General features: G+C 73.4%; 113 protein-coding genes and 1 riboswitch (2 of these 114 cut by a window edge). Of the genes, 55 read left to right on the top strand and 58 right to left on the bottom strand.

Annotated elements, in window-relative coordinates:
- Both ACGF3J_RS26750 and ACGF3J_RS26745 read right to left on the bottom strand, forming a co-directional pair.
- A protein-coding gene (locus ACGF3J_RS26750; RefSeq protein ID WP_125493726.1) for an undecaprenyl-diphosphate phosphatase crosses the window boundary here: on the bottom strand, positions 1-806 show its 5' portion. Its footprint begins 70 nt before the window's first position; only the first 806 of its 876 coding nucleotides appear in the window; the start codon lies at positions 804-806; its stop codon lies beyond the left edge, outside the window.
- Between the two features lie 140 nt (positions 807-946).
- The gene (locus ACGF3J_RS26745; protein ID WP_161331955.1) at positions 947-1,420 is read right to left on the bottom strand and encodes a helix-turn-helix domain-containing protein; all 474 of its coding nucleotides are present in this window, start codon (positions 1,418-1,420) and stop codon (positions 947-949) included.
- A 102-nt stretch (positions 1,421-1,522) separates the two neighbouring features.
- On the opposite strand from ACGF3J_RS26745, the gene ACGF3J_RS26740 reads away from it, so the two are divergent.
- Positions 1,523-2,692, top strand: coding sequence for a thiolase family protein (locus ACGF3J_RS26740; protein WP_161331954.1), 1,170 nt, complete (start codon positions 1,523-1,525; stop codon positions 2,690-2,692).
- Positions 2,693-2,699: 7 nt separating this feature from the next.
- Here ACGF3J_RS26740 and ACGF3J_RS26735 read toward each other — a convergent pair whose 3' ends face one another.
- Positions 2,700-3,488 (bottom strand): TVP38/TMEM64 family protein, encoded by a 789-nt coding sequence (locus ACGF3J_RS26735; protein WP_161331953.1) that lies wholly within the window; start codon positions 3,486-3,488, stop codon positions 2,700-2,702.
- Between the two features lie 388 nt (positions 3,489-3,876).
- Between ACGF3J_RS26735 and tuf the strand changes: the two genes are divergently transcribed.
- Together tuf and ACGF3J_RS26725 are read left to right on the top strand one after the other, a co-directional pair.
- On the top strand, positions 3,877-5,046 hold the full coding sequence (tuf, locus tag ACGF3J_RS26730; RefSeq protein ID WP_161331952.1) for an elongation factor Tu: 1,170 nt from the start codon (positions 3,877-3,879) through the stop codon (positions 5,044-5,046).
- A gap of 96 nt (positions 5,047-5,142) precedes the next feature.
- Positions 5,143-5,988, top strand: a complete 846-nt coding sequence (locus ACGF3J_RS26725) for a fused MFS/spermidine synthase (protein ID WP_161331951.1) — start codon at positions 5,143-5,145, stop codon at positions 5,986-5,988.
- A gap of 7 nt (positions 5,989-5,995) precedes the next feature.
- Here ACGF3J_RS26725 and ACGF3J_RS26720 read toward each other — a convergent pair whose 3' ends face one another.
- Positions 5,996-7,015 carry a hypothetical protein gene (locus ACGF3J_RS26720; RefSeq protein WP_161331950.1) on the bottom strand — a complete coding sequence of 340 codons (1,020 nt, stop codon included), beginning with the start codon at positions 7,013-7,015 and terminating at the stop codon, positions 5,996-5,998.
- 166 nt (positions 7,016-7,181) lie between these two features.
- On the opposite strand from ACGF3J_RS26720, the gene ACGF3J_RS26715 reads away from it, so the two are divergent.
- Both ACGF3J_RS26715 and ACGF3J_RS26710 read left to right on the top strand, forming a co-directional pair.
- Positions 7,182-7,619, top strand: coding sequence for a DUF4442 domain-containing protein (locus tag ACGF3J_RS26715; RefSeq protein WP_161331961.1), 438 nt, complete (start codon positions 7,182-7,184; stop codon positions 7,617-7,619).
- Between the two features lie 82 nt (positions 7,620-7,701).
- Positions 7,702-8,325 carry a DedA family protein gene (locus tag ACGF3J_RS26710; protein WP_161331949.1) on the top strand — a complete coding sequence of 208 codons (624 nt, stop codon included), beginning with the start codon at positions 7,702-7,704 and terminating at the stop codon, positions 8,323-8,325.
- Positions 8,326-8,415: 90 nt separating this feature from the next.
- Here ACGF3J_RS26710 and ACGF3J_RS26705 read toward each other — a convergent pair whose 3' ends face one another.
- On the bottom strand, positions 8,416-8,952 hold the full coding sequence (locus ACGF3J_RS26705; protein WP_161331948.1) for a gamma carbonic anhydrase family protein: 537 nt from the start codon (positions 8,950-8,952) through the stop codon (positions 8,416-8,418).
- Between the two features lie 107 nt (positions 8,953-9,059).
- On the opposite strand from ACGF3J_RS26705, the gene ACGF3J_RS26700 reads away from it, so the two are divergent.
- The gene (locus tag ACGF3J_RS26700; protein ID WP_161331960.1) at positions 9,060-9,866 is read left to right on the top strand and encodes an acyltransferase; all 807 of its coding nucleotides are present in this window, start codon (positions 9,060-9,062) and stop codon (positions 9,864-9,866) included.
- 147 nt (positions 9,867-10,013) lie between these two features.
- On the opposite strand, the gene ACGF3J_RS26695 is transcribed toward ACGF3J_RS26700, so the two are convergent.
- Positions 10,014-10,871: a DMT family transporter gene (locus tag ACGF3J_RS26695; protein ID WP_161331947.1), complete on the bottom strand. Its 858-nt coding sequence runs from the start codon at positions 10,869-10,871 to the stop codon at positions 10,014-10,016.
- A gap of 162 nt (positions 10,872-11,033) precedes the next feature.
- On the opposite strand from ACGF3J_RS26695, the gene ACGF3J_RS26690 reads away from it, so the two are divergent.
- Together ACGF3J_RS26690 and ACGF3J_RS26685 are read left to right on the top strand one after the other, a co-directional pair.
- Positions 11,034-11,606 carry an XRE family transcriptional regulator gene (locus tag ACGF3J_RS26690; protein ID WP_161331946.1) on the top strand — a complete coding sequence of 191 codons (573 nt, stop codon included), beginning with the start codon at positions 11,034-11,036 and terminating at the stop codon, positions 11,604-11,606.
- Positions 11,607-11,649: 43 nt separating this feature from the next.
- Positions 11,650-12,207 carry a YbaK/EbsC family protein gene (locus tag ACGF3J_RS26685; RefSeq protein WP_393854959.1) on the top strand — a complete coding sequence of 186 codons (558 nt, stop codon included), beginning with the start codon at positions 11,650-11,652 and terminating at the stop codon, positions 12,205-12,207.
- A gap of 3 nt (positions 12,208-12,210) precedes the next feature.
- On the opposite strand, the gene ACGF3J_RS26680 is transcribed toward ACGF3J_RS26685, so the two are convergent.
- The gene (locus tag ACGF3J_RS26680; RefSeq protein ID WP_161331945.1) at positions 12,211-13,245 is read right to left on the bottom strand and encodes a cation diffusion facilitator family transporter; all 1,035 of its coding nucleotides are present in this window, start codon (positions 13,243-13,245) and stop codon (positions 12,211-12,213) included.
- A gap of 77 nt (positions 13,246-13,322) precedes the next feature.
- Here ACGF3J_RS26680 and ACGF3J_RS26675 point away from each other — a divergent pair, with 77 nt between their 5' ends.
- Positions 13,323-13,682 (top strand): metalloregulator ArsR/SmtB family transcription factor, encoded by a 360-nt coding sequence (locus ACGF3J_RS26675; protein WP_161331944.1) that lies wholly within the window; start codon positions 13,323-13,325, stop codon positions 13,680-13,682.
- A gap of 10 nt (positions 13,683-13,692) precedes the next feature.
- Here the strand turns inward: ACGF3J_RS26675 and ACGF3J_RS26670 are convergent, their stop codons facing one another.
- Positions 13,693-14,916 (bottom strand): 4-hydroxybenzoate 3-monooxygenase, encoded by a 1,224-nt coding sequence (locus ACGF3J_RS26670; protein WP_161331943.1) that lies wholly within the window; start codon positions 14,914-14,916, stop codon positions 13,693-13,695.
- Positions 14,917-15,083: 167 nt separating this feature from the next.
- On the opposite strand from ACGF3J_RS26670, the gene ACGF3J_RS26665 reads away from it, so the two are divergent.
- The 3 genes from ACGF3J_RS26665 (at position 15,084) to ACGF3J_RS26655 (ending at position 19,175) form a co-directional block, all read left to right on the top strand.
- Entirely contained in the window at positions 15,084-16,523 is a 1,440-nt protein-coding gene (locus ACGF3J_RS26665; protein ID WP_393854958.1) for a hypothetical protein, read from the top strand.
- An 82-nt stretch (positions 16,524-16,605) separates the two neighbouring features.
- Complete coding sequence (locus tag ACGF3J_RS26660) at positions 16,606-17,886, top strand: AAA family ATPase (RefSeq protein ID WP_393854957.1); 1,281 nt, start codon at positions 16,606-16,608, stop codon at positions 17,884-17,886.
- A complete protein-coding gene (locus ACGF3J_RS26655) occupies positions 17,883-19,175 on the top strand; it encodes a VWA-like domain-containing protein (RefSeq protein WP_161329754.1) in 1,293 nt (430 codons plus the stop codon). The genes ACGF3J_RS26660 and ACGF3J_RS26655 overlap by 4 nt, the downstream gene beginning before the upstream one ends.
- An 8-nt stretch (positions 19,176-19,183) precedes the next feature.
- Here the strand turns inward: ACGF3J_RS26655 and ACGF3J_RS26650 are convergent, their stop codons facing one another.
- A complete protein-coding gene (locus ACGF3J_RS26650; protein WP_161329755.1) occupies positions 19,184-19,591 on the bottom strand; it encodes a CoA-binding protein in 408 nt (135 codons plus the stop codon).
- Positions 19,592-19,740: 149 nt separating this feature from the next.
- Here ACGF3J_RS26650 and ACGF3J_RS26645 point away from each other — a divergent pair, with 149 nt between their 5' ends.
- The 5 genes from ACGF3J_RS26645 (at position 19,741) to ACGF3J_RS26625 (ending at position 25,931) form a co-directional block, all read left to right on the top strand.
- Positions 19,741-20,448, top strand: a complete 708-nt coding sequence (locus tag ACGF3J_RS26645) for a hypothetical protein (protein ID WP_393854956.1) — start codon at positions 19,741-19,743, stop codon at positions 20,446-20,448.
- On the top strand, positions 20,445-20,987 hold the full coding sequence (locus ACGF3J_RS26640; protein ID WP_161331049.1) for a histidine phosphatase family protein: 543 nt from the start codon (positions 20,445-20,447) through the stop codon (positions 20,985-20,987). Before ACGF3J_RS26645 ends, ACGF3J_RS26640 begins: the two co-directional genes overlap by 4 nt.
- 17 nt (positions 20,988-21,004) lie before the next feature.
- Positions 21,005-21,631 carry a YigZ family protein gene (locus tag ACGF3J_RS26635; protein WP_161331050.1) on the top strand — a complete coding sequence of 209 codons (627 nt, stop codon included), beginning with the start codon at positions 21,005-21,007 and terminating at the stop codon, positions 21,629-21,631.
- 146 nt (positions 21,632-21,777) lie between these two features.
- Positions 21,778-22,941: an exonuclease SbcCD subunit D gene (locus ACGF3J_RS26630; protein ID WP_161331051.1), complete on the top strand. Its 1,164-nt coding sequence runs from the start codon at positions 21,778-21,780 to the stop codon at positions 22,939-22,941.
- Positions 22,938-25,931: an AAA family ATPase gene (locus ACGF3J_RS26625; protein ID WP_393854955.1), complete on the top strand. Its 2,994-nt coding sequence runs from the start codon at positions 22,938-22,940 to the stop codon at positions 25,929-25,931. The genes ACGF3J_RS26630 and ACGF3J_RS26625 overlap by 4 nt, the downstream gene beginning before the upstream one ends.
- A 15-nt stretch (positions 25,932-25,946) precedes the next feature.
- Here ACGF3J_RS26625 and ACGF3J_RS26620 read toward each other — a convergent pair whose 3' ends face one another.
- The gene (locus ACGF3J_RS26620) at positions 25,947-26,393 is read right to left on the bottom strand and encodes an Lrp/AsnC family transcriptional regulator (protein WP_161329895.1); all 447 of its coding nucleotides are present in this window, start codon (positions 26,391-26,393) and stop codon (positions 25,947-25,949) included.
- Between the two features lie 122 nt (positions 26,394-26,515).
- Between ACGF3J_RS26620 and ACGF3J_RS26615 the strand changes: the two genes are divergently transcribed.
- The 3 genes from ACGF3J_RS26615 to ACGF3J_RS26605 all read left to right on the top strand — a co-directional run bounded on the left by ACGF3J_RS26615 (position 26,516) and on the right by ACGF3J_RS26605 (position 28,554).
- Entirely contained in the window at positions 26,516-26,992 is a 477-nt protein-coding gene (locus ACGF3J_RS26615) for a rhodanese-like domain-containing protein (protein ID WP_161329896.1), read from the top strand.
- A gap of 21 nt (positions 26,993-27,013) precedes the next feature.
- On the top strand, positions 27,014-27,532 hold the full coding sequence (locus tag ACGF3J_RS26610; RefSeq protein ID WP_161329897.1) for an immunity 21 family protein: 519 nt from the start codon (positions 27,014-27,016) through the stop codon (positions 27,530-27,532).
- A 176-nt stretch (positions 27,533-27,708) separates the two neighbouring features.
- Positions 27,709-28,554, top strand: coding sequence for an SDR family oxidoreductase (locus tag ACGF3J_RS26605; RefSeq protein WP_161329898.1), 846 nt, complete (start codon positions 27,709-27,711; stop codon positions 28,552-28,554).
- A gap of 7 nt (positions 28,555-28,561) precedes the next feature.
- Here the strand turns inward: ACGF3J_RS26605 and ACGF3J_RS26600 are convergent, their stop codons facing one another.
- On the bottom strand, positions 28,562-30,250 hold the full coding sequence (locus ACGF3J_RS26600) for a DUF885 domain-containing protein (RefSeq protein ID WP_161329899.1): 1,689 nt from the start codon (positions 30,248-30,250) through the stop codon (positions 28,562-28,564).
- 78 nt (positions 30,251-30,328) lie between these two features.
- A complete protein-coding gene (locus tag ACGF3J_RS26595; RefSeq protein ID WP_161329900.1) occupies positions 30,329-30,820 on the bottom strand; it encodes an Lrp/AsnC family transcriptional regulator in 492 nt (163 codons plus the stop codon).
- Between the two features lie 60 nt (positions 30,821-30,880).
- On the opposite strand from ACGF3J_RS26595, the gene ACGF3J_RS26590 reads away from it, so the two are divergent.
- On the top strand, positions 30,881-32,104 hold the full coding sequence (locus ACGF3J_RS26590) for a PLP-dependent aspartate aminotransferase family protein (protein WP_161329901.1): 1,224 nt from the start codon (positions 30,881-30,883) through the stop codon (positions 32,102-32,104).
- Between the two features lie 36 nt (positions 32,105-32,140).
- On the opposite strand, the gene ACGF3J_RS26585 is transcribed toward ACGF3J_RS26590, so the two are convergent.
- The 3 genes from ACGF3J_RS26585 to ACGF3J_RS26575 all read right to left on the bottom strand — a co-directional run bounded on the left by ACGF3J_RS26585 (position 32,141) and on the right by ACGF3J_RS26575 (position 36,778).
- Positions 32,141-33,484, bottom strand: a complete 1,344-nt coding sequence (locus ACGF3J_RS26585) for a GNAT family N-acetyltransferase (RefSeq protein ID WP_161329902.1) — start codon at positions 33,482-33,484, stop codon at positions 32,141-32,143.
- Between the two features lie 167 nt (positions 33,485-33,651).
- Complete coding sequence (locus tag ACGF3J_RS26580; protein WP_161329903.1) at positions 33,652-35,238, bottom strand: alkaline phosphatase; 1,587 nt, start codon at positions 35,236-35,238, stop codon at positions 33,652-33,654.
- A gap of 67 nt (positions 35,239-35,305) precedes the next feature.
- Positions 35,306-36,778, bottom strand: a complete 1,473-nt coding sequence (locus ACGF3J_RS26575) for a PLP-dependent aminotransferase family protein (protein ID WP_393854954.1) — start codon at positions 36,776-36,778, stop codon at positions 35,306-35,308.
- Positions 36,779-36,926: 148 nt separating this feature from the next.
- Here ACGF3J_RS26575 and ACGF3J_RS26570 point away from each other — a divergent pair, with 148 nt between their 5' ends.
- The 9 genes from ACGF3J_RS26570 to ACGF3J_RS26530 all read left to right on the top strand — a co-directional run bounded on the left by ACGF3J_RS26570 (position 36,927) and on the right by ACGF3J_RS26530 (position 45,703).
- Positions 36,927-37,442: a DUF4260 domain-containing protein gene (locus ACGF3J_RS26570; protein ID WP_161327626.1), complete on the top strand. Its 516-nt coding sequence runs from the start codon at positions 36,927-36,929 to the stop codon at positions 37,440-37,442.
- A complete protein-coding gene (locus ACGF3J_RS26565; protein WP_161327625.1) occupies positions 37,426-38,388 on the top strand; it encodes a bifunctional lysylphosphatidylglycerol flippase/synthetase MprF in 963 nt (320 codons plus the stop codon). The genes ACGF3J_RS26570 and ACGF3J_RS26565 overlap by 17 nt, the downstream gene beginning before the upstream one ends.
- Before the next feature lie 44 nt (positions 38,389-38,432).
- On the top strand, positions 38,433-39,566 hold the full coding sequence (locus ACGF3J_RS26560) for an acyl-CoA dehydrogenase family protein (RefSeq protein WP_161327624.1): 1,134 nt from the start codon (positions 38,433-38,435) through the stop codon (positions 39,564-39,566).
- A 61-nt stretch (positions 39,567-39,627) separates the two neighbouring features.
- Positions 39,628-40,749 (top strand): SDR family oxidoreductase, encoded by a 1,122-nt coding sequence (locus ACGF3J_RS26555; RefSeq protein ID WP_161327628.1) that lies wholly within the window; start codon positions 39,628-39,630, stop codon positions 40,747-40,749.
- Positions 40,746-42,026, top strand: coding sequence for an aminotransferase class III-fold pyridoxal phosphate-dependent enzyme (locus ACGF3J_RS26550; RefSeq protein ID WP_202557784.1), 1,281 nt, complete (start codon positions 40,746-40,748; stop codon positions 42,024-42,026). The genes ACGF3J_RS26555 and ACGF3J_RS26550 overlap by 4 nt, the downstream gene beginning before the upstream one ends.
- Positions 42,027-42,069: 43 nt before the next feature.
- A complete protein-coding gene (locus ACGF3J_RS26545; RefSeq protein ID WP_161327623.1) occupies positions 42,070-42,537 on the top strand; it encodes an aromatase/cyclase in 468 nt (155 codons plus the stop codon).
- On the top strand, positions 42,509-43,090 hold the full coding sequence (locus tag ACGF3J_RS26540) for a flavin reductase family protein (RefSeq protein ID WP_202557783.1): 582 nt from the start codon (positions 42,509-42,511) through the stop codon (positions 43,088-43,090). Before ACGF3J_RS26545 ends, ACGF3J_RS26540 begins: the two co-directional genes overlap by 29 nt.
- Entirely contained in the window at positions 43,087-44,409 is a 1,323-nt protein-coding gene (locus ACGF3J_RS26535; protein WP_393854953.1) for an NAD(P)/FAD-dependent oxidoreductase, read from the top strand. The genes ACGF3J_RS26540 and ACGF3J_RS26535 overlap by 4 nt, the downstream gene beginning before the upstream one ends.
- A gap of 52 nt (positions 44,410-44,461) precedes the next feature.
- Positions 44,462-45,703 (top strand): wax ester/triacylglycerol synthase domain-containing protein, encoded by a 1,242-nt coding sequence (locus ACGF3J_RS26530; RefSeq protein WP_393854952.1) that lies wholly within the window; start codon positions 44,462-44,464, stop codon positions 45,701-45,703.
- 65 nt (positions 45,704-45,768) lie between these two features.
- On the opposite strand, the gene ACGF3J_RS26525 is transcribed toward ACGF3J_RS26530, so the two are convergent.
- From ACGF3J_RS26525 to ACGF3J_RS26500, 6 genes are all read right to left on the bottom strand, one after another.
- Positions 45,769-46,644 (bottom strand): SAM-dependent methyltransferase, encoded by an 876-nt coding sequence (locus tag ACGF3J_RS26525; RefSeq protein WP_161331596.1) that lies wholly within the window; start codon positions 46,642-46,644, stop codon positions 45,769-45,771.
- Positions 46,645-46,690: 46 nt separating this feature from the next.
- A complete protein-coding gene (locus ACGF3J_RS26520) occupies positions 46,691-48,244 on the bottom strand; it encodes an AarF/ABC1/UbiB kinase family protein (RefSeq protein WP_161331595.1) in 1,554 nt (517 codons plus the stop codon).
- A 62-nt stretch (positions 48,245-48,306) separates the two neighbouring features.
- Positions 48,307-49,074 (bottom strand): hypothetical protein, encoded by a 768-nt coding sequence (locus tag ACGF3J_RS26515; protein WP_393854951.1) that lies wholly within the window; start codon positions 49,072-49,074, stop codon positions 48,307-48,309.
- 52 nt (positions 49,075-49,126) lie between these two features.
- A complete protein-coding gene (locus tag ACGF3J_RS26510) occupies positions 49,127-49,651 on the bottom strand; it encodes an RNA polymerase sigma factor (RefSeq protein WP_272924145.1) in 525 nt (174 codons plus the stop codon).
- A gap of 150 nt (positions 49,652-49,801) precedes the next feature.
- Positions 49,802-51,559, bottom strand: a complete 1,758-nt coding sequence (locus ACGF3J_RS26505) for an NAD(P)/FAD-dependent oxidoreductase (RefSeq protein WP_161329525.1) — start codon at positions 51,557-51,559, stop codon at positions 49,802-49,804.
- A gap of 49 nt (positions 51,560-51,608) precedes the next feature.
- On the bottom strand, positions 51,609-52,256 hold the full coding sequence (locus tag ACGF3J_RS26500; protein ID WP_237552584.1) for a hypothetical protein: 648 nt from the start codon (positions 52,254-52,256) through the stop codon (positions 51,609-51,611).
- A 217-nt stretch (positions 52,257-52,473) separates the two neighbouring features.
- Here ACGF3J_RS26500 and ACGF3J_RS26495 point away from each other — a divergent pair, with 217 nt between their 5' ends.
- Both ACGF3J_RS26495 and ACGF3J_RS26490 read left to right on the top strand, forming a co-directional pair.
- Positions 52,474-52,968, top strand: a complete 495-nt coding sequence (locus ACGF3J_RS26495) for an SRPBCC family protein (protein WP_346346147.1) — start codon at positions 52,474-52,476, stop codon at positions 52,966-52,968.
- 153 nt (positions 52,969-53,121) lie between these two features.
- Complete coding sequence (locus ACGF3J_RS26490; RefSeq protein WP_161329524.1) at positions 53,122-53,991, top strand: alpha/beta fold hydrolase; 870 nt, start codon at positions 53,122-53,124, stop codon at positions 53,989-53,991.
- Here ACGF3J_RS26490 and ACGF3J_RS26485 read toward each other — a convergent pair.
- A complete protein-coding gene (locus tag ACGF3J_RS26485; RefSeq protein ID WP_161329523.1) occupies positions 53,943-54,821 on the bottom strand; it encodes an alpha/beta fold hydrolase in 879 nt (292 codons plus the stop codon). The genes ACGF3J_RS26490 and ACGF3J_RS26485 overlap by 49 nt on opposite strands.
- A gap of 139 nt (positions 54,822-54,960) precedes the next feature.
- Here ACGF3J_RS26485 and ACGF3J_RS26480 point away from each other — a divergent pair, with 139 nt between their 5' ends.
- Positions 54,961-55,848 carry an RNA polymerase sigma-70 factor gene (locus tag ACGF3J_RS26480; RefSeq protein WP_161329522.1) on the top strand — a complete coding sequence of 296 codons (888 nt, stop codon included), beginning with the start codon at positions 54,961-54,963 and terminating at the stop codon, positions 55,846-55,848.
- A gap of 116 nt (positions 55,849-55,964) precedes the next feature.
- Positions 55,965-56,726, top strand: coding sequence for a GntR family transcriptional regulator (locus ACGF3J_RS26475; protein WP_393854950.1), 762 nt, complete (start codon positions 55,965-55,967; stop codon positions 56,724-56,726).
- A 31-nt stretch (positions 56,727-56,757) separates the two neighbouring features.
- On the opposite strand, the gene ACGF3J_RS26470 is transcribed toward ACGF3J_RS26475, so the two are convergent.
- The 3 genes from ACGF3J_RS26470 to ACGF3J_RS26460 form a co-directional block, all read right to left on the bottom strand.
- A complete protein-coding gene (locus ACGF3J_RS26470; protein WP_161328024.1) occupies positions 56,758-57,912 on the bottom strand; it encodes an ROK family transcriptional regulator in 1,155 nt (384 codons plus the stop codon).
- A gap of 100 nt (positions 57,913-58,012) precedes the next feature.
- Complete coding sequence (locus tag ACGF3J_RS26465) at positions 58,013-58,675, bottom strand: response regulator transcription factor (protein ID WP_161328023.1); 663 nt, start codon at positions 58,673-58,675, stop codon at positions 58,013-58,015.
- A 14-nt stretch (positions 58,676-58,689) separates the two neighbouring features.
- On the bottom strand, positions 58,690-59,844 hold the full coding sequence (locus tag ACGF3J_RS26460; RefSeq protein ID WP_393854949.1) for a sensor histidine kinase: 1,155 nt from the start codon (positions 59,842-59,844) through the stop codon (positions 58,690-58,692).
- Positions 59,845-59,952: 108 nt separating this feature from the next.
- Between ACGF3J_RS26460 and ACGF3J_RS26455 the strand changes: the two genes are divergently transcribed.
- The 3 genes from ACGF3J_RS26455 to ACGF3J_RS26445 are packed head-to-tail and all read left to right on the top strand — an operon-like array spanning position 59,953 to position 62,103.
- Positions 59,953-60,873 carry an ABC transporter ATP-binding protein gene (locus tag ACGF3J_RS26455; protein WP_393854948.1) on the top strand — a complete coding sequence of 307 codons (921 nt, stop codon included), beginning with the start codon at positions 59,953-59,955 and terminating at the stop codon, positions 60,871-60,873.
- 2 nt (positions 60,874-60,875) lie between these two features.
- Complete coding sequence (locus ACGF3J_RS26450) at positions 60,876-61,601, top strand: ABC transporter permease (protein WP_393854947.1); 726 nt, start codon at positions 60,876-60,878, stop codon at positions 61,599-61,601.
- Positions 61,602-61,659: 58 nt separating this feature from the next.
- Positions 61,660-62,103, top strand: a complete 444-nt coding sequence (locus ACGF3J_RS26445; RefSeq protein ID WP_393854946.1) for a hypothetical protein — start codon at positions 61,660-61,662, stop codon at positions 62,101-62,103.
- On the opposite strand, the gene mug is transcribed toward ACGF3J_RS26445, so the two are convergent.
- From mug to bioB, 10 genes are all read right to left on the bottom strand, one after another.
- Positions 62,081-62,632: a G/U mismatch-specific DNA glycosylase gene (gene mug / locus ACGF3J_RS26440; RefSeq protein ID WP_161331476.1), complete on the bottom strand. Its 552-nt coding sequence runs from the start codon at positions 62,630-62,632 to the stop codon at positions 62,081-62,083. The genes ACGF3J_RS26445 and mug overlap by 23 nt on opposite strands.
- Positions 62,629-64,071, bottom strand: a complete 1,443-nt coding sequence (purB, locus tag ACGF3J_RS26435) for an adenylosuccinate lyase (protein ID WP_161331475.1) — start codon at positions 64,069-64,071, stop codon at positions 62,629-62,631. The genes mug and purB overlap by 4 nt, the downstream gene beginning before the upstream one ends.
- A 94-nt stretch (positions 64,072-64,165) precedes the next feature.
- A complete protein-coding gene (locus tag ACGF3J_RS26430) occupies positions 64,166-64,948 on the bottom strand; it encodes an SGNH/GDSL hydrolase family protein (RefSeq protein ID WP_161331474.1) in 783 nt (260 codons plus the stop codon).
- Between the two features lie 58 nt (positions 64,949-65,006).
- The gene (locus ACGF3J_RS26425; RefSeq protein ID WP_161331473.1) at positions 65,007-66,029 is read right to left on the bottom strand and encodes a hemolysin family protein; all 1,023 of its coding nucleotides are present in this window, start codon (positions 66,027-66,029) and stop codon (positions 65,007-65,009) included.
- Positions 66,026-67,399, bottom strand: a complete 1,374-nt coding sequence (locus tag ACGF3J_RS26420; protein ID WP_161331472.1) for a hemolysin family protein — start codon at positions 67,397-67,399, stop codon at positions 66,026-66,028. The genes ACGF3J_RS26425 and ACGF3J_RS26420 overlap by 4 nt, the downstream gene beginning before the upstream one ends.
- Positions 67,400-67,542: 143 nt before the next feature.
- On the bottom strand, positions 67,543-67,995 hold the full coding sequence (locus ACGF3J_RS26415; RefSeq protein WP_346346277.1) for a GNAT family N-acetyltransferase: 453 nt from the start codon (positions 67,993-67,995) through the stop codon (positions 67,543-67,545).
- Between the two features lie 180 nt (positions 67,996-68,175).
- Entirely contained in the window at positions 68,176-68,868 is a 693-nt protein-coding gene (locus ACGF3J_RS26410) for a class I SAM-dependent methyltransferase (protein ID WP_161331470.1), read from the bottom strand.
- Positions 68,869-68,961: 93 nt separating this feature from the next.
- On the bottom strand, positions 68,962-69,678 hold the full coding sequence (bioD, locus tag ACGF3J_RS26405) for a dethiobiotin synthase (RefSeq protein WP_161331469.1): 717 nt from the start codon (positions 69,676-69,678) through the stop codon (positions 68,962-68,964).
- A gap of 1 nt (position 69,679) precedes the next feature.
- Positions 69,680-70,966: an adenosylmethionine--8-amino-7-oxononanoate transaminase gene (locus tag ACGF3J_RS26400; RefSeq protein WP_161331468.1), complete on the bottom strand. Its 1,287-nt coding sequence runs from the start codon at positions 70,964-70,966 to the stop codon at positions 69,680-69,682.
- A complete protein-coding gene (bioB, locus tag ACGF3J_RS26395) occupies positions 70,959-72,167 on the bottom strand; it encodes a biotin synthase BioB (RefSeq protein ID WP_161331467.1) in 1,209 nt (402 codons plus the stop codon). Before bioB ends, ACGF3J_RS26400 begins: the two co-directional genes overlap by 8 nt.
- Before the next feature lie 150 nt (positions 72,168-72,317).
- Between bioB and ACGF3J_RS26390 the strand changes: the two genes are divergently transcribed.
- A complete protein-coding gene (locus tag ACGF3J_RS26390; RefSeq protein ID WP_393854945.1) occupies positions 72,318-73,445 on the top strand; it encodes an 8-amino-7-oxononanoate synthase in 1,128 nt (375 codons plus the stop codon).
- A gap of 45 nt (positions 73,446-73,490) precedes the next feature.
- Here the strand turns inward: ACGF3J_RS26390 and ACGF3J_RS26385 are convergent, their stop codons facing one another.
- Positions 73,491-73,721 (bottom strand): DUF397 domain-containing protein, encoded by a 231-nt coding sequence (locus ACGF3J_RS26385; protein ID WP_161327901.1) that lies wholly within the window; start codon positions 73,719-73,721, stop codon positions 73,491-73,493.
- A gap of 21 nt (positions 73,722-73,742) precedes the next feature.
- Entirely contained in the window at positions 73,743-74,603 is an 861-nt protein-coding gene (locus ACGF3J_RS26380) for a helix-turn-helix transcriptional regulator (RefSeq protein ID WP_125490862.1), read from the bottom strand.
- 214 nt (positions 74,604-74,817) lie between these two features.
- On the opposite strand from ACGF3J_RS26380, the gene ACGF3J_RS26375 reads away from it, so the two are divergent.
- A complete protein-coding gene (locus ACGF3J_RS26375) occupies positions 74,818-75,324 on the top strand; it encodes an ATP-binding protein (RefSeq protein WP_161327900.1) in 507 nt (168 codons plus the stop codon).
- 40 nt (positions 75,325-75,364) lie between these two features.
- On the opposite strand, the gene ACGF3J_RS26370 is transcribed toward ACGF3J_RS26375, so the two are convergent.
- From ACGF3J_RS26370 to ACGF3J_RS26355, 4 genes are all read right to left on the bottom strand, one after another.
- Positions 75,365-75,838, bottom strand: a complete 474-nt coding sequence (locus ACGF3J_RS26370; RefSeq protein ID WP_161327899.1) for a C40 family peptidase — start codon at positions 75,836-75,838, stop codon at positions 75,365-75,367.
- 3 nt (positions 75,839-75,841) lie between these two features.
- Positions 75,842-75,989: riboswitch (cyclic di-AMP (ydaO/yuaA leader) on the bottom strand.
- 369 nt (positions 75,990-76,358) lie between these two features.
- Complete coding sequence (locus ACGF3J_RS26365) at positions 76,359-76,667, bottom strand: hypothetical protein (protein WP_161327898.1); 309 nt, start codon at positions 76,665-76,667, stop codon at positions 76,359-76,361.
- A gap of 7 nt (positions 76,668-76,674) precedes the next feature.
- Positions 76,675-77,310, bottom strand: a complete 636-nt coding sequence (locus ACGF3J_RS26360; protein WP_161327897.1) for an ATP-dependent Clp protease proteolytic subunit — start codon at positions 77,308-77,310, stop codon at positions 76,675-76,677.
- Between the two features lie 102 nt (positions 77,311-77,412).
- Positions 77,413-77,781, bottom strand: coding sequence for a VOC family protein (locus ACGF3J_RS26355; RefSeq protein ID WP_161327896.1), 369 nt, complete (start codon positions 77,779-77,781; stop codon positions 77,413-77,415).
- Positions 77,782-77,894: 113 nt separating this feature from the next.
- Here ACGF3J_RS26355 and ACGF3J_RS26350 point away from each other — a divergent pair, with 113 nt between their 5' ends.
- The 8 genes from ACGF3J_RS26350 to ACGF3J_RS26315 all read left to right on the top strand — a co-directional run bounded on the left by ACGF3J_RS26350 (position 77,895) and on the right by ACGF3J_RS26315 (position 84,828).
- Positions 77,895-78,176, top strand: a complete 282-nt coding sequence (locus ACGF3J_RS26350) for a type II toxin-antitoxin system Phd/YefM family antitoxin (protein WP_161327895.1) — start codon at positions 77,895-77,897, stop codon at positions 78,174-78,176.
- A 267-nt stretch (positions 78,177-78,443) separates the two neighbouring features.
- Positions 78,444-78,746, top strand: coding sequence for an urease subunit gamma (locus ACGF3J_RS26345; protein ID WP_064726706.1), 303 nt, complete (start codon positions 78,444-78,446; stop codon positions 78,744-78,746).
- A 14-nt stretch (positions 78,747-78,760) separates the two neighbouring features.
- Positions 78,761-79,072, top strand: a complete 312-nt coding sequence (locus tag ACGF3J_RS26340) for an urease subunit beta (protein WP_161327894.1) — start codon at positions 78,761-78,763, stop codon at positions 79,070-79,072.
- Positions 79,065-80,786: an urease subunit alpha gene (locus ACGF3J_RS26335; protein ID WP_161327893.1), complete on the top strand. Its 1,722-nt coding sequence runs from the start codon at positions 79,065-79,067 to the stop codon at positions 80,784-80,786. The genes ACGF3J_RS26340 and ACGF3J_RS26335 overlap by 8 nt, the downstream gene beginning before the upstream one ends.
- Positions 80,787-80,794: 8 nt before the next feature.
- Positions 80,795-81,469, top strand: coding sequence for an urease accessory protein UreF (locus tag ACGF3J_RS26330; RefSeq protein WP_393854944.1), 675 nt, complete (start codon positions 80,795-80,797; stop codon positions 81,467-81,469).
- Positions 81,470-81,656: 187 nt separating this feature from the next.
- Positions 81,657-82,334 carry an urease accessory protein UreG gene (gene ureG / locus ACGF3J_RS26325; protein WP_161325880.1) on the top strand — a complete coding sequence of 226 codons (678 nt, stop codon included), beginning with the start codon at positions 81,657-81,659 and terminating at the stop codon, positions 82,332-82,334.
- Positions 82,322-83,098 carry an urease accessory protein UreD gene (locus ACGF3J_RS26320; RefSeq protein WP_161325881.1) on the top strand — a complete coding sequence of 259 codons (777 nt, stop codon included), beginning with the start codon at positions 82,322-82,324 and terminating at the stop codon, positions 83,096-83,098. Before ureG ends, ACGF3J_RS26320 begins: the two co-directional genes overlap by 13 nt.
- 116 nt (positions 83,099-83,214) lie before the next feature.
- Complete coding sequence (locus tag ACGF3J_RS26315) at positions 83,215-84,828, top strand: alpha/beta hydrolase (RefSeq protein WP_161325882.1); 1,614 nt, start codon at positions 83,215-83,217, stop codon at positions 84,826-84,828.
- Between the two features lie 57 nt (positions 84,829-84,885).
- On the opposite strand, the gene ACGF3J_RS26310 is transcribed toward ACGF3J_RS26315, so the two are convergent.
- The 3 genes from ACGF3J_RS26310 to proP form a co-directional block, all read right to left on the bottom strand.
- The gene (locus ACGF3J_RS26310) at positions 84,886-85,920 is read right to left on the bottom strand and encodes an NAD(P)-dependent oxidoreductase (RefSeq protein WP_161325883.1); all 1,035 of its coding nucleotides are present in this window, start codon (positions 85,918-85,920) and stop codon (positions 84,886-84,888) included.
- 109 nt (positions 85,921-86,029) lie between these two features.
- Entirely contained in the window at positions 86,030-86,752 is a 723-nt protein-coding gene (locus ACGF3J_RS26305) for a 1-acyl-sn-glycerol-3-phosphate acyltransferase (RefSeq protein ID WP_161325884.1), read from the bottom strand.
- Between the two features lie 138 nt (positions 86,753-86,890).
- Positions 86,891-88,405: a glycine betaine/L-proline transporter ProP gene (gene proP, locus ACGF3J_RS26300; protein ID WP_393854943.1), complete on the bottom strand. Its 1,515-nt coding sequence runs from the start codon at positions 88,403-88,405 to the stop codon at positions 86,891-86,893.
- A gap of 142 nt (positions 88,406-88,547) precedes the next feature.
- Here proP and ACGF3J_RS26295 point away from each other — a divergent pair, with 142 nt between their 5' ends.
- The gene (locus ACGF3J_RS26295; RefSeq protein ID WP_161332468.1) at positions 88,548-89,003 is read left to right on the top strand and encodes an RpiB/LacA/LacB family sugar-phosphate isomerase; all 456 of its coding nucleotides are present in this window, start codon (positions 88,548-88,550) and stop codon (positions 89,001-89,003) included.
- 12 nt (positions 89,004-89,015) lie between these two features.
- Here the strand turns inward: ACGF3J_RS26295 and rocD are convergent, their stop codons facing one another.
- The 3 genes from rocD to ACGF3J_RS26280 form a co-directional block, all read right to left on the bottom strand.
- A complete protein-coding gene (gene rocD, locus ACGF3J_RS26290; RefSeq protein ID WP_161332467.1) occupies positions 89,016-90,236 on the bottom strand; it encodes an ornithine--oxo-acid transaminase in 1,221 nt (406 codons plus the stop codon).
- Positions 90,233-91,072 carry a dimethylargininase gene (ddaH, locus tag ACGF3J_RS26285; RefSeq protein WP_161332466.1) on the bottom strand — a complete coding sequence of 280 codons (840 nt, stop codon included), beginning with the start codon at positions 91,070-91,072 and terminating at the stop codon, positions 90,233-90,235. Before ddaH ends, rocD begins: the two co-directional genes overlap by 4 nt.
- Positions 91,073-91,195: 123 nt before the next feature.
- The gene (locus ACGF3J_RS26280) at positions 91,196-91,699 is read right to left on the bottom strand and encodes an Lrp/AsnC family transcriptional regulator (RefSeq protein ID WP_122620898.1); all 504 of its coding nucleotides are present in this window, start codon (positions 91,697-91,699) and stop codon (positions 91,196-91,198) included.
- Between the two features lie 77 nt (positions 91,700-91,776).
- Here ACGF3J_RS26280 and ACGF3J_RS26275 point away from each other — a divergent pair, with 77 nt between their 5' ends.
- Genes ACGF3J_RS26275 through ACGF3J_RS26260 form a run of 4 tightly spaced genes read left to right on the top strand, consistent with a single transcriptional unit; the run spans position 91,777 to position 95,904 of the window.
- The gene (locus ACGF3J_RS26275) at positions 91,777-92,535 is read left to right on the top strand and encodes a LytTR family DNA-binding domain-containing protein (protein ID WP_161332465.1); all 759 of its coding nucleotides are present in this window, start codon (positions 91,777-91,779) and stop codon (positions 92,533-92,535) included.
- Between the two features lie 2 nt (positions 92,536-92,537).
- On the top strand, positions 92,538-92,897 hold the full coding sequence (locus ACGF3J_RS26270) for a hypothetical protein (protein WP_161332471.1): 360 nt from the start codon (positions 92,538-92,540) through the stop codon (positions 92,895-92,897).
- A complete protein-coding gene (locus tag ACGF3J_RS26265) occupies positions 92,894-94,690 on the top strand; it encodes a cation acetate symporter (RefSeq protein WP_237552848.1) in 1,797 nt (598 codons plus the stop codon). The genes ACGF3J_RS26270 and ACGF3J_RS26265 overlap by 4 nt, the downstream gene beginning before the upstream one ends.
- A gap of 8 nt (positions 94,691-94,698) precedes the next feature.
- A complete protein-coding gene (locus tag ACGF3J_RS26260; RefSeq protein ID WP_161332470.1) occupies positions 94,699-95,904 on the top strand; it encodes a sensor histidine kinase in 1,206 nt (401 codons plus the stop codon).
- A 22-nt stretch (positions 95,905-95,926) separates the two neighbouring features.
- Here the strand turns inward: ACGF3J_RS26260 and ACGF3J_RS26255 are convergent, their stop codons facing one another.
- From ACGF3J_RS26255 to ACGF3J_RS26235, 5 genes are all read right to left on the bottom strand, one after another.
- Positions 95,927-96,097 (bottom strand): hypothetical protein, encoded by a 171-nt coding sequence (locus ACGF3J_RS26255; protein WP_107291848.1) that lies wholly within the window; start codon positions 96,095-96,097, stop codon positions 95,927-95,929.
- 91 nt (positions 96,098-96,188) lie between these two features.
- Positions 96,189-97,139, bottom strand: coding sequence for a cytochrome c oxidase assembly protein (locus ACGF3J_RS26250; protein WP_161332464.1), 951 nt, complete (start codon positions 97,137-97,139; stop codon positions 96,189-96,191).
- Positions 97,140-97,301: 162 nt separating this feature from the next.
- On the bottom strand, positions 97,302-98,327 hold the full coding sequence (locus tag ACGF3J_RS26245; protein WP_161332463.1) for a 6-phosphofructokinase: 1,026 nt from the start codon (positions 98,325-98,327) through the stop codon (positions 97,302-97,304).
- Positions 98,328-98,519: 192 nt separating this feature from the next.
- Positions 98,520-99,248 carry a type 1 glutamine amidotransferase gene (locus ACGF3J_RS26240; protein ID WP_122620892.1) on the bottom strand — a complete coding sequence of 243 codons (729 nt, stop codon included), beginning with the start codon at positions 99,246-99,248 and terminating at the stop codon, positions 98,520-98,522.
- A gap of 23 nt (positions 99,249-99,271) precedes the next feature.
- Positions 99,272-100,510, bottom strand: coding sequence for a MurT ligase domain-containing protein (locus ACGF3J_RS26235; protein ID WP_122620891.1), 1,239 nt, complete (start codon positions 100,508-100,510; stop codon positions 99,272-99,274).
- A gap of 169 nt (positions 100,511-100,679) precedes the next feature.
- On the opposite strand from ACGF3J_RS26235, the gene def reads away from it, so the two are divergent.
- Complete coding sequence (gene def, locus ACGF3J_RS26230) at positions 100,680-101,219, top strand: peptide deformylase (protein ID WP_393854942.1); 540 nt, start codon at positions 100,680-100,682, stop codon at positions 101,217-101,219.
- 37 nt (positions 101,220-101,256) lie between these two features.
- Here the strand turns inward: def and ACGF3J_RS26225 are convergent, their stop codons facing one another.
- Positions 101,257-101,913, bottom strand: a complete 657-nt coding sequence (locus tag ACGF3J_RS26225; protein ID WP_125490837.1) for a TetR family transcriptional regulator — start codon at positions 101,911-101,913, stop codon at positions 101,257-101,259.
- A 169-nt stretch (positions 101,914-102,082) separates the two neighbouring features.
- Between ACGF3J_RS26225 and ACGF3J_RS26220 the strand changes: the two genes are divergently transcribed.
- On the top strand, positions 102,083-103,309 hold the full coding sequence (locus tag ACGF3J_RS26220; protein WP_122620888.1) for an acyl-CoA dehydrogenase family protein: 1,227 nt from the start codon (positions 102,083-102,085) through the stop codon (positions 103,307-103,309).
- A gap of 65 nt (positions 103,310-103,374) precedes the next feature.
- On the opposite strand, the gene ACGF3J_RS26215 is transcribed toward ACGF3J_RS26220, so the two are convergent.
- The 5 genes from ACGF3J_RS26215 to ACGF3J_RS26195 form a co-directional block, all read right to left on the bottom strand.
- Positions 103,375-103,611 carry a DUF6213 family protein gene (locus ACGF3J_RS26215; RefSeq protein WP_161332461.1) on the bottom strand — a complete coding sequence of 79 codons (237 nt, stop codon included), beginning with the start codon at positions 103,609-103,611 and terminating at the stop codon, positions 103,375-103,377.
- A 25-nt stretch (positions 103,612-103,636) separates the two neighbouring features.
- Entirely contained in the window at positions 103,637-105,022 is a 1,386-nt protein-coding gene (locus ACGF3J_RS26210; RefSeq protein WP_161332460.1) for an NADP-dependent succinic semialdehyde dehydrogenase, read from the bottom strand.
- 109 nt (positions 105,023-105,131) lie between these two features.
- Entirely contained in the window at positions 105,132-105,593 is a 462-nt protein-coding gene (locus tag ACGF3J_RS26205; RefSeq protein WP_161332459.1) for an NUDIX domain-containing protein, read from the bottom strand.
- Positions 105,590-107,128 carry an ATP-dependent DNA ligase gene (locus tag ACGF3J_RS26200; protein ID WP_393854941.1) on the bottom strand — a complete coding sequence of 513 codons (1,539 nt, stop codon included), beginning with the start codon at positions 107,126-107,128 and terminating at the stop codon, positions 105,590-105,592. The genes ACGF3J_RS26205 and ACGF3J_RS26200 overlap by 4 nt, the downstream gene beginning before the upstream one ends.
- Positions 107,129-107,447: 319 nt before the next feature.
- Entirely contained in the window at positions 107,448-108,425 is a 978-nt protein-coding gene (locus ACGF3J_RS26195; protein WP_161332083.1) for an NAD(P)/FAD-dependent oxidoreductase, read from the bottom strand.
- 77 nt (positions 108,426-108,502) lie between these two features.
- Here ACGF3J_RS26195 and ACGF3J_RS26190 point away from each other — a divergent pair, with 77 nt between their 5' ends.
- Positions 108,503-108,675 carry the beginning of a helix-turn-helix domain-containing protein gene (locus tag ACGF3J_RS26190; RefSeq protein ID WP_125490831.1) on the top strand. It continues 403 nt past the right edge of the window, so 173 of the gene's 576 nt are visible here — the first part of the coding sequence; the start codon lies at positions 108,503-108,505; the stop codon falls past the right edge of the window.

Below are 108,675 nucleotides of genomic sequence, written 5' to 3'. Positions count from 1 at the left end.
AGCGCGATGCGGTACCAGACGAACGGCATGAAGCTCTTCGTGGAGATGAACTTCATGAACCAGGCGATCACCGCGTATCCGGTGCCGAAGGCGATGACCGTCGCGAACAGCGTCGGCCCCCAGGAGACGTGGTCGCTCTCCATCGCGTCCGTCAGCTCGAACAGCCCGGAGGCGAGCACCGCCGGGATCGCGAGCAGGAACGAGTACCGGGCCGCCGCCTCGCGCCGGTAGCCCATGAAGAGGCCGCCGCTGATCGTGGCCCCGGACCGGGAGACGCCCGGGATGAGGGCCGCCGCCTGGCAGACGCCGTAGATCAGACCGTCCCGGACGGTCAGGTTCTCCAGTTCCTTGCGCGCGCGGGGGGCGCGGTGCCGGCCGCCCTTCTCGTCCCGCGCGGCCATCCGGTCCGCGATGCCGATGATCACACCGACGACGATCAGCATCGTCGCGGTGATGCGCAGGTCCCGGAAGGGCCCCTCGATCTGGTCCTTCAGGGTCAGGCCGAGCACGCCGATCGGAATCGAGCCGACGATCACCAGCCAGCCCATGCGCGCGTCGGGGTCGCGGCGCATCGACTTGTCGGTCAGCGACCGTGTCCACGCCGAGATGATGCGCCCGATGTCCTTGCGGAAGTAGATGAGGACGGCGGCCTCGGTGCCGATCTGCGTGATCGCCGTGAAGGCGGCACCCGGGTCGTGCCAGCCGGAGAACGCCGCCGTCAGGCGCAGGTGCGCGCTGGAGGACACGGGGAGGAACTCGGTCAGCCCCTGGACGAGTCCGAGGATGAGTGATTCGAACCAAGACATGAAGTTACGCAGTCCAAGTGCTGAGCGAGAAAAGGGCGATGGGCGCGCCGGACCCCGAAGTCGGATGATCGGGACCGGCGGTGCCGAGGGGCAGCGTAGCGCCCCAAAGTGAAGTCCGGCCCACAGGGGTGGAAGGTCTCCTAGGCGGCCGTCGGGCCCGTCACGGTCCAGCCGTCGGCCTGCGGATGGGCGGTCAGGTCCTCGTGTCGGACGGTGTCGCCGCAGGCGCGGCAGGTGATCCGCGGCACCAGCTCGCTGCCGCAGACGTGCTCGATCACCATGGGGCGGTCGCCGTCCGCGCGCAGGTGCCGGTCGCCCCAGGCCATGAGGGTCATCAGCACCGGTTCCAGCTCCAGCCCCGCCCGGGTCGGCCGGTACTCGAAGCGCTGCGGGCGCTCGCTGTACGGCTCCTTCGTCAGGATGCCCGCGTCCAGGAGCCGCCGCAGCCGGGTGGCGAGGATGTCGCGCGGGGCGCCGGTATTGCGGACCAGCTGGTCGAAGCGGCCGTTGCCGAGGCAGACCTCGCGCAGGACGAGCAGCGAGTACTTCTCACCGACGAGCGCCAGGGTGTCGGCGATCGAGCAGGGGCGCGGGTTCTTGGGGGCGACGGCCATGGCGCCCAGCATAAATGAGGGTTTGTTTTTCCAACTCGCGAGGCTATGGTGAGTCCAGAATTCCTACTCACTGGTAGTCGCCGGCAGCCGGAGGCCCGCAGCATGCGTGAAGCAGTCGTCGTCGAAGCCGTACGCACCCCGATGGGCAAGGGCAGGCCGAACGGCGCCCTCGCCCACGTCCACCCCGTGGAACTCCTCGCGCACACGCTGCGCACCCTCGTCGAGCGGTCGGGCGTCGACCCGGCGCTGATCGACGACGTCATCGGCGGCACCGTCGACCAGGTCGGCGAGCAGGCCATGAACACCACCCGCTATGCCCTGCTGTCCGCCGGCTTCCCCGAGTCCGTGCCCGCGACCACCGTCGACCGGCAGTGCGGCTCCTCCCAGCAGGCCGTCCACTTCGCCGCGCAGGGCGTCATGGCCGGGGCGTACGACCTGGTCGTCGCCTGCGGGGTCGAGTCGATGAGCCGCGTCCCGATGTGGTCGAACGTGCCGGCCGGTGCCGACCCCTTCGGCCCCGGCGTCGCGGCCCGCTACCCGGACGGACTCGTCCCGCAGGGCATCAGCGCCGAACTGATCGCCGCCAAGTGGTCGCTCTCCCGGGAGCGGATGGACGCCTTCGCCGTCTCCTCGCACCGGAAGGCCGCCGCGGCCTGGGAGTCGGGGCGCTTCGACGCCGAGATCGCGCCCCTGGACGGTGTCTCGCGCGACGAGTGCGTACGCCCCGCGAGCAGCGTGGAGGTCCTCGCCGGTCTCCGGTCCGCCTACCACGACCCGGCCTTCGCCGAGCGCTTCCCGCAGATCGAGTGGAACGTCACCGCGGGCAACGCCAGCCCAGTCAACGACGGCGCCTCGGCCGTGCTGATCACCTCGGCCGAGACCGCCGCACGCCTCGGCCTGCGCCCCCTCGCCCGCCTGCACAGCTTCGCCGTCACCGGCTCCGACCCGCTGCTGATGCTGACGGGCGTGATCCCCGCCACCGAGAAGGTGCTGCGGCGGGCGTCGCTCTCCCTGGGTGACATCGACCTGTTCGAGGTCAACGAGGCGTTCGCGAGCGTGGTGCTGGCCTGGCAGCAGGAGACCGGCGCCGACCTCGACAAGGTCAACGTGCACGGCGGGGCCATCGCGCTGGGCCACCCCCTCGGCGCCAGCGGCACCCGCCTGACCACCACCCTCGTCCACGCCCTCAGGGAGCGCGGGGCGCGCTACGGACTCCAGACCATGTGCGAGGCGGGCGGGCTCGCCAACGCCATGATCCTGGAGGCCCTGTAACGCGCCGTCAGTGCCCGCGCAGCCGGTGCCGCTTGCGCCAGGCCACCGCCGCGCCCGCAAGCCCCGGCAGCGCGATGCAGGCCAGCGCGATCAGGAAGGCCGGAGACGTCGGCGTCGAGGCGCGGGCCCCGGCGACGACGTAGGCGGCGGTGTTGGGGATGGAACCCAGTCCCGTCGCCAGGAGAAAGGGGAGCAGGCCCATGCGGGACACCGCCGCGCAGTAGTTGGCCGCGGCGAACGGCACCCCGGGGAACAGCCGGGCCGCCAGCATCGAGCGGAACCCGTGCCGGCTCAGCTGCCCGTCCGCGGCCTTCAGCCACTTGCCCCGCAACAGCGGACGCAGCGCCTCCTGGCCCAGCACCCGGCCCAGGCAGAAGGCGATCCCGGCCCCGAGCACCGTCCCCGCCAGCGCCGAGGCGAGGCCGAGCTGCGAGCCGAACAGCGCACCCGCGGCCAGGTTCAGCAGCGGACGCGGCACGAAGGCGACGGTGCACAGCCCGTACGCCACCGCGTAGGCGACGGCCGCCGCGGCTCCGCCGAGCTGGGGCGGCCAGCCGTCGGTGAGCAACTGCTGCGGCTGGAAGAGCAGGACCGTGGTCGCGGCCGAGGCCAGCAGGGCGACGAGCAGGGAGAGCCGGGACCACGGGGAGAGCAGGACTCTGGTCACGCGGGCGGCGAACCCGGTCGGTGGGGCCGGTGGGAGCGGCCCGCCGGCGGTGGCGACGGCGAGTTCCGTTGCGGCGGTCCGGGGAGTGACCGTGGCGGTGCCCCCAGAGCGGGTGGTGGCATCGAGCATCCGGTGACACTAACCGACAAATGTGTGTGATCGCCGTATGGAGCGTCTCACCAGCGTCACAGCCGAGTGAATCCCCGCCCCGCACCCTGCCGGTTCCGCCCTGCTCACCACGCCGTTGGACGCGCCGACGTTCTCTCTGTAACCGCTCGCAAAAACCATTCGACGTGGAACAGGGCGTCGGCGAGGATCTGCCTCATGTTCCGGTACGCCTTCCACCTCGCAGCATCCGCCGTCGCGGATGCGCCGAAGGCTGCCGTCCTCTTCTTCCCGGCCGCCGCCGACGGCGCCCGAAGCTGACCCTCCCCGGACACTCCGGCGGACCCCCCAGGGGGAGGGTCGGCCGGACACCGGGGTCCCCACCACCGCCACGAGGCTTCGAGGTACCGCCATGTCCAAGACGGCGTACGTCCGCACCAAACCGCATCTGAACATCGGCACGATGGGCCATGTCGACCACGGCAAGACCACCCTGACCGCCGCCATCACCAAGGTCCTCGCCGAGCGCGGCGCCGGCACGTTCGTGCCGTTCGACCGCATCGACCGGGCCCCGGAGGAGGCCGCGCGCGGCATCACCATCAACATCGCGCACGTCGAGTACGAGACCGACACCCGGCACTACGCGCACGTCGACATGCCCGGCCACGCCGACTACGTCAAGAACATGGTCACCGGCGCCGCCCAGCTGGACGGGGCGATCCTCGTCGTGTCCGCGCTGGACGGGATCATGCCGCAGACCGCCGAACACGTCCTGCTCGCCCGGCAGGTGGGCGTCGACCACATCGTGGTCGCGCTCAACAAGGCCGACGCCGGGGACGAGGAGTTGACCGACCTCGTCGAACTGGAGGTCCGCGAGCTGCTCACCGCGCACGGCTACGGCGGCGACTCCGTGCCCGTCGTGCGGGTCTCGGGACTGAAGGCCCTGGAGGGCGACCCCCGGTGGACCGCGTCCGTCGAGGCGCTGCTCGACGCCGTGGACACCTACGTGCCCATGCCGGAGCGGTACCTGGACGCGCCGTTCCTGCTGTCGGTGGAGAACGTGCTCACCATCACCGGCCGCGGCACGGTCGTCACCGGCGCGGTCGAGCGCGGCACGGTCCGCGTCGGCGACCGGGTCGAGGTGCTGGGGGCGTCCGTCGAGACGGTGGTCACCGGCCTCGAGACCTTCGGCAAGCCGATGGAGGAGGCCCAGGCCGGGGACAACGTCGCGCTGCTGCTGCGGGGTGTCGGCCGCGACGCCGTGCGCCGGGGGCACGTGGTCGCCGCGCCCGGCAGCGTCGTGCCCGCGCGGCGCTTCTCGGCGCGGGTGTACGTGTTGTCGGCGCGGGAGGGAGGGCGTTCGACACCCGTCGCCACGGGGTACCGGCCGCAGTTCTACATTCGTACGGCGGATGTCGTCGGAGACGTGGATCTCGGAGAGCCGGCGGTTGCGCGGCCCGGGGACACGGTCACGATGACCGTGGAGCTGGGGCGGGATGTGCCGTTGGAGACCGGGCTCGGGTTCGCCATCCGTGAGGGTGGGAGGACCGTGGGGGCGGGAACCGTGACGGCCGTCGGGTGAGTGCCCCTTGATGTGGGTGGGGGCTGCGGGGCCGTCGTGGCTGGTCGCGCAGTCCCCCGCGCCCCTGTCGGCGATGTCCGACCGCACAATGGAGGAGTGAACCAAGCCATCCCCGTCAGCCGCGTCACCGACCACGGCACCGCCAAGCTCATGCCCGACGTCGACCGGCGGCGGGCCTGGCTGCTCACCGTGGACGGGGCGCCGCAGTCCTACGTCGACCTGGACGAGCCGGCGCACCTGGAGTTCGAGTACACGCGCCGGCTCGGCCACGTCCTGGACACCGTCGCCGAGCCGGGCCGCGCGCTGGACGTGCTGCACCTCGGCGGCGGCGCGTTCACCCTGCCGCGGTACCTGGCCGCGACCCGGCCGGGCTCGCGCCAGGACGTCGTGGAGGCGGACCGGGGGCTGCTGGACCTGGTCGCCGAGCACCTGCCGCTGCCGGACGGTGCGGACATCACCGCGCACGGCGCCGACGCCCGCGCCTGGCTGGCCGACGCCCCCGCGGACTCGGCCGACGTGCTGGTCGCCGACGTCTTCGGGGGCTCACGCGTGCCGGCGCAGCTGACCTCCGTCGAGTACGCCCGCGAGGCGGCACGGGTCCTGCGCGCCGACGGCGTGTACGTGGCCAACCTCGCCGACGGGGCGCCGTTCGGCTTCCTGCGCGGCCAGCTGGCCGGCTTCGCCACGCTCTTCGAGGAACTGGCGCTGATCGCCGAACCGGGGGTGCTGCGCGGGCGCCGGTTCGGCAACGCGGTCCTCGTCGCGGCGGACCGGCCCCTGGACATCCCGGCGCTGGCCCGGCGCACCGCCGCCGACGCCTTCCCGGCCAGGGTCGAACACGGGGCGGCCCTGCGGGACTTCATCGGCGGCGCGCGGCCGGTGCGGGACGCGGACGCCGTACCGTCGCCCGAGCCTCCCGCCGGGGCGTTCGGCATCGGCTGAGCGGCGCCTACGACTCGGTCGGCGGTTCCTCGGTGAGCCGCACCGTGCTGAGGATCTTCTGGATCGTCGCCTCCGGGACCTCCTCGTCGACGCCCTTGGCGCCGTACAGGTTCCAGGTGACGAAATCGCCCGCGCTGTTCTTGAACGCGAAGGTGATCGCCTTGCCCTCGGTGTCGCACTTGCCCTTCTGGGGCGTGCCCTGCGAGTAGGCGGTGATGACGCTGCCCTTGATGCCGGACGTGGTGGTGTAGGCCTTCGGCTTGCCGTACTTCACGCTCTTCTTGTCCGGCTGCGTGTACCCGCCGTAGATCCACCACGGCACTCGCGTCTCGGCCGCCTGGTCGGTGTTCGTGGCGCCGCTCTCACCACGGGTACCGGTGGTCGCGAGGGAGGTGCTCTCCTTGCGGCCGTCCTTGTTCTCGTCCGTCGTGCACCACTCGGACTTGAGGTAGGCGGGGGCGGTGACCGTCGTGCGGTCGGTCTTGCCCTTCTCCTCCCACTCGAAGCCGACGCTGGTGTCCTTGCTGTCGATCTCCCAGTCGGCGGGCACGTCGAACATGGTGCCGAAGCGCGGGTTGGCGACGACCTTCCAGCCGTCGACGGTCGCCTCCAGCCCGTCGCCGCCGCGCGGGTTGTCGTCGGAGCCGGACGCGCTCGGATCCGTGGACGGGGTCTCGGACTTGTCCGCGGACGCGCTCGCGGACGGCTTCTTGTCCTTGCCGTCGTCCGCCTGGTCGTCCTTGTCACCGCCGAGCACCAGGAACCCGGTGACACCGGCGGCCACCACCACGGCGAGGGCCGCGACGATCGCGACCAGCTTCGTCCGGTTCCCGCCACCGCCACCGCCCGGAGCGGGCTGCGGCGCCCCTGCGGGCTGCGGCGCCCCCCACTGCTGTTGCCCGTACTGGCCGGGCTGCTGCTGGTACCCCGGCTGCTGGTAGGGATTCGGCTGTTGGTACCCCGGCTGCTGGTACGGATTGTTCTGCGGGTTCTGCTCGCCCCCGGGCGGCTGCTGTCCTGGCCACATGAGCAGTCACCCTAATGCCGCCCAGGACACGATTCGGTCACCGGGCCTTGTCAGGGACGTACCAGAAGTGAGGAGCTCCCGTGATGGGTCGCGCGGAGGTCACCCGTGCCGGGCCTGGCCCTTCGATGCTACTCATGGGTAACCTGCCTCCATGAGCGCAGATCAGATGTCGATCGGCGAGTTGCTCGCCGCCACGGTGCCGATGGTCAGGACCCTGAACCTCGAGTACCTGGAGACCACTCCGGAGAAGGCCGTCCTGGCCCTCCCGGACCAGGCCGAGTACCGCAATCACGTGGGCGGACCGCACGCCGGGGCCATGTTCACCCTGGGCGAGTCGGCCAGCGGCGCGATCGTGCTGGCCGCCTTCGGGGACCAGCTCTCCCGGGCCGTACCGCTGCCGGTCACCGCCGAGATCGCGTTCAAGAAGATCGCGCTCGGCCCGGTCACCGCCACCGCGACGCTCGGCCGCCCCGCCGCCGACGTCGTCGCCGAGCTGGACGCCGGGAGCCGCCCCGAGTTCCCGGTCAGCGTCGCCATCCGGCGCGAGGACGGCGCGGTGACCGGTGAGATGACCGTCATATGGACCCTGCGTCCCAACAGCTGACCTCCCGCGAACCGGTAGGCTTCCCGGGTGCGCCTTCGCCGAGGCGCACCCGGGAACAGGTACGCGAAGCGGAGGATGCGCGTTGCACGTCCAGGAGTGGCTCGACACGGTGCCCGCGGTGGCCGTGTACGCCGTCGTCGGACTGGTCATCGGTCTGGAGAGCCTGGGCATTCCGTTGCCCGGTGAGATCATCCTGGTGTCCGCGGCCCTGCTGTCGTCGCAGCACGGCGGCATCGACCCGCTGGTCCTCGGCGCCTGTGCCAGTGCGGGCGCGGTGATCGGCGACTCCATCGGGTACGCCATCGGCCGCAGGGGCGGCCGGCCCCTGCTGACGTGGCTGGGTCGCAAGTTCCCCAAGCACTTCAGCGAGGGCCACATCGCCACCGCCGAGCGGTCCTTCCAGAAGTGGGGCATGTGGGCCGTGTTCTTCGGCCGCTTCGTCGCCCTGCTGCGCATCTTCGCGGGCCCGCTGGCCGGTGTGCTGCGGATGCCGTACTGGAAGTTCCTGATCGCCAACGTCCTCGGCGGCATCGTCTGGGCGGGCGGCACCACCGCCGTCATCTACTACGTCGGAATCGTCGCGGAGTCCTGGCTGAAGCGCTTCTCGTGGCTGGGCCTGGTGCTGGCGGTCGTCATCGGCGTGACCTCCATGCTGGTCCTGAAGAAGAAGGCAAAGAGCGCTCAGCCTCTTTCCGCCGCCGAGTAGAAGCGCGCCCCGAAGGGGCGCCGGGCTGTGACATCGTGCGGCTCCGCCGCGGGGCGCGACCCCAGCCATCACCAACCCGCACCCGGCCTCCTAGAGATCCTCCCCCAACGCCCCCCGATGCTCCCCGGCCAGCGCCGCGTACATCGTGCCGTTCAGCGTCACCCCGGCCCGCTCCTCCTCCGTCAGCTCCCGCCTGACCTTCGCCGGCACCCCCGCGACCAGCGAGCCCGGCGGCACCCGCATCCCCTGCGGCACCAGCGCCTGGGCCGCGACCAGCGAACCCGCGCCGATCACCGCGCCGTTGAGGACCGTGGCACCCATGCCGATCAGGCAGTCGTCCTCGACGGTCGCGCCGTGCACCACGGCGTTGTGCCCGATGGAGACCCGCTCGCCGACCATTACGGGGAAACCGGGGTCGGCGTGCAGCGTGCAGTTGTCCTGGACGTTGCTGTCCGCACCCACCGAGATCCGCTCGACGTCGCCGCGCAGCACCGCGCCGTACCAGACGCTCGCCCCGGCGTGCAGCGTCACGTCCCCGATGACCGAGGACGTCGGCGCCACGAAGGCCCCCGCGTCCACCATGGGCTCCTTGCCGGCGATGCCCGTGATCAGCGCCTTCTGCGTCATCTCCGCCTCCTGTTCGGGTGATGTACGGCACCGTACGCCACCCGGTGGGGTGAAGATCACAGCACTCCGCGGTCATGGCCGCACCGCCCGCCGACTACCGTGAGCGGGTGCCCAAGCGCAAGAACACGTTCTCGTCCTGGCGGAGCCGCCTGGCGCAGCGGGCCGTCCACGCGGGCTGGGCCTGGGTGCAGCGCACCGGGTCCGTCACCGCCGCACACCCCGGACGGTTCCGCTTCGGCGCCATGGGTACGGGCACCCGGCTCGCGTTCCCGCTCGGCACGGTCTTCGGCGAGCCCTGGATCCACGTCGGCGCCCACTGCATCATCGGCGAGCAGGTCACGCTGACCGCCGGGCTCATGCCCGACCTCGACCTCGGTCCCGAGCCGATCCTGCGCATCGGCGACGGGGTCGTCCTCGGCCGCGGCAGCCACGTCATCGCCGACACCACCGTCACCATCGGCAGCGACTGCTACTTCGGCCCGTACGTCTACGTCACCTCCACCAACCACTCCTACGACGATCCGCACCAGCCCATCGGCAAGCAGTGGCCCCGGATGGACCCGGTCGAGATCGGCCCCGGCTGCTGGATCGGCACCGGCGCGGTGATCCTGCCCGGCGCGCGGATCGGGCGGAACGTGGTCGTGGCCGCCGGCGCCGTGGTGCGGGGCACCGTCCCCGACCACTCCGTGGTGGCGGGCGCGCCCGCCAAGGTCGTACGACGCTGGACCCCCGCCGAGGGCTGGCAGCCGCCGCTGCGGACCCCGGCCCCGGTGCCGATCCCCGACGGGGTCACGCCGGGGCAGCTGCGGGAGTTGTCGGGGCTGGACGGCGAGGCGCTGGCCAGGCTGGCGGAGTTGGGCGACGACCTGCCGGAGGCGACGGGCAGGCTCGCGGAACCGGCCGCCGAGAGCTGAGAGTTCGCCGCGCGCCGTGCCGCGGGGTGTCGTGGGGATCAGGCCGGGTCGGGGCGACCGTGCCTCGCGACCGACGGCAACGCGGCAGATGTGAGTGCCGGGCCCCACCACCCCGGCAAGATCCGCACCACACCCGCCGGGACCGGGTCAGCCCGTGGCCAGCAGCAGGGTGCCCACCAGGGCGAGGCCCGCGCCCGCCGCCTGCACGGCGCGCAGGCGTTCGCTGAGGAACCCGCGCGCGGCCAGCGCGGTCACCACCGGATACAGGGAGGCCAGCACCGCCGCCACCGTCACCGGGCCGTGCTGCGCGGCGATCGAGTACGTGCCGTTGGCCGCGACGTCGGCGAGCCCCACGAAGCCCAGCGCCGGCAGCGAGCCCCACGGGAAGCCCTCCGGCGGCAGCGCGGGGGCGCCGCGCCGGACGGACACCCACAGGGCCAGTCCGCCGGCGGCGACGTTGGTGACGCGCTGGACGAACAGGGCGAGGAAGAGGCCGGTGAGCGTGGTCGACGCCTCCGCGATCAGGGCCATCACGGCGCCGAACCCGAAGGCCGCGACGAGGGTGAGGGCGACCGTCCGCCGCTGGACCGGCGCACCGCGCAACTGCGGACCGCCGGCGAGCACCACGCCCGCGACGGCGACCAGGATCCCGGCGAACTGGGGCAGCCCGGGGCGCTCGCCGAGGGCGAGGCCCACGCCCACCGGCACGGCCACACCGAGCGAGCCCAGGGGCGAGACGACGCCCATCGGGCCCAGGGCGAGCGCCTTGTAGAAGGCGAGCATCGCCACCGGGCCGACCAGACCGGCGGCGACCGCGAACCAGAGGTGTGCGGACGCCTCGCTCCAGGCGCCGGTCGCTGCCACGATCGTGCCGAGGACGACGACCGCGACCGACTGGGAGACGACGACCACCGTGAGGGCGGGCGTGCGCCGGGTCAGTACCCCGCCGCCGAAGTCGGCCATGCCCCACAGGAGGCTGGTGGCCAGGGCGAACAGCGCTGTCATGATCCGGTCGCCTCGCAGTACAGTTCGGTGAACCTTCGGGTGCAGCAGACCATAGTTCACTGGACTGCACTGCGTCATCCAAAATAATGCACGAAGCGGTGCGCGAAACGGTTCACGGACCTGCACGGACCTGCACGGACTCAAGAAGGCAATGGACGGAACGTGGCGGACCTCGACCTGCTGACCCAGTCCCTGGCGCGCAACGTCAAGCGCTGGCGCACCGAGCGCGGCTTCACCCTGGAGGCACTGGCCGCCCGCGCGGGCGTCAGCCGCGGCATGCTCATCCAGATCGAGCAGGCCCGCACCAACCCCAGCCTGGGCACCGTCGTCAAGATCGGCGACGCGCTCGGCATCAGCATCACCACCCTGCTGGACTGGGAGCAGGGCCCCAAGGTCCGCGTCGTCCCCGCCGAACAGGCGGTACGCCTCTGGCACACCGACGCCGGCAGCTTCAGCAGGCTGCTCGCCGGGGTGGAGGCGCCCGGGCCGCTCGAGATGTGGGAGTGGCGGCTGATGCCGGGGGAGACCAGTCCCTCCGACCCGCACCCCACGGGCACGGTCGAGATGGTGCACGTCACGGCCGGGGAACTGACGCTCACCGTCGACGGGGCGGCGCACAGCGTCCCGGCCGGCGCCAGCGCCTCCTTCGAGTCCGACACCCCGCACACGTACGGCAACGAGGGCGCGGAGCCGATGGAGATGATCATGGCGGTGTCGGTGCCGCCCGTCCGCTGAGACGGCCGTCCCGCTCACCGGTCGCCGTTGTTACCGTGCGGCCATGCACGCACCCATCGGGAACTTCGACAGCGCCACGCCCGCACCGGACTGCCTAGACGAGCTGACCCGCCCGGTCGCCGACGCCGTACGCCACTGGCGCGGCGGCGTCCCCGCCGAGCAGATCGTCTACGTCGACACCGACCCGGAATGGGCCGACACCGCCACCTTCGTCGAGCACTACGGCCGTGACCTGCTCGAACGCTCCGCGAACTGCGTGGTGGTCACCGGCAAGCGGGCCGGTGGCAACACGCTCGCCGCCTGCCTGGTCCTCTCCACCACCCGCGTCGACGTCAACGGCGTCGTCTGCCGTCACCTCGGCGCGCGCAAGGCGTCCTTCGCCCCGATGGACACCGCGACCGGCGAGACCGGCATGGAGTACGGCGGCATCACCCCGGTCGGCCTGCCCGGCGACTGGCCCCTGCTGGTGGACTCGGCCGTTGTCGACCTGCCCTACGTCCTCGTAGGCAGCGGGCGCCGGCGCGGGAAGCTGCTGGTGCCCGGCAAGGCGTTCGCCGAACTGCCGGGCGCCGTCGTCCTGGAGGGGCTGGGCGTCGCCTGACCGTCAACCCGGTGCGTGGTGGGCCAGCGCCAGATGCGGGTCCGCCTCGCCCGGCAGCGGTGCCGGGTCGGCGTGAACCAGCGCGGCGGTGAGCCGCGGCACGGCGTGCAGCAGGGCGTGCTCGGCCTCGACGGCGATGCCGTGGGCCCGGCGGACGGTCGCCTCGCCGTCCACGACCAGGGCGACCTCGGCGCGCAGCCGGTGCCCGACCCAGCGCAGCCGCAGCTCACCCACCCCGCGCACGCCGGGTACCTCGCGCAGTACCTGTTCCGCCCGGTCCACCAGCGCCGGATCGACGGCGTCCATCAGCCGCCGGAACACCTCGCGCGCCGCGTCCCGCAGGACCAGCGCGATCGCGGCCGTGATCGCCAGCCCCACCAGCGGGTCGGCGAGCCGCCATCCCAGTGCGGCGCCGCCGGCGCCCAGCAGCACGGCCAGTGACGTGTAGCCGTCCGTCCGCGCGTGCAGCCCGTCGGCGACCAGCGCCGCCGAGCCGATCTCCCGGCCCACCCGGATCCGATACCGGGCCACCCACTCGTTGCCCGCGAAACCGGCCAGCGCGGCCGCCGCGACCGCCGGGACGTGCGTGACCGGGCGGGGGTCGAGCAGCCGGTCCACCGCCGTCCAGGCCGCGAGGACCGCGGAGGCGGCGATCGTCAGGACGATCACGATGCCGGCCAGGTCCTCCGCCCGCCCGTAGCCGTAGGTGAAGCGCCGGGTCGCCGCGCGGCGGCCCAGGACGAAGGCGATGCCGAGCGGTACGGCGGTCAGGGCGTCGGCGGTGTTGTGCACCGTGTCGCCGAGCAGTGCCACCGACCCGGAGGCCGCCACCACGGCCGCCTGGACGAGCGCCGTGGCGCCGAGCACCGCCAGCGACACCCACAGCGCGCGCAGCCCGCGGGACGAGGACTCCAGGGCGGAGTCCACCTTGGCGGCGCTCTCGTGGGAGTGCGGGGTCAGCCGGTGGGTGAGACGGTGCCATCTGCCCGCCGGGGGACGGCGGCCGTCGTGGGGGTGATGCCGGTGCGGGTCGCTCACGGGATGCCCCTTCCGGTGGTCCGGGTGGTCCGGTGCCGTGGGTGGACGCGTGGCGCCCACGGCGCCATTATGTGCGTATGAGCGCACGCATGCACCTGTCATCCGCGGACGATGCGCACCCGCGCACACCGGGCGAGGAGCAGTTCGCGCTCGCCGCCGAACTCCTCGCCCTGCTCGGCGACCGCACCCGCCTGACCCTGCTGCACGCCCTGACCGACGGCGAGGCCGACGTCACCACCCTCACGGAGGTGTGCGAAGCGGCCCGGCCCGCGGTCAGCCAGCATCTGGCCCGGCTGCGGCTCGCGGGACTGGTGAGCACCCGCAAGGAGGGGCGCCGGGTCGTGTACACGCTGCGGGACGGGCATCTGCGCCGCCTGGTGGACGAGGCGCTGAACGTCGCCGACCACCGGCTCGGCGACCGGCCGCTGCACGACTGAGACGGCAGCCTCAGCCGCCGGTCCGCACGCCCAGGTAGCGCTCGGCGAACTCCGTCGCCGCGACCGGCGAGTCGAACAGGCGGCGCAGCCTCGCCAGCGCCGCACCCGCGCGGTACGGGTCGCCCGACGCCGTGCCGTGGTACACCTCCGACAGCCACTGGGAGAACTCCTGGTAGTCCCAGGCCCGGGCTAGGCACGCCCCCGCGTACCCGGACAGCCCGGCGTCGTCGCCCTTGGTGAAGTGCGCGGCCAGCCCGTCGCCGAGCAGGAACGCGTCGTGCAGGGCGAGGTTCAGTCCCTTGGCGGCTATGGGCGCGGTCAGGTGCGCCGCGTCCCCGGCCAGGAAGAGCCGGCCGAAGACCACGGGTTCGACGACGTAGCTGTGCATGTCCAGGACGCGCCGCTCGATCAGCCGCCCCTCCCGCAGTGGCGGTGCGCCGGCCGCCCCCAGGCGCTCCCGCAGCTCGGTCCAGACCCGGTCGTGCGACCAGCCCTCCGGGTCGTCCCCCGGCGGGCACTGGAGGTAGTAGCGGGTCACCTCGGCGCTGCGCGGCATGTGGCCGGCGAAACCGCGCGGATGCATGCCGAACACGACGCAGTCCGAGGACGGCGGCGCCTCGGCGAGCAGCGCCAGCCAGCCGACGCCGTAGTCGTGCCGGGCGAGCCGGGCCCGCTCCGGGGGCAGCGCCGCCCGCGTCACCCCGCGAGCCCCGTCGCAGCCCGCCACGAAGTCCGCCTGCACGTGGCGGCGTTCACCGGAGTCGGGGCACACGTACGACACCGACGGACGGTCGGACTCCGGCTCGTGCAGGCGTACGTCCCGGACACCGAACCGGATCTCCCCGCCGCGCACGTCCGCGTACTCGCGCACCAGGTCCGTCACCAGGAACTGCTGCGGATAGACGAAGTGGTGCTGCCCCGTCAGTCCGGTGTACTCGAACCGGTACCGCTCACCGGCGAACCGGAACTCGCACTCGGTGTGCGTCTGCGCCCGTTCCAACAGGGTCCGCGCCAGCCCCCGCCGCTCCAGCCCGCGTACGGCCCACTCCTCGATGACCCCCGCGCGCGGCCGCCGTTCGACGAACTCACGGGTCTCGGTCTCCAGGACCAGACAGTCGACGCCCGCGGCGCGCAGGATGGCGCCGACGGTGAGCCCGGCAGGTCCGGCGCCCACGACGACGACCGGAATACGCTGCGCGGGAGCTGAGCCGGAGTGGGGGGAAGGTGCGGTCACGCGCACATTATGTGGGCGCCCGGACGTCCTCGGGAACGGCCGTGCGGCCTTCGTCCCGGGGTGCCGGAAAATCCCTGGCCGCCGGGTCCTGCGGTGGCTATGCTCCCGGCGATGACTACTCCTCCTCCAGGCAGATTGGGGGACCCGTCCGCGCAAGGTGAGTGCTGATGCCCACTCACCTCGCGAACGGAGCCTCCGACTCCCGCCTCTCCTTCTGGCGGCGCGTGCGTGAGTACGCCGTGCCGCCCGCCATGATCGAGACCGCGACCGTCCGTCGCCGTGCCGGGGACTGGGCCGGCGCGTGCGCCGCCGCGGCCTTCGACGTCGACCTCGACCTGCGGTCCGCGGCCCGTGTCCACGGCCACGAACTCGCCACCCGTGTCCGGGCCGACCTGCGCCGTCTGGCCCCCGACCTGCTGCGCTGGCACATGCCGAGAATCGCTCCGGACGGACTGCTGCGCCCCGGCCTGACGTGCACCCTGGCCCGGTACGACGGGACGGGCCGCGACGGCGCCGGTGCGGTGCACCTCGTGGTTCGGACCCCGCCCGCCTGGGCGGCGGGCGGCCAGCGGATCAGCCTGGCCCTGTGGGACGGCCACGCCCCGGGTGCCGGCGCCGCACGGCACCCGCACCCCCGGCCCCGCCGCCGGTTCCGGCTCGACCTGCATCGCCATCTGTGGGACGTGCGCCGGGCCGGTGAGCTGCGGGGCCGGTCGGGTGCCGACCTGCCGCCCGGTGCCGGCCCGCCCTGTCCGCTGGGCCCGCCGGGGGCGACGGAGCCGCCGATGCGTCCCTGCGCCGCCGACCGGTGGGCGGACGAGGCGGACCTCCTGCTGCGCGCCGAGGGACGGACACCGGTCGGCACGGGTACCGGCGCCCGTGGCGTCGTCGTGCGCATCGGTGCCGGGCGGTGGCTCGTCCTGGAGCCGGACCCGGAGGCGGTGGCCGACGGCGACGGTGCTCCCGCCCTGCGGATCGGCGCGGCGCCCGCACGCGGCGACGGCCTGTCCGCACTGCCGGTACTGCCCGACGCGGCGACCTGGGTGCCTCCCGACCTGGAACTCGTGCGCGCCGGTGCGATCGGGGCCGGCCGCCTGCATCCACTGGTCGCCTCCGCGCTGTTCCCGGACCACGGGCCGGCCCTCCCACCCCCGCCCACGGCGCCCACGGCGGGACCCCGCGTCGTGGACTGCCGGGGCGCCCGGCACCGGCTCGGCCTGGTCGAGGGGGTGCTCGCGGCACTGGACCACGACCCGGCCGAGATCCGCCGGGAAGAACTGCTGGCCGCGCTGACCGGAACCCCGCTGCCCTGCCTCCAGGTCATCGACGAGGCGCACCGCCGCCCGGAGTGCCTCCCCGACATCCGTGAACGCCTGGACCACGGCGACACCGCTGGTGCCCTCGCGGTCGTGGAGAACCTCCTCGGCCCCGGCGCACGCCTGCGCGCGGGTGCCCTGCGGGACGAACTGGAGGCCGCCGCCGAACGGCGGATCGCCCACGGCATGTTCCGCGCGGGCCTCGACGAACCCGCCGCCGGGCGCGTCGGCCCGCACCGTGAAGGTGCCCGCGAAGGCCGGTTCCGCCCGCGCCAGGCCACCTTCGGCTGACCATGCCGGGCCGCCCCTTCACGCGGGCGGCAGGCGCCCCGCCCACCTCCACCGACGATCCTCGACCCTCAGGTGATGACACATGACGACATACGCCCCCCTGTCCTCCGTCCCACCCCTCGACGCCTCGCCCTCGCAGCTCGACGTCGCCGGGGAACTGCTGACCCTCCTGCGTGACGCGACCACCGAGCCGAGGCCCGACACCCAGCTGGAGTCCCTCACCCTGGCCGTGGCCGCCGACCTGCCCGTGCTGCTCTGGGGAGAGCCGGGGATAGGCAAGACCGCCGCCCTCACCCAGCTCGCCGCCGCCCTGGACCTCCCGCTGACCACCGTGATCGCCAGCGTGCACGAGCCGTCCGACTTCTCCGGACTGCCCGTCGTCGGCGACGACCCCGCGGAACAGGGTGTTCCCATGGCCCCGCCGGACTGGGCGGTGCGCCTGGTACGGACCGGGCGGGGACTGCTCTTCCTCGACGAGCTGTCCACCGCGCCGCCCGCCGTCCAGGCCGCACTGCTCCGCCTCGTCCTCGAACGGCGGATCGGTGCCCTGCGGCTACCGCCCGGGGTGCGGATCGTGGCCGCCGCCAACCCGCGGTCCTCGGCGGCCGACGGCTGGGAGCTGAGCCCTCCGCTGGCCAACCGGTTCGTCCATCTCCAGTGGACCCACGACCACGACGTCGTCGTCCGCGGACTCGGCGGGACCTGGCCCCGGGCGACGCTGCCGAGCCTGGCCCCCGGCCAACTGGCCGGGGCCGTGCGCCACGCCCGCCGCGCGGTGTGCGAGTTCCTCACGGCCCGCCCCGGCCTCGTGCACCGGCTGCCCAGCGGCGAGACCCGCAGGGGCGGGGCCTGGCCGTCGCCGCGGAGCTGGGAGATGACCCTGTGCCTGATCGCCTTCGCGACCGCCGCCGGCTCCTCCAGGGAGGTCCTCTCTCTGCTCGTGCGGGGCACCGTGGGAGACGGCCCCGGGCTGGAGCTGATGGCGTTCGTGGACCGCATGGACCTCCCGGACCCGGAGACGCTGCTCGCCGACCCCGCCGGGGCTCCGCTGCCCGAACGGGGCGATCTGCGGCAGGCCGTGCTCGACGGCGTGGTGGCCGCCGTACGCATGCGACCGTCCAAGTCCCGCTGGGACGCGGCATGGGCGCTGCTGGCCCGGGCGATGGAGACCGGCGCCCCCGACGTCGTGGTCGTCCCGGCGACCACCCTCGCCTCGCTGCGACAGCAGGACTGGGACGTGCCGGCATCCATCGACCGGCTCGCCGGAGCCATGTCCCTGTCCCGCCGCGCCGACCAGGCGGCGGACCGTGCGGCGGACCGCGGGGCGGGGCGGACCGCGGGCGGCACGGAGGCGGGCCGATGAACACGGGCCCCACGGATGACGCCGTGCTGCCCGCGGCCGGCCGCCCCCGGATCGAGCTGGACCTCGACAAGCTCTTCGCCGCCCGGCTGCAAGCGGCGCGGGCGCGTCCCTACCTGGCGACCGCGTTGTTCGCGCTGCACGTCGTCCCCTCGCGCCGGGTGCCGACGATGGCCGTCGACCGGTACTGGCGGTGCTACGCCTCGCCGGTCTTCGTGGACCGGACGCCCGTGGAGGAACTGGCCGGCGTCTGGGTGCACGAGGTGTCGCACCTGCTCCGCGACCACCATGGGCGCAGCGACCGGGTCGCGCGCGAGCGCGGACTGAACGGTCCGGCGGAACGGCTGCGGATGAACATCGCCGCCGACTGCGAGATCAACGACGACGTGTTCGGCGACGGCCTGGTCCGTCCCGAGGGCGCGGTCCAGCCGTGGCTGCTGCGACTGCCCGCCGGGCAGCTCATGGAGGACTACCTGCGCCAGTTCCGGCTCGGGCGGCTCACCGAGAGCCTGGCCTGGCTGGACTGCGGCAGCGGCGCCGACGGCCTCGAACGGGAGTGGGACCTCGGGCCGGACGGCGCGGACGGGCTCAGTGAACAGGAACGGGACGCGGTCCGCTTCCGGGTGGCCCGTGGCATCAACGCCCGGCCGGGCCGCGCGCCGAAGGGGTGGCGGCGGTGGGCGGAGGAAGTCTTCCATCCGCCGCAGCCCTGGCGGCAGTTGCTGGGGGCGGCGGTCCGCTCGGCGACGTCCTCGGGCGGTGCGGGCGAGGACTACACGTACGGCCGGCCGTCGCGGCGCTCGGCCGGCACGCCCGGCGTGGTGCTGCCGAGCCTGCGGCGCCGACCGCCGCGGGTCGCCGTGGTCGTCGACACCTCCGGGTCGGTCAGCGACGCCGAACTCGGCAGTGCGCTCCTGGAGGTTGCCGCGATCGCCCGCGCCGTCGGAGGCCGTCGCGACCTGGTCGGCGTGGTGCCCTGCGACGCGGCGGCCCGGGTCGCGTACACCCTGTGCCGGGCCGAGGGGATCCCGCTGGTCGGCGGCGGCGGCACGGACCTGCGCACGGGCTTCGCCAAGGCATTGCGGGCGCGTCCCGCGCCGGACGCGGTCGTCGTCCTGACCGACGGCCAGACGCCCTGGCCGGACACGCGCCCGCCGTGCCGGACGGTGGTCGGCCTGTTCCCCCGGGAGCGGACGCCGGTGGACGAGGACAATCCCGAGTACGTCCCGGACGCGCCGCCCGACTGGGCGCACGTGGTGGTCATCGAGTCGGGCGGGGGCGGGGGACGCTGATCCCGGCGTCAGCCCAGTCGGGGGATCTCGATGGCCGGGCAGCGGTCCATGACCATCTCCAGACCCGCGGACCGGGTCCGTTCGTACGCCGCCTCGTCGATCACGCCCAGCTGGAACCAGACCGCCCGGGCGCCCTTCGCGACCGCCTCGTCGGCGACCGGGCCGGCCAGGTCGCCGTTGACGAAGACGTCGACGACGTCCACGTCGAAGGGGATGTCGGCGAGGGAGGCGTACCCCTGCTCGCCGTGCACCGTCTCCGCCTTGGGATGCACGGGCACGACGCGCTTGCCGAAGCGCTGAAGCACCTCGGCCACGCCGTACGCCGCGCGCTGCCGGTTGGACGAGAGGCCCACCACGGCCCAGGTGTCTCCCAGCTCGGTGAGGATCTTGCGGACTGCTGCCTCGTCGCCGTACACCGGTGGCCTCCTTCGGCTCCTGGGTGACCCGCGTGTCGCGTCTCCCGGTCCGGTCAACGGAGCGCGGGGAGCCAAGATTCCCCGCGCGGCACGGGAGCGGCGCGCGCGTCCCCTGTGCGTCACCGCGTCACCCCGCCTACGCTCACCCCGTGCTGCGCATCATCGACGCCCGGACCGCAGAGCCCACCCCCGCCGCCCCCGCCCGACGGGCGCCGACGCGCGTCGTGGCGCACGCGGCGGAGGGAGACGCGACCACGCTGCGCGTGCTGCTCGTCGCCGACCTCCTGGTCCGCGCCCTGGAACTCGCCGGCACGCCCGCGTGGGCACTGCTGACCGCCGCGCGAGAGCCCGGCGGGCTGCGGGAGCGGGCGGCGGCCCTGGGCATCCGGCCCTTCGAGGACGGCGGCGCCGGACCGGACACCGGCCAGAGCGTGCACGTGCGGCGCGAGGGCGGAACCGTCCCGGACGGCGTCACCGTCGCCGTCGCCGCCGTGCACCCGGCCGCACCCGACCTCACCGACCCGGACGCCGTGCGTCTCGCCCTGCTGGAACGGCACCACCACGCGCGCGTGGAGCTGGACGCGACCGCCCTGGACGAGGCCCGCGACACCCTCGCGCGCCTGCGGAGCGCGGTCGCCGCCTGGGCGCGGCAGCCTTCGCGCCCCGTACCGGCCGAGGTGCGCGACCGGTTGCGGGCCGCCTGGGAGGACGACCTGGACGCGCCCGGGGTGCTGCGTGTCCTGCGCGGCGTGGAGACCGACCCGGACCTGCCCGACGGAGCCCGCTTCGAGATCTGCGCCTACGCCGACCGCTTCCTCGGCCTCCACCTCACCCGCGACCTCGGAGCCCCCGCGTGATCGCGCGCCCCGGCTCCGGCCCGCTGCGCCGCCTGGTGGTCCTGCGGCACGCCAAGTCGGCCCGCCCGGAGGGCGTCGCCGACCACGACCGCCCGCTCGCCCGGCGCGGACTGCGCGACGCCACGGCCGCCGGACGCGCCCTCGCGGAGCACGACTGGCTGCCCGACCTCGCCCTGTGCTCCACCGCCGTACGCGCCCGGCAGACCTGGGAACTGGCCTCCGGGCAGTGGGGCACGCCCCCGCCGGTGCGTCACGTCCCGCGCCTGTACGCGGCGGGCGTACCGGACCTCCTCGACGTCGTGCGCGAGGCGCCCGCCGACGTCGAGACGCTGCTCCTGGTCGGCCACAACCCCGGCCTGGAGGACCTCATCGGCACCCTGGCCGGCGACGCCCTCGACGACGCGCTGGACCGGGTCCGGGCCAAGTACCCCACGTCGGCGGTGGCCGTACTGGACTGGCACGGCACCACCTGGCGGGCGCTCGCCCCCGGAGCGGCCCTGCTCACCGCGACGGCGGTGCCGAGGGGCGGGCGGCAGTGAGCGCATAGGCTGGCCGCATGCAGGACGAGTACCGCACGGTCGCCCGCGCGGGTGTGCACGAGACCGAGATCAACCGCTCCCGCTTCCTGTGCGCCCTCGCCCCCGCCGCCACCGAGGAGGAGGCCCAGGCGTTCGTCGCGGGCGTACGCAAGGAGCACGCCGACGCCAGTCACAACTGCTGGGCGTACGTCATCGGCGCCGACGCCGCCGTCCAGAAGGCGAGCGACGACGGCGAGCCCGGTGGCACGGCCGGCGTCCCGATGCTCCAGATGCTGCTGCGCCGCGACATGCGGTACGTCGTCGCCGTCGTCACGCGCTACTACGGCGGCGTCAAGCTCGGCGCTGGCGGACTCATCCGCGCCTACGGAGGCGCGGTCGGCGAGGCGCTGGACGACCTCGGCACCCTCACCCGGCGCCGGTTCCGGCTGGCCACCGTGACCGTCGACCACCAGCGGGCCGGGCGGCTCCAGAACGACCTGCGTGCGGCGGGCCACACGGTGCGCGACGTGCGCTACGCCGAGGCGGTGACCATCGAGGTCGGCCTGCCCGAGACCGACGTGGAGACCTTCCGCTCCTGGCTCGCGAACGCCACCGTCGGGTCGGCCGGGTTCGAACTGGGCGGCGAGGCGTACGGGGACGCGTGACGGCGGCTGAGAACCCGGGCCGACCAACGACTGGGGTTCGTGGTGGATCAGGGGCCGGCGGGCGTTAGCGTGGTGGGTGCCGGTGGCGGGAGTCGTGCCGGGTTATGGGGCGGAGTGAGGCGAAACATGCGGGCCGGGGCGATTCTGTGAGAATTCTGCACACTTCCGACTGGCATCTCGGCCGTGCGTTCCACCGGGTGAACATGCTCGACGCCCAGGAGGCGTTCATCGGTCACCTCGTCGAGACCGTGCGCGAGCATGCCGTCGACGTCGTGGTGGTGTCGGGGGACGTGTACGACCGCGCGGTGCCGCCGCTCGCCGCCGTCGAGCTGTTCGACGACGCCCTGCACCGCCTCGCCGGGCTCGGCGTGCCCACCGTGATGATCTCCGGAAACCACGACTCGGCCCGTCGCCTGGGCGTCGGCGCCGGACTCATCGACCGCGCGGGCATCCACCTGCGCACCGACCCGGCCGGCTGCGGCACCCCGGTGGTGCTGCCGGACGCCCACGGGGATGTCGCCTTCTACGGCCTGCCGTACCTCGAACCAGCCCTGGTGAAGGCGGAGTTCGGAGTGGAGAAGGCGGGTCACGAGGCGGTGCTCGCCGCCGCCATGGACCGGGTGCGGGCCGACCTCGCCACGCGCGCGACGGGGACCCGTTCGGTCGTCCTCGCGCACGCCTTCGTCACCGGCGGCGAGCAGAGCGACAGCGAGCGGGACATCACCGTCGGCGGGGTCGCCGCCGTCCCCTCCGGTGTCTTCGACGGCGTCGACTACGTGGCCCTCGGCCACCTGCACGGCTGCCAGACCATCGGCGAGCGGGTCCGCTACTCCGGCTCCCCGCTGCCGTACTCCTTCTCCGAGCACCGGCACCGCAAGAGCGTGTGGCTCGTCGACCTGGACGCGGCCGGGACCGTCACCGCCGAGCGGGTCGACTGCCCGGTGCCGCGCGCGCTGGCCCGGCTCCGCGGCACCCTGGAGGAGCTGCTCGCCGACCCCGGGCTCACCCCGCACGAAGAGGCGTGGGTGGAGGCGACCCTCACCGACCCGGTCCGCCCGGACGATCCCATGGCCCGGCTCACCGAGCGCTTCCCGCACACCCTCAGCCTCGTCTTCGACCCCGAGCGCGCTCCCGAAGAACCGGGCGTGTCCTACGCCCGGCGCCTCGCCGACCGCAGTGACCAGCAGATCGCCGAGGACTTCGTGGCCCATGTGCGCGGCGCCGGACCCGACGACCACGAGCAGGCCGTACTGCGGGACGCCTTCGACGCGGTGCGCGCCGACGAGACCGTGCGGGAGGTGGCCCGGTGAGGCTGCACCGGCTGGACATCACCGCCTTCGGCCCCTTCGGCGGCGCCCAGAGCGTCGACTTCGACGACCTGTCCGCGGCCGGCCTCTTCCTGCTGCACGGGCCCACCGGCGCGGGCAAGACGTCCGTCCTCGACGCCGTCTGCTACGCGCTGTACGGCTCCGTGCCCGGGGCCCGGCAGAGCGGCCAGGGCATGACCCTGCGCAGCGACCACGCGGCGACCGGCACCCGCACCGAGGTCCGGCTCGAACTCACCGTCGCCGGACGGCGCCTCGAGATCACCCGGCAGCCGCCCTGGCAGCGGCCGAAGCTGCGCGGCAAGGGCACCACCGTCGACAAGGCCCAGACCTGGCTGCGCGAGTACGACGCGACCGCCGGGGCCTGGAAGGACCTGAGCCGCTCCCACCAGGAGATCGGTGAGGAGGTCACGCAGCTGCTCGGCATGAGCCGCGAGCAGTTCTGCCAGGTCGTGCTGTTGCCCCAGGGTGACTTCGCGCGCTTCCTGCGCGCCGACGCGGAGGCCCGCGGCAAGCTGCTCGGCCGCCTCTTCGACACCCGGCGCTTCGCCGAGGTCGAGCAGCGCCTCGCCGAACGGCGCCGGACGACCGAGGCCCGGGTGCGGGACGGCGACGCCGCTCTCCTGGCCGACGCCCACCGGATGCAGCAGGCGGCCGGCGACGCCATGGAACTGCCGGAACTGGCGCCGGGCGAGCCGGGCCTGGCCGAGACCGTCCTCGGCGCCGCCGCCGTCGCCCGCTCCACGGCCCGCGAACTGCTGACCGTCGCCGACTGCCGCCTCACCACCGCCGAGTCCGCACACGCCGCCGCCGACCGCGCCCTCGCCGACGCACGGGAACTGGACCGCTTGCAGCGCCGGTTCGCCCAGGCACGGGAGCGGGCCGAGCGGCTGGCGGAGCGCGCCGAGGCCCACCGGGCCGCGCAGCGGCGCATGGAGCGGTCCCGCAAGGCCGAAGCGGTCGCACCCGCACTGGAGCTGCGGGACGCCGCGGACGCCGAACACGGGCGGGCGTCGGCCGCGGAGGCACGCGCGCGTGCCCAGCTGCCGGAGGCCCTCGCCGACGCCGGTGCCGCCGGGCTGGCCGCCGCCGCCCGCCGGGCCGCCGAGGAACTGGGCGGCCTGGAGTCGGCCCGCCGGGCCGAACGGCGCCTCGCCGAACTGGTCGAGGAGCGGGCCGTACTGGACCGTCAGGAACGCGCCGACGACGACGTCCGGCAAGAGGCGGAGACCTGGCTCGCCGACTGGGAGGCCACCCGCACCGGACTCCAGGCACGGGTCGACGACGCCCGGGAGGCCGCGACCCGCGCCGAACAGCTCGCCGTACAACGCGAACCCGCGCGGCGGCGGCTGAACGCCGCCCGGCAGCGTGACGGGTTCGCCGCCGACACGGACGAGGCCCAGCGCCGGGCACTCGCGTCGGCCGAGGACGCCGTCACGGCCCGCGCCCACTGGCTCGACCTCAAGGAGCAGCGGCTGAGCGGCATCGCCGCCGAACTCGCCGCCGGTCTCACCGACGGGACGCCCTGCGCGGTCTGCGGCGCCACCGAACACCCCGCCCCCGCCCGGCGGATCGACGGCCACGTCGACCGCGCGGCGGAGGAGCGGGCCCTCACCGCCTACCAGCACGCCGACGAGCGCCGCGCGGACGCCGAACGGCGCCTGGGCACCGTACGCGAGGCGCTGGCCGCCGCCACGGCCGAGGCCGGGGACGCGCCCACCGCACGGCTGGCCGAGGAGGCCGAGGAACTGGAGCGCGAGTACGAGCGGGTGCGCGCGGCCGGTTCCCGGCTGCACGCGGCCCAGGAGGAGCTGCGCCGCGCGGGGGACGAACGCGAGCAGCGCGTCGCCGCCCAGCAGCAGGCCGCCCTACGGTCCGCCTCCCGGGTCGCGGGCCGCGAGCGGCTCGAGAGCGAACGGGCCGCGCTGGAGCAGGAGCTGACCCGGGCCCGCGGCACCGCCGGGAGCGTGACGGCGCGGGCCGCCCAACTGGAGCACCGGGCCGCCCTGCTCACCGACGCCGCCGACACCGCCCGCGCCGCGGAAGAGGCCGCGCAGCGGCTCAAGGACGCCGACGCGCGTCTCGCCGACGCCGCTTTCCGGGCCGGCTTCGACACCCCGGCGGACGCCGCCGCCGCGCTGCTCGACGACGACGCCCACCGCGAGCTGCAGCGTCGGCTCGACGCCCGGGACGCGGAGGAGACCGCCGTCCGCGCGGTCCTCGCCGAGCCCGACACCGCCGACGCGGCCCGACGCCCGCAGGCCGACCCCGCCGCGGCCGAACGCGCCGCCGTCGACGCGGGCCGGCGCCTGCGCGAGGCGTCCTCCGCCCACGACGCCGCCGCCCGGCGCTGCGCGGAGCTGGACCGGCTGTCCGCGCGGGCCACCGACTCGGTGCGCCGGCTCGGCCCGGTGCGCGAGGAGCACACCCGCGTCGCCCGCCTGGCCGGCCTCGCCGCGGGCACCTCCGCGGACAACGACCGCCGGATGCGCCTGGAGTCCTACGTCCTGGCCGCCCGCCTCGAACAGGTCGCCGCGGCCGCGACCGCGCGGCTCACCCGCATGTCCGCCGGCCGCTACACCCTGGTCCACTCCGACGATCGCACCGGCCGCGGCCGCAGCGGCCTCGGTCTGCACGTCGTCGACGCCTGGACCGGCCGGGAGCGCGACACGGCCACGCTCTCCGGCGGCGAGACGTTCTTCGCCTCGCTGGCCCTCGCGCTCGGCCTCGCCGACGTCGTCACGGACGAGGCCGGCGGCGTCCGCCTGGACACCCTCTTCATCGACGAGGGCTTCGGCAGCCTCGACGACCAGACCCTCGACGAGGTCCTCGACGTCCTCGACTCCCTGCGCGAACGGGACCGCAGCGTCGGCATCGTCAGCCACGTCGCCGACCTGCGGCGCCGGGTCCACGCCCAACTGGAGGTCGTGAAGGGGCGGTCGGGGTCCGCGCTGCGCCAACGGGGCACCGGCTGAACGGCCTTGGCGGCCTCAGCGGCCCAACGGGCGGCGGGGGAGCGGCGAGGAGTACACGACGCTCGTCGTGACCGACCCCAGGGCGCTGATCCGGCCGGACACCTCTTCCAGGTGCCGCATCGAACGGGCCGCCACCTTGATGACGAAGCAGTCGTCGCCCGTGACGTGGTGCGCCTCCAGGATCTCGGGCGTGACCGCGACCAGGTCGTGGAACGGCTTGTAGTTGGCGACCGGATAGCGCAGCCGCACGAAGGCCAGGATAGGCAGCCCCAGCCGCTCGGGGTCGACGACCGCCGCGTACCCCTGGATGATCCCGGACTCCTCCAGCCGCCGCACCCGCTCGGTCACCGCGCTCGCGGACATCGACACGGCACGGGCCAGCTCGGCGAAACCGGCCCGCCCGTTGCGCTGCAGCGCGTCGAGGATGAGCCAGTCGGTGGCGTCCGGTGAATACTCGGTCATGGGGGATGGATAGCAGGGAATCCCCGGTGCATCAAGCGAAGAGCCGGGGAATCGCCGTTCAGGTTCCCGGTTGCCGGCCGTAGATTTCTGAACCGGAAGACCCGTCGAGGAGAGGCCGGACCATGAGCGTCACCACCGTCAACCCCGTCCTGCGCGTCGCCCCCGCGCCGCCCGCCGAGGCCGCCGCGTACTTCCGGGCGAGCCTCGCCTTCCACACCGACGTCTCCGACGTCGCCGCCGCGATGGCGGCCGACGGCGGCCCCGGATTCACGCTGGTGGACTGCCGGTCCACCGAGTCCTGGGACCAGGGCCACGTACCCGGCGCCGTCCACCTGCCCACCGCGCGCGTCGCCGAACAGGCCGGGCGCCTCCTCGACCCCGCCGTGCCGGTGGTGACGTACTGCTGGGGACCCGCCTGCGACGGCGCCACCCGCGCGGCCCTCGCCCTCGCCGAACTCGGCTACCCCGTCAAGGAGATGCGCGGCGGCTTCGAGTACTGGGTGCGCGAGGGCTTCGCCTACGAGACCCGGCAGGGCACCGAACGCCCGGCCGCCGACCCCCTGACCGTCCCGGTGGACGCGGACGACTGCGGCTGCTGACCGGCGTGTAGGTTCTGCCGCATGGTGCGATACGCGGAGCCGGGCGCGGTGGAGTGGGTCGAGTCGGGCGGGGGTCCGCTCATAGCGGTTCCGGAGACGGTCCTGCCGTTCTGGACCGGTGCCGACGGCGAGGACGCGGACTCCGACTACGACCGGGCCTGCGAGGTCGACGGCTACGTCGGACTCCTCCCGGTCGGCGACTCCACCGCCCTGGTGCTGGGCGACGAACCCGCCTCGACCGCCTATCTGCCCGAGCACGGGACCTTCGTCCGCTGGTGCGCCGCCGACTCCGAGGACGAGGTGCTGGCCGGGGTGCCCGCCGCCCTCGACACGGCCGAGTGGGAGGCCGAGGTGGCCTGGCGCGTGCCGGGACCGGTGGTCCTGTTCGACGCCGCCTGGCCCGGCGCCGCGTCGGAGCGCGCGGGGCGCGTGCGGGTCGCGCTCGACCCGGGCCGGTACGCGGTGCGCGCGGCCGAGGCGCGCCCGGGCGCGGAGACCTGGCTGAGCCTGGTCCAGCTGCGGCGGCTCGCCGAAGGGTAGCCACCTGAGGCTGCCTGGTGCGGTGGGGGCCGGTGCTGCTGTTCGACGCCGCCGGGCCCGGCACCGCCCCGGCCCGGAGCGTGGCTGAGCCTCGTCCGGCTGCGGCGGCTCACCGACCGGTAGCCGCCGCGATATTGACGTGCGGGCCCGCCGCGGCCCGCCCATCATGGGTGCCCATGCCGCCACTTCCGCACCCCACGCCCGAAGAGCTGCGCCGCGACCCGCTGCCCCTGCGCGGCCGTACCGCCCTCGTCACCGGCGCCAGCCGGCGCGGGGGCATCGGCCACGCCGTGGCCCGCCGGCTCGCCGCCCATGGCGCGAGCGTCTACCTGCACCACCACGTCCCGCACGACGCCGCCATGCCCTGGGGCGCCGACCGCGTCGAGGACGTCACCGCCTCCGTCCGCGCCGCCCAGGGGGATCCGGACGCCGCCGTGCACGAGGGCCCCACCGACCTCACCGCCCCGGACGCGCCCGCACGCCTCGTCGCCACCGCCGCCGAGGCGCTCGGCGGGCGGCTGGACGTCCTGGTCGCCAACCACGCCCTCAGCGGCTCCGACGGCACCCTCGACACGATCGACGCCGCGATGCTCGACGCGCACTGGCAGGTCGACACCCGCTCGGTAGTGCTGCTGGTCCAGGCGTACGCCCGGCACCGCGCCGCACTGCCGCCCCGCACCCCCGGCGGACGCGTCGTCATGATGACCTCCGGCCAGGACATCGCCGGCGGCATGCCCGGCGAGATCGCCTACGCGCTCCAGAAGGGCGCGCTGGCTTCCGTCACCCGCTCCCTGGCGACGGCCCTCGCCGAGCACGCCGTCACCGTGAACGCGGTCAACCCCGGCCCCGTGGACACCGGCTACCTGACCGGTGACGCCCACGACGCCGTCGCCGCGTGCTTCCCCGGCGGACGCTGGGGCAGGCCCGACGACCCGGCCCGCCTCATCGCGTGGCTGGTCACGGACGAGGCGGAGTGGGTCACCGGTCAGGTCGTGGACTCGGAGGGCGGCTTCCGCAGGTGACCGCCCGTCAGAGCCGGGACAGCTCGTCCACCAGGTCGTCCAGGCCCAGCGAGCCCTGGGAGAGGGCCGCCATGTGCCACGCCTTCGGGTCGAAGGCGGCGCCGTGCCGCTCGCGGGCCTTCTCCCGGCCCAGCAGCCATGCCCGCTCCCCGAGCTTGTAGCCGATCGCCTGGCCCGGGATCGTCAGATAGCGGGTCAGCTCGCTCTCCACGAAGTCCGCCGGGCGGCTGCTGTGCGCGCCGAAGAACTCCTGCGCCAGCTTCGGCGTCCAGCGCTCACCCGGGTGGAACGGCGAGTCCGCCGGGATCTCCAGCTCCAGGTGCATGCCGATGTCCACGACGACCCGGGCGGCCCGCATCATCTGCGCGTCCAGATACCCGAGGCGCTGCTCCGCGTCGGTGAGGAAGCCCAGCTCGTCCATCAGCCGCTCCGCGTACAGCGCCCAGCCCTCGGCGTTGGCGCTGACCATGCCCACGGAGGCCTGGTAGCGGGAGAGGTCCGCCGCGACGTGCGTCCACTGGGCCAGCTGGAGATGGTGGCCCGGAACGCCCTCGTGATACCAGGTCGAGACCAGGTCGTACACCGGGAAGCGGGTCTGGCCCATCGTCGGCAGCCAGGTGCGGCCGGGACGGGAGAAGTCCTCCGACGGCGACGTGTAGTACGGGGCCGCCGCGCTGCCCGGCGGGGCGATCCGCGACTCCACCCGCCGCACCCGCTCGGCGAGTTCGAAGTGCGTGCCGTCCAGCTGCTCGATCGCCTGGTCCATCAGCCCCTGGAGCCAGTCGCGGACCTCGTCGACGCCCTCGATGTGCCTGCCGTGCTCGTCCAGGTGGGCCAGCGCCACCCACGGCGTCCCGGCCCCCGGGAGGATCTTCTCGGCCTCCGCCTTCATCTCGGCGAGCAGCCGGTGGTACTCGGCCCAGCCGTACGCGTACGCCTCGTCCAGGTCCAGGTCGGTGCCGTTGTAGTAGCGCGACCAGCGGGCGTAGCGCTCCCGGCCCACCGTGTCCGGGGCGCCCTCGATCGCCGGGGCGTACACGTCGCGCATCCAGTCCCGCAGCTCCACCACCGACGCCGTCGCGCCCCGCGCGGCCTCGTCCAGCTCCGCCCGCAGCGCGTCCGGCCCGTCGGCGGCGAAGTCCTCGAACCAGCCGCGCCCCTCGCCGGTGTCCGCCCACTCGCCGAGCTGCTCGACGAAGGTCGCGGTGGGCCGCGGCCCGGCGTACAGCTTCCGCTCCAGTCCCAGGGCCAGCGACGCGCGGTAGCCCGCGAACGCCGCCGGCACCGCGCGCAGCCGCTCGGCGACGCAGGCCCAGTCCTCGTCGGTCTGCGTCGGCGTGATGGTGAAGACCTCGCGCACCGAGTGGGCGGCGGTGCCCATGTTGCCGACCGAGCGCAGGCCCTCGTCGGCCTCGTGGACGGCCAGTTCCGCCATGAGGCGCTCACGCAGCAGCCGGGCGCAGCGCCGCTCCACGTCGCTGTCCCCGCCGGGCCGGCGCTCCGCCTCGTCCAGCCGGGCGAGGGTGGTCCTGGCCAGCTCCGCGAGGGCCTCCTGCCCCGCGGGCGAGAAGTCGGGCAGGAGGCTCGAGCTCTCGGCGACGCCGAGATAGGTACCGGTGACCGGGTCGAGGGCGATGAGGTCGTCGACGTAGGCGTCGGCGACCTCGCGGGGCAGCGGGCTCTTGGTCTCTGACATGCGGACATCCTCATACGGATACCGGTGCCGCGTCAGCCCGGTGAACCGGGCCCGAAGCCGCGCGCGGCCGGATTTCGCTCAGGGCGTGGCCGTCGGCGGGGACGGCGGCAGCAGCGGGCCGCACTCCCACTGCTGGAAGATCAGCCGCGTCTCGACGCGGGCCACCTCCGGCCGGGACGTGAAGCCGTCCAGCACCAGCCGCTGGAGATCCGCCATGTCCGCCACCGCGACATGGACGAGGTAGTCGTCCGGGCCGGTGAGGTGGAAGACCGTGCGCGACTCCGGCAGCGCCCTGATCCGCTCGACGAAGGGGCCGACCAGCTCCCGCCGGTGCGGGCGCACCTGAACCGAGAGCAGCGCCTGGAGACCCCGGCCCAGCTTGGCGGGGTCCAGTTCGAGCCGATGGCCGAGGATCACCCCGGCCCGCCGCAGCCGGGTCACCCGGTCCAGGCAGGTCGACGGGGCGACGCCCACCTGGGCGGCGAGATCGCGGTAGGTGGTCCGGGCGTCGTTCTGCAGCAGCCGCAGCAGATGGAGATCCACCGGATCCAGTACGACGGATTCGGTCATGGGCCGAACGTAACACGGCCGACCACCACCCCGGCCCGGTCGGTGTTCATTCTTCGGCCCATGGACTCTGCGCGCACGCCCACGTCACCACCCGACGACGTACGCATCACCGCCGCCACCAGCAGGGCACTGGCCACCGAGGCCGTGCACGCCGGCCGCGACGACCTCGCCGGCCGGGGACTGCACGCCCCGCCCATCGACCTGTCCACGACCTACCCGTCGTACGACAGCCGCGGCGAGGCCGCCCGTATCGACGCTTTCGCCGCCACCGGTGCCGAACCCGACGGCCCACCGGTCTACGGGCGGCTCGGCAACCCCACCGTCGCCCGCTTCGAGACGGCGCTGGCCAGGCTGGAGGGGACCGAGTCCGCGGTCGCCTTCGCCAGCGGCATGGCCGCGCTGAGCGCCGTCCTGCTGGTCCGCGGCTCGATGGGGCTGCGGCACGTGGTGGCCGTACGGCCCCTGTACGGGTGCAGTGACCACCTGCTGACCGCCGGGCTGCTGGGGTCCGAGGTCACCTGGACCGACCCGGCGGGCGTCGCGGACGCGCTGCGCCCGGACACCGGCCTGGTGCTGGTCGAGTCGCCGGCCAACCCCACGCTGGCCGAGGTCGACCTGCGGGCCGTCGCCCACGCCTGCGGCTCCGTGCCGCTGCTCGTGGACAACACCTTCGCCACACCGGTGCTCCAGCGCCCCGCAGAGCACGGGGCCCGGCTGGTGCTGCACAGCGCCACCAAGTACCTCGGCGGGCACGGGGACGTGCTGGCCGGCGTGGTCGCCTGCGACGAGGAGTTCGCCGGGCGGCTGCGGCAGGTGCGCTTCGCCACCGGCGGTGTGCTGCACCCGCTGGCCGGCTACCTGCTGCTGCGGGGCCTGTCCACCCTGCCGGTGCGGGTGCGGGCCGCCTCCGCGAACGCCGCGGAGCTCGTCGCCCGGCTCGCCGCCGACCCGCGGGTGGCCCGCGTCCACTATCCGCGCATCGGCGGCGCGATGGTCTCCTTCGAGGTCCACGGCGACCCGCACGAGGTCATCGGCCGCGTCCGCCTGATCACCCCGGCGGTGAGCCTCGGCAGCGTCGACACGCTCATCCAGCACCCGGCGTCCATCAGTCACCGCATCGTGGACGCCGACGACCGGCGGGGCGCCGGGGTCGGCGACCGGCTGCTGCGGCTCTCGGTGGGCCTGGAGGACGTCGAGGACCTGTGGGCCGACCTGGACGGCGCGCTGGGGGAGCGGGCGCCCGGCGCGATCCCCCTGCGGGAGGCGTTGTCGGGGGCCGAGTAGAGACCGGGGGCGGGATCGGGGGCGCCGGCCGCCCGCCTACTCCCCGCCGGTCCGCTCCCCGTGCGGCACCGGCGCGGTGGCGGTCCGGGGAGCCGGGTTCAGGCGGGCGGTGACGACCAGGGTGCCCTCCTCGATCTGGTAGTCGAGGGGGAGGCCCAGACCGCGCATCGCGGCGACCATGCCGGTGTTGGAGGCCTGGGTGACCGCGTACACGCTCGCGCAGCCCGTCTCGGTCGCCATCGCCACGAGCCGGCCGAGGAGTTCGCCGCCGATGCCCCGGCGCTGCCACGCGTCCTCGACGAGCAGCGCGACCTCCGTCTCGTCCCCGTCCCACAGCAGATGACCGAGGCCCACGATCCGCCCCGAGGCGGTCTGCACGGCGAGGGTGCGGCCGAAGCGCGGGCTGAGCAGGTGGTTCATGTACCGGTCGGCGTCCCCGACCGGGCCGTGGTACCGCATCCCGAGGGTGCGCGGCGAGCACCGCTCGTGCATCGCCTTCGCCGCCGCGACGTCCCGGGTGTCGGCGCGGCGGACGGTGATGTCGTGCCCTTCGGGCAGCGTCAGCGAGTCCCGGCCGCGCGGTACCCGCGGGCCGAGCCGCGCGTCCAGCTCGACCAGTGCCCGCGCCCGGGCGAACTCCGCTGGGGTGAAAGGAAGATAGGGCCGCTCCACGCTGATCACCCCGCCCTCCGGGGCGCGCAGCCGCAGCACGGTGTCCTCAAGCGCGCCCTCCGGCGGCACGTCGTCCCCCGCGCCGCCGACGGCCGCGGGCAGCGACCGGATGGTGCACCGCCCGAGCAACTGACGCAGCGCCAGCGGGAGTTCCGCGGCGTCCATGGCCGTCCGGGCGGCCAGGGCCAGCACCCGGGTCGGCGCGTCCACCAGGTCGTGCGCGTCCGCCCGCTCCGTCCAGGTGTGGTCACCGCCCGCCGTCGTCACCACGTCGGCCAGTTCGGCCCCGGTCAGTCCGGCCGGAGCGCGGAGCAGGAACTCGTCGACCGTGCCCCGGGCCAGCGGGTGCGTCTGGAGGCTCAGGATGTCGATCCGCCGGTCGGCCAGGGCCGCGCACAGCACCGCCAGCGAACCCGGCGCGTCCCGCACCGTCGTCCGCATCCGCCACAGCGCGCTCTCCTCGGCACCGGCCGGGCGCGCGGGCCCGCCGTCGTCCTCGGCACGCCCGGCCCGCCGCCCGTCGGTCGGTGGCCGGGCGCCGGTATCGTCCGCGGGCGGCGCCTGCCCGTGGCGGCGTGACCAACGGGTGTGGAACCCGGCCGTGGCGATCAGGGCGGCCACCGAGGCCAGCAGCATCACGGGCACCGCGGGACCGTGCTCGGCCAAGCGGGCCACGGCGTCGGTCACTTCAGGCAGGTCTCGACTCATGCACCCACTGTGAAGGAGCGGTGTTGCCCGGTCACGAACGCACTGTGACCGATGGGTAAAAAAGGGTTCTGGCGTATTTGTGGGGAGTTGGCGGCCGGCCGGCCCCCGTCGCGGACCGCGCACCGGGGGATGACGCCGGTGCGCGGTACACCCCACAGGCTACGGGACTACTGCCCCACCCGCCCCGGCCGCAGCACCTTCGTGTACAGCACCGTTCCGTCCTGCTCGCGCAGCCGCACCGTCATCTCGGCGCTGTCGCCGTCGATGTCGACCTCGCCGAAGAACTGGTAGCCCTCCGCGGGCGAGACGTTGGAGGCGGTCGGCGCCTTCACGAACACCCGCTCGGGACCGAAGGTGCGGTCGAGTGAACTGGCCGGGAAGGCACCCGAGTTCAGCGGCCCGGACACGAACTCCCAGAAGGGCTCGAAGTCGGAGAACGCGGCCCGCGACGGCTGGTAGTGCTGGGCGGACGTGTGGTGCACGTCGGCCGTCAGCCACACCGTGCCGGTGATCCGCCGGTGCTTGACGAACCGCAGCAGCTCGGCGATCTGCAGCTCCCGCCCCAGCGGCGCGCCGGGGTCGCCCTGCGCGATCGCCTCGATGTTGGGCGCGCCCTCGGTGGCGTCGGGCACGACCAGGCCGATCGGCATGTCGGCGGCGATCACCTTCCACACCGCACGCGACCGCGACAGCTCCCGCTTGAGCCACTCCAGCTGCTCGCGGCCGAGGATGCCCTGCGGGTCGACGGTCTGGCCGCCGGGGGAGTTGGCGTTGCGGTAGGTCCGCATGTCCAGCACGAACACGTCGAGCAGCGGGCCCTGGCGCAGCACCCGGTGGACGCGGCCCTCGCGCGCGCCGGGACGCAGGGTGGAGACGGGGAAGTACTCGCCGAACGCCCGCCGGGCCCGGGCGGCCAGCACGTCCACGCTCTTCTCGGTGTACCGGTCGTCCGTCTCGGCGATCACCTGGCCCGGGTACCAGTTGTTGCGGACCTCGTGGTCGTCCCACTGGACGACCGAGGGGACCCGCGCGTTGAAGCGCCGCAGGTTCTCGTCGAGGAGGTTGTAGCGGAAGTTGCCGCGGAACTCGGCGAGGGTCTCGGCGACCTTGGACTTCTCCTCGGTGGTGACGTTCCGCCAGGTGCGGCCGTCGGGCAGGGCGGCGGTCTCCGCGATGGGCCCGTCGGCGTAGATGGTGTCGCCGCTGCAGAGGAAGAAGTCCGGGTCCAGGGCGCCCATGGCGTCGTAGATGCGGTAGCCGCCCAGGTCCGGGTTGATGCCCCAGCCCTGGCCCGCGAGGTCGCCGGACCACACGAACCGCACACCGTCGCGCCGGCGGGCCGGCACGGTGCGGAAGGTGCCGGTCACCGGCTCGCCGGTGCGGCGCGGGTCGTCGGGGTCGGTCAGGACGACGCGGTAGTGGATCTGCTCGCCGGGCGGCAGGCCGTGCAGCCGGGTGGTGCCGGTGAAGTCGGTGCCCCCGTCGAGCAGCGGACCGTGCCACCGGTGCGGGCGGCGGAACGACTCGGTCGCGGACGTCTCGACGATCATCCGCGCCGGGCGGTCGGACCGCACCCACACCAGACCGGAGTGGGAGGTCACGTCCCCCGTCTGCACACCCCAGCCCGCCCCGGGACGTCCGGAACGGGCGAACGCCGGCGCCGCCCCGAGCGAGGTGGGCAGGGTCAGGGCCGCCGACGCGGCGAGCGAGCCGCGCAGCACACTGCGGCGGCCGGGCAACGGACGGTGTGACATGGACGCGCCTCCAAGGACTCCTGGGCAGGGATCCGGCCGGGTCCGTGGCCGGTGTGCACGGCAAGGCCTACTGGCCCGGCGCGGCGCGCACGGAAACTCCGCGTGAACAACCCGCCGCCCCGACCCGCGAGGCGGCCGGTCGGGCGGCCGCCGCCATCGCCCGCACCCCCGCCCGGATCCGCCCCGGCGTCAGGTGCGCGTATCCCAGCACCAGCCGCACCTCGTGCCGCCCCGCGGCCCCACTGTCCACCCCGTGCCCGTACTCCGCCAGGGAGCGCACCGCCACTCCCGCCCCGGTCACCCGGGCGAGGAAGCGCTCGGTGGGCCCGTACTGCTCGGGGAGCGCGGCGATCGCGTGCAGGCCGGCGGCGATGCCGGTGACCTCCGAGCCGGGGAAGTGCTCGGCCAGCGCCGCCACCAGCGCGTCGCGCCGCTCGCGGTAGGCGCGCTGGCAGACGCGCAGCTGGCGGTCGTAGTCGCCGCGCTCGACGAACCGGGCGAAGACCGCCTGGTCCAGCGTCGGGTGCCCCAGGTCGGTCGTGCGCTTGCGCGCCACCACCTCGTCCGCCAGCCACTCGGGCACCAGCAGCCACCCCAGCCGCAGACCCGGAGCGAGGGACTTGCTGACCGAGCCGGTATAGGCGACGCGTTCCGGATCGAGGCCCTGGAGCGCGCCCACGGGGGCGCGGTCGTACCGGAAGTCGCCGTCGTAGTCGTCCTCCAGGACGAGGCCGTCCACGGACCGTGCCCAGCCGAGGAGTTCGCCGCGCCGCCGCGCCGAGTAGGCGATCCCGGTGGGGAACTGGTGGGCCGGCGTCGTCACCACCACCCGTACGCCCGAACCGCGCAGCGCGCCGACGGACAACCCCTCCGCGTCCAGCGGCAGCGGCACGGTGGCGACGCCCGCCGACGCGTACAGGTCGCAGTGCTGCGGGCTGCCGGGGTCCTCGACACCGGCGGTGCGAGTCCCGCGCGCGTGCAGCACGCCGGCGAGCAGTGCCGTCGCCTGCGCCACCCCGGACACGACCACGATCCGCTCCGGGTCCGCCACCACGCCCCGGCGCCGCGCCAGCAGCTCGGCCAGCGCGGCGCGCAGCCGGGGCAGGCCGCGCGGGTCGGGGTAGCCCAGAGCCTCGTGCGGCAGCTCCGACAGCACCCCGCGCTGCGCGGCGGCCCACGCCGAACGCGGGAAGAGCGACAGGTCGGGCGTTCCCGCCACGAAGTCCGCGCGGTGACCGGGGGAGCGCGGGGCGAGGTCACGCGCGCGCGGGCGGGCCGCCCGCACCGCGTCGCCCACCCAGGTCCCCGCACCCCGCCCGCTGCGCAGATAGCCCTCGGCCGTCAGTTGCTCGTACGCGTCCGTCACCAGCCTCCGCGACACCCCGAGGTCGGCCGCGAGGTCCCGGCTCGACGGCAGCCGGGTGCCCGGGGCGAGCCGGCCCGAGCGCACCGCGTCCCGCAACGCGGCCTGGAGGGCGCGGCCACGCGCGCGTGCCGGTGCCGAGGCGGCGGGCAGCAGCAGCTCCCAGGCCGACGTCATGCGATCAGTCCCCCGTGCATCAGTTCTTTCCAATCGCCTCCACTTTACGAGGGGTTGGACCCGCCGGTGCGTAAACAGAGTGACAGACCACAGCGAGGGGGCAGGCCGCTGCCGGCCCCGGGATCGTACGCGCAATCCAGGAGCGCCCGTGGACGCCAAGAACCGTTTCGAGACCAAGGTCACCTTCGCCCTCTCCCGACTCGAATGGCTGGGCTTTCTCACCGTTTCGCTCGTGCTCGCATTCCAGCACCGCACGGAAATCCGCTGGGCCGTCTTCATCCTGCTGTTCACGGTGATCGACGTCATCGGATATCTCCCCGGCGCCATCGCCTTCCGGCGCAGCCCGGACCGACGCGTTCCGCGGGGCTGCTACGTCGCCTACAACTTGATGCACAGCCTGGTCACGGCAGGTGTCCTGGCCGGGGCATGGGCGCTGTTCGTCCGTCCGGAATGGGCGCTGCTCGCCCTCCCGATCCATCTCATGGGCGACCGGGCGCTGTTCGGGAACTCCCTGAAACCCTTCGGGGTCGCCTTCGAACCGGAAACCACACCGGCTTTCCTGATGTTCGAGCAGCGGTACCGGTCGTCGGTGGATTCCGGCGAATTCGGTACGGCGCGCACTTCCACGAACGACACGGAGGACACCGATGCCGTCCGTGCTTGACACCCTCGCCGCCCACAGCGACAACCCCAGTTCCTTTCTCGCCCTCAACAGCGGCAACTCGTACTTCCACGGTGACCGCTTCGAGGGTGCCTGCGCCTATCGGACCTCCGGACGCTACGCCCTTCAATTCGGCGGCCCCTTCACGGCGCCCGAACACCGCGCGCGGCTCCTGGACGCCTTCGCCGCCCACACCGGACGCCGCCTGGTCGCCGTACAACTGCAACGCGCGGACGCCGAGCTGTACGCGGCGCACGGGTTCACCGTCAACCAGCTCGGCGCCTCCTACGCCGTCGACCTCGGCCGCTTCACGCTGCGCGGCTCGCGGTTCGTCCGGCTGCGGAACAAGATCTCCCGCGCCCGGCGGGCCGGCCTGGAGGTCGCCGAGGTGGGGGACGGCGACGACTGCGCCGAACTGGACCTCATCGACCAGTGCTGGTTGCGGGAGAAGGGCCGGCACGTCAAGGAGCTGCGCTTCCTGGTCGGCCAGCGGACCGGGGACCTCCAGCGCCACCGCCGTCTCTTCGTCGGCCGCATCGACGGCGAGGCGGTCGGCTACATCAACTACTCGCCGGTCTACGGCAGCCGCCCCGGCATGCTCCACGACCTCAGCCGACGCCGCCCCGGCGCGCCGCCCGGCGTGATGGAGGCGCTCAACGCGAGCGTGATGGAACGGCTGACCGCCGACGGCGCGGGCTGGCTGCACTTCGGGTTCACCCCCTTCACGGGGCTCGGTCCGGAGCACGAACTCCCGGGCGCCAGCCGTATGTTCACCCGCTTCGCCCGACTGCTGGCGGAGCACGGGGACGCGGTGTACCCCGCCGCCTCCCAGCTCGAGTACAAGCAGAAATGGGCCCCGCACGCGGTCCTCCCGGAGTACATCGCTTTCCGCGGCAGGCCGCGCCCCGGCGCCGTCTGGCAACTGCTGCGAGCCACCAACGCCGTGTGATCCGCACCGCCGCCACCGCCTCACCCAGGAGGACCGCGCACCCCATGAGATTCCTCGAACGCGAACGCACCACCCTCGCCAAGCTGCTCCCCGATCTGGACCCCGCCCTGCGCGAGACCCCGCTGATGGAACTGGAGCGGCCGGGCAGCCCGGGCGTCCGGCACTTCCGGGACAGCGGCGGGCCCGGACTGCTCGTCCCGGAGTCCCACCAGGGGCGCGGCGCCACCGCGCTGGACGCGCTGAGGGTGCAGCGGGCCATCGGCAGCCGCTCACCCTCGCTGGCCGTCGCCACCACCATGCACCACTTCTCCATGGCCACCCTGGTCGGCCTCGGCGGCCTCGGTGACGGCCTGGAGTGGATGCTGATCGAGGGCGTGGCCGCCGGAAACCGCATCATCGCCTCCGGCTTCGCCGAGGGCCGCAGCGGCGCCGGCATCCTGGACCCCTCGATGACCGCCACCGCGACCGCGGACGGCATCCGGATCAACGGCGTCAAACGGCCGTGCAGCCTCGCCCGCTCCATGGACGTGCTCACCGCCGGCGTCGTGATCCCGCGCGAGGACGGACAGGGCGACGAACTCGCCGTCGCCCTCGTACCCGCCGACAGCGAGGGCCTCAGCGTCAGCGGCTTCTGGTCCAGCACCTTCCTGGCCGGCGCCGAGAGCGACCAGGTCACGCTCACCGACGTCCTCGTCCCGCCGGAACTCGTCCTGCGCACCGCGACCACCTCCGGCGAGCGTCTCGACGAACTCCAGACCGCCGGCCTGATCTGGTTCCAGGTCCTGATGACGGGCAGCTACCTCGGCGCCGCGAGCGCCCTGGTGGAGCGCGTGCTGCTCAACGAACGCGTCCCCGACCACGAGCGGGTGCGGCTGTTCGTCGAGACCGAGGCCGCCATGGCCGCCGCCGAGGGCGTCGCCCGCCGCGTCGACGGCGGCGACCTCGACGAGTCCGCCCTCGCCCAGGCCCTGTGCGTGCGGTACGGCGTTCAGGACGCCCTCGCCCGCGTCGTCCCGCGCGCGGTCGAACTGCTCGGCGGGCTGAACTTCATGACGTCCGACGAGGTGGGCCACCTGGCCGCCTGCGCCAACGGCCTCTCCCTGCACCCGCCGTCCCGCTCCCGGATGACCCCACCGCTCGGCGCGTACCTGGCCGACGGCCCGCTGGCCATCGCCTGAACCCGGCCCACCCCACCCCACCGGCCCACCGGTGGTCGAGACCCGTTGGGAGAACACCCTCATGCCCTCGGACAACCCGCGTCTCACCGTCCTGCCCGCCGGCCGCACGGGACCGCGCGACCGCCCCACCCTGCTGCTGACCGGCGGCTCCGGAGTGCTCGGGCGGGCCCTGATCGACGAACTGGCCCCCGACTACGACCTGCTGTGCCTGCGCCGCAACACACCGCTGCGCGACCCGCGGGTGCGCGAACTCCAGGGCGACCTCGTCGCTCCCCGGCTCGGACTGAGTCCCCGGGCCTGGCACGAACTGGCCCTCGAGGTGGACGTGGTGCTGCACTCCGCCGCCGAGACCAACTGGCGCACCCCGCCGGAGAACATCACCCGCACCAACGTGCGCGGCGCCGACAACGTGCTCGACCTCGCGGCCCGCGCCGACGCCCCGCTGTACCTCATGAGCACCGCGTTCGTGGCCAACACCCCCACCGACGAGGACCGCCGGCGCTTCCCCGGCGCCGCCGCCTACCTCGACTCCAAGAGCCGGGCCGAGCAGATGACCCGCGACGCGGGCGTGCCGGGCGTCATCGTGCGGCCCTCGGTCGTCATGGGCGACTCCGCGACCGGACGGATCGCGGGTCAGCAGGGCCTGACCAAGACGATCGGGTCGATGGTCCTGGGGCAGGTGCCGGTGCTTCCCGGAGCACCCGACGCCCGGATCGACATGGTCCCGCAGGACTACGTCGCACAGGCCGTCGGCAGCCTGGTCCGGGGCGGGGTCGGCGCCGGCGAGTACTGGCTGACGGCGGGCAGGCAGGCCATCGAACTGCGGGAGATCGCCGACGTCTGCGCCGACGTCGCCGTACGCCACGGCCTGCCCCGCCCCCAGCGCCCCCGGCTCATCCCCGTCGAGGCGGTGCACCGGCTGCTGCTGCCCATGCTGGAGGGCACCGCGCTGCCCGTCCCGGTCCGCCGCCGGCTGGAGCACTACGCGGAACTGCTGCTGGTCTTCCAGCGCGCACTGCCCTTCGACACCTCCCTCGGCGAACCCCACTGCGGCACCCGTCTGACCCGTGCCGGCATCCGGGCCGCGCTGGTGCGCAACGCGGAGAGCTGGGCCGAGGAACGGTCCGCCCTGCTCAGCCGGCACCGGACCGCCGCGGCCGCCCCGGCGGAGGTGGCGTCATGACGATGTCACCCCCCTCCGCCCCGCCCTCCGCCCCGCCCGCCGAGGCGACCGGCGTGGTCGACCTCTACCTGAAGCACATCGGCACCGGCCGCGCCGTCATGGGCCGCGTCATGGGCGGCATGGCCGAGGTCCGCTCCGAGGGCGCCTGGATCCACGCCGACGACGGCCGCCGCTTCCTGGACTTCGGCGGCTACGGCGTGTTCCTCCTCGGCCACCGCCACCCGGCCGTCGTCGAGGCGGTGCACCGGCAGATCGACACCCACCCGCTGGCCAGCCGCGTCTTCCTCGAACCGGTCGCCGCCCGGGCCGCCCAGGCTCTCGCCGCCCACACCCCGCCCGGCCTCGACTACGTCCACTTCGTCAACTCCGGTGCCGAGGCCACCGAGGCCGCCCTGAAACTGGCCCGCGCCCAGGGCCGCACCTCGGTGATCACCACCCGCCGGGGCTTCCACGGCAAGACCCTCGGCGCGCTCAGCGTCACCGCCAACGCCACCTACCAGACACCGTTCAGGCCGCTGCTGCCGGACGTCACCCAGGTCGACTACGACGATCCCGCCGACCTCGAACAGGCACTGTCCGCCCGCCGCGACCGGGCCTGCGTCATCGTGGAACCCGTCCAGGGCGAGGGCGGGGTCCGCATCCCCCGCCCCGGCTATCTCCGTCAGGTGCGGGCGCTGTGCCAGGCGTACGGCGCCCTGATGGTCGTCGACGAGATCCAGACCGGCATGGGGCGGCTCGGCACCTGGTGGGGCGTCGACGCCGAGGACGTGCGTCCCGACGTGCTGCTGGCCGGCAAGGGGCTCAGCGGCGGTGTCGTACCGATCGCCGCGATGGCCGCCACCGAGGAGGCGTACGCGCCCTTCAGCCGCGACCCCTACCTGCACACCTCCACCTTCGGCGCCTCGCCGATCGCCTGCGCCGCCGCCCTGGCCACCGTACGGGCGATGGAGGACGAGAACACCGTGGCCCGCGCGGCCGTGCTCGGCGCCCGCATCCTCGAAGACGTGCGGGCCGTCTGCGCGCCGTACGGGGGCGGGCTGGTCCACGAGGTGCGCGGCAGGGGGCTGCTGATCGGCATCGAGTTCGCCGAGGAACAGGCGGTCGGCGAGATGCTGCTGGAGCTGATCGCCCGCGGCGTGCTCGTCAACCACTCCCTCAACTCCACCCGGGTGCTGCGGCTGACGCCGCCCGCCGTGGTCGAGGACGGTGCGCTCGACCTGTTCCGCACCACCCTCGCCGAGGCCCTGCACCGCACCGCCGGCCGCATGGCCGGCTGACCCCCCGCGTCCGCGAACCCTCCGGGAAGGAACCGACCCACCCATGCGCCACGTGGTCCTGCACGCCCTCGCCGGCGGCCTGTCACCCGCCGAGGTCTACCGCCGCATCAGCGACTTCCCCCGCTACCCCGAGTACAGCGCCACCTTCCGCGAGGTGCGCGTGGAACCGCCGCTGCCCGACGGCTCCACCGTCTCCGACTGGACCGTCGAGTTCCGGGGCGGCCTGATGCGGTGGCGGGAACGCGACACCTACTCGCCGGAGACGAACTCCCTCACCTTCGAACAGCTCAGCGGCGACTTCCAGACCTTCGAGGGGAGCTGGCGCTGCGAGGCGCGGGACGGCGGCACGCTCGTCGTCTTCACCGCCGCCTTCGACCTGGGCATCCCGTCCCTCGCCGAGATCCTCGACCCGGTGGCCGAGTCGACGGTACGGGCCAACATCGCCCGGGTGCTGCGGGGCCTGGCGGACGCGGAGGTGATCGATGAACGCGCGGCTGCGGCTCGTCGCTGACCGGACGGCCGAGCGGCACGCCCCACCGCCCGCCGAACCCCTGCACGAGGAACCGGGACCGGGCGCCGCCCGCTGCCTCGGCCTGTACGCGAAGCTGGCCGCCGGGGTGGCCGTGGTGACCGCCCGCGGCGAGGACGGACCGCTCGGCATGACGGTCTCCGCCGTCACCTCGCTCTCCGCCCGCCCGCCCCTGCTCCTGGCCTGTCTGCGCGACGGCTCCCGCACCCTCGCCGCCGTCCGTGCCCGCCGGACCTTCGCCGTGCACCTGCTGCGCGAGGAACAGCAGGACCTGGCGGGCCGGTTCGCCTCACCGACGACCACCGCGGCCGAGCGGTTCGCCGGCACCGACACCCGGCAGGTCCTGGGCGTCCCGGTGCTGGCCGGGGCGCTCGCCTGGTCGGTCTGTCTCACCGAGGACGTACGCCGCTACGGCGACCACCACCTCGTCGTCGGCCGGGTCGCCGCCGTGCACGTGGGCGCCGGGCGCCCGCTGCTGTGGCACGACCGCCGGTTCGGCGCGCTGACCGATCCGCTCCCGGACGCCGCCGGATGACCGGGCCGCCGGACGGAACGCCGCGCTGGGCCCCGGCGGAACTGCCGTCCCAGCCCCAGCTGCACGGCGTGGTCACCGCGGACGTGGCCGTCGTCGGGGCCGGCCTGGCCGGACTGTCCTGCGCCTACCACCTCGCGGAACGCGCGCCCGGCCTCGACATCGCCGTGGTGGACGCGGCGCAGCCCGCCGCCGGGGCCAGCGGCCGGGGCACCGGTCTGCTCGGCCCGCGCGCCGGGCCCGCCCTCGACCGGGCCGTGCGCCGCTTCGGACCGCACGCCGCACGCCGCATGCACCGCGCCGGTGAGCGGGCGGTGCGGGACGTCCTCGACCTGTGCGCGCGGCTGGACGTGCCCTGCGGGCTCCGCGCCGGCGACCAGCTCATGGCCGCCCGCTCCCCGGCGGGCCTGGTGGCACTCGCCCGCCAGGCCCGCGCCGCCCGCGAACTCGCTCTGGACATGCCGGTCCTCACCCCGGCCGGCATCCGCGAACGCGTCGGCGTGCCCTACCGGGCGGCTCTCGTGCACCGGCCCGCTGCCACGCTCGACCCGGCCGCCCTGACCTGCGCCCTCGCCCGAGCCTGCGCCGAGAAGGGGGTGCGGTTCTACGGCCGCAGCCCGCTGCTGGCCGTGCGCCCGGGTGATCTGGTCGGCCCGGAATTGGTCCTCCCGCACGGCCGGCTCTACGCCGGGCAGGCGGTGCTCGCCGTCAACTCCGCCGCCCAGGCACTGGACCTGCCGGTCGGCACGGTCCTGCCGCTGGAGGTGTACGCCGTCGCCACCGAGCCGCTGAGCCACACCGCGTACGAGGCGCTGGGCGGGCGCGCGGGCCACGCCGTCGTCGACGCGGTGCCGCTGGCCCCGTACTTCCGGCTGCTGCCGGACCGGGGGCTGGTCGCGGGCGGCGGCACCGCCACCGTCCCGGCCGGGCTCGGCGCTCCGCGGCTCCGGGCGCTCCGCGAGCGCGCCTGGGCCCGGCTGGAGGGATGGCTGCGGTCCCTCCACCCCGACCTCGCCCGGGTCCGGGTCACCCACCGCTGGTCGGGCCGGATCGGCATGACCGGCGACGACCTGCCGGTGGTCGGGCCGGTCCAGGGCCTGCCCGACGTCTGGTACGTCGGCGGCTGCTGCGGCCACGGCCTAGCCCTGTCCGTGGCGCACGGAGCGCACGTGGCCGCCGCCCTGCTGGGCGAGCCGGAGCCCGGCGAACCGCTGCCGTGGCACCGCTCCAGGGCCCCCCGGCTGCCCGTGGGCGGGCCCGGCCGGTTCGTGCTGCGCGGGTACGTGGACACGCTCGGGCGTGTCGCGCGGTACGCGTGCTGACGGGCCGGTGCGGCGCGGTACCCATGTCCCGCAACCGAACGAGAGGTTCCCGATGCACGACCCCCGCCCCGGCGCCCACGACGCCCTGCCGGCATCCCTGCCCATGGGCACCGCCGACGTCGCCTACCACCTGGCCATGGGCGGCAGACCGCTGCCGGCCGGCTTCCTGTTCGGGTTCTCCGGCCGGGCGCCCACCCTGGACTCGGTGCGCGCCCGGGTCGCCGAACGGGCGGCCCGCATCCCGGCGCTGCGCTACCGCATCGCGCGGCAGAGCCGCACCTTCTCCCGGGTCGACGGGATCGACGTCGAACGGCACGTGCACGAGGCGTGGCTGCCCGGGGACGACGACGGCGCGGGCGCCGGACGGCTGATGCTGTCCCGTCCCATGGGCGGCGACGGCCGTCCGCCCTGGGACGTGTGGCTGGTGCACGGCCCCACCGGCGGACACAGCCTGTGCTACCGCACCGACCACACCTTCCAGGACGGCGTGGGTGCCGCGCACACCGCCCGGGCCCTGCTCGACGACCACCCCGCGGGCGGGCCGCCGCCCTATCGCCCCCGCAGGCCCGTACTCGGCGGACTCGCCGGGGCGGTCGGCGACATGGCGGCCTCCTTCCGCGCCACCGACAAGCCCGCCTTCGACGTACCGGTGAGCGGCCGGACCACCCTGTGCCAGGCCGTCGTCCCGGTCGCCCGGCTGCGGGCCGTCGGCCGCGCACACGGCGCCACGGTGAACGACGTCTTCCTCGCCGCGCTCGCCCACGCGGTGGGCACCTGGCACCGGAAGAGCACCGGCGCCGCCCACCCCCCGCTGCCGGTCGCGGTCCCGATGTCGGTACGGCCCCGGGGCGAGGAGTGCGCGCCGGGCAACCGGCTCGTCGTCGCCCGCGTCCTGCTGCCCTGCGACGCGCCGTCCCCGCTGCACGCCCTGACCCGGGTGGTCACCCGCACCGACACGCTGCGCACCGGCCGGCACCGCGACGCCCTGCGGCTGCTGATGGCAGCGGGTCCCAGAGGCATCGGCGCCCGGGTCGGCACCCGGATGGTCAACGGCCGTTCCGTCGCCGGACCGGTGAGCAGCGTCGACTTCGGCAGCGCCCTCGTGCACCAGGGCAACACCGCCCGCCGGTCGGTCGTCTACTCCGGGCTCGGCGCCGGCATCCGCTGCCTCACCACCCTGACGCTCCAGCACGACACCGCCTGCCTCGCGGTGATCCACGACGAGGCCCTGACGAGTGCCGACGCGCTCCCCGACCTGTGGCTCGCGGCGCTGCTCGAACTGGAACGGCCGTAGCGGTACGCGGCACGGCGAGGGCCCCGGGCGGCAGGTGCCCGGGGCCCTCGCCGTGCGCCCGGCGGTCAGCGCCCTTTCAGCGTCCCCGTCGTCAGGAACACGCACTTCGCCGCGGCCTCGGTGAGCAGCGGCAGGTAGGGCGCCAGCCGCTGCACCACGTACGGCAGCGTGAAAAGGTCGGCCACCTCCGCGTCCCAGCCCTGCCGCGCCCACCAGTCCCGCGGATCGGCGAGCTGCCACTGCCAGGAGATCCCGGTCGCCGACAGGGCATCCAGGAACGGCGCCACGAACGACGACGAGGCGGCGTCGGCGTTCACACACTCGGCGCCGAAGACGCTGCCGGGCGCGGACAGTTCCGTCATCGTGCGCACGAGGGACTCCACCGTGCGCCGCGGGAGGTGGTACAGGTACGTCTCGGACAGCCACGCGGTGGGCCGCCGCGGATCCAGCCCGGCGGCGAGCAGTTCCCCGCCCCACGGTCCGGCCGGGTCGGCACCCACGGTGCTGCGGCGCCCGCAGGACGGCGCGGCCCGGTCCAGCACGTGCTCCTTGAAGGCCGACAGCGCCGGATCCTCGACCTCGAAGACGTGGGTCCCCGTGGGCCAGTCGAGGCGGAACGCGCGGGTGTCAAGACCGGCGCCGAGCAGCACCACCTGGCGGCAGCCGGCCCGGGCCGCGCCCACCAGGAACTCGTCGTAGAAGCGGGTGCGCACCACGGCCCAGTCGGGCAGCAGCCGTTGCAGCGGGCCGTCGCCCGGGGGGCCGCCGGTGAGGCCGGCCGCGCGGACGAAGTCGGCGGCCCACGGATCGCGGACGTAGGGCGCGGACCGCCCGAACTCCCGGGCGTGGGCCGACGCCGTCCAGAGGGCGACCCGCGAGAGCCCGTCCGGCAGGGGAGTGCCCGGCGCGGGCGGGGGCTGGGACGGTGCGGGGTCCGGCATGGGAAACCTCCGTGTCGGTGGGTCCGGGCAGGCGGACGGGTGGGGGTCAGGAGGACCGGCGGCGGCTGAGCAGCACGGCGAGCGCGCCGAGGGCCAGCAGCCCGCCGGAGGGGCGGGAAGGCCGCTGACCCCCCATCGCGGCGGGGGTACGCGGCTCGTGGACGTTGAGCGCGAACTGGCGGTTGGCGATGTCGGACAGCACCCCGCGGGCCTGGTCGGGGCTGGTGACCGCGGCCAGCAGCAGCTCCATGGAGTTGCGGGCGAACTGGTTGCGGCCGAGGAACTCGCGGCCCAGCGCGAGGAGGATCTTCGGCACCTCGCCCTGGAACACCTCCGGCAGCGTGATCTCCGGAGCCAGGCAGCGCACCGAGCCGTCCAGGTTGGCGAAGGACTTGCCCAGCAGTGACACGGACGGCGGTGACCCGATGCCCCGCTTGGTCGCCTTCGCCAGCACGGTGGTGAGCGAGACGCCGAAGTTCATGTCCTCCAGCGCCAGATGGGAGACCTTGGGCACGAAGGCCGCCATGTCGGCGGCGAACGCCGGCATGTTGGCCCACGGGGTGATCCGGCCCATCTCCGCCCAGTGCTGGGCCAGGCCCGCGCCGTCGTTCTGCGCCAACGTCATGAACAGCGGCAGCAGTTGCAGGCTGGTGCGCCGGTCCAGGCGGCCCACCATGCCCCAGTCGATCAGCGTCGCGGGCCCTCCGGGGGCGGCGAAGACGTTGCCCGCGTGCGGATCGGCGTGGAAGAAGCGGTGCACGAAGTACCCGTGGTACATGAAGCGCAGCAGGTCCTTGCCGATCTCGACGCGTTCGTCGTCGGTGAAGTGGGCGCGGTCGATGTGCCGTACCGACCTGCCGCCGGCCAGCGACTGGACCAGGACCCGGGGGCTGGAGTAAAGGACCCGGGGCACCTCCAGCGAGCGGAAGGGCCGGACGTGCTCGCGGGCCTCGTCCATGTTGCGGGCCTCGCCGTTGAAGTCCAGCTCGGGCTCCATCGCGTCGAAGACCGAGCCGAGCATCGCCTCGATGTCGATGACCTCGTTGAACCGGGGCGCCACCCGGGCCACGATCTTCGACGCCCGGCGCATCAGGGCCATGTCCGCCAGCACGCCGTCCCGGATGCCGGGCCGCTGGATCTTCACCACGGCCGGGCGCCCGCCGGGCAGGGTCACCCGGTACACCTGGGCGAGGGATGCGGCCCCGAGCGGGGCGACGGTCTCGACGTCGTCGAAGCGCAGCTTCCAGTCCGGCCCGAGGTCGCGCGCCAGCACCGGCTCGAACACCGAGAACGGCTGGATGTCCACCTGGTCGTGCAGGTTCTGCAGCTCCTCGCGGATCGCCTGCGGCACCATGTCCGGCCGGGTGGACAGGATCTGGCCGAGCTTCACGTAGAACGGTCCCAGGCTCTCCAGCGCCTGCCGCACCGCCTTCGCACGGCGCAGCTCGGACCCGGCGGAGGCGTCGGTGCCCTCCGCCGGGGACCGCAGGTCCTGTCGGGTGCGCCTCCGCAGCCGTGTCGCCTGTCCGACCTCGTCGGCAACGAGGCTGCCCAGGACCTTGACCACGAGACGCAGCCGGTCGCCGACGGCAGACGCCATCGTGTGTCCTCCTTGAAGGTGGGACGGTGGGACGGTGGGGCGACGGGAGGTTGGTGCGACGGTCAGCTGGTCGTCGAGGGCTTTCCGCCCTGGGAGGCGCCGCCGCCGCCCTGCTGGCCGGTCAGGCCCTGGAGGGCGCCGAGACCCTGCTGTGCCGCCTGGCCCGGCAGGTTGGTGAGGTTCTGCAGGCCCTGGAGGGTCTCGATGAGCTTGGGCAGCACCTGGAGCAGCTGGGTGAGCTGGCTCGGCAGCGACATCAGGTCGCCGACCCCGCCCGCCGCGTGCCCGAGTCCTCCGGCGAGCTGACCGAGCCCGCCGAGGGCGCCGGCCGCGCCGCCGAAGGCCGCCAGCGGGTTCGCCGCACCGCCCAGCGCCGCCAGCGGGTTGCCCGCGCCGCTGAGTGCGGCGAGCGGGTTGGCCGCCCCGGCGACGGCCGCGAGCGGGTTGCCCGCGCCCGCGGCCCCGGTGAGTGCGGCCAGCGGGTTCTGCGCCGCGTTCGCGATGTTGCTCAGCTGGCTCGCGGCGTCCCCACCCAGCCCGGCGAGGGGGTTGCCCGCGCCGGCCAGGCCGCCCACGCCGCCCACACCGCCCGCGAGGGCCGCCAGCGGGTTCGCCGCGCCGGCCAGCGCGGTCGCCGGGTTGACGGCGCCGGCCAGGGCGCCGAGGGCGTTCGCGGGCAGCCCGGCCAGCGTGTCGACGGGGTTGCCGGAGCGGCACGAGCCGGACTTCTCCGGGCGGTTGAGAATGTCGTCGAACGCCTCCTTCCCGCTGTCGGCCATATTGCCGACGAGATCCTTGAAAATGTCCTGGATGTTCTTGTTGTTGGACATGGGTGGTCTCCCTTTCCGTTTCTCTTCGATGGGGTGACTGTCGCTCGGTGGCTTACTGGATGCAGCCTTCCAGGGCCTTTGCGCACACGTTCTTGAGGCGTGCGCGGCCCCGGGTGAAGGCGGCCTCGGCCGCCTTGACGGAAATGTTGTGCATGCGGGCGAATTCCGCTGTGGAAATTCCCTTCGACCGGGCGAGTATGACTTCCTGCTCCCGCCCCCGGAGGTGTTGCACCTGGGCCAGGAGCCATGTGCCGAAGTCCCGGTCGCAGACGTCCTCCTCGGTCGTGCCGGAGGAGTCCAGGAGGACCGCGCGCTGGAGAAGTCTGCTGCGACGGTCCATGTCACGGTAGAAGTCGATGCAGAGGCGAAGCGCCACGGACGTCAGAAAGGCACCGAGTCGATTCCTGTCCAACGCGGCGTGGGCGGCTGCGCGGGCCATGGTTTCCTGAACGCAGTCCTCGGCGTCCTGAAAACTTGGCAGTCTTCGCCGAACCAACCGCATGAGGCGGTCCTGATGCTGGAAGATGTCTTCCCAGGAGCATTCAGCGGGCGATTGGCAGGTGGGATGTCGCGCCATTGTGGATTGCAGCCCGTTGTCTCTCGGATTGAGCAGGGGAAATCGCGGCCGACTTTCTATTTCTCGGCCATGTGCTTTTTCTACCCGAGGCCCTGGAGCGGCAAACCGGAATGTGTACTTCCGCCCGTTGGCAGGAATGATTCTTCGCGCTCATTTCCGCGGCGCCGGACGCCGTGCCCAGTCCCGGTTCCAGTTGACCCACATGTCCCGCACGGTCTGGTGGACCTGGGAGCCGCCGGCCCGCAGCTCGGTGGTGTACGCCTGGACGGCCTCCTTGCCCACCATCCGCGCGCCGCCGGTGAAGTAGGAACCGCGGACGTGCCGCGGCGAGCGGAACTTGCCCCAGAGCAGGATCCTCATCAGCGGCCACAGGGTGAACACCCCCGCGGGGCACCGGTCTTCGGGATCGAGGGTGCCCCACACGGCCGGGCACAGCTCGCTCTCGCGCAGCAGCTCGTAGATGCGGGCGACGGTCCGCTCCTTCGTCGAGTCGCCCGCGCGGTAGGCGAGCACCGCGTCCCTCGCCTGGTCGAAGAGCCGTTCCACCCACGGGTTGTCGACCCCCTGCAGGCCCCGGTAGGGCGGCAGTTCCAGAGCGTCGAAGCAGGCGGTGTCCCCGGTCTTCTCGAAGGTCACGGCGGCCTGGTTCTGCGCGTTCGTCCCGTACAGCGTGGTGATCGTCCACACCCGGTTCCACGCGTTCCACAGCTCGAAGTCGTCGAACGAGATGTAGCTGCACGACACCAGGTCGTCGTAGAACCGGAACATGCGCTTGGTCCAGTGGTCCAGGTACGCGAACCGGGCGGTGTCGAAGTCGTCCTGGCGCACGGCCTCGATGAGGCGGTGGCCGAGCGCGTTGAGCGCCATCACCGTCACGGCGAGGCCACTGGAGAAGAGCGGGTCGATGAAGTCGCTGGCGTGCGGCAGCAGGCACCAGCGGTCGCCGACCACCTTCTGCGAGGCGAACTGGGTGCGGTCGGTGGACACGTAGGGCCGCACCGCGCGCGCCCGGTCGAACTGCCGGGCCACACTGGGGAACCGGCGTACGTGCCGCCAGAACTCCTCCTCGGCCGGGACGTCGTCGGGGCGGGGATGGTGGTCGAGATCGAGGTTGACGCCGACGCTGCACAGCTCGCTGGTGCTGGTCGAGTGGTTGTCGAACGGGATGACCCAGAGCCACCCGCCCTTGAACATGTGGTGGAGCGTGCCCTGGCTGAACGGGCTGGGCATGCCGTGCTCCCGGCGCGGCGGCGCCACCGTGTCGAAGGGGCGCACGTCCACCATGTGCGTGAAGATCGTGCGCGAGCGCGTGCGGTACGGCGGTTCCTGCCGCAGCCCCAGCCGCTCGGGCAGCACGGCGCGCATCCCGCCGGCGTCGACCACGTACGACGCGCGGAAGCTTCCGCGGTCCCGGGTGACCAGGGTGGCACCGTCCTCCTCGAACTTCACGTCGTCGACCAGGGTGTGGGTGTACGCGGTGACGCCGTAGGACACCGCGACGTGGAACATGTAGGCGTCCACGTCCTGCCGGAAGTAGTGCGAGTCCGGGCCGAGCGGCGGACCCCAGGTGGGGTACTGGGTGCACTCGTCGGGCCGGGTCGGCTCGCCCTCCCGGTGGTAGACGAAACTGAAGTTCCGCTTGACCCCGCAGCTGGACGACACGTGGCGGCGCAGCGCCCCGTTGGTCGCCAGGTGCTCGATCTCCGGGACGCCGTAGCGGCGGGCCAGCACCCGCAGGCCGAACGTGGTCTCGGGGACGGTGGACTCTCCGATGGCGAAGCGGGGGTGGCCGCTGCCCTCCAGCAGCAGCACGCGCACGCCGTTGCGGGCGAGCACGGCCCCCAGCATCGTCCCGCCGATGCCGCCACCCACGATGGCGACGTCGAAAACACGCTGGTCCTCTTGCATGTCTGCGGTTCCTTTCGCGACGGGTAGAGCGAGTTGCCCGGCTCCGCGCTCACCGGTGGGCGGCCGGGGATGCGGGCAGCATCCGGCGCAGCCCGCAGGCCGCGACCCGGGCGGAGAAGGAGACGGCGAACCAGGGAGTGGGCGCCAGCTCGGACAGCCGCCGCCGGTCACCCGGCACGTGGTGCTCGCCGCGCCCGGTCACGTCCAGCCACGCACCGAAGTGCAGTAGCCGCGCCTCCGGCCCGGCCCCCCGCGCCGGGAACGGCCGCATGTGCTCACGCACCGCGCGGGTCAGAGCCCCGCGCCGGGCCGCCCCCACCTGATGGCCGGCCAGGAAGCGGTCGAGCAACTCGGCCGACCGGCCCGGGAATCCGCCGCGCCCGAGCGGCGAGCGCCCCACCAGCCCGGCGTCGTGGAACGCCGCGGCGGCCAGCAGCCCGACCCGGTCGTAGGCCATGCCGTCGACCCGCGCGCGGGCGTCGGCGAGCAGGAACGTCCGCAGGGAGTGCAGGGCGACCCGTGGCGGCAGCCGGCGCATCCGGGTGAGCGCGGCGCCCACGAGGGGGTGCCCGAGCAGTTCCGCCAGGGCGGGCCGCCCCAGCAGGGGCTGCCACTCGCCGGGCAGCGCCTGGGGCGGAAGGTCGAGCCAACTCACCCCCTCGTCACCGGACTCGGTCCCTTCGGTCCCTGCGGCCATGGCCGTCTCCCCCTCACTGCGTGCCGTACCGGCGGTTTCCGTCTCATCTGTGCTTACGCTCGGGCGCCGCCGCACCCCCCAGGCGCAACGCCCGCCCACCGCCCGCGCGTTGGCGTACGAGCGACGGCGCACGGCGCGGAATGCGCGCTCCGGTGGTGCGTTGCGACCGCTCCTTCGGCGGATTTCCCGAGAAACCGGAGCGGGCATCATCCATCGCGTGATCACCGTGTTGAACGTGCATGAACGCCCGCTGCCCGGCACACCGGACAGGATCGGCGCGCTGATCGACTCGCTGGGCAGCGAGCACGACCGCCTCTGGCCGCCCGACTGGCCACCGCTGCGGTTCGAGCGGCCGCTGGCCGTCGGTGTGTCCGGCGGCCACGGACCGGTGCGGTATGTGGTGAGCCACTACGTGCCGGGCCGCTGGATCCGCTGCCGCTTCACCGGCCCCCCGGGCTTCGACGGCTTCCACGAATTCAGCCTCGAAGGTCTCGACGACGGGCGGACCGTGCTGCGCAACACCCTCGTCGTCCGCCCGCGCGGCGTCCGCTGGCTGGCCTGGGCGCTGGTCGTCCGGCCGCTGCACGACGCGGCGTTCGAGCGCGGCATGGACTGCGCCGAGCGGGCGCTGACCGGGCGGGTGGCGCGTCCCGTCGAATGCGGCTGGTATGTACGGATGCTGCGCAGCGCCGCCTTCCGACGGACCGGGTGAGGCATTCGAAAGAACGGACCCTAATGACTCCATGGAGGGAATTCTTTCCCTCGGACGAGGGATCGTTGTGCAATTCGATGGACGCGAGACTGAGAAGTCGCAGCGTGCCCATCGGCGATCCCGGCGGGCCGTCCCAACGACAGGGAGAGCGTCGTGAGTTTCCTTAATCCCCGCATCCCGGGGGTCAATTCCGAGGACGTCACCACGGACCTCACCGAATCCCCGCACCGACTGACCGGCCTCGGACAGGCCGGCGCCGCACAGCTCATCGCGACCGTCGACGTACAGGCCGGCGAGGACGACTGGAACGTCCCGGCCGGCGAGGAGCATCCGCGCCCCGTGGTCCTGGTGCACGGCACCTTCGGCAACCGCGGCTACACGTGGACCTCAGCCGCACCCTTGCTGCGGCAGCACGGCCACCGGGTCTTCCGGCTCGACTACGGCCAGCACGGAAACCCCGTGATCTTCGGACTGGGCGACATCAAGCACTCGGCCCGGCAGCTCGCCGACTTCGTCGACGAGGTGCTGCGGCGCACCGGCGCCCAGCAGGTCGACGTCGTCGGCTTCTCACAGGGCGGCATGATGCCGCGGTACTACCTCAACGCGCTGGGCGGCGGGCCCAAGGTGCACAATTTCGTCGGCATCGCGCCCAGCAACCACGGAGTCACCGCCCAGGGGCTGCTGAACCTGGCCCGCCAGATCCCCGGAGCGGTCGAACTCCTCGAACAGGGCGCCGTCGGGGAGGTCGTGCCGGCCTGGCCGCAGCTCCAGCACGACCACCCCTTCCAGCGCGAGCTGGCCGAACTCGGCGAGACCACGGAGGGCGTCCGGCACACGGTCATCGCCACCCGGCACGACGACGTGGTCACCCCGTACACCTCATGCGCCCTGGAGGAGACCGAGGGACGCTACGTCAAGAACATCGTGCTCCAGGACATCGACCCGGACGACCGCACACCGCACGCGAGCATGCCCTACAACCCGACGGTGCTGAAGGAAGTGCTCGCGGCGCTCGCCTCCTGAGAGCGGCTGCCGTCCAGCAGGACGCGGGCCACCAGCGCCGGGTCGTCGTTCATCGGCACGTGACCGCAGCCGCGCAGCCGCACCAGGCGGGCCCGCGGGATGGCGTGCTTGGCGCGGACGCCCTGCCGGGGGAGCAGCAGCCGGTCCCGGTCGCCCCACGCCACGGTCACGGGAATGCCGGGCACGTCGTCGGTGAACAGCACGCTCCGTCCGGCCCGCAGCGTCTCGGCGAACCCCTCGGCGTGCGCGAGCGCGAGCGTCTCGGCGACCACGGCCTCGGGGGAGCGGCGGGCGGGGCGGGCGTAGATCGTACTGGTCAGCGCGGTGCGTCCGACGGCCGTGCGGGACAGCCGCTCGACCAGCGGGAGGGGGAGGCTCCGGGCGGTCCGGCGCATTCCCATGAGCACACCGAAGGCGTAGCGCCGCTCGGCCTGCGTCCAGAAGCCCGCCGGGGACAGGGCCGTCACCGACCGCACCAGGTTCTGGCGGCCCAGCTCCAGAGCGAGCAGGCCGCCCAGCGAGTTCCCCGCCACGTGCGGCCGGTCGAGCCCCAGCGTCGCGCAGAAGGCGCCGAGCACCGCGTTCGTGGTCGGCAGGTCGTGCGGCATCCCCTGCGGCAGCGCGGACGACTGCCCGAACCCGGGCAGGTCCACGGCTATCACCTCGCGTTCGGTGGCGAGGATGTCGACCACCGGGTCCCAGGCCTGCCGGTGGTGGCCGATGCCGTGCAGCAGGAGCAGCGGCTCGCCGGTGCCCACGCGCGCGTAGGCGACGGTGATGTCCTGCGGACCGTGCGGGGTGGGGGCCGTGAAGGAGAGCGTTGCGGACATGGGGCTCCTTGTCGGGACACGCGGACGACGGTGCGTTTGACGATGCGTTGCGTAGACAGCCTGTCAGTAAGAGCTACCGACGGGTAGCCCCCGGCGGCTCCGTCTGGACACGACCGGACACGTCCGCTGGTATGGAGCGGTGACCACCGAAACCGTGACCGACGTCTTCGAGGCACACCGCCCCGTCCTCCTGGGTGTCGCCTACCGCATGCTGGGACGCCTGGCGGACGCGGAGGACGTCGTCCAGGAGGCGTGGCTGCGCTGGTCCGGCGCCGACCGCTCCACCGTCCGCGAGCCCCGCGGCTACCTGGTGCGGGTCACCACCCGCCTCGCCATCGACCGGCTGCGCCAGATCAGGTCGCGCGGCGAGACCTACGTCGGCCCGTGGCTGCCCGAGCCCTACGTCACCGACTTCGGGGACACCGTGCCCGACACCGCCGAGCGGGCCGTCCTCGCCGACTCCGTGTCCCTCGCCGTCCTCGTCGTCCTGGAGTCCCTGTCGCCGCTGGAGCGGGCGGTGTTCGTGCTCAGGGAGGCGTTCGGCTACCCGTACGCCGAGATCGCCGCCATGCTGGAGCGCGGGGAGGCCGCGGTGCGCCAGCTCGCCGGCCGCGCCCGCAGGCACGTCGACGAGCGGCGCCCGCGCTACGACGTGGACCCGGCGCAGCGCCGCGACCTCACCGAGCGCTTCCTCGCCGCCGCGGCCGGCGGTGACCTGGCCGGGCTGATGGAGCTGCTCGCGCCGGACGTCAGGCTGGTGGGCGACAGCGGCGGCAAGTCCAAGGCGCCCCTGCGCGTGCTGGAGAGCTCCGAGAAGGTGGCCCGATTCCTCCAGGGCGCGGCCCGCAAGAGCGTCCCGGACTTCTCCTACCGCTTCCTGGAGATCAACGGCGGACCGGCCCTGCTGGCCCTGTCGGGCGGCAAGCCCGACTCCGTCTTCCAGGTCGAGGTGGCCAACGGGCGCATCCAGTCGGTGTACATCATCCGCAACCCCGACAAACTGCTCTCCCTGGCCGACCTCGCCTAGCCGGATTGGTCTTGACCAAGGGGGTAGGGCGTCCTATGGTCGCAGAGAACTGCAACAACCTTTAATAAACAAGGGCGTCAAAACGCCGCCGGACCACGGCGATTGCGGAGGACAGGGTGGGGACCACGCAGTTGGAATCGGTGCCGGAACCGAAGTACTGGCACCTCAGGACCGTACTCAGCGAGGCCCTGGACTCGGAGTTCGCGGTGGGCGAGGTGCTGCCCAACGAACGCGAGCTCGCCGCCCGCTTCGGCGTCGCCCGCGCGACCCTCCGCCAGGCCCTGGAGCAGCTCGAACTGGAAGGCCGCCTCCAGCGCCGCCGGGGCGTCGGCACGACCGTCGCCCCGCCGCGCGTCGGCGTCGCCGTCGGCACCGGACAGCATGCCTGGCCGGGCACGGCCGACGACGCCTGGGAGCCCGTCGACTGCGCGCCGGCGGCCCCGCCCGCGGCCGTCGCCGACGCCCTCGGCACCGGCCGCGAGGAGCCCGTCCACACCGTCCGCCGCTCCCGCGTGACACACGGCCAGCCCGTCGCGGCGGAGCTGCTCTACGTCCCGTCGGCCTCGGTCCCCGAGCTCACCGCCATCGAGTCGCCCTCCGGCGCCGCCCGCGCGCGTGCCGTACTGCGCGAACTCCAGCGCGGCGACCTGGAGCGCCGGGAGAGCGCCGTCGAGCTGGGCTCGGCCGGCGCCGACGACGCGAAGGAACTGGACCGCCTCCCGGGCGCGCCCGTCCTCGTGGTCACCACCCGCTACCTCGCCGGTGGCCGCACCGCCGCCCTCTCCGTCGCCACCTACCGCGCGGACACCTGCCGCCTGACGTTCGCGGACTCCGGCGACGTGGAGATCCACCACGGCCCGCAGACCCGCGCCTCCTGACCGGCCCCGCCCGCACCCGCCTCCCGGCGGGTCAGCGGCGTGCCGTCGCGCCCTCCACCGCGAACAGCTGCTCCTCCACGTGGTCGAGGGCCAGCCGCAGCGCGCCCGTCGCCACCGCGGCCTCACCGAGCAGCGACAGCGCCACCCGGGGCGGGCGCAGGCAGTAGCGCGCCAGCTCCCGCCGCAAGGGCTCCAGTACGCCGTCCAGTCCCGCCGCCCAGCCGCCGACGACGACCAGCTCCGGGTCCAGGGCCAGCACCAGCGCCGTCACGTCGTGCACCAGCCGCTGGGTGAAACGCTCCACCGCCGCGCGGGCCCGCTGATCGCCTTCCCGGGCCTGGGCGAAGACCTTGGCGACCGCCTGCTCGTCCAGCGGATGCAGCGGCTCGTCGGTCGTCGACAGCAGGGTCTCGGGCGTCACGTCCTGGCCCATCAGGTGCAGTGCGCCGATCTCCCCGGCCGCGCCGCCGTAGCCCCGGTGCAGCCGCCCGCCGATCAGCGCCCCGGCCCCGGGGCTCAGCCCGGCCAGCACGAACACGATGTCGTCGGACTCCGTCGCGGCGCCCTTCCAGTGCTCGGCGACCGCCGCCGCGTTCGCGTCGTTCTCGACCAGCACCGGGCACTTGAAGGAGCGGCTCAGCCGCTCGCCCAGACTCAGGCCCGTCCACCCCGGCAGCGCGGTCCCCAGCCGGACCGTGCCGTCCGCCTCGACGATCCCCGGTGTGGCCGCGCCCACGGCCCGCAGCGAGCCGCGCGCCACCCCGGCCCGGCGCAGCAACTCGGCGACGGCCGTGCGCAGCCGCTCCAGCCGCTCGTCGGCCGAGGCGCCCTCGTCCACGTCCTTGGCCTGGGCGCCGATCACCCGGCCGTCCAGGTCGGCCAGGAGCGCGGCGACGCGGTGCGGCCCGATCTCCAGACCCAGCAGATGCCCCGCCTCCGCCCGGAACCGGAAACGCCGTGCGGGCCGCCCCTGCCGCCGGGCGGTGCCCTCGTCGGCCGCCGCCTCGACCACCAGGCCCGCCTCTATCAGCCCCTCGACGACGCCCTCGACGGTCGGCCGGGACAGGCCGGTCACCCGGGTGATCTCCGTCAGCGTCGCACAGTCCGTCGCACGCAACGCGTGCAGCACCACCGCGGAGTTGATCCTCCGCAACAGCGACGGATCCCCGCCGGTCAGGCCTCCCAAGGTCCGTCCTCCCAGCTCGTGCGCGTGTGCGCCGGATGGTACTCGGCCCGTCGCGCCCCGGCGAGTGCCGGTCCTGGCCTTCCCGGGCCGTGCGTGTCGCTCACCCGGGTGCCACGAACCCGGACTCGTACGCCGTGATCACCGCCTGCGTGCGGTCCCGTGCCCCCAGCTTCGCCAGCACCGCGCTCACATGCGACTTCACCGTCTCCGTGCCGACGACCAGCCGGGCGGCGATCTCCGCGTTCGACAGCCCGCGCGACATCAGCCGCAGCACCTCGCCCTCCCGTTCGGTCAGCCGTGCCCGCTCCACCGTGGCGCGGGCCGCCCGGTTCCCGCCGTCGTCGCCGTACTCGGCGGCCAGTTGCCGCACCGAGGCGGGGAACAGCAGCGACTCGCCCTCGGCGATCAGCCGGACCGCGTGCACGATCTCGGCCGGCCGGGCGCGCTTGAGCAGGAACCCGTCCGCACCCGCGCGCAGCGCCTCGTACACGTACTCGTCGTTCTCGAAGGTCGTCACCACGAGGATCTTCGGCGGGTCGGCCACCGTCCGCAGCAGCGCGCGCGTCGCCTCGATGCCGTCGAGCAGGGGCATCCGGACGTCCATGGCGACCACGTCCGGCCGCAGCCGGCGCACCAGCGGGACGACCGCCGCCCCGTCCGCCGCCTCACCGGCGACCTCGATGTCCGGCTGCGCCTCCAGCACGGCCCGCAGACCCGCGCGTACGAGGGGTTCGTCGTCGACGAGGAGCACTCTGACCGGCATCCGCCCAGCGTAGATCAGCCCGGCGGCAGCTCGACGCGTACCCGCCAATCGCCGGCGTCGGGGCCCGTGTGCGCCAACCCGCCCAGCAGCGCGGCCCGCTCGCGGATGCCGCGCAGGCCGCTGCCGCGGGCGGACGAGGCCCTGGTGTCCGGCAGCGGGTTGCGCACCTCCAGGGTGAGCGCGCCCTCCGCCACCGCCACGCGGACCCGGGTCGGCACCGCGCCCGCGTGGCGCAGCACATTGGTCAGCGACTCCTGGAGGATGCGGTATCCCTCGCGGGAGACCGGGCCCGGCAGCGTCTCCAGCGGGCCGGTGACCTCGGCATCGATCTCGGCCCCCGAGACGCGCGCGGACTCCAGGAGCCGGCCGGCGTCCGCGAGGGTCGGCCGGGAGCTCACCGGTGTCCGCGTCTCGCGCAGGACGCCGAGCACCCGCTCCAGATCCTCCAGCGCGGCCCGGCCGGTCTCCTCGATCGCGGTGAGGGCCCGCTCGGTGAACTCCGGGCTGTTCGCCGCGCGGGCCGCCCCCGCCTGCACGACCGCGACCGTCAGGGCGTGGCCGATGGAGTCGTGCAGCTCACGGGCGATGCGATTGCGCTCCAGGAGTTGTTCGGTGCGCTCCTCCAGGGCGGTGAGCCGCTCGGCGGCGGACGGGCCGAGCAGCGCGCGGGCGCCCGCCGTCGCCAGGGCACCGAGACCCACCACCGCGCCGTACAGCGCGAGGAGGGGGAGCGGCGTCAGGAGCGCGTACGCCCAGTGCGGCGCGGCGTCCCGCAGTACGGGTATGCCGTCGACCCGGTGCCCGAGGGAGAGCCGGCCCAGCTCGACGGCGAGGATCGGCAGCCAGACGCAGGCGCCGGCGGTCGACAGGCCCAGCAGCAGGCGGGCCTGCAGCCACACCACCGTGCGCAGCCGGTCGCGCCAGGTCTTCGCCGGGGCCACCGAGAAACCCGTGTCCTCCTGGCCGGGCGTGAGAAGCCAACGCGCCTGGACCCCCTCACCGGTGCGCACCGCCGGGATGAGACCGACCGGGACCAGCAGCGCGGCCGGAACCCACATCCTCGTGTCGTCGACGAGCGCCCACACGCTCACGACGAGCATGGGCACCCACAGGTACACGATGCGTGTGTACGTAGCCCCCCGGACCAGCGGGCGCAGAAAGCGGACCATCGGCTCATCGTGCCAGCCACCACTGACGGTGGACCTCCCCCGCACGGGGGAGGCGATCTCCACCGGCGGGGGAGGCCTTGTCCGCTGACGTGCCGTCAAGCTGCTGCCATGACCAGCATCGACGCCCAGAACCTCACCAAGGAGTACGGCACCCGACGAGCCGTCGACGACCTCACCTTCACCGTGCGCCCCGGCCGGGTCACCGGCTTCCTCGGCCCCAACGGGGCCGGCAAGTCCACCACCATGCGGCTCGTCCTCGGTCTCGACCGGCCGACCTCGGGGACGGCGACCGTCGGCGGCCGCCTCTACAGCGCCCTGCCCGAACCCCTGCGGCACGTCGGCGCCCTGCTCGACGCGGACGCCGCCCACGGTTCGCGCACCGCCCGCGACCACCTGCGGGTGCTCGCGGCGAGCAACCGCGTCCCCGCGCGCCGGGTCGACGAGGTGCTGGAGGAGACGGGCATCGCGTCGGTCGCGCGCCGCCGGGTGCGGACGTACTCACTGGGCATGCGCCAGCGGCTGGGCATCGCCGCCGCGCTGCTGGGGGAGCCCGCGGTGGTCATGCTGGACGAGCCCTCCAACGGACTCGACCCCGAGGGCATCATCTGGATCCGCGAACTGCTGCGCCGCCTGGCGGCCGAGGGCCGCACGGTCCTGGTGTCCAGCCACCTGATGAACGAGACCGCGTCGTTCGCCGACCACCTGGTCGTCCTCGGCCGGGGGCGGCTGCTCGCCGATCTGCCGATGCGGGAGTTCATCGACGCGCGCGTCCAACCGCGCGTACGTGTCCGCACGTCGGACGCCACCGCCCTGAAGGCCGTGCTCGCCCGGCACGGACACGCCGCCGTGGAGCACGCCGACGGGTACTGGACCGTGTCCGGCGCGCGCGTCGACGACATCGGCCGCGCCCTGTCCGGCGCGGGCGTGCCCGTACTGGAACTGACGTCGGACGAGGGCACGTTGGAGCAGGCCTACCTCGACCTGACGGCCGCCGAGACCGAGTTCACCGCACAGCGCCAGGAGGCCTGACCATGTCCTTCACGCCCGTACTCCGCTCCGAGGCGCTCAAGGTGCTCAGCCTGCGCTCGCTGTGCGGCACGCTGCTGGCCGTTTTCGCGGTCACCACGGCCTTCTCCGCGCTGGCGGGGGTCTCCGACACCTCGGACCCGGACTTCGATCCGCTGTTCACGGCCCTCTCCGGGGTCATGCCCGGTCAGATCGCCGCCATCGCCTTCGGTGCCATGGCCGTGTCCTCCGAGTACCACGGCAACGGGATCCGGCTCTCCCTGGCCGCCGTTCCGCGGCGCGGGCGGTGGTTCGCGGCGAAGCTGGTGGTGGTCGCCGTACCGACCTTCGTGACGGGGCTGCTCACGGCGTCCGCCGCGCTCTTCGCGGCCCGAGCGGGACTGGGCTCCGCCGCGGACGGACTCACGGCCGGCCAGCAGCTGCGCGGCGTCGCGGGCCTGGCGCTCTACCTCACCCTGATGGCCCTGTTCGCGGCCGGCCTCACCGCCGTGTTCCGCAGCGGCGTGGCCACCCTGTCCACCCTGATCCCGTTCATCCTCGTCGTCTCCTTCGTGATCGGGGACGTGGCGGGCGGCGCCACCGACTTCCTGCCGGACAGGGCGGGGCAAGTCGTCGTCCAGCAGGCGCACGACGGGCACCTGGGCCCCTGGACGGGGCTCGTGGTGACCGCGCTGTGGGCGGCGGCCGCGCTCCTCGCCGGCGCGTGGCGGCTGCGCCGACGGGACGCCTGAGCGCGCGGGCCGGCTGACGGGCCGCCAAATGTCAGTGCCGAACGGTTTACTGGACGGCATGGACATCGCGCGGCACATCGCCCTCATCGACGAGCTGTGCCACCGCCCGTTCCCGGCGGGGCACGGCCCGTCGGACGTGGGCGCCGGGGCTCCCGGTCACTTCACGGCGGTGCTGGAGACCAGCCACGGCCTGCGCGGCGGGTGCCCGGCGCAGCGGGCGGTGACGGTGGAGCAGTACGAGAAGGACCGGGACGCCCTCCACGAGCGGCTCGCCGCCCGCTGGGGTGGGCAGGGGGACCCCCTGAACCTTCAGACGGTGCTGCTGCGGACCGACCGGGAGGAGATACCCGAGCCGTGGGCCCGACTGAGCGTGAGCGCGCGCGTGGCGTACCTCTGGGAGGCCGGGGGCACCGGCCGCTGGATCGCGCTGGCCGTCGCCGACCGGGACGAGACGGACGAGGTGCGACTGCTGGCGGTCGTCACCGAGAAGGCTCCGCCCTGACCCGCAGCCGTGCGAACTCCTCCGCCATCGTCTCCGTCGTCCAGTGCGCGTTGAGCCCACTGGGATTGGGCAGCACCCACACGCGTGTGCTCCCGAACATCCGCTCCTGCGGCCCCACCCGCGCGTGCCGGTCGTCGAACGCCGCCCGGTAGGCGGTGACCCCCACCACGGCCAGCCAGTCGGGCCGCAGCCGCGCCACCTTCCGCGTCAGCAGCAGCCCGCCCTCCCGGTACTCCTCGGCGGTCAGCTCGTCGGCCCGCGCACTGGCCCGCGCCACCACGTTGGTGATCCCGAGGCCGTACGACGGCAGCAGGTCCTGCTCCGACGGAGCCAGCCGCCGCGGCGTGAACCCGGACAGGTGCAGCACCGGCCAGAAGCGATTGCCCGGCCGGGCGAAGTGGTGGCCCGTCACCGCCGTCATCAGACCGGGATTGATCCCGCAGAACAGCACGCGGAGGCCGTCCGCGACGACGTCCGGTACGAGACGGTCGCGGGCGGCCTCCAGCTCGGCCCGGGTGAAGCGGGTCAGAGGATGGCCCCGGGGGTGTACGCGGCGGCCGACGGGTGCTGCTTGACGATCTCCTCGATCCGGCCCACGACCACCCCGACCTGGTCGGCCGCGGCGCCCGTGAAGGAGAGCTTGTCCGCCATCAGCGCGTCGAGACCGGCCCGGTCGAGCGGGATGCGCTCGTCGGCGGCCAGCTTGTCGAGCAGTTCGTTGCGCTCGGCGCCCTGTTCGCGCATCGCCAGGGCGGAGGCGACGGCGTTCTCCTTGATCGCCTCGTGCGCCAGCTCGCGCCCCACCCCGGCCCGCACCGCGCCCATCAGCACCTTGGTGGTGGCCAGGAACGGCAGGTAGCGGTCCAGCTCACGGGCCACGACGGCCGGGAAGGCGCCGAACTCGTCGAGCACGGTCAGGAAGGTCTCCAGCAGGCCGTCCAGGGCGAAGAACGCGTCGGGCAGGGCCACCCGGCGCACCACCGAGCAGGACACGTCGCCCTCGTTCCACTGGTCGCCCGCCAGCTCGCCGGTCATCGAGGCGTAGCCGCGCAGGATCACCATCAGGCCGTTGACGCGCTCGCAGGAGCGGGTGTTCATCTTGTGCGGCATCGCGGACGAGCCGACCTGGCCCGGCTTGAAGCCCTCGGTGACCAGCTCGTGCCCGGCCATCAGCCGGATGGTCTTGGCCAGCGACGACGGCGCCGCCGCGAGCTGCACGAGGGAGGTGACCACCTCGTAGTCCAGCGAGCGCGGGTAGACCTGGCCGACCGAGGTGAATGCCTGCGAGAACCCCAGGTGCCCGGCGATCCGCCGCTCCAGCTCCGCGAGCTTGCCGGCGTCCCCGCCGAGCAGGTCCAGCATGTCCTGAGCGGTGCCGACCGGGCCCTTGATGCCGCGCAGGGGGTAGCGGCCGAGCAGCTCCTCCACCCGGGCGTACGCGACGAGCAGCTCGTCGGCGGCGGTCGCGAACCGCTTGCCCAGCGTCGTGGCCTGCGCGGCGACGTTGTGGGAGCGGCCGGCCATGACCAGCTCGCCGTACTCGCCGGCCAGCTTGCCGAGGCGGGCAAGGACGGCCACCGAACGGTCGCGGATCAGCTCCAGCGAGAGCCGGATCTGCAGCTGCTCGACGTTCTCCGTGAGGTCGCGGGAGGTCATGCCCTTGTGCACGTGCTCGTGCCCGGCGAGGTCGTTGAACTCCTCGATCCGCGCCTTCACGTCGTGCCGGGTGACCTTCTCGCGCTCGGCGATCGAGGCCAGGTCGACCTGGTCGAGGACGCGCTCGTAGTCGGCGATCGCGGCGTCGGGCACCTCGATGCCCAGGTCCTTCTGGGCACGCAGCACGGCGAGCCAGAGCCGGCGCTCCAGCTTCACCTTCTGCTCGGGCGACCAGAGGGTGGCGAGGTCGACGGAGGCGTAGCGTCCGGCGAGGACGTTCGGGATGCGGGGCTTGGCGGGAGCGGAAGTCACGTGTACGGATTCTACTGGCGATTCGTGCAGGCCAGCGCCGCGGGGTTGTTCGTCGGAAGCTACGAAGCCACGAGGCCGGGCGTGCCCCCCGGGATCAGGGCGCGGTGTCCTCGTACGGCAGCAGGTCCGGGCGCTTGGGCGGCAGGCCGTCGCCGGACGAGCGGCCGGTCAGCCTGCGGCCTATCCAGGGCAGCAGGTACTGCCGGGCGAACCGGACGTCGGTGGTCCGGCGGGTGACCCACCCCGGTGGCGGTGTGGCCGGGATCGGCGCGTGCCAGTCGGGGTCCTCGGCCTCGTGACCCAGCGCCTGCCACACGGCCTCCGCGACCCGGCGGTGCCCGTCCGCCGTCAGGTGCAGCCGGTCCACGTCCCACAGCCGCGGGTCGGCCAGTGAGCGCGCCCCGTACAGGTCGACGACCACGGCGCCGTGGCGCGAGGCCAGGTCGTCGATGATCGCGAAGAGGGCCTCCATGCGTGGCCGGAACCGGTCCAGCACCGGACCCTGACGGCCGGGGCTGCGCATCAGCACCAGCTGCTTGCAACTGGGCGCGAGCCGCTCCACCGCCTGGGTCAGCTGATCCCGCACCAGCGCCATGTCGCACTTGGGCCGCAGCGTGTCGTTGAGCCCGCCCACCAGAGTGATCACGTCGGCCCCCATGGCCGCGGCCACCTCGACCTGCTCGTCGACGATCTGCCCGATCAGCTTCCCGCGCACCGCCAGATTGGCGTACCGGAAGCCGGGGGAGCGGGCGGCCATCCGCGCGGCGAGAAGGTCGGCCCAGCCCCGGTAGGAGCCGTCGGGCAGCAGGTCCGACATGCCCTCGGTGAAGGAGTCGCCCACGGCGACGAGGCTGCTGTGAGTGGGGTTCGTCTGCATGGCGACAGAAATGGTAGCGCGTGCACATACCCGACGGTCGGTCGACCTCTCTCGTCCCTCAGGTCCGCTGACCGAACAGCTCACGCAGCACGTCCTCCATGGTCACCAGGCCCGCGAGCCGGCCGTCGGAACCGAGGACGGCGGCCAGATGGGTGCGGCTGCGGCGCAGCGCCGTGAGCACGTCGTCCAGCGGGGTGCTCTCCCGCACCCGAGCGATGGCCCGCATGTCCCGCAGCCGGAACGGCAGGTCCCGCGGGGAGGCGTCGAGGGCGTCCTTCACATGCAGGTAGCCCACGATCCGCCGCCCGTCGTCCACCACCGGGAACCGGGAGAACCCCGACTGCGCCGACAGCCGCTCCAACTGCTCGGGCGTGATGCCCACGCGCGCGTGGACGACGCGTTCCAGCGGCAGCACCACGTCCCGCACCGGCCGCCGGCCCAGCTCCAGGGCGTCGTGCAGCCGCTCCTGGGCCCGGTCGTCGATCAGCCCGGCGTCGCCGGCGTCCTTCACGATCTCGGCCAGCTCCGCGTCGGTGAAGGTCGCCGACACCTCGTCCTTCGTCTCGACCCTGAGCAGCTTGAGCAGCGTGTTCGCGAAGGCGTTGATCGTGAAGATCACCGGCCGCAGCGCCCGGGACAGCGCGACCAGCGGCGGCCCCAGCAGCAGCGCGCTGCGCACCGGCTCCGCCAGCGCGATGTTCTTCGGCACCATCTCGCCGAGCAGCATGTGCAGATACGTCGCCAGCGTCAGGGCGATGGCGAAGGAGACCGCGTGCCCCACCCCGGACGGCAAGCCCACCGCGTGGAACACCGGCTCCAGCAGGTGCGCGATCGCCGGCTCCGCGACCACGCCGAGGACCAGCGTGCACAGCGTGATGCCGAGCTGCGCCGCCGCCATCAGCGCCGACACGTGCTCCAGACCCCACAGCACGCTCTTCGCGCGGCGGTCGCCCTCCGCTCCCGCCTCGACGTGCTGCTCGACCTGGCTGCGGCGCACGGAGATCAGCGCGAACTCGGCCCCCACGAAGAACGCGTTGACGACGAGCGTCGCCAGACCTATCAGCAGCTGTACGGCGATCACCGGCCACCCTCCCCGTCCTCGCGCGTGCCGCGCGCGCCGTGCGGGCCATCGGCCGCGCCCGCGTCGTCCAGCGGCGCGTGCAGCAGCACCCGCGCCGCCCGGCGCCCCGTGGCGTCCACGACGTCCAGCCGCCAGCCGGCGACCTCGAACGTGTCGCCGACGGCCGGGATGCGTCCCAGCCCGGCCGCGACCAGTCCGGCGACGGTCTCGTACGGCCCCTCGGGCACCCGCAGGCCGAGTCGCGCCAGCCGGTCCACGCGGGCCGAGCCGTCGGCCCAGTACAGCGCGTGCCCCTGCGCGTCGGTGCCGGCCGGGTCCAGCTCGGGCGTCTCGTGCGGGTCGTGCTCGTCGCGCACCTCGCCGACGACCTCCTCGACGATGTCCTCCAGCGTGGCCACGCCCGCAGTCCCGCCGTACTCGTCGATGACCACGGCCATCGTGCGCCGCCCGGAGAGCCGGTCGAGCAGCCGGTCCACGGTCAGCGTCTCCGGGACCAGCAGCGGCTCGCGCATCAGCTCGGACACCGGCATCATGGGCCGCCGCTCGGCGGGCACCGCCAGCACGTCCTTGACGTGGGCGGTGCCGACCACGGCGTCGAGGGTCTCCTGGAAGACCGGGAACCGGGACAGCCCCGTCGCCCGCGTCGCGTTGGCCACGTCCTCGCACGTCGCCCGGGAGTCGAGGGCGATGACCTGGACGCGCGGGGTCATCACGTGCTGGGCCGTCAGATCGGCCAGGTTCAGGGTCCGGACGAACAGCTCGGCGGTGTCGGCCTCCAGCGCGCCCTCCTTGGCCGAGTGCCGGGCCAGCGCCGCCAGCTCCTGCGGCCCCCGCGCGGAGGCCAGCTCCTCGGCGGGCTCCACGCCGAAGAGGCGCACGATCCGGTTGGCCGTGTTGTTCAGGTGGGTGATGAAGGGCCGGAAGGCCGCGCTGAACCAGCGCTGCGGGCCACCCACCCGTTTGGCCACCGCCAGCGGCGCGGAGATCGCCCAGTTCTTCGGCACCAGCTCGCCGACGATCATCAGGAAGACGGTCGACAGGGCCGTGCCCAGCACCAGCGCCAGCGAGGAGGCGGCCGAACGCGACACCCCCGCGGCCTCCAGCGGGCCCGCGATCAGCGCCGCGACCGAGGGCTCGGCGAGCATGCCGACCACCAGGTTGGTGACCGTGATGCCGAGCTGCGCCCCGGAGAGCTGGAACGTCAGGTTCCGTACGCCCTTCAGCGCGCCGGCCGCGCCCCGCTCGCCCCGCTCCACCGCCCGCTCCAGCTCGCCGCGTTCCACGGTGGTCAGCGAGAACTCGGCCGCGACGAACGCGCCGCACATGAGCGAGAGCAGGACCGCCACCAGCAGCAGGAGCACTTCCATCACCGGGTCACCTCGGATCCATGATCGGCCAGGAACCGGTGGCTCGCGCGATGTCGTGCGCCGGTGGAGGTGCCGGAGGGGCCGGGAGTCTTGCCGTGGAGGGACTCGCTCATGCGCCGGTGCTCAACCCTTCAGTCCGTTCACTGCTACTCCGTGAGCGGCTTCACCCAGCGTCGCCACTGCTCCTCGGGCACGTACCCGGCCGCCCGCCAGGCATGCTGCGCCCGCTCGTTGCGCCGCAGCACCATCGCGTCCCCGCGGCGCCCGCCGAGCCGTACGAACCGCTCCTCGGCCGCCGCGAGCAGGGCGGTGCCGATGCCCCGGCGCCGCTGCTCCGGATGCACCGCCAGCCGGTACAGATGGCAGCGCCAGCCGTCGAATCCCGCGATGACCGTGCCCACGAGTTCCCCGTCCCGCTCGGCAAGGACCAGCGCCTCCGTGTCGCGGGCGACCAGCCGCTCCACTCCCTCGCGGTCGTCGCTGATGCTCGTGCCCTCGGCGGCGACCTTCCAGAAGGCCAGCACGGTGTCCAGGTCCTCGGGCCCGGCGGCCCGTATGCGCAGCTCGGTCATGCCGCGATCCCAGCACGCCCGACGCACACCCGTGCGGGAATTCCGGCATGCGGACCGCGGGCTCAGTCCGCCCGCAGCGCCCGCAGCGCCCGCAGCGCCCGTAGCGCCCGCAGCAACGGGACGAAGGCATCCATCTACGGCTCCAGCACGGGGGCCTTCGGGACACGGAAGTCAGTCACCCGCGGGCGACGGCCGCCGGCGCACGCTCTATCCCCTCTCCGCCTCCGCATCCGGCGGGCGCCAGGCCGTGCCGAGGACGCAGTAGGAACTGGGCAGTGCCGGACCGTGCTCCGGGATCATCATCCGCCGGTAGGGGCCGAGCGCGAACCCCGCGTCCCGTAACGCGGCGACGGGATCGCGGGACAGGTGGCAGCCGCCGGACAGCGGCGGCCACAGCGTCCGGTCCAGGGCGCGCTGGGTGAAGGTCATCATCCGCCCGCCGCCCCGGCCGTGCTCGAAGAAGCGCAGCTGGCCGCCGGGCCGCAGCACCCGCCGCGCCTCCCCGAGCGCCCGCGGCACGTCGCGGACACTGCACAGCACGAGCGAGACCACGACCGCGTCGAAGGCCTCGCTCTTGACCGGCAGCGCCTCGGCCGCGCCCGGCGCCACGTCCACCGGCACCCGCGCGCGCAGCGCCGCCTCCACCGCCAACCGCCGGAGCAGCCGCTCCGGTTCGATGGCGACCACCTCCGAGACGGCGCCCGGATAGTGCGAGAAGTTCAGCCCGTTGCCCGCGCCGACCTCGATCACCCGCCCGGACAGCCCGGCCAGCAGCCGCTCGCGGACGCGCCCCACGCCCATCCGGGTCTCGGCGCCCACACTGGCCCGGGCGTAGTAGCGGGCGAACAGCGGATGGTGCACGGCGTCCCGCGGCACCCCGCGGGCGGATCGCAGCGGCATGGGCCCTCCCTCACGAGGTGGTGCCTTACCGCGATTGTCCCCCGTACGACCGTTCCGCACCCACCGCGCCGCCGGCCGGTTCCGCCCCGCCGCTCAGGGCGCCTCCCGCGCCCCGAAGGCCGCCGCGTCCCACGTGCCGTCCAGCCGGGGCGCCAGCCATCCCGGCGCCGCCGACCGGAAGGCGGCCGGCGGCAGGGAACCCGCTCCGGCGGGGACGGCGCCGAGCAGCGGAGCACCGGACACCTCCGGGAGGTCCGCGAGATTGCAGCGCGCGGCGAGGTCCGGGGCCCCGGGCCAGCTGCCGATCACCACCCCGGGCAGGTCGAGACCGCGGGAGCGCAGTTCACGCGCCGTCAGCTCCGTGGTGTTGAGCGTGCCGAGGCCCGCCGCCGTCACCAGCAGCACCGGGGCGCCCAGCAACGTGGCGACGTCCGCCAGCGTCCCGCCGTCCGCGTCGAAGCGGACCAGCAGCCCGCCCGCCCCCTCGACCAGCACCAGATCGTGCTCGGTGGCCAGCTTGTCCGCGGCCTCCGCCACCTCCGCAGGGCGCACCGGCGCCCGTCCGGCCCGGCGCGCGGCCGTGCCGGGTGCCAACGGCTCCGGATAGCGGGCCACTTCGGCCGCCGTCACGGCCCCCGCGAGGCGCGCCACCTCCCGCGCGTCCCCCGGTTCGTCCGGCCCCACGCCCGTCTGCGCGGCCTTCAGCACCGCCACCGACCGGCCGCCCGCCAGCGCCGTCGCGGCGACGGCGGCCGTCACGACCGTCTTGCCGATCTCCGTGCCCGTGCCCGAGATCACCAGTACCGGCATGTCATCCCTCCTCTGCCGCCGCGCACACCGCGCGGGCGATGCGTGCCACGTCCGCGTCGCCCGTGACGTACGGCGGCATGGTGTAGATCAGGTCGCGGAACGGCCGCAGCCACACGCCCTCGCGGACGGCCGCCGCGGTGGCCGCCCTCATGTCGACGGCGTGGTCGAGCTGCACCACGCCGATCGCGCCCAGCACCCGTACGTCCGTCACGCCCGGCAGCCCGGCCGCGGGGGCCAGACCGTCGCGCAGGCCGGACTCGATCCGCTTGACCTCCGCGAGCCAGTCCTGTCCGAGCAGCAGTCCGATCGATGCGCAGGCCACGGCCGCCGCCAGCGGATTGCCCATGAACGTCGGCCCGTGGGCCAGGACCGGCACCTCGCCGCGCGAGATGCCGTCGGCCACCTCCGACGTGCACAAGGTGGCCGCCATCGTGAGATAGCCGCCGGTGAGCGCCTTGCCGACGCACATCACGTCCGGCGTCACCGCCGCGTGCTCCGCCGCGAACAGCGCGCCGGTCCGTCCGAAGCCGGTCGCGATCTCGTCGAACACCAGCAGCACGCCGTGCGCGTCGCACGCCTCCCGCAGCACCCGCAGGTACGCGGGGGAGTGGAACCGCATACCGCCGGCGCCCTGCACCACCGGCTCGACGATCACCGCGGCCAGTTCGCCGGCGTGCCGCTCGATCGTCGACCACAGATGGCCGGCGTACGTCTCGTCGTACTCGGCGGGCGGCGCGTCGGCGAAGACCTGGCGCGGCAGAGCGCCCGACCACAGCTCGTGCATCCCGCCCTCGGGGTCGCACACCGACATGGGCTGCCAGGTGTCGCCGTGGTAGCCGCCGCGCCACGTCAGGAGGCGGCGCTTGGCGGGGCGGCCCAGCGAACGCCAGTACTGGAGGCACATCTTGACGGCGACCTCGACGGACACCGAACCGGAGTCGGCGAGGAAGACGTGCTCGAGTCCGTCCGGCGACATGTCGACCAGGAGCTTCGCCAGCCGGACGGCGGGCTCGTGGGTGAGCCCGCCGAACATCACGTGGCTCATCCGCTCCAACTGCTCGCGGGCGGCCTCGTTCAGCACCGGGTGGTTGTAGCCGTGGATCGCCGACCACCAGGACGACATGCCGTCCACCAGCTCCGCCGAACCGTCCGCGGGACGCAGCCGCACCCCGCTCGCCGACTCCACGACGAGCGGGTCCTGCCGCCCAGGCATGGGGCCGTACGGGTGCCAGACGTGCCGCCGGTCGAGCGCCAGCAGCTCGTCCACCGTCAGCGCGGGCTCAGGCATTGGGCGCGAGATCCGTTCCGGCACCGCGGCGGCGTACGGCCACCAGGTCCGTGCGGGGCTCCTCGGTCCGGGCCGCCGGCGCCGGAGCGCAGACCCCGCCGTCCCCGTGCGATCCGCAGCCCCCGCCCGCCTCGCCGTCCCCGTGCGGTCCGCAGCCGCCGCCCGCCTGCGATCCGCAGCCGCCGCCGGCGGCCGCGACCCGGTGCTCCGGCAGGGTCACCCGGTCGGCGCCCTCCACCTCGAAGCCGGCGTCCGCGATCATCTCCAGGTCGGCGTGGCCGGCCTGGCCCTCACTGGTGAGGTAGTCGCCGAGGAAGATGGAGTTGGCCAGGTTCAGGGCCAGCGGCTGCATGGTGCGCAGATGGACCTCGCGCCCGCCGGCGATGCGCACCTCGACGTCCGGGCAGACGAACCGGGTCATCGCCAGGATGCGCAGGCAGCGCTGCGGGGTGAGGTGCCACTCCTTGGCCAGCGGCGTGCCCTCCATCGGGATCAGGAAGTTGACCGGCACCGAGTCCGGGTCCAGTTCGCGCAGCGAGAAGACCACGTCGACCAGGTCCTCGTCGCTCTCGCCCATGCCCGCGATGAGACCCGAACAGGCGGAGAGCCCGGCCGCGTGCGCCTTGCGCACCGTGTCCACCCGGTCGGCGTACGTGTGCGTGGTCGTGATGTCCCCGTACGTCGCCTCGGACGTGTTGAGGTTGTGGTTGTAGGCGTCGGCGCCCGCCTCGCGCAGCCGCTCCGCCTGGCCGTCGGAGAGCAGCCCCAGGCAGGCGCACACCTCGACGGACCCGTCCTGCTCCTTGATGGCCCGGATGGTGTCCGAGACCCGGTCCACGTCCCGGTCGGTCGGGCCGCGTCCGCTGGCCACCAGACACACCCGCTTGGCGCCCCCGGACACCCCGGCGGCGGCGGCCGCGGTGGCCTGGTCGGGCTTGAGCCAGGTGTACTTGAGGATCTCCGCCTTGGAGCCCAGCCGCTGCGAGCAGTAGGAGCAGTCCTCGGGACACAGGCCCGACTTGAGGTTGACGAGGTAGTTGAGTTTCACCCGCCGGCCGAACCAGTGCCGGCGCACCTTGCCGGCCGCGGCCACCACATCGAGCAGGTCGTCGTCGGAAGTGGCGAGGACGGCCAGCGCCTCCTCGCGGGTCGGCGACTCGCGCCGAAGCCCCTTGTCCACCAGCGTGTTCAGCAGGTCCATGAGAGCCGATCCTGTCCTAAGGGGCCGCCCGCGGCCAAGGAGAGTTTGCACAACACTGACAGATCGACGTGTGGGTATTGCCACACCTCGCGGGGGTGGCGATGCCGCTAGTGTCTGTCCATTGCCTACAAATTCCCCAAGGAGCGGCTCATGGCGTTCGGCTGGATCGACGAACAGGCCCGGGCGCGCCACGAGGCGGGACTCGTACGGGTTCTGCGCCCCCGTCCGGCCGACTCGCCGCTGCTGGACCTGGCGAGCAACGACTACCTCGGACTGGCCCGGCACCCGGAGATCACCGAGGGCGCGGCCCGGGCGGCGCGCACCTGGGGCGGCGGTGCGACCGGTTCCCGGCTCGTGACCGGCACGACCGAACTGCACGCCGCACTCGAACGCGAACTGGCCGCGTTCTGCGGATTCGAGGCCGCGCTCGTGTTCTCCTCGGGCTACGCGGCCAATCTCGCGGCGGTCACCGCCCTGGCGCCGCACGGCAGCCTGGTCGTCTCCGACGCGGGCAACCACGCCTCGCTGATCGACGGCTGCCGACTGGCCCGCGGCACGACCCAGGTGGTGGCGCACGCCGAACCGGAGGCCGTGCACAAGGCGCTGGCGACGCACGACGGGCCCGCGGTCGCCGTCTCCGACACGGTCTTCTCGGTCGACGGCGACGCCGCGCCCCTGGCCGCCCTCGCCGACGTGTGCCGGAAGCACGGCGCCGGTCTGGTCGTGGACGACGCACACGGGCTGGGGGTGCTCGGCGACGGCGGCCGGGGCGCCCCCAGCGCGGCGGGCCTCGCGGGCCGGGAGGACGTCGTCGCCACGGTCACGCTGTCCAAGTCGCTGGGCAGCCAGGGAGGTGCGGTACTGGGTCCCGCCCGGGTGATCGGCCACCTGGTCAACGCCGCCCGGACGTTCATCTTCGACACCGGCCTCGCCCCCGCCGCGACGGGCGCGGCGCTGGCCGCGCTGACCCTGCTGCGCCGCGAGCCGGAGCGCGCGGCGCGGGCCCGGGCCGTCGCCGCCGAACTGTACGCGCGGCTGACCGCATCGGGCCTGGAAGCGGTACGCCCGGACGCCGCGGTGGTCTCGGTGCGCGCGCCCTCCCCGGAGGGGGCGGTGCGCTGGGCGGCCGACTGCCGTGCGGCCGGCCTGTCCGTGGGCTGTTTCCGTCCTCCTTCCGTGCCGGACGGTGTCTCACGGCTCAGGCTGACCGCTCGGGCGGACCTCTCCGGGGAACAGATCGAACGCGCGGTGCGGGTGATCGGCGAGACGCGACCATGAGTCGGCGTGGCATGGCCGTGCGTCGTCCGACGTCTCGTGGGGTGGTCAGTCCTGGTGGATCCCGGCGGTGAAGGACGTCCAGCTCTCGGGGGAGAAGAGCAGGGCGGCCCCGGCGGGGTTCTTGGAGTCGCGCACCGCGAGAAGTCCGGCCCAGCGGCCGGCCGACGGCCGGGCCGTCTCCACGCAGTTGTTCGCGCCCGTGCTGTAGCTGCTGCGCAGCCACCGCACGCCGGTCAGATCGGTGCCGGCAGGGATGTTCCCGGGAAGTTCGGACATGGAGCCTGACATGGTGCCTCCTTACGCGCCTGCCGCGGTCGCGGCGATGAAGTCCAACGAGTCCTCGGGCGAAAGGGCATGGATCAGAAGGGCGTTGAAGGCCTCGGTATAGGCCTCTAGGTCTTCTTTCCGTTCGAGATGCAGGCTACTCGTCAAGTGGTCGAGAACAACCACGTCCAGATCAGAAGTGCTCGAAAAGGAGAAGATTACGAAAGGGCCGGTGACACCGATGTGCGCCCCGGCGGCAAACGGCAATACCTGGAGCCGGACATGGGGCAGACGCGCCGCCTCCACCAGCCGCTCCAGCTGACGGGCCATCACCCCGGGGCCGCCCACCTGCCGGCGCAGCACCGCCTCGTCCAGCACCGCGCTCAGCTCCAGCGGCGGTTCGCCGCGCAGCACGTCCTGCCGGGCCAGCCTGACCTCCACCAGCGCGTCCAGCCGCTCCTCCGGCATGCCGTCCACGGCGGCCCGCGTCACCTCGCGGGCGTACTCCGGTGTCTGGAGGAGTCCCGGGACCACCGTGGTCTCCAGGGTGCGCATCGCGCCGGCCTGGGACTCCAGGCTGATGAAGTCGCGGTAGGTGGGCGGCAGCACCCCGCGGTAGGCGTGCCACCAGTGGTGCCGGCCGCCCGCGTCGTCGGAGCGCGCCAGCATCACCAGCAGCCCGCGCAGCTGGTCGTCGTCCACGCCGTAGGCGTCGAGCAGTAACCGCACGTCGGCCGGTTTCGCCCCGCTCGTCCCGGTCTCGATGCGGCTGACCTTCGACTGGTGCCAGCCCACCAGGCGGGCCGCCTCCCCGCTGGTGATGCCCGCCGTCGTGCGCAGGGCGCGCAGTTCCGCGCCCAGCTTCCTGCGGCGCACCACCGGACCGTGCTGCATGGGCCACTCCCTTACTCCTTATGGGCCGCCCAAATCCGCTCTGCCGTCGCAGAGTTCACCGCTTCGAGCGACAGATATATGCATATCTTGGTGGATCGCCGTCCTTCACGGGCCGGGTGATGGCAGTCTGGCGGCGAAGCACCAGTCCGGGACCGTACTCGAACCGCCCGCTTCGTGTCGGACCACGGTCCCGTGAGAAAGGGACGACGTCGCCATGGCCGATCACCTGGAAGCATCCGTCACTCTGCCGAGCGATCCCGCTTCGGTGGCCGCCGCGCGCACCTATGTGGCCGGCACGCTGGTGGAGTGGGGCCTGCCGTCGGACGCGGAGATGTCCGACACGGTCCGGCTCATCGTCTCCGAACTGGCGACCAACGCGGTCCAGCACACGCTCGGGCAGTCGCCCACCTTCACGGTGGATCTCGTCCTCGACCGTGACGAGCGGCTGCGCATCGGCGTCACCGACAGCCATCCGCGCTTCCCCAAGCGCCTGCCCGCCGCCGTGCAGCAGGACAACGGTCGCGGCATGGTGATCATCCGCTGGCTGACCGCCGAATGCGGCGGCAAGCTGCGGGTCCGCCCCACGCGGGAGGGCGGCAAGACCGTCTCCATCGAACTGCCCTGGACCGCCCCCCGCCCCCCGGCCGCCGCCGAGGGGGTGACGGCGGGGCAGAACGCCGTCATCCCCTTCGGGAGAGCTACTCGCCCCCGGGCTGTCTGACCCCGGGTCACTCGATCAAGGGGCGCTCGCCCCTCAGGGGCTACTTGACCCGCCCGTAGGAGACGCTCCCGGTCCAGATCTTCTGCAGGCGCACCACGTCCCCGGTCTTCGGGGCGTGCCAGAGCTTGCCCTTCCCGGCGTAGATACCGACGTGGTAGACGCTGCGGCCCGAGTGGAAGAAGACCAGGTCTCCCGCCTTGCGCTTCTTGGCCGAGACGTGGCGGGTCTTGTTGTACTGCTGGGCAGCGGTGCGCGGCAGCTTCTTGCCGGCCTTCTTGAACGAGTACAGCGTCAGGCCGGAGCAGTCGAACCTGCGGGGCCCGACGGCGCCCCACCTGTAGGGGGAGCCCTTCTTGGAGGCCGCGATCTTGAGGGCCTTCGTCGCATGAGCCGCCGCGGCCGCCTCCGAGGAGAAACCGGGGACCACGACGGAGCCGCCGACAGCGGCGAGAGTGAGGGCCGAGGCCGTACCGGCACGAGCCATCAGGGACGGGACACGATTGAGCGCGAACATGCGCAACCCTTCGTCAGCCGCCTGTGAAGGATGACCTGTCGGATTCGGGCTGGCGAAGTTGCCCGGCCGCACGAGTGCGGCTTCACCCCAAGGGCTGCTCGGTCCGGCGCCTCTCCCACGGAGGCGTCCGCTCCTGCGACCCGTCGTGCTCGGGTCCTCCACTCCTGCCGATCCACTTCCCTCGCGACCGGTCGTCCGGACGGCGGCAGGATTCGGCGTCCGCCCGGACCGCCCCGCCGCTGCGGCGGGGGCTTGTCGTCAGTCACGGATCTTGTCTCGCCGGAGGGGGAATTCCCAACGGAACGTGCCTTTTGTGTTGTTACTCACCACCCACCCGTTCGGGTGGACACGCCTGTGTTCGAGCCGGGGCCGTAGGCGGCGACGACCCCGGGACCAGCGGCGCAGCGGTGGGCGCAGACGTCGGGAGAGGGCGGCCGCGCAACCCGGACCGGTCGTCAACCGGGTGTGTTCCTACGCCGAAAGGAGGTACGTCTTTTGGTCCGTTTCGAACCCCGTCCACTCAACTCTCGGAACACGGCGGAAGACTGAGGCGTCCCGTCCGCCGCTCGCCGTCCAGTACCCGCAGGGCCCGGGCGAGGGTGGGCGCGTGCAGTTCCGTCTCACCCCGCGCGTGCATCAGCTCCAGCGCGTCGCGCAGGGCCGCGGCCTTCCCCACCAGCGCCTGGGCGGCCCGCAGTCCCCGGTAGGTGTCGCCGTCCCGCGCGGGGTTGATGCGCCCGAGCAGGTCGACGACGTCCAGGTAGCGGTCGATCAGCTCGGCCTCGGCGCGGGTCAGGGCGGGCAGGGGCGGCAGTTCCGGTGGCAGCATCGGCCGTTCACCGGGTGCGGGGTGTGCCGGGCACGGCCGAGCGGTCGGCCACGATCCGGTCCACCAGCCCGTACTCCAGGGCCTGTTGGGCGTCCAGGACGGTGTCCCGCTCGAGGTCTTCGGTCACCTGCGCCGGAGTGCGGCCCGTGTGCCGTACGAGGATCTCCTCCAGACGGGCGCGGATCCGGGTCAACTCCCCGGCCCGGATGGCCAGGTCGCTCGCCTGCCCCTCCATCGGCTCGGTGAGCGAGGGCTGACGGAGCACCACCCGCGCCCCGGGCAGCATCGCGCGCTTGCCCGGCGTGCCCGCCGCCAGCAGCAGCGCGGCGGACGCGCCGGCCTGTCCGAGACAGGTCGTCTCCACGTCGCAGGCGACGTAGCGCATCGTGTCGTAGATCGCCGTCATGGCCGTGAACGAGCCGCCGGAGGAGTTGATGCAGAGGGCGATGTCCCGGTCCGGGGCCTGGTGCTCCAGGTGCATGAACTGCGCCATCACGTCGTTCGCGGAGGTCTCGTCGACCGGCGTCCCGAGAAGGACGATCCGCTCCTCCAGCAGCTTCGAGTACGGGTCCGACGTACGGGCTCCGGCACTCGTGCGCTCGGTGAACTCGGGCAGGACGTGGCGGGCGGACGGTCGGGTCATGGCGAACCCCTCCTCGTGGCGGAACCCTCTTCGGCTGCACTGGCTCCGTATAAAATGTACAGGACGTACATTGCGAGGGAATGGGAATCGCGCAACCCGCGGTCATGTCCCGTGCGGTGGCTCGTGCAGGCCGAAGGGGGAGCCCTGGTCGTCCCGGCAGAGCTTGAACCGGCCGAACCGGGCCACCGACTCCGCGTCCTCCTCGCCCTCCTCGCCCAGCTCCTCGACGGAGCCGCCCAGCTCACGCACCCGGGCCACGGCGGCGTCCAGGTCGTCGACCCGGAAGAACAGGTACGGGGAGGCGCCCGGGTCGCCGCCGTGCATGCCGCCCGGCAGCCCGGCGGTGCCGATGGAGAACCCGCGCCCCGTGGGGCCCGCCTCGAGGGCCCAGCCGAACAGGGTGCCGTAGAAGACCCGCCCGCGCTCGGGGTCCGCCACGCCGAGCTCGAAGAACGACGGTTCGCCGGTCATGGGTGCCTCCCGCGGGACGTGGTCGTGGGCCGAGGGGTCCGCTCCGTCCCATCGTCCACCCGGCCCGGCGGCGGCGCAGCCGGTCGGCGCGGGGTGAACCGTAAGCTGGGGACATGGCCTACGAGATTCCGGTGACGCAAGCCAGGGCTGAGCTCGCCGACCTGATCAACCGGGTGGTGTACGGCGGCGAGCGCGTCGTCGTGACGCGGCACGGCAAGCCTCTCGTCGCCCTCGTCTCCGCCGCCGACCTGGAGCGCCTGGAGGAGGCCGGGGAGCCGTCGGAGGGGCAGGTGATCACCTCGGTCACCGGCGTCCATGACACGGCCGCCCAGACACCTCGCGAACACCACCGCTTCGGCATCGCGGCGGAGCACAGGGGGCCGAACCCGGCCTAGGGCCCGCCGCCCGGGCGCCGCGCCGCCCGAGCCCCGGTGGTGCGCGGGACGGCGGGAGTCCGCCGACTGTCCCGGTAATCAGTCGGTCAAAACCGGGTCACACGGCGGAAACACTTCAGCCGTACTCTCCACCCCTGTCCACCTGCGGTTTTCGAACAAATGGCAGGTGCACCGCGGCCCATTGGTGTGTGTTACATCTAGAGCCGTCGCGGTGGCCGCGGCAGCCCGGGCCGTCCGGTCCCGGCGTCATGTCCTGTGAGGTGGTACATGCAACTGACCCCGCACGAGCAGGAGAGACTGCTCATCCATGTGGCCGCGGACGTGGCGGAGAAGCGCCGCGCGCGAGGCGTGAAGCTCAACCACCCCGAGGTCGTCGCGCTGATCACCGCGCACATCCTCGAAGGCGCCCGGGACGGGCGGACCGTGGGTGAACTCATGTCCTCCGGACGCAAGGTGCTCCAGCGCGACGAGGTCATGGAGGGAGTCCCCGAGATGATCCACGACGTGCAGGTCGAGGCCACCTTCCCGGACGGCACCAAGCTGGTCACCGTCCACGAACCGATCGTCTGACGGGGGCGGCGGCCATGATTCCCGGAGAGATCCTCTTCGCCGGCCCACCGGTCCCCTTCAACGAGGGCCGCCCGGTCACCCGGCTCACCGTCCTCAACACCGCCGACCGGCCCGTCCAGGTCGGCTCCCACTACCACTTCGCCGAGGCCAACCCCGGTCTCGAGTTCGACCGCACGGCCGCGCACGGCACCCGGCTGAACATCGCCGCCGGCACCGCCGTCCGGTTCGAGCCCGGCATCCCCGTCGACATCGAACTGGTCCCCCTCGCGGGGGCCCGCGTCGTCATGGGCCTGCGCGGCGCGACCGGAGGTGCCCTCGATGCCTGAGCTGTCCCGCGGCGCCTACGCCGACCTGTTCGGCCCGACCACCGGTGACCGGATCCGCCTCGCCGACACCGACCTCTTCGTCGAGATCGAGGAGGACCGCGCGGGCGGCCCCGGCCGCTCCGGGGACGAGGCGGTCTTCGGCGGCGGCAAGGTGCTGCGCGAATCCATGGGCCAGTCGCGCGCCACCCGCGCCGAAGGCGCCCCCGACACCGTTGTCACCGGTGCCGTGATCATCGACCACTGGGGCATCGTCAAGGCCGACGTCGGCATCCGCGACGGACGGATCACCGGCATCGGCAAGTCCGGGAACCCGGACACGATGGACGGCGTCCACCCCGACCTCGTCATCGGCCCCGAGACGGAGGTCATCGCGGGCAACGGCAAGATCCTCACCGCGGGCGGCATCGACACCCACGTGCACTTCATCGCGCCGACCGCCGTCGACGAGGCCCTGGCCTCGGGGGTCACCACCCTCATCGGCGGCGGCACGGGCCCGGCCGAGGGCAGCAAGGCGACCACCGTCACCCCGGGTTCCTGGCACCTGGCGCGGATGTTCGCCGCCCTGGAGTCGAGCCCCGTCAACATCGGCTTCCTGGGCAAGGGCAGCACCATGTCCAAGGAGTCCATGCGCGACCAGCTCCGTGCCGGGGTGCTCGGCTTCAAGATCCACGAGGACTGGGGCGCCACCCCCGCCGCCATCTCCGCCTGCCTGGACGTCTGCGAGGAGTCCGGCGTCCAGCTCGCCGTCCACACCGACACCCTGAACGAGGCGGGCTTCGTCGGCGACACCTTCGACGCGGTCGCGGGCCGCACCCTGCACGCCTTCCACGTCGAGGGCGCGGGCGGCGGCCACGCGCCCGACATGATCACCGCGGTCTCACTGCCCAACATGCTGCCGGCGTCCACCAACCCGACCCGGCCGCACACCGTCAACACCGTCGAGGAACACCTCGACATGCTGATGGTCTGCCACCACCTGAACCCGGCCGTCCCCGAGGACCTGGCCTTCGCCGAGTCCCGCATCCGGCCCAGCACCATCGCCGCCGAGGACGTCCTGCACGACATGGGGGCGATCTCCATCATGGCGTCGGACGCCCAGGCCATGGGACGCATCGGCGAGGTGATCATGCGGACCTGGCAGACCGCGCACGTGATGAAGCGCCGCCGCGGCCTCCTGCCCGGCGACACACGGGCCGACAACCGGCGTGCCCGTCGATATGTCGCCAAGTACACGATCAATCCCGCCGTGGCGCAGGGCATCGAGCACGAGGTCGGCTCCGTCGAGAGCGGCAAGCTCGCCGACCTGGTCCTCTGGGAGCCACGCTTCTTCGGGGTCAAGCCGCAGCTCGTCCTCAAGGGCGGGCAGATCGCGTACGCGCAGATGGGCGACGCGAACGCCTCCATCCCGACCCCGCAGCCGGTCCTGCCGCGCCCGATGTTCGGTGCCCACGGGACGGCGCCGGCCGCCAACTCGGTCGCCTTCGTGGCCGAGCGGGCCGTCGAGGACGGACTGGCGGAACGGCTGGGACTCGGGCGGGAGCTGGTGCCGATCCGGTCGACGCGCGGCCGTACCAAGGCCGACATGCGGGAGAACGACGCGCTGCCCCGCGTGGAGGTCGCCGCGGACTCCTTCGCGGTGACCATCGACGGCGAACTCGTCGAGCCCGCACCCGTCGCCGAACTGCCGCTTGCCCAGCGGTACTTCCTCTTCTGAGGTCCGGGATGAGCCGCGCAGCACTGCTCGTCCTCGCGGACGGCCGCTTCCCCGCCGGGGGGCACGCCCATTCCGGCGGGGCGGAGGCCGCCGTCAGGGCGGGACGCGTGACCGACGCCGCGAGCCTGGAGGAGTTCTGCCGGGGTCGGCTGCACACGAGCGGCGCCGTCGCGGCGTCCCTCGCGGCGGCCGCGGCCCTCGGTGCGGATCCCGTCGGGCTCGACCGGGCCGCCGACGCCCGTACCCCGTCGCCCGCCCTGCGTGGGGTGGCGCGCAGACTCGGGCGGCAGCTGATGCGGGCCGCGCGGGCGACCTGGCCGCATCCCGAACTCGACGCGCTGGCGGGGAGGTTCCCCAAGGGCGCGCATCAGCCCGTCGTGCTGGGGGTCGCCGCCCGTGCGGCCGGGCTGGGGGCGCTGGACGCGGCGTACTGCTCCGCCTACGAGGGGGTGAGCGGGCCGGCCACCGCGGTCGTGCGGCTGCTCAGCCTCGATCCGTTCGACGCGACGGGGGTGCTGGCGCGGCTTGCCGACGACGTGGATCTGGTGGCGCGGGACGCGGTGGAGGCCGCGGGGCGCGTCCCGGTCGACGGGGTCGACGTGCTGCCCGCGCGGTCGGCGCCGTTGCTGGAGATCGCGGCGGAGGCGCATGCGGGGTGGGCGGTTCGGCTGTTCGCCTCGTAGAGCGTTGTTCGCCCCGCCGCCCCTTCCCATTCCCGACCCCAGTGGCTCTGCCCCTTCGACCCCGCAAGGGGGGCTTCGCCCCCCTGGATCCCCCTTCGGCCTGGACCCCCCTTCGGCCTGAACGGCCTCGCCCTCAAGAGCCGGACGGGCCGAATGATGCCGACCCCGACTTCGACAGGAGACCCGAATGCATCTCGACCACCACCACGAACTCCCCGCCGCCGTCTCCGCCGATGCCAGGCGGCCCGACGGTACGCGCCGGGCGGTGCGGATCGGGCTGGGTGGGCCCGTCGGGTCCGGGAAGACCGCCACCGTCGCCGCGCTCTGCCGGGCGCTGCGCGAGGAGTTGTCGCTCGCCGTGGTGACCAACGACATCTACACCCGCGAGGACGCCGAGTTCCTGCTCCGGGAGGCGGTGCTGCCGCCCGAGCGGATCACCGCCGTGGAGACCGGGGCCTGCCCGCACACCGCCATCCGGGACGACATCTCCGCCAACCTGGAGGCCGTGGAGGATCTGGAGGACGAGGTCGGGCCGCTCGACCTGGTCCTCGTGGAGTCCGGCGGGGACAACCTGACCGCCACCTTCTCCAAGGGCCTCGTCGACGCCCAGATCTTCGTGATCGACGTGGCCGGCGGCGACGACATCCCGCGCAAGGGCGGGCCCGGCGTCGCCACCGCCGACCTGCTGATCGTCAACAAGACCGACCTGGCGCCCTACGTCGGCTCCGACCTCGCGCGGATGGCCGCGGACGCCAAGGCGCAGCGCGGTGAACTGCCCGTCGTCCTGCAGTCGCTGCGCGGCGAGGACGGGGTGGCGGAGGTCGCCGACTGGGTCAGGGGGCGGATCGCCGCGTGGACCGCGTGACCAGTCCGGGCGGCGTGCGGGCCAGGGCCCGGATCCTCGCCCGCGGCGACGGGCGCGGCGGGACCGTCCTGCCCGTGCTGGAGGGCGAGGGACCGCTCGCCGTGCGCCGGACCCGGGGGAGCGGTGCCGAGGCCCGGGTGATGCTGGTCGGGGCGATGAGCGGGCCGCTCGGCGGCGACCACTTCACGGTGACGGCCGAGGCGGCGCGGGGCGCCCGGCTGCGGGTCGGCTCGGCCGCCGCCACCCTCGCCCTGCCGGGGCAGGACAAGGCGGACTCCCGCTACGACGTCCGGCTCACCGTCGGCGACGACGCCGAACTGCGCTGGCTGCCCGAGCAGCTGATCTCCGCGCACGGCAGCGACCTGTACGTCGGCACGAGCGTCGACCTCGCCGCCGGAGCCCGGCTGCTGCTGCGCGAGGAGCAGGTGCTCGGCCGGGCCGGGGAGGAACCGGGCCGCCTCACCAGCCGTCTGACGGTACGGATCGAGGGCCGCGGCGTCCTCGACCAGGAACTGGCCTGCGGGCCCGGCGCCCCGGGCGGCTGGGACGGGCCGGCGGGGCTCGCCGGACACCGTGCCGTCGGCCAGCTGGTCGTCGTACGGCCCGGGTTCGCGACGGAGCCGCCGACCGCCCGGGTGTTCGAGGAGGGCGCGGCCGTCATGCCGTTGGCCGGACCCGCCGCGCTGGTGACGGCGGTGGCGCCGGACGCGCTGCGGCTGCGGCGGCTGCTGGACGGGGCGTTGGCCTCTCTGGGACGCGACTAGCGAACGCCTTTCTCCGTTTATCGGATTGGCAAAGAAGTAGTACTTGGTCTGTTCTCAGTCGACGCACAGCCGCGAGGATCCCCGTACTTGTCACGAACACGTACGGGGAGGGCCACTTGAGCAAGAGCAGAGTGCGGCGGAGGGCGACGGCGTTCGGCACAGCCGGAGCGCTGGTCACCGCCACGCTGATAGCCGGTGCCGTCACGGCACCCACCGCGAGCGCCGCACCCGCGTCCGGGCAGCCCACCGCGCAAGGCTGGGACCACGAGGCCCGCGGTGCCGTCATCGCCGCCGCCCGCGCCGCCCGCGCCGGGGTCGACTGGCAGGACTGCCCCGCCGACTGGAACCTCCCCAAGCCGATCCAGTGCGGCTACGTCACGGTACCGCTCGACTACGCCAAGCCGTCCGGCAAGCAGATCAAGATCGCCGTCGACCGCATCGGCAACACCGGCACCAAGAGCGAGCGCCAGGGCGCCCTCCTCTACAACCCCGGCGGCCCGGGCGGCTCCGGACTGCGTTTCCCGGCGCGCGTCACCGGCAAGAGCGCGGTGTGGGCCAAGACGGCCCGGGCCTACGACTTCGTGGGCTTCGACCCGCGTGGCGTCGGCAAGTCCGCCCCGATCTCCTGCGTGGACCCGCAGGAGTTCGTCAAGGCGCCCAAGATGGACCCCGTGCCCGGCTCCGAGGCCGACAAGCTCGCCCAGCGCAAGCTCGCCCGGGAGTACGCCGACGGCTGCTTCGAGCGCAGTGCCGAGATGCTCCCGCACATGACCACGCCGAACACCGCCCGCGACCTCGACGTCATCCGGGCCGCCCTCGGCGAGAAGAAGCTCAACTTCCTCGGCGTCTCCTACGGCACCTACCTCGGCGCCGTCTACGGCACCCTCTTCCCCGGCCACGTGCGCCGCATGGTCGTCGACAGCGTCGTCAACCCGTCCCGCGAGAAGATCTGGTACCAGGCCAACCTGGACCAGGACGTCGCCTTCGAGCAGCGCTGGAAGGACTGGCAGGACTGGGTCGCGAAGAACGACGCCACCTACCACCTGGGTGACACCCGTGCCGAGGTCCAGGAGCAGTGGCTGAAGCTGCGGGCCACCGCCGCGAAGGAACCCCTCGGCGGCGTCGTCGGCCCGGCCGAGCTGATCTCCTTCTTCCAGAGCGCCCCGTACTACGACTCCGCGTGGGCGCCCACCGCGGACATCTTCGGCAAGTACGTCGCCGGGGACACCCAGGCCCTCGTCGACGCCGCCGCGCCGGACCTCTCCGACACCGCGGGCAACGCCTCCTCGGAGAACGGCAACGCCGTCTACACGGCAGTCGAGTGCGCCGACGCCCAGTGGCCCACCGACTGGCGCACCTGGGACGCCGACAACACCAAGCTGCACCGCGACCACCCGTTCATGACCTGGGCCAACGCCTGGATGAACCTGCCCTGTGCCACCTGGCCGGTCAAGCAGCGCACCCCGGTGGACGTGAAGACCGGCAAGGGCCTCCCGCCGGTGCTGATCGTCCAGGCCGAACGGGACGCGGCCACCCCGTACGGCGGCGCCGTCGAACTGCACAAGCGGTTCAAGGGATCCCGCCTCGTCACCGAGCGGGACGCCGGCTCGCACGGCGTCACCGGGCTGGTCAACCCGTGCGTCAACGACCGGGTCGACACCTATCTGCTCACCGGGAAGGTGGACACCAAGGACGTGACCTGCGCCCCGCACGCCACGCCCAAGCCCTGACACTCGCGGGCGACCAAAGGGGGCGGCCGGTCGGACCGGCCGCCTCTTCGGCCGTTCTCAGCCCCGGCGGGATGCGAACCAGGCGTCCTCGGCCGCGTAGTCGAAGAGGTCGCCGTACGCCTCGAACATCTTGGGGTACGCCTCCCGCCAGTCCCGTCCGGCCAGCCGCTCCTCGATGAAGGCGACCGTCTCCGCCAGGTGGTCGGCGTACCGGCCCACCGGGCGGTAGCCCAACTGGCGTTCCGCCTCGCTCATGTCGCACACGACGGGCGCGGGCACCGACCACGGCGTGTCGCCCACGGTCTCCGCGGGCGGCTCCCCGTGCACCAGGACGTCCTCGGTCTCCATGCCCATCACCCCGTCCACGGCCGCCGCGATCTCCGCCACCGTCGGCGCGTCCGGGTCGACCGCGTTCAGGACGCGGCTGCCCGGCCGGGGCGCGGCCAGCCGGATCAGCTCGGCGACGGTGCGCACACTCGCCGGGTGGAAGCGGCTCCCGCCCCCGTACGCGAGTACCCGCCGGCGCCTGCCGTCGAGGTTGCGCTTGACGAAGTACAGCTCGCGCGGGGTCCGGCAGTACGGACCGTGCACCGCGCCCGCCCTCAGCAGGGTCGCCGGCAACCGCTCGCCCGCCGCGAGGAGTTCACGCTCCAGCGCCACCTTCCGGGTGCTGTACGAGGCGTCGCCCGGTTCGACGGTGCGCTGCGCCTCGGTGAGCGGCACCGGGTAGTGCGGGAAGCCGTCGGGCTCGGACTGGGTGTCGAAGTTCCGGCCCCTGTCGTCCTCGTAGACCGAGATGCTGGAGACGACCACGGCCGAGCCGACCCGCCCGGCGAGTGCGGTCAACTGCCGTGCGTGCCCCGCGTCGAAGGCCACCGTGTCCACCAGGACGTCACAGCCCTCGCCGACCGCCGCCGACAGGGCCGCGTCGTCCTCCCGGTCGGCCCGCACCACCCGTACGTCCCGAGGCCACCGCGCGTCCCGGTCGCCGCCCCGCGAGACGGCCGTCACCTCCCAGCCGTCCCGGGCCAGCGCGCCCACGGCCACGCGTCCGATCTGTCCCGTCGCCCCGATCACCACTGCACGTGTCATACGCCGACCGTAGGCATGTCTGTCGGCACCGGCCACGGCCTTCTGCCGACAGCAGACGACGTGCCCCGCCTCGTCAACGGGTCCTGGCGGGCCCTGTCGTCAACAGGCCCTAGCGGTGCGGCAGGCGGGGGAACCGGCGTCCCCGCGCCGCCTTCTCCGCCTCCTCGGCCTTCACGTCGGCGGCGTACCGGTCGACGTACTCCTGACCGGAAAGCGACAGGATGGCGTACATGATCTCGTCGGTGGCGGCGCGCAGCACGGCCTTCTCGTCCTTCATGCCCGCGTAGCGGGAGAAGTCCAGCGGCTCGCCGAAGCGGATCACCACCGGGTGCACCTTGGGGATCTTCCGGCCCGGCGGCTGCGCCTCGAACGTGCCGATCATCGCGCAGGGCACGACCGGCACCCCCGCCCTCAGCGCCATCACCGCGACACCGACCTTGCCCTTGTACAGCCGTCCGTCGTGCGAGCGGGTGCCCTCCGGGTAGATGCCCAGCAGCTCGTCCTTGGCCAGTACGCCCAGGCCCTCGCGGATCGCGGCCTGCCCCGCCTCCTTGCCGGAGCGGTCGACGGGGATCTGCCCGGCGCTGCGGAAGAAGAACGCCGTCAGCCTGCCCTTCAGACCCGGCCCGGTGAAGTACTCGGCCTTGGCGAGGAAGGTGATGCGGCGCCTGAGCACCGCCGGCATCAGGAAGTGGTCCGAGAAGGAGAGGTGATTGCCCGCCACGATGGCCGCCCCCGACGCCGGTACGTGGTCCAGGCCCTCGATCCGCGGCCGGAAGACCAGCCTCAGCAGCGGGCCCAACAGCACGTATTTGAGGACGTAGTAGAACAAGGCGTCGCTCCTCAGCCCGGTGGGACGGCACGATCGCCGTGTTTTCACTGGTCGACCGGCGTCTGCCGGGCTGCCAGTGTAGGTGCGGGCCGGGCCCGCCCGGAACCGGACGTGCCCGGCCCGCCGACCGTACTCCCGTCAGAACTTGGGCGTCGGCGCCTGCGCCTCCACCAGCTCCGCGGCCTCCTCGTCGCTCTGCACCGACGGCGGCGAGCCTTCGAGCGGCTGCTGGGCCGTCTCCTTCATGCAGGCCACCGCCACGACACCGATCAGGGCCGCGGCCATCGCGTAGTAGGCGGGCATCATGTCGGAGCCGGTCACGCTGATCAGCGCGGTGATGACCAGCGGCGTGGTACCGCCGAAGATCGACGCCGAGAGGTTGTAGCCGACCGACAGGGACCCGTACCGGACGTTGGTGGGGAACATCGCCGGGAGCGCCGCCGACATCGTGCCGAGCAGGCACACCAGGGACAGTCCGAGCATCAGCATGCCCGCGGAGACGGCGAGCAGACTGCCCTCCTGGACCAGCACGAAGGCCGGGGCGGACAGCACGAAGAAGCCGATCATGCCGGTCATCAGCAGGGGCTTGCGGCCGAAGCGGTCGGAGAGCCTGCCGACCTGGTTGATGATCAGCATCAGCAGCACCATCGTGGCCACCAGGATCATCAGGCCGTGGCTCTCGCTGTAGTCCAGCTCGTCCGACAGGTACGTCGGCATGTACGACAGCAGCATGTAGTCGGTGATGTTGTACGCGCCGACCAGCGCGATGCACAGCACCAGCGACCGCCAGTGGGTGCGGAAGATCTTGGCGAGGTCGCCCCGGGCGGTGGTCTCCACCGCCGTCGCCGCGTCCGAGACGTGGACGTTGGAGTCCTCCAGCTTCAGGAACGCGGGCGTGTCGTCCAGCCTCAGCCGCAGGTAGATACCGACGATGCCGAGCGGCGCCGCGACCAGGAACGGGATGCGCCAGCCCCAGGCGTCCATCGCGTCGGTGCCGAGCCAGGCCGTGAGTCCGGTGACCAGACTGGCCGCGCCGGTGTACCCGGCGAGCGTGCCCAGCTCCAGGAAGCTGCCGAAGAAACCGCGCCGCTTGTCGGGCGCGTACTCGGCGATGAACGTGGAGGCACCGCCGTACTCGCCGCCGGTCGAGAAGCCCTGGAGCAGACGGAACACGATCAGCAGGACCGGCGCCCAGAAGCCGATCGTGGCGTAGCTGGGGATGAGTCCGATGGCGGCGGTGCCGATCGCCATCAGGATCATCGTCAGCGCGAGCACCTTCTTGCGGCCGATCTTGTCACCCATCGGGCCGAAGAACATGCCGCCCAGCGGACGCACCAGGAACGCCACGGCGAACGTGGCGAAGGAGGAGAGCAGCTGCGCCGTGTCGCTCCCGGACGGGAAGAACACCCGTCCGATGGTGCCGGCCAGATAGGCGTAGATGCCGAAGTCAAACCACTCCATGGCATTGCCGAGGGACGCCGCCTTCACGGCACGCTTGACCGCGGCCTCGTCCGTGACGGTGATGTCCGACCGGCGCAGCCGGGGGTTCTGCCGGCGCTTGATGGCCCGGAACAGGGCCCGGTGGCGGCGCACCGCCGCGGCGTCGGGTTCCTGGCCGTTGTCGGTGGGGGACGTGGCGGCCTCCCTTTCCACGCGCAGCCGTTCCTGCCGGAGGGCTGCTCGGTCGTACGAATCTCAGGTCGTACCCCTTCCCTCGATCATGCTGGGTATGGTCGTGACTTCGGTCATGTGGTTGAGCCGATGAGGTGAGCGGGCGGGCGGGTACCCTGCGCGCATGCGCATCGCCGTCTCCTCCGACATGGACGAACCCGTGGCCCGGCTCCTCGTGGAGGAGCTGCGGGGACGCGGACACGAGGTGCTCGCGCACGGCGCGCTGAGCGCCGGGGCGGACGACCGGTGGGCCGTGTGCTCGGAGCGGGCGGCCCGCGAGGTCGCCGACGGGCAGGCCGACCAGGCCGTGGTGTGCTGCTGGACCGGCACCGGCGCGTCGATCGCCGCCAACAAGGTGCCGGGCGTCCGCGCGGCCCTGTGCGCCGACGCGTACACGGCGGACGGGGCCCGCCGGTGGAACGACGCGAACGTGCTCGCCCTCAGCCTGCGCCTGACGTCGGCGCCGCTGCTGCGGGAGATCCTCGACGCCTGGTTCGCGGGCGGTCCGAGCGAGGACGCCGAGGACCGCGAGAACGTCACGCGTGTGGAGCGGCTCGACCGGGGCCGAACCGCTCCGTAGGGCGCGCCCGGGTCAGGACGTCAGGACCTTCTCCAGCGTCCCGAGTGCCCCCTCCAGCTCCTCGGCGGTGACCGTCAGCGGCGGCGCCAGCCGGATCGTCGAGCCGTGCGTGTCCTTGACGAGGACGCCCTCGCGCATCAGCCGCTTGCTGATCTCACGCCCGGTGCCCAGCGCCGGGTCCACGTCGACCCCCGCCCACAGCCCCCGCGCGCGGAAGCCGACGACGCCCCTGCCGGCCAGCGCGGCCAGACCCTCGCGCAGCACCGCGCCCAGCTCCGCCGCGCGGCGCTGGAACTCGCCGGTCTCCAGCAGCTCCACCACCGCCGTGCCGACCGCGGCCGCCAGCGGGTTGCCGCCGAACGTCGAACCGTGCTCGCCCGGGTGCAGCACACCCAGCACGTCCCGGCGGCCGACCACCGCCGACACCGGGACGATGCCGCCGCCCAGCGCCTTGCCGAGCAGCACCACGTCCGGCACGACCGACTCGTGCGCGACGGCAAGCGTGTGCCCGGTGCGGCCGAGGCCCGACTGGATCTCGTCCGCGATGAACAGACAGCCCGCCCGGCGGGTCAGCTCCCGCACCCCGGCCAGATAGCCGTCGTCCGGGATCAGCACCCCCGCCTCGCCCTGGATCGGCTCGATCAGCACGGCCGCCGTCGTCTCGTCGACGGCCGCCTCCATGGCCGCCAGGTCGTTGTACGGCACCACCCGGAAACCCGGCGTGAACGGGCCGAAGCCCGCGCGCGCCGTCTCGTCCGTGGAAAAGCTGACGATCGTCGTCGTCCGGCCGTGGAAGTTGTCCGCCGCGACCACGATCGTCGCCCGGTCCGCCGGGACGCCCTTCACGTCGTAGGCCCACTTGCGGGCCACCTTGATGCCGCTCTCCACCGCCTCCGCGCCGGTGTTCATCGGCAGCACCATGTCCGTGCCGGTCAGCGCGGCCAGCCGCTCGGCGAAGCCCGCGAGCCGGTCGTTGTGGAAGGCGCGTGAGGTGAGGGTGAGCCGGTCCAGCTGGCGGTGGGCGGCCTCGATCAGTGCCGGGTGGCGGTGCCCGAAGTTGAGCGCCGAGTAGCCGGCCAGCATGTCCAGATAGCGGCGGCCCTCCACGTCCTCCACCCAGGCGCCCTCCGCGCGGGCCACGACGACGGGCAGCGGGTGGTAGTTGTGCGCGAGGACGGGCTCCTCCGCGCGGATCAGCTCCGCGGAGCCACGGGCGGGGGCGGGTGCGGTCATGAGCGGGTCTCCCGGATCTCCTGGGTGCAGCACTTGATGCCGCCACCGGCCTTGTGGAACTCGGACAGGTCGACGGGGACGGGCACGTAGCCGTGGCCGGCGAGCCGGTCGGCCAGGGCACGCGCCTCCGGCGCGATGAACACGTGCCGCCCGTCGGAGACGGAGTTCAGCCCGAACGCCATGGCGTCCTCGCGGGTGGCGAGCACCGCGTTCGGGTAGAGCCGCTCCAGCACCTCGCGGCTGCCCGGCGAGAACGCCTCGGGGTAGTAGGCGATGTTCGCCTCGGTGCCGTCCGCCCCGTCGTCGAGCACGAACAGCGCCGTGTCCAGATGGTAGAAGTACGGGTCCACCAGCGTCAGCGAGACCACCGGCACGCCGAAGAACTCCTGCACCTCGCGATGGGCCTCACGGGTGGTGCGGAAGCCGGTGCCCGCCAGGATCCAGCGCCCGGCCGGGACCAGGTCGCCCTCGCCCTCGCAGACCGACTCGGGAAGCTGGACCTCGAAGCCCCGCGTCTTGAACCACGCCATGAAGGGCAGCGACTCGGGGCGTCGCTCGGGCGCGTGGAAGAGCGAGCCGAAGACCCGCCCCTCGACCACGACCGCGCAGTTCGCGGCGAACACCATGTCGGGCAGGCCCGGGACCGGGTCGACGCCGTCCACGGTGTGGCCGTGGGCACGGTAGACGTCGACCAGCGCCTGCCACTGGTCGAGAGCGCGTATGACATCGACCGGTCGGTCGGTGCTCATCCACGGATTGATCGCGTACTGCACGGCGAAGTGCCTGGGTTCGCAGACCAGGAAGCGCCGTCGGCGCGGCACACGGGACTCGGGCACAGAGGGGTACCTCCGCTACTCACGGTGTGTAACTGGGTTGACACCAAGGTAGAAACCGACGGCCACGCCGGACAAGCGACAAAGGCTGCGTGTTGCCGCACGATCGCTGCGTCTTCCACCAGGTCAGCGCACGTCTGCTGCGCCTTCCGGAGCCAGCAGACCCGCGCCTGCCTCCGGACTGTCCGGGATCAGGTGGGACAGCACCATCACACTGATCGTCTTCCTGATGAACGGCTCCGCACGGATCCGCTCCAGCACCTCCTCGAAGTGCTCCACGTCCCGCGCCCGCACGTGCAGCAGGGCGTCCGCGCCGCCGGTCACCGTCATCGCCGCCCTGATCTCCGGATAGCCCCGCACCACCTCCGCCAGCCGCCGCGGCGGCGCCGCCCCCTCGCAGTACACCTCCACGTACGCCTCCGTGCGCCAGCCCAGCGCGGCGGGCCGCACCGTCGCCGTGAACCCGGTGATCACACCGGTCTCGCGCAGCCGGTCCACCCGGCGCTTGACCGCCGTCGAGGAGAGCCCGATCTCCGCGCCGATCTCGGCGAAGGACGTCCTGGCGTTCGTCATCAGGGCGGTGACGATCTTCCGGTCGAGTTCGTCGAACGGAGTGGGCCTGCTGTTCATGCGGGCACTGTATCCAGCGGATACGTCCACGCCCGGCCCGTGTGCAGGCGTACGGATTACTCCTACACTCCAGCCTCATGCTGCGCGCCCTCGCTGTCGACGACGAACGCCCCACGCTCGAAGAACTCGTGTACCTCCTCAACGCCGATCCCCGCATCGGCGCGGCGGAGGGCGCGAGCGACGCGACCGAGGCGCTGCGCCGCATCAACCGGGCCCTGGAGTCGGGCCCCGACGGTCCGGACGCCATCGACGTCGTCTTCCTCGACATCCAGATGCCCGGCCTCGACGGACTGGACCTCGCCCGGCTGCTGACCGGGTTCGCGCGGCCTCCGCTGATCGTGTTCGTCACCGCGCACGAGGACTTCGCCGTGCAGGCCTTCGACCTGGACGCGGTCGACTACGTCCTCAAACCCGTGCGCAGGGAACGGCTCGCCGAGGCGGTGCGCCGCGCCGCAGAGCAGCGCGGCGCGGCGCTCCCCTCACCGCGGATACCCGTGCACGAACCCGACCCGGACCACATCACCGTGGAACTCGGCGGTGTCGCCCGCTTCGTCCCCGTCGACGACATCACCCACGCCGAGGCCCAGGGCGACTACGCCCGACTGCACACCGACAAGGGCAGCCACCTCGTCCGCATCCCGCTGTCCACCCTGGAGGAACGCTGGCGGGCCCGCGGCTTCGTCCGCATCCACCGCCGCCACCTCGTCGCCCTGCGCCACATCGGCGAACTCCGCCTGGACGCCGGCACCGTCAGCGTCCTGGTCGGCACCGAGGAACTCCAGGTCAGCCGCCGCCACGCCCGCGAGCTGCGGGACCTGCTCATGCGGAGGCCGTGACCGTGCCCCAGGACCCCGGCGAGCGCCGCGTCACCGTCACCGGCCCGCCCAGGCGCACCCGGCGGGCCTCCGGCTACTACCGCCCGCGCACCGAGATCGACGAGCAGACCACCCTCGGCCACACCTACGTCCGCTCCCTCATGCGCAGCCAGTTGCGCGCCGGCCTCACCGCCCTCGCGGTCCTCGGCCTCCTCGTCGGACCGCTGCCCCTGCTCTTCGCCGCACTGCCCGACGCCCGCCGCCTGGAATGGGCCGTCCTCGGCTTCGGCCTGTACGCCCCGCTGGTCCTCCTCGCCCGCTGGTACGTGCGCCGCGCCGAGCGCAACGAACGGGACTTCGTACGCCTCGTCGAGGACCGATGAACTCCAGCTACGCCATACCCGCGGTCGCCCTGGTCGTCGTGGCCACCGTCCTGGTCGGCGCCTTCGGCCTGCGCATCTCCCGCACCACCTCCGACTTCTACGTCGCCTCCCGCACCGTCGGCCCGCGTCTGAACGCCGCCGCCATCAGCGGTGAGTACCTCTCCGCCGCCTCCTTCCTCGGCATCGCGGGACTGGTCCTCGTCCAGGGCCCCGACATGCTCTGGTACCCGGTCGGCTACACCGCCGGCTACCTGGTCCTGCTGCTCTTCGTCGCGGCCCCGCTGCGCCGCTCCGGCGCCTACACGCTGCCCGACTTCGCCGAGGCGCGGCTCGCCTCCCAGGGGGTGCGGCGGCTCGCGGGAGCCTTCGTCGTCGGCGTCGGCTGGCTGTACCTGCTGCCCCAGCTCCAGGGCGCCGGGCTGACCCTCACCGTGCTCAGCGGCGCCCCCGACTGGCTCGGCGGGGTGATCGTCGCCGTCGTCGTCACCGGTGTGGTCGCCGCCGGCGGCATGCGCAGCATCACCTTCGTCCAGGCATTCCAGTACTGGCTGAAGCTCACCGCCCTGCTCGTCCCCGCCCTCTTCCTGGTGCTCGCCTGGCAGGGCGACGGCGCGCCCGGCCGCCCCTTCGACGAACCGGCCACCTTCCGCGAGCAGCGCTCCGTTCGGGTCGACGACAGCCTCACCCTCAAGCTCGACCGCCCGCTGACCGTCACCGTCGACGGCACCGTGGACGGCCGCGCCCACGACGGCACCCGGCTGAGCCTGCCCACCGGCACCCACCGCATCGAGGCCGGCACCCGCCTCACCTTCGCCAAGGACACCCCGGTCCCGGCCGCCGGACGCGGCGCCGACGACGCCCTGTCGCCCTCCCGCGCCGAGAGCCGCACGGAACGCCCGCTGTACGCCACGTACGGCCTGATCCTCGCCACCTTCCTGGGCACCATGGGCCTGCCGCACGTCGTGGTGCGCTTCTACACCAGCCCGCACGGCGTCGCCGCCCGACGCACCACCGTCGCCGTGCTCGGCCTGATCGGCGCCTTCTACCTGCTGCCGCCCGTCTACGGCGCCCTCGGCCGCCTCTACGCCCCCGAGCTGACCCTCACCGGCGACGCCGACGCCGCCGTCCTGCTGCTGCCCGACCGGGTCATCGGGGGAATGGGCGGCGACCTGCTCGGCGCGCTGGTCGCGGGCGGCGCCTTCGCCGCGTTCCTGTCCACCGCCTCGGGACTGACCATGGCCGTCGCGGGTGTCCTCACCCAGGACGTGCTGCCGTCCCGGGGCGTGCCGCACTTCCGCCTCGGCACCCTCCTCGCCATGGCCGTGCCGCTGGCGGCGAGCGCGCTGGTCGGCGGACTGCCCGTCGCCGACGCCGTGGGCCTCGCCTTCGCCGTGTCGGCCTCGTCCTTCTGCCCGCTGCTCGTCCTCGGCATCTGGTGGCGCCGGCTGACCCCGCCCGGCGCCGCGGCCGGGATGCTGGTGGGCGGCGGCTCCGCCCTGCTCGCCGTCGCCGCCACCATGGGCGGCTTCCCGGGCGGCGGCGGGGCGCTGCACGCCCTGCTGGCCTGGCCGGCGCTCTGGTCGGTGCCGCTGGGCTTCCTCACCATGGTGCTGGTCTCCCTGGCCACGCCGGGCCGGGTACCGGCCGGGACGGCGGCGATCCTGGCCCGCTTCCACCTGCCGGAGGAGCTGGGCGCCCAGGAGCTGCGCGGGGAGGGCCGCCCGGCGGACGCGCTGACCGGCGCCCCGTCCTCGGGCGGTCATCAGGCGCCGCGCGGGGAGGCGACGCCGTGAGCGGCTCCCTGGGTGGTTTCCTGGCGGGCCTCGCCGTGGCCCTGCTGCCCCTGCTGGCGGCGGGCTTCTGGCTGGGGCGGCGCACCGCCCGCCCGCAGAGTCTCGGCGGTCTGGGCACCCCGGTCGAGCACGCCACCTTCCAGACCCTGCACACCGCGTCCCTGGCCACACCCCCGCTGCGGGCGGGCCTGACCGAGGAGACCGCCGGAAAGTCCGCCCGCAAGCTGCGCTCCCTGCTCGGCACGGACGCGCTGTGCCTGACCGACCTCAAGGAGGTCCTGGTCTGGGACGGTGTGGGCGGCCATCACCGCGCGGAGATCATGGAACGCCTCGCCGGGCCGCTGGAGACCGGCCGCGGCGAGGCGTTCCCGCTGACCTGCGACATCCCCGACTGCTCGGTGCGCTGGGCGGTGGTCGCCCCGCTCACCGTCGACGACCGGGTGCACGGCGCCCTGGTCGCCTGCGCGCCCCGCGAGTCCGCCGTCCTGGTCCGGGCCGCCGGGGAGGTCGCCCGCTGGGTCTCCGTCCAGCTGGAGCTGGCCGACCTCGACCAGTCCCGCACCCGGCTCATCGAGGCCGAGATCAAGGCGCTGCGGGCGCAGATCTCGCCCCACTTCATCTTCAACTCGCTCGCGGTGATCGCGTCCTTCGTCCGCACCGATCCCGAGCGCGCCAGGGAGCTGCTGCTGGAGTTCGCCGACTTCACCCGCTACTCGTTCCGCCGGCACGGAGACTTCACCACCCTCGCCGACGAGCTGCACGCCATCGACCACTACCTGGCGCTGGTGCGGGCCCGCTTCGGCGACCGCCTCGCCGTCACCCTGCAGGTCGCCCCCGAGGTGCTGCCGGTCGCCCTGCCCTTCCTGTGCCTCCAGCCGCTCGTCGAGAACGCCGTCAAGCACGGTCTGGAGGGCAAGGCGGACCGCTGCCGCATCCAGATCACCGCGCAGGACGCGGGCGCCGAGGCCCTGGTCGTCATCGAGGACGACGGCGCCGGCATGGACCCGGGCCTGCTGCGCCGCATCCTCGCGCGCGAGGTCAGCCCGTCGGGCGGCATCGGGCTGTCCAACGTCGACGACCGTCTCCGCCAGGTCTACGGAGACGACCACGGCCTCGTCATCGAGACGGCCGTCGGCGCGGGCATGAAGATCACCGTCCGGCTGCCGAAGTACCAGCCGGGCGTGCACTCGGCTGGCCGGCTGGGCCGCGAGTGAGAGGGGCGGGCGCTCCGCCCGCTCAGGCGCTGCGGGTGGCCACCATCCCCAGGGTGATGAGTCCCAGCACGACCCAGCCGAACCACAGCCAGCCGTTGCTTCCGAGCGCCACCGTGTAGGCCGTCACCGCGACGAGGCCGCCGATGGTGAGCGCCCCCATGGTCTTCGTCGAACTGTCCGTGGAACCGGGCATCGCAACACCCTCCTCGTGGTCCGTTGCCTTCCATGGTGCCCCGGTTCTGCCCGGACAGGGCACAGAAGGCCGGATACGGACCGGATCCGTGTCAGCCGCCGCGTGCGTTCAGCGAGGCCAGGTAGGCGTTGTAGGCCGCCAGCTCCTTGTCGCCGTCCCGTTCGGCGGCCCGGTCGGTACGGCGGGCCTGGCGCTGCTCGGAGGCGTACCACTGGAAGACCAGGGCGAGCAGGACCAGCACGGACGGGACCTCGCTGAAGGCCCAGGCGATGCCGCCCGCCGCGTTCTGGTCGGAGAGCGCGTCGATGCCGAGCGACGCGGGCGGGTTCTCGAACGTCTTCACCATCGGCGACGATCCCATCATCAGCGCGATGCCGAAGAACGCGTGGAACGGCATGCCCGCGAACAGCTCCAGCATCCGCATCAGGTAGCCGGGCCGGTGCGGGCCCGGATCCACGCCCATGATCGGCCAGAAGAACACCAGCCCGACGGCGAGGAAGTGCACCATCATCGCGATGTGCCCGGCCCGGGAGCCCATCAGGAAGTCGAAGGCAGGCGTGAAGTACAGGGCGTACAGGCTGGCGATGAACAGCGGGATGGTGAACGCGGCGTGCGTGACGATCCGCATGTAGCGGCTGTGCAGCAGCATCAGCAGCAGCTCGCGGGGACCCTTGCTGCCGCGGGCCGCCGGCGGCAGCGCGCGCAGGGCCAGCGTGATCGGGGCGCCGAGCAGGATCAGGATCGGCGAGACCATACTGATGATCATGTGCTGCACCATGTGCACGCTGAACATGACCATGCCGTAGTCGTTGAGCTTGGTGCACATCATGAGCACGATGCTCAGCACGCCGATGACGAAGGCCACGGTCCGGCCGACCGGCCACTTGTCACCGCGCCGCACCAGCCGTGCCACACCCCAGCCGTACAGCGCCAGTCCCAGCAGGCAGGCGATCAGGAAGAACGGGTCCGCCGACCAGGCGAGCCCTCGCCCCAGCGTGAACGGCGGCAGATCCATCGTCATGCCGTGCCCGCTGTGATCCATCCGCCGGCTCCTGATTCGTGGGGGTTGAACGCAGTCTGTCCGAAGCAAGACTAGAACCGCCCCCGGCACCATCACTCACCGGGGGCGGCAAGCGCCCCTCAGGGGCGCGGGGAACTGCGCGAGCAACCACCAATCACCCGCAGTCGGCGAACTGCACCAACCTCAGAGAACGCATTCCGCCTCCGCGTACCGCGCATCCGGCACCGTCTTCAACGCCTCGACCGCGTCAGCGAGAGGCACCATCGCGATGTCCGTCCCGCGCAGGGCCGTCATCATCCCGAACTCCCCACGATGCACGGCCTCCACCGCATGCCACCCGAACCGCGTCGCCAGCACCCGGTCGTACGCCGTCGGCGTACCTCCGCGCTGGACGTGTCCGAGGATCACGGGCCGGGCCTCCTTGCCGAGCCGCTCCTCCAGCTCGATGGAGAGCTGGCGGGCGATCCCGGCGAAGCGCTCGTGCCCGTAGACGTCCTTGCCGCCCTCGTCGAAGTCCATGGTGCCCGCCTTCGGCTTGGCACCCTCCGCGGCCACCACGATCGCGAACCGCTTGCCCGCCGAGAAACGCTCGCCGACCTTCGCGGTCAACTCGTCGATGTCGAAGGGCCGCTCCGGGACGACCACGGCGTGGGCGCCGGCCGCCATGCCCGAGTGCAGCGCGATCCAGCCGGTGTGACGGCCCATGACCTCCACGATCAGCACCCGCTGGTGGGACTCCGCGGTGGTCTTCAGCCGGTCCAGGGCCTCGGTCGCCACGGTCACGGCGGTGTCGAAGCCGAACGTCACATCGGTGACCGCTATGTCGTTGTCGATGGTCTTGGGCACGCCGACGATGGGCAGGCCGTTGTCCGACAGCAGGCGGGCCGCCTTCAGGGTGCCCTCGCCGCCGATCGGGATGATCGCGTCCAGGCCGAGTTCCTCGACGTGGCCGCGGGCGCGCTCCACGCCGTCCCGCAGGTGCTCGGGGCGGACCCGGGAGGAGCCGAGGATGGTGCCGCCGCGGGCCAGGATGCCGCCCACCGCGTCGAGGTCGAGCTTCAGGTAGTCGCACTCCAGGAGGCCCTTCCAGCCGTCCCGGAAGCCGATGACCTCGTCGCCGTGGTCGACGACGGCGCGGTGCACGACGGACCGGATGACGGCGTTCAGGCCGGGGCAGTCGCCGCCGGACGTGAGGACACCAATGCGCATAGCCCGAAATACCTTCTCAAACGTGGCACGGGTCCGGACCGCGCTGTCCGGCTCGATCCCCGCCACCCTAGCGGCATCGGGGGCCGGGACCGAACCACGCGTCCGCCTACTGGACCTCTCCGCTCACCTGTGAGGATGACCCATCAGACGGGCCCGCCGAGGAGGATCAGACAGGCTGCTGCGCGGCTGTGTCTACGCAGGCTGCTGCGCGGCCGCGATGCGTTCGTTGCGGAGCGCCTCGTACCAGCGGTCGTCCGTCGGGGGCAGCGCGTTCACGTCGAGGGCCAGCTTGAGCAGCAGGTCCGCGATCTGCGGGTTGCGCGCCAGCACCGGGCCGTGCATGTACGTACCGAAGACCGTGTCGTTGTACGCGCCCTCGGTGCCGTCGCCCGTGCCGTTGCCGTTGCCGAAGCGGACCTGGGAGAGCGGGCGCGCGGTGGGGCCCAGGTGGGTGACGCCCTGGTGGTTCTCGAAACCGGTCAGGGGCGGCAGCCCGAGGCGGGGGTCGATGTCGGCGAGGACGTCGCCGACGCACCGGGCGCCCTCGCCGCGCGTCGAGACCACGTCGAGCAGCCCGAGGCCCGGCTCCCGCTGGCCCAGGTCGTTGATGAACTCGTGGCCCAGGATCTGGTAGCCCGCGCAGACGGAGAACACGATCGCGCCGTTCTCCACGGCCCGGTGCAGGCCGCCGTCGCGGCGCAGCCGCTCGGCGGCGAGCCGCTGCGGACGGTCCTCGCCGCCGCCGATCAGGTAGATGTCCCCGGAGGTCGGGATCTGCTGGTCGCTGCGGACGTCGAGCCGGGCCACGTCGAGGCCGCGCTGGCGCGCACGGCGCTCCACCACGAGGGCGTTGCCCTGGTCGCCGTACGTGCTGAGCAGGTCCGGGTAGATCCAGACGATCCGCAGTTGGTTGTCGCTCACGAAAGTCCCCTGAAGTCTCGCGGTCAGTTGCCGACGCGGCGGCGCAGGTCCTGGAAGGCGGTGTAGTTGGCGATGACCTCGATCCGGCCGGGCGGGCACATCTGCACCGCCTGGTCGAGGTCCTCGCAGACCTGGAACTGCTGGTTGGCGACCTCCAGGCGCACCGCGAGGTCCAGCTTGCGGTCGCCGATCACGCAGATCGGGTGGCCGGTCAGCCGGGTGTAGTCCACGTCCCACAGCCAGGAGGTGTCGGTGCCGTCGGCCCCGCGCGCGTTCACCGAGAGGATCACCGGCGTGGGCGGCGGGTCGATCAGGGAGAAGGTCTCCAGCCAGCCCGCCGGGTTCTTGGCGAGCAGCAGACGCAGGTCGCGGCCCTGGAACTGCACCACGTCGTAGCGTCCGGCGACCGCCTGCACCTGGTACATGCGCTCCAGGGCGACCTGCGGCGGCACGCCGAAGACGGCGGCGACGGCGGCCGAGGAGGCGGCGTTGGCCTTGTTGGCGCGGCCCGGCAGCTGGAGGTGGATCGGCCAGGCGGAGCCGTGCGGGTCGAGGACGTGGTCGCCGGAGAGCGCCCAGCTCGGCGTGGGGCGGCGGAAGCCGCACTCCCCGCAGAACCAGTCGTCGCCGGGACGCTGCATCACGCCGCCGCACGCCGGGCAGGACCAGGCGTCGTCCTTCCACATCTGGCCGGCGGCGACCCAGATCACGTTGGGCGAGGAGGACGCCGCCCACACCACCAGCGGGTCGTCGGCGTTGGCGACGACCACGGCCTTCGAGCCGGTCAGGCCCTCGCGCCAGTTCTCGGCGAGCATGCGGGTCTCCGCGGCGCGGTCGAGCTGGTCGCGGGAGAGGTTGAGCAGTGCGATGCACTTCGGCTCGGTGGCCTGGGCGACGCCGACGAGGTACTTCTCGTCGACCTCGATGACGCCGTAGCGGGCGTCCGAGCCGGCCGCGAGGGCCGAGGTGATGCCGGCCGGCATGTTGGCGCCGAGCGCGTTGGACACGACCGGTCCGGCCGCGCGCAGCGCCTCGGCGATCAGCCGGGTGGTGGTGGTCTTGCCGTTGGTCGCCGAGACCAGGGTCACGTCCAGGTGCTGGGCGAGCCGGGCGAGGAGGTCCGGATCGAGTCTCAGCGCGACCTTGCCGCCGATCACCGAACCACTGCCGCGCCCCGCGGCGCGCGAAGCCGCCGCGACCGCCTTGCCCGCGGTCACGGCGATCTTGGCCCGGGGCGAGAGCGGGTCCGAGTTGCCTGCCATCAGTTCTCGATCCTCCTTGCGTACGCGCCGCGCCTGAAGCCTGACGGCCACGTGGTGTGGACCTCAGCCTATCGAGATCCGTTCGCACTCCCGAATCGCGGCACCGGCCACGGGGCTCCGGCGGTGGGCGCGACCCGCCGGGGGACACAGGGACCTTACTCTTGCCGCCATGCGACACGGCTCCATCCCGGGCGCCCACGGGCGCGTCCGTCCCCTCGGCCTCCTCGGCGATCCCGTCCTGCACGCCCCGTGCGAGGAGGTGACGGACTTCGGTCCGGAACTCGCGGGGCTCGTGGAGGACTTGTTCGCGACCATGTACGCCGCCCACGGCGTGGGCCTGGCCGCGAACCAGATCGGTACGGGGCTGCGCGTCTTCGTCTACGACTGCCCGGACGACGAGGACGAGCGCCACCTCGGCCACCTGGTGAACCCGCGGCTCGTCGAGACCGGCGGGGTGGTGGTGCGCGGGCCGGAGGGCTGTCTGTCGCTGCCGGGTCTGGAGGCCGGGACCGAGCGGCACGACGAGGCCGTCGTGACGGGATTCACGGTGACCGGGGAGCCCGTCACCGTGCGCGGCACCGGGTTCTTCGCCCGGTGCCTCCAGCACGAGTGCGATCACCTGGAGGGGCGGGTGTACTCCGAGCGGCTGTCGGGATGGCGGCACCGGCGGCTGGCGCGGCAGGTGGCGCGCGCCACCTGGCACCGCTGAGCGCGCGGGGACCGGGGGAGTGCGGGCCAGGGGGAGGTCAGAAGCCGGGGCCGCCCGCCTTGTCCCCGGCGGCCGCCAGCCTGCCCCACAGCAGGTCGGCCAGGGTGCTCACCAACTCCGCCCGGGAGCAGGGGCGTTCGCCCAGCCACCAGTCGCCCGCGGCGTGCATCATGCCGACGATGCCATGGCCCCACACCCGTGCCAACTGCTGGGTGCCGGGGCCGACGTCGAGGCGTTCCTCGATGACCTGGGCCAGTTCCTCGCCCATCCGGCGCAGCAGCGGGGCCGAGTGCTTGCCGACGTCGAAACCCTGGTCGCCCTGGTCGGCCGGGGTGGCGATGCCCTCCGCCGGATGCATCAGGAAGCGGTACACCTGCGGGCGTGCCTCGATGGCCGCCAGATAGGTGTCCAGGGTGGCCTCGACGCGTTGCCGCCGCTCCGCCGGGGCGTCCAGGGCGGCCCGCAGCGAGGCGAGGAGGGCGTCGGTGTGCCGGACGGCGAGGGCGGCGTACAGGCCGCCCTTGTCGCCGAAGTGGCGGTAGAGGATCGGCTTAGTGATGCCGGCCTCGGCGGCGATGGCGTTCATCGAGGCCTGTGGACCGTCGCGCAGCACCACCCGGTCGGCGGCCTCGAGCAGCTCGCGCCGTCTGCGGTCGGCGGACCGCTGCTGGTCGGTCCGCTGTGTGGTGTCCATGTGCTCTCCCCACCCGTGCTGTTTCGGTGACGCCGTCGCAAACTAACACCCACGGGGCGTCCGGCATCGAACGGGAGGGCGACGGGGCCTCGGGAGTTGACTTTTCCTACCGACCGGTAACAGACTCGGGTTACCGCAAGTAACACGCACGTGGGTCACTGGAGGGGACATGGCCGAGTTCACCATGGAGCTGAGCGACGAACAGAAGGAGGTCCGGGACTGGCTGCACGGCTTCGCGGCCGACGTCATCCGCCCCGCGGCCGCCGAATGGGACGAGCGTGAGGAGACTCCCTGGCCGGTCATCCAGGAGGCCGCCAAGGTCGGCATCTACTCCCTCGACTTCTACGCCCAGCAGTACTTCGACTCCACCGGCCTCGGCATCCCCATGGCGATGGAGGAGCTGTTCTGGGGCGACGCCGGTATCGCCCTGTCCATCGTCGGGACCGGTCTCGCCGCCGTCGGTGTCCTCGCCAACGGCACCGAGGAGCAGATCGGCACCTGGATCCCCCAGATGTACGGCGACGTGAACGACGTGAAGGTCGCCGCCTTCTGCTCCTCCGAGCCGGACGCCGGCTCCGACGTGGCCTCCATGCGCACGCGTGCCGTGTACGACGAGGCCAAGGACGAGTGGGTGCTCAACGGCACCAAGACCTGGGCGACCAACGGCGGCATCGCCAACGTCCACGTGGTCGTCGCGGTCGTGGACCCGGAGCTGGGCTCCAAGGGGCACGCCTCCTTCATCGTCCCGCCCGCCACCCCGGGGCTGTCCCAGGGCCAGAAGTTCAAGAAGCACGGCATCCGCGCCTCGCACACGGCCGAGGTCGTCCTGGAGAACGTCCGCGTCCCCGGGTCCTGCCTGCTCGGCGGCAAGGAGAAGCTGGACGCGCGCCTGGCCCGGGCCCGGGAGAAGGCCAAGAAGGGCGGCGAGCGCGTCAAGAACGCGGCGATGGCCACCTTCGAGGCCTCGCGCCCGGCCGTCGGCGCCATGGCGGTGGGCACCGCCCGCGCCGCGTACGAGGAGGCGCTGGAGTACGCCCGGACCCGTGAGCAGTTCGGGCGGCCGATCATCGACAACCAGGGCGTCGCCTTCCAGCTCGCCGACATGCGCACGTCCATCGACGCGGCCCGGCTGCTCGTGTGGCGGGCCTCCTGGATGGCGATCAACGGCAAGCCGTTCACGGCGGCCGAGGGGTCCATGTCCAAGCTGTTCGCGAGCGAGACGGCGAAGAAGGTGACCGCGCAGGCGGTCCAGATCCTCGGCGGCAACGGGTACACGCGGGAGTACCCCGTGGAGCGGATGCACCGGGACGCCGCGATCTACACCATCTTCGAGGGGACGAGCGAGATCCAGCGGCTCGTCATCGCGCGGACGCTGGCCGGGGTGCCGATCCGGTAGCGCCCGCGGGGCGGGCCGGACCCGGCGATCTCTCGCCGGGTCGGTCCGTCCCGGGCGGGCCGGCGTCAGGAGGAAGGGCCGCTGCTGTGGGCGATGCACGCCACGTCGATCCGGTCGGCCAGCTTGGCCAGCTCGATGGTGAGCGCCGCCACCGTGTCCTCGTCCAGACTCACCTCGCCCGCCTCCACCAGCCGCACCCACCGCCCGCCCACCGTGCGCAGCAGCTTGCTCACGTCGGACGCGGCGACCTGCAGGGTGCCGCGGTCGTCGACGATCAGAGGCAGGGTCACTTCGCGGTTCACAAAGGGGATCGTAGTCGCGGAAGGCTCACGCTCCGTGCCATACGGTGGTGATGTTGCAGAACTCCCGGATTCCGTGCCCGGACAGCTCACGCCCGTAGCCCGACCGCTTGACCCCGCCGAACGGGAACGCCGGATGGGACGCGGTCATCCCGTTGACGTACACGCCGCCCGCCTCCAGATCCCGTACGAAGCGGTCCACGTCGGCGTCGTCGCGGGTCCAGACGTTGGAACTGAGCCCGAAGTCCGAGTCGTTGGCGATCAGCACCGCCTCGTCCAGGTCCGCCACCCGGTACAGCGTGGCGACGGGGCCGAAGGCCTCCTCGCGGTGGATGCGCATCTCGCGCGTCACGTCGGCCAGCACGGTCGGCGGGTAGTACCAGCCCGGGCCCTCCGGGCGTTCGCCACCGCACAGCACCGTCGCACCGGACCGCTTCGCGTCGTCGACCAGCTCCATCACGTCGTTCAGGCCCTGCTCGCTGGAGAGCGGCCCGACCTCGGTTTCCTCGTCCATCGGGTCGCCGACCGTCAGCGCCCTCATGCCCGCGGTGAAGCGCTCCACGAACGCGTCGTACACGTCCGTGTGCACGATGAACCGCTTGGCGGCGATGCAGGACTGCCCGGCGTTCTGCGTGCGCGCGGTGACGGCGACCTCGGCGGCCCGGTCCACGTCGGCGGACGGCATGACGACGAACGGGTCGCTGCCGCCCAGCTCCAGCACCGTCTTCTTGATCATTTCCCCGGACGTGGCGGCGACGGCGCGGCCGGCCGGCTCGCTGCCGGTGAGGGTGGCGGCCCGCACCCGCTCGTCGCGCAGGATGCCGTCGACGGCCGCGGAGCCGATCAGCAGGGTCTGGAAGCAGCCCTCGGGGAAGCCCGCCCGGTGGAACAGGTCCTCCAGGTACAGGGCGGTCTGCGGCACGTTCGAGGCGTGCTTGAGCAGCCCCACGTTGCCCGCCATCAGCGCGGGCGCCGCGAACCGGATCACCTGCCAGAGCGGGAAGTTCCACGGCATCACCGCGAGCACCGGGCCCAGCGGCCGGTAGCGGACCAGGGCCCGGGAGGCGCCGGAGTCCTTCACGTCGGACTCCGCGGGCTCCTCGTCGGCGAGCAGCCCGGCCGCGTGGTCGGCGTACCAGCGCATCGCCTTGGCACACTTGGCGGCCTCCGCGCGGGCCTGCTTGACCGGCTTGCCCATCTCGGTCGTGATGACCTTGCCGATCTCCTCCTGGTCCCCTTCCAGGAGATCGGCCGCCCGGTGCATGAGCCGGGCGCGCTCGTCGAGCGCCGTCGTCCGGTACGTGCGGAAGGTGGCCTCCGCGAGTTGGATCCGCCGCTCGATCTCCTCGTCGCCCATGGCCTCGTACGTCCTGAGCGTCTCGCCGTTCGCCGGATTCACCGTCGCGATGGGCATGACCGACCTCCCTGGGTGGTGGCTCGTGCTTCGACCCTGGCGCGTGGCGCGGGGCGCCGCAACGCGGACGGGTCCGGTGCGGGCTCTTTTCGCACCGCGTCGCCTCTTGTCAGTGCGAGTGCTCAGCCAGCCGGTCGAGAAACGCGGCCTGTGCCGTCACGATCACCTCGCGCGCCCGCTCCACCGGGAACCAGGCGACCCGGTCCAGCTCGGGGAAGTCCTGGATCCGGCCCGACCGCGGCGGCCACTCCATACGGAAGGTGCCGGGTACGACCGTCGCCGGGTCGAGGTCGGCCTCGACGGCCCAGACCGTGACGACCTTCCCGCCGGCCTGCCGCACCTCTCCCAGCGGGACGGCCTCCCCGTCGGGCGGCGGCAGCCCCAGCTCCTCCTGGAACTCCCGCCGGGCCGCGTCCCAGGCCGGTTCGGCGGAGTCGTACTCGCCCTTGGGGACCGTCCACGCGCCGGCCTCGCGGCGGGCGTAGAACGGGCCGCCCATGTGCCCGAGGAGCACCTGGAGTTCCGCACCGGGGCCGCGGCGGTGCAGCAGCAGGCCCGCGCTGCGCCTCACGGGGCGACGCCCGGGTGGGCGGCGAGCAGGGTGTCCACGGTGTCCGCGTCCTCGGGGCGCTTGTCCTCGCGGTAGCGGACCACGCGGGCGAAGCGGAGGGTGACGCCGGCCGGGTAGCGGGTGGAGCGCTGGAGGCCGTCGTAGGCGATCTCGACGACGAGTTCGGGTCGTACGGTCACGCCCCAGGGGTGTTCCTCGACGGCCAGCTGCCCGAGGCGCTCGGTCTGCCAGGCCAGCAGCGCGTCCGTCATGCCCTTGAAGGTCTTGCCGAGCATCGCGAAGGAGCCGTCGGCCGTGCGGGCGCCCAGGTGGAGGTTGGACAGCTTGCCGGTGCGGCGGCCGTGGCCCCATTCGGCGGCCAGCACGACCAGGTCGAGCGTGTGCACGGGCTTGACCTTCAGCCAGGACGCGCCGCGGCGGCCCGCGCTGTAGCCGGCGTCGAGCCCCTTGACGACGACGCCCTCGTGGCCGCGCCGCAGCGTCTCGGCGAGGAACTCCTCGGCGGCCGGCGCGTCCTCGGGCCCGCCCACCAGCGTGCGCCGCACCCGCGCGGGCTCGGGGACCAGCCGGGCCAGCGCGGCGTGCCGCTCGGTCAGCGGCAGGTCGAGCAGGTCGTGGCCGTCGACGGACAGCGCGTCGAAGAACACCACGGAGACGGGGACCGCCCGCGACGCCGTCGCCACGTCCGTGCGGGAGCCGACCCGTCCGGCGGTCTCCTGGAACGACCGGGGACGGCCGCTCCCGTCCAGGGAGATCACCTCGCCGTCCAGGATGAACCGCTCGCCGGGCAGTGCGAGGGCCGCCCGGGTGACCTCGGGGAGCCGGTCGGTGATGTCGTCCAGGGTGCGGGTGTAGAGACGGACGGTGCCGTCGTCGCGGTGCACCTGGACGCGGATGCCGTCCAGTTTCTCCTCGACCGCGCAGGCGCCCAGCTTGCCGACCGCCTCGGCGACCGAGGAGGCGCTGTGCGCCAGCATCGGCAGCACGGGCCGGCCGACGGTGAGCCGGAACCCCTCCAGGGCGCCGGGCCCGTCCGCGAGCAGCGCCTCGGCCACCGTCTGCAGGGAGCCCGCGAGCATCACCGCCCGGCGTACGTCCGCCGGGGGCGCGTCCGTCGCCGCGGCCAGGCCCTCGACCGCGGCCGCGTCCAGGGCACCCTGCCGGACCTCGCCGGTCAGCAGCCCGATCAGGAAGCGCTGCTCGTCCTCGGTGGCCGCGCCCATCAGCTCGCCGACCAGCCGCGCCCGCTCGGCCTGCGAACCGGTGCCGGTCACCGAGGCGAGGTGGGTGAGCCGGGCGTCCACGTCGCGCACGGTGAGCGACGGCTCGGCGGCCGGCGTCACCTCGCGGCCCAGCACCTTCCAGCCGACGCCGATCCTGCCCTGCGGGAGGCGTCCCGCCAGGTAGGGGATGACGACCGGCACGTCCGCCGCCTCCGCCTCCCGGAACAACTCCGCGAGCAGGACGGTCTTCCGGGACCGCGCCGACGTCTCGGCGACCTCCCGGGACACCTGGGCCAACCGGGCAAGCAGCATGCAGTCATGGTGCACCGGAGAGGGCGGGGGCACACCTGGCGGGCGGGGTGGGGCTGCCGGGCGGGGATCCCGGGCGACCCCTGCCCGTCGGACGGCGCCCGGTCCGCGGGTGACTCCTGCCCGCGGAGCGGCGCGCGCCGCCCACGGGTCCCGGCGTCGGCAACGGCTGCGCCGGGGACGGCCGTCGTCCCTGGTCGCGAGGGACCGCGGGCGGGGGAGGCCGTGTTCGTAGGCGTGTGCCCTTTCCTCGCCCCGGGTGGGCCGACGGGGCCGGGACCCATCGCGGTCGGCGCCCCCGGAGTCCCCCTCGTACGCTCCCTCACTCCGCCAGGGCCGCGTCCAGGTTCGACATGATCAGGTCGCCCGCGATCGCCGCCGCCGCGCGGTAGCCGCCGCTGGCCGCGTGGACGACCTGCTCGCCGAAGCCCATCGCGTTGCCGGCCGTCCACACGCCCGGGACGGAGGTGCGACCCGTCGGGTCGACCACCGGGTACGCGCCGAATGGGGTCTCCTGGAGGTCCGCGCCCAGCCGCTCCATCAGGCCGGTCTGCGGCACCGCCCGCGGGGCGACGAACACGACCGAGCGGTCGTGGGCCGAGCCGTCCGCCAGCCGGACCCCGGTGAGCCGGTCGTCCTCGACCCGCAGGCCGGCGACCTCGCCGGGGACCACCTTGACCCCGGCCGCGGCGAGACGGCGCAGGTCGTCGTCGGTCAGCTCGTCCTCGGCGACGGTGTGCAGGAACAGCGTCACGTCGTCCGACCAGCCGGACACCATCAGCGCCTGGTGCACGCTGAGCGGGCTGGTGGCGAGCACGCCGAAGCGTCCGTCGCGCACCTCCCAGCCGTGGCAGAACGGGCAGTGCAGCACGTCCCGGCCGAACCTCTCGGCGACCCCCGGAACGGCCGGCAGCTCGTCCCTGAGCCCGGTGGTGACGATCAGCCGGCGGGCCCGCACGGTGTCGCCGCCGGCCAGCCGCACGGCGAAGTCCCCGTTCCGGGACACGTCGACCGCCCGGTCGCGGACCAGCTCCACGCCGTAGCGCGCGATCTCCTCCCGGCCGAGCGCCAGGAACTCGGCGGGCGGCATGCCGTCCCGCGTCAGATAGCCCTGCATGTGGGCCGAGGGCGTGTTGCGGGGCTCTCCGGCGTCGACGACCAGCGTGCGCAGCCGTGACCGGCCCAGCACGAGCGCGGCGGACAGCCCGGCGGCCCCTCCGCCCACGACGACCACGTCGTAGGTCCCGGTCGGGTCCTCGCTCTGGACAGGGGTCTGGGTTGGGGTGACGTTCTGGGTCATGGTGACCACCTCCACCCAGAAGGTCGCCCCATCACCCCGGTATTGACAAATCATGTTGCCGAATCTGCAATATTCACATGACTGCAGACGACGTCCTCGCCGGTGTCGGCCCCCGGCTCCGCCAGGTCCGCAAGGAGCGCGAGGTGACCCTGGCGGCCCTGTCCGAGACCACCGGCATCTCCGTCAGCACCCTGTCGCGGCTGGAGTCGGGCCTGCGCAAGCCGAGCCTCGAACTGCTGCTGCCGATCGC

Origin of the sequence: Streptomyces sp. NPDC048171, assembly GCF_043202655.1 — a bacterium.
Taxonomy (GTDB): domain Bacteria; phylum Actinomycetota; class Actinomycetes; order Streptomycetales; family Streptomycetaceae; genus Streptomyces.
Note: the sequence above shows the minus strand (reverse complement) of the source record. Positions and strands in the feature narration are given on the sequence as shown.

Excerpts from the sequence above, each read along its gene's own strand:
- ACGF3J_RS26745 (WP_161331955.1), bottom strand. The coding sequence starts at position 1,420 with ATGGCCGTCGCCCCCAAGAACCCGCGCCCCTGCTCGATCGCCGACACC.
- ACGF3J_RS26740 (WP_161331954.1), top strand. The coding sequence starts at position 1,523 with ATGCGTGAAGCAGTCGTCGTCGAAGCCGTACGCACCCCGATGGGCAAG.
- ACGF3J_RS26735 (WP_161331953.1), bottom strand. The coding sequence starts at position 3,488 with ATGCTCGATGCCACCACCCGCTCTGGGGGCACCGCCACGGTCACTCCC.
- tuf (WP_161331952.1), top strand. The coding sequence starts at position 3,877 with ATGTCCAAGACGGCGTACGTCCGCACCAAACCGCATCTGAACATCGGC.
- ACGF3J_RS26720 (WP_161331950.1), bottom strand. The coding sequence starts at position 7,015 with ATGTGGCCAGGACAGCAGCCGCCCGGGGGCGAGCAGAACCCGCAGAAC.
- ACGF3J_RS26715 (WP_161331961.1), top strand. The coding sequence starts at position 7,182 with ATGTCGATCGGCGAGTTGCTCGCCGCCACGGTGCCGATGGTCAGGACC.
- ACGF3J_RS26705 (WP_161331948.1), bottom strand. The coding sequence starts at position 8,952 with ATGACGCAGAAGGCGCTGATCACGGGCATCGCCGGCAAGGAGCCCATG.
- ACGF3J_RS26695 (WP_161331947.1), bottom strand. The coding sequence starts at position 10,871 with ATGACAGCGCTGTTCGCCCTGGCCACCAGCCTCCTGTGGGGCATGGCC.
- ACGF3J_RS26685 (WP_393854959.1), top strand. The coding sequence starts at position 11,650 with ATGCACGCACCCATCGGGAACTTCGACAGCGCCACGCCCGCACCGGAC.
- ACGF3J_RS26675 (WP_161331944.1), top strand. The coding sequence starts at position 13,323 with ATGAGCGCACGCATGCACCTGTCATCCGCGGACGATGCGCACCCGCGC.
- ACGF3J_RS26665 (WP_393854958.1), top strand. The coding sequence starts at position 15,084 with ATGCCCACTCACCTCGCGAACGGAGCCTCCGACTCCCGCCTCTCCTTC.
- ACGF3J_RS26660 (WP_393854957.1), top strand. The coding sequence starts at position 16,606 with ATGACGACATACGCCCCCCTGTCCTCCGTCCCACCCCTCGACGCCTCG.
- ACGF3J_RS26655 (WP_161329754.1), top strand. The coding sequence starts at position 17,883 with ATGAACACGGGCCCCACGGATGACGCCGTGCTGCCCGCGGCCGGCCGC.
- ACGF3J_RS26635 (WP_161331050.1), top strand. The coding sequence starts at position 21,005 with ATGCAGGACGAGTACCGCACGGTCGCCCGCGCGGGTGTGCACGAGACC.
- ACGF3J_RS26620 (WP_161329895.1), bottom strand. The coding sequence starts at position 26,393 with ATGACCGAGTATTCACCGGACGCCACCGACTGGCTCATCCTCGACGCG.
- ACGF3J_RS26615 (WP_161329896.1), top strand. The coding sequence starts at position 26,516 with ATGAGCGTCACCACCGTCAACCCCGTCCTGCGCGTCGCCCCCGCGCCG.
- ACGF3J_RS26610 (WP_161329897.1), top strand. The coding sequence starts at position 27,014 with ATGGTGCGATACGCGGAGCCGGGCGCGGTGGAGTGGGTCGAGTCGGGC.
- ACGF3J_RS26605 (WP_161329898.1), top strand. The coding sequence starts at position 27,709 with ATGCCGCCACTTCCGCACCCCACGCCCGAAGAGCTGCGCCGCGACCCG.
- ACGF3J_RS26600 (WP_161329899.1), bottom strand. The coding sequence starts at position 30,250 with ATGTCAGAGACCAAGAGCCCGCTGCCCCGCGAGGTCGCCGACGCCTAC.
- ACGF3J_RS26595 (WP_161329900.1), bottom strand. The coding sequence starts at position 30,820 with ATGACCGAATCCGTCGTACTGGATCCGGTGGATCTCCATCTGCTGCGG.
- ACGF3J_RS26590 (WP_161329901.1), top strand. The coding sequence starts at position 30,881 with ATGGACTCTGCGCGCACGCCCACGTCACCACCCGACGACGTACGCATC.
- ACGF3J_RS26585 (WP_161329902.1), bottom strand. The coding sequence starts at position 33,484 with ATGAGTCGAGACCTGCCTGAAGTGACCGACGCCGTGGCCCGCTTGGCC.
- ACGF3J_RS26580 (WP_161329903.1), bottom strand. The coding sequence starts at position 35,238 with ATGTCACACCGTCCGTTGCCCGGCCGCCGCAGTGTGCTGCGCGGCTCG.
- ACGF3J_RS26575 (WP_393854954.1), bottom strand. The coding sequence starts at position 36,778 with ATGACGTCGGCCTGGGAGCTGCTGCTGCCCGCCGCCTCGGCACCGGCA.
- ACGF3J_RS26565 (WP_161327625.1), top strand. The coding sequence starts at position 37,426 with ATGCCGTCCGTGCTTGACACCCTCGCCGCCCACAGCGACAACCCCAGT.
- ACGF3J_RS26560 (WP_161327624.1), top strand. The coding sequence starts at position 38,433 with ATGAGATTCCTCGAACGCGAACGCACCACCCTCGCCAAGCTGCTCCCC.
- ACGF3J_RS26555 (WP_161327628.1), top strand. The coding sequence starts at position 39,628 with ATGCCCTCGGACAACCCGCGTCTCACCGTCCTGCCCGCCGGCCGCACG.
- ACGF3J_RS26550 (WP_202557784.1), top strand. The coding sequence starts at position 40,746 with ATGACGATGTCACCCCCCTCCGCCCCGCCCTCCGCCCCGCCCGCCGAG.
- ACGF3J_RS26545 (WP_161327623.1), top strand. The coding sequence starts at position 42,070 with ATGCGCCACGTGGTCCTGCACGCCCTCGCCGGCGGCCTGTCACCCGCC.
- ACGF3J_RS26540 (WP_202557783.1), top strand. The coding sequence starts at position 42,509 with ATGAACGCGCGGCTGCGGCTCGTCGCTGACCGGACGGCCGAGCGGCAC.
- ACGF3J_RS26535 (WP_393854953.1), top strand. The coding sequence starts at position 43,087 with ATGACCGGGCCGCCGGACGGAACGCCGCGCTGGGCCCCGGCGGAACTG.
- ACGF3J_RS26530 (WP_393854952.1), top strand. The coding sequence starts at position 44,462 with ATGCACGACCCCCGCCCCGGCGCCCACGACGCCCTGCCGGCATCCCTG.
- ACGF3J_RS26525 (WP_161331596.1), bottom strand. The coding sequence starts at position 46,644 with ATGCCGGACCCCGCACCGTCCCAGCCCCCGCCCGCGCCGGGCACTCCC.
- ACGF3J_RS26520 (WP_161331595.1), bottom strand. The coding sequence starts at position 48,244 with ATGGCGTCTGCCGTCGGCGACCGGCTGCGTCTCGTGGTCAAGGTCCTG.
- ACGF3J_RS26515 (WP_393854951.1), bottom strand. The coding sequence starts at position 49,074 with ATGTCCAACAACAAGAACATCCAGGACATTTTCAAGGATCTCGTCGGC.
- ACGF3J_RS26510 (WP_272924145.1), bottom strand. The coding sequence starts at position 49,651 with ATGGCGCGACATCCCACCTGCCAATCGCCCGCTGAATGCTCCTGGGAA.
- ACGF3J_RS26505 (WP_161329525.1), bottom strand. The coding sequence starts at position 51,559 with ATGCAAGAGGACCAGCGTGTTTTCGACGTCGCCATCGTGGGTGGCGGC.
- ACGF3J_RS26500 (WP_237552584.1), bottom strand. The coding sequence starts at position 52,256 with ATGGCCGCAGGGACCGAAGGGACCGAGTCCGGTGACGAGGGGGTGAGT.
- ACGF3J_RS26485 (WP_161329523.1), bottom strand. The coding sequence starts at position 54,821 with ATGTCCGCAACGCTCTCCTTCACGGCCCCCACCCCGCACGGTCCGCAG.
- ACGF3J_RS26465 (WP_161328023.1), bottom strand. The coding sequence starts at position 58,675 with ATGCCGGTCAGAGTGCTCCTCGTCGACGACGAACCCCTCGTACGCGCG.
- ACGF3J_RS26460 (WP_393854949.1), bottom strand. The coding sequence starts at position 59,844 with ATGGTCCGCTTTCTGCGCCCGCTGGTCCGGGGGGCTACGTACACACGC.
- ACGF3J_RS26455 (WP_393854948.1), top strand. The coding sequence starts at position 59,953 with ATGACCAGCATCGACGCCCAGAACCTCACCAAGGAGTACGGCACCCGA.
- ACGF3J_RS26450 (WP_393854947.1), top strand. The coding sequence starts at position 60,876 with ATGTCCTTCACGCCCGTACTCCGCTCCGAGGCGCTCAAGGTGCTCAGC.
- ACGF3J_RS26445 (WP_393854946.1), top strand. The coding sequence starts at position 61,660 with ATGGACATCGCGCGGCACATCGCCCTCATCGACGAGCTGTGCCACCGC.
- ACGF3J_RS26430 (WP_161331474.1), bottom strand. The coding sequence starts at position 64,948 with ATGCAGACGAACCCCACTCACAGCAGCCTCGTCGCCGTGGGCGACTCC.
- ACGF3J_RS26410 (WP_161331470.1), bottom strand. The coding sequence starts at position 68,868 with ATGCCGCTGCGATCCGCCCGCGGGGTGCCGCGGGACGCCGTGCACCAT.
- bioD (WP_161331469.1), bottom strand. The coding sequence starts at position 69,678 with ATGCCGGTACTGGTGATCTCGGGCACGGGCACGGAGATCGGCAAGACG.
- ACGF3J_RS26400 (WP_161331468.1), bottom strand. The coding sequence starts at position 70,966 with ATGCCTGAGCCCGCGCTGACGGTGGACGAGCTGCTGGCGCTCGACCGG.
- bioB (WP_161331467.1), bottom strand. The coding sequence starts at position 72,167 with ATGGACCTGCTGAACACGCTGGTGGACAAGGGGCTTCGGCGCGAGTCG.
- ACGF3J_RS26390 (WP_393854945.1), top strand. The coding sequence starts at position 72,318 with ATGGCGTTCGGCTGGATCGACGAACAGGCCCGGGCGCGCCACGAGGCG.
- ACGF3J_RS26385 (WP_161327901.1), bottom strand. The coding sequence starts at position 73,721 with ATGTCCGAACTTCCCGGGAACATCCCTGCCGGCACCGATCTGACCGGC.
- ACGF3J_RS26380 (WP_125490862.1), bottom strand. The coding sequence starts at position 74,603 with ATGCAGCACGGTCCGGTGGTGCGCCGCAGGAAGCTGGGCGCGGAACTG.
- ACGF3J_RS26375 (WP_161327900.1), top strand. The coding sequence starts at position 74,818 with ATGGCCGATCACCTGGAAGCATCCGTCACTCTGCCGAGCGATCCCGCT.
- ACGF3J_RS26370 (WP_161327899.1), bottom strand. The coding sequence starts at position 75,838 with ATGTTCGCGCTCAATCGTGTCCCGTCCCTGATGGCTCGTGCCGGTACG.
- ACGF3J_RS26365 (WP_161327898.1), bottom strand. The coding sequence starts at position 76,667 with ATGCTGCCACCGGAACTGCCGCCCCTGCCCGCCCTGACCCGCGCCGAG.
- ACGF3J_RS26360 (WP_161327897.1), bottom strand. The coding sequence starts at position 77,310 with ATGACCCGACCGTCCGCCCGCCACGTCCTGCCCGAGTTCACCGAGCGC.
- ACGF3J_RS26355 (WP_161327896.1), bottom strand. The coding sequence starts at position 77,781 with ATGACCGGCGAACCGTCGTTCTTCGAGCTCGGCGTGGCGGACCCCGAG.
- ACGF3J_RS26350 (WP_161327895.1), top strand. The coding sequence starts at position 77,895 with ATGGCCTACGAGATTCCGGTGACGCAAGCCAGGGCTGAGCTCGCCGAC.
- ACGF3J_RS26345 (WP_064726706.1), top strand. The coding sequence starts at position 78,444 with ATGCAACTGACCCCGCACGAGCAGGAGAGACTGCTCATCCATGTGGCC.
- ACGF3J_RS26340 (WP_161327894.1), top strand. The coding sequence starts at position 78,761 with ATGATTCCCGGAGAGATCCTCTTCGCCGGCCCACCGGTCCCCTTCAAC.
- ACGF3J_RS26335 (WP_161327893.1), top strand. The coding sequence starts at position 79,065 with ATGCCTGAGCTGTCCCGCGGCGCCTACGCCGACCTGTTCGGCCCGACC.
- ACGF3J_RS26330 (WP_393854944.1), top strand. The coding sequence starts at position 80,795 with ATGAGCCGCGCAGCACTGCTCGTCCTCGCGGACGGCCGCTTCCCCGCC.
- ureG (WP_161325880.1), top strand. The coding sequence starts at position 81,657 with ATGCATCTCGACCACCACCACGAACTCCCCGCCGCCGTCTCCGCCGAT.
- ACGF3J_RS26310 (WP_161325883.1), bottom strand. The coding sequence starts at position 85,920 with ATGACACGTGCAGTGGTGATCGGGGCGACGGGACAGATCGGACGCGTG.
- ACGF3J_RS26295 (WP_161332468.1), top strand. The coding sequence starts at position 88,548 with ATGCGCATCGCCGTCTCCTCCGACATGGACGAACCCGTGGCCCGGCTC.
- rocD (WP_161332467.1), bottom strand. The coding sequence starts at position 90,236 with ATGACCGCACCCGCCCCCGCCCGTGGCTCCGCGGAGCTGATCCGCGCG.
- ACGF3J_RS26280 (WP_122620898.1), bottom strand. The coding sequence starts at position 91,699 with ATGAACAGCAGGCCCACTCCGTTCGACGAACTCGACCGGAAGATCGTC.
- ACGF3J_RS26275 (WP_161332465.1), top strand. The coding sequence starts at position 91,777 with ATGCTGCGCGCCCTCGCTGTCGACGACGAACGCCCCACGCTCGAAGAA.
- ACGF3J_RS26265 (WP_237552848.1), top strand. The coding sequence starts at position 92,894 with ATGAACTCCAGCTACGCCATACCCGCGGTCGCCCTGGTCGTCGTGGCC.
- ACGF3J_RS26255 (WP_107291848.1), bottom strand. The coding sequence starts at position 96,097 with ATGCCCGGTTCCACGGACAGTTCGACGAAGACCATGGGGGCGCTCACC.
- ACGF3J_RS26250 (WP_161332464.1), bottom strand. The coding sequence starts at position 97,139 with ATGGATCACAGCGGGCACGGCATGACGATGGATCTGCCGCCGTTCACG.
- ACGF3J_RS26245 (WP_161332463.1), bottom strand. The coding sequence starts at position 98,327 with ATGCGCATTGGTGTCCTCACGTCCGGCGGCGACTGCCCCGGCCTGAAC.
- ACGF3J_RS26235 (WP_122620891.1), bottom strand. The coding sequence starts at position 100,510 with ATGGCAGGCAACTCGGACCCGCTCTCGCCCCGGGCCAAGATCGCCGTG.
- def (WP_393854942.1), top strand. The coding sequence starts at position 100,680 with ATGCGACACGGCTCCATCCCGGGCGCCCACGGGCGCGTCCGTCCCCTC.
- ACGF3J_RS26225 (WP_125490837.1), bottom strand. The coding sequence starts at position 101,913 with ATGGACACCACACAGCGGACCGACCAGCAGCGGTCCGCCGACCGCAGA.
- ACGF3J_RS26220 (WP_122620888.1), top strand. The coding sequence starts at position 102,083 with ATGGCCGAGTTCACCATGGAGCTGAGCGACGAACAGAAGGAGGTCCGG.
- ACGF3J_RS26210 (WP_161332460.1), bottom strand. The coding sequence starts at position 105,022 with ATGCCCATCGCGACGGTGAATCCGGCGAACGGCGAGACGCTCAGGACG.
- ACGF3J_RS26200 (WP_393854941.1), bottom strand. The coding sequence starts at position 107,128 with ATGCTGCTTGCCCGGTTGGCCCAGGTGTCCCGGGAGGTCGCCGAGACG.
- ACGF3J_RS26195 (WP_161332083.1), bottom strand. The coding sequence starts at position 108,425 with ATGACCCAGAACGTCACCCCAACCCAGACCCCTGTCCAGAGCGAGGAC.